85 protein-coding genes, 1 tRNA gene, 2 rRNA genes, 1 pseudogene and 1 riboswitch (2 of these 90 cut by a window edge) are annotated in these 115343 nt (G+C 66.6%); of the genes and pseudogenes, 40 read left to right on the top strand and 49 right to left on the bottom strand.

The features are described 5' to 3' along the window. The 4 genes from OHZ10_RS32675 to OHZ10_RS32660 all read left to right on the top strand — a co-directional run. Window positions 1-27 (top strand) — tRNA-Ala (locus OHZ10_RS32675); it begins 49 nt to the left of the window's first position. A gap of 295 nt (window positions 28-322) precedes the next feature. Further along, window positions 323-3204 (top strand): 23S ribosomal RNA (locus OHZ10_RS32670). 187 nt (window positions 3205-3391) lie between these two features. Further along, a 5S ribosomal RNA gene (gene rrf, locus OHZ10_RS32665) occupies window positions 3392-3504 on the top strand. 683 nt (window positions 3505-4187) lie between these two features. Further along, on the top strand, window positions 4188-5612 hold the full coding sequence (locus OHZ10_RS32660) for a DHA2 family efflux MFS transporter permease subunit (RefSeq protein WP_059238890.1): 1425 nt from the start codon (window positions 4188-4190) through the stop codon (window positions 5610-5612). A 253-nt stretch (window positions 5613-5865) separates the two neighbouring features. Here the strand turns inward: OHZ10_RS32660 and OHZ10_RS32655 are convergent, their stop codons facing one another. The 3 genes from OHZ10_RS32655 to OHZ10_RS32645 form a co-directional block, all read right to left on the bottom strand. Then, window positions 5866-6609 (bottom strand): 2OG-Fe(II) oxygenase, encoded by a 744-nt coding sequence (locus OHZ10_RS32655; protein WP_256087147.1) that lies wholly within the window; start codon window positions 6607-6609, stop codon window positions 5866-5868. A gap of 430 nt (window positions 6610-7039) precedes the next feature. After that, complete coding sequence (locus OHZ10_RS32650) at window positions 7040-8632, bottom strand: inorganic phosphate transporter (protein WP_342705396.1); 1593 nt, start codon at window positions 8630-8632, stop codon at window positions 7040-7042. 175 nt (window positions 8633-8807) lie between these two features. Then, window positions 8808-9380: a histidine phosphatase family protein gene (locus tag OHZ10_RS32645; RefSeq protein ID WP_342705395.1), complete on the bottom strand. Its 573-nt coding sequence runs from the start codon at window positions 9378-9380 to the stop codon at window positions 8808-8810. A 49-nt stretch (window positions 9381-9429) separates the two neighbouring features. After that, a riboswitch (cobalamin riboswitch) is annotated at window positions 9430-9567 on the top strand. A gap of 33 nt (window positions 9568-9600) precedes the next feature. On the opposite strand from OHZ10_RS32645, the gene OHZ10_RS32640 reads away from it, so the two are divergent. Together OHZ10_RS32640 and OHZ10_RS32635 are read left to right on the top strand one after the other, a co-directional pair. Further along, window positions 9601-9810, top strand: a complete 210-nt coding sequence (locus OHZ10_RS32640) for a CbtB domain-containing protein (RefSeq protein ID WP_059238899.1) — start codon at window positions 9601-9603, stop codon at window positions 9808-9810. Window positions 9811-9823: 13 nt separating this feature from the next. Then, window positions 9824-10546 carry a CbtA family protein gene (locus tag OHZ10_RS32635; RefSeq protein WP_059238901.1) on the top strand — a complete coding sequence of 241 codons (723 nt, stop codon included), beginning with the start codon at window positions 9824-9826 and terminating at the stop codon, window positions 10544-10546. Between the two features lie 22 nt (window positions 10547-10568). Here OHZ10_RS32635 and OHZ10_RS32630 read toward each other — a convergent pair whose 3' ends face one another. Then, the gene (locus tag OHZ10_RS32630; RefSeq protein WP_342705394.1) at window positions 10569-11486 is read right to left on the bottom strand and encodes a LysR family transcriptional regulator; all 918 of its coding nucleotides are present in this window, start codon (window positions 11484-11486) and stop codon (window positions 10569-10571) included. Between the two features lie 128 nt (window positions 11487-11614). Here OHZ10_RS32630 and metE point away from each other — a divergent pair, with 128 nt between their 5' ends. Next, window positions 11615-13909, top strand: coding sequence for a 5-methyltetrahydropteroyltriglutamate--homocysteine S-methyltransferase (gene metE / locus OHZ10_RS32625; RefSeq protein WP_342705393.1), 2295 nt, complete (start codon window positions 11615-11617; stop codon window positions 13907-13909). Between the two features lie 97 nt (window positions 13910-14006). Here the strand turns inward: metE and OHZ10_RS32620 are convergent, their stop codons facing one another. Then, a complete protein-coding gene (locus OHZ10_RS32620; protein ID WP_174994206.1) occupies window positions 14007-15332 on the bottom strand; it encodes an MFS transporter in 1326 nt (441 codons plus the stop codon). A gap of 54 nt (window positions 15333-15386) precedes the next feature. Then, on the bottom strand, window positions 15387-16343 hold the full coding sequence (gene speB / locus OHZ10_RS32615; protein WP_059238910.1) for an agmatinase: 957 nt from the start codon (window positions 16341-16343) through the stop codon (window positions 15387-15389). Window positions 16344-16482: 139 nt separating this feature from the next. Here speB and OHZ10_RS32610 point away from each other — a divergent pair, with 139 nt between their 5' ends. Next, window positions 16483-17394: a LysR family transcriptional regulator gene (locus OHZ10_RS32610; protein ID WP_059240900.1), complete on the top strand. Its 912-nt coding sequence runs from the start codon at window positions 16483-16485 to the stop codon at window positions 17392-17394. A gap of 65 nt (window positions 17395-17459) precedes the next feature. Here OHZ10_RS32610 and OHZ10_RS32605 read toward each other — a convergent pair whose 3' ends face one another. Next, window positions 17460-17924 (bottom strand): Lrp/AsnC family transcriptional regulator, encoded by a 465-nt coding sequence (locus tag OHZ10_RS32605; protein ID WP_059238912.1) that lies wholly within the window; start codon window positions 17922-17924, stop codon window positions 17460-17462. A gap of 134 nt (window positions 17925-18058) precedes the next feature. On the opposite strand from OHZ10_RS32605, the gene OHZ10_RS32600 reads away from it, so the two are divergent. The 3 genes from OHZ10_RS32600 to OHZ10_RS32590 all read left to right on the top strand — a co-directional run bounded on the left by OHZ10_RS32600 (window position 18059) and on the right by OHZ10_RS32590 (window position 22286). Beyond that, window positions 18059-18685, top strand: coding sequence for a LysE family translocator (locus OHZ10_RS32600; protein ID WP_059238914.1), 627 nt, complete (start codon window positions 18059-18061; stop codon window positions 18683-18685). A 258-nt stretch (window positions 18686-18943) separates the two neighbouring features. Next, window positions 18944-20536, top strand: coding sequence for a S53 family peptidase (locus OHZ10_RS32595; RefSeq protein WP_059238916.1), 1593 nt, complete (start codon window positions 18944-18946; stop codon window positions 20534-20536). Between the two features lie 73 nt (window positions 20537-20609). Further along, a complete protein-coding gene (locus tag OHZ10_RS32590; protein ID WP_174994205.1) occupies window positions 20610-22286 on the top strand; it encodes a S10 family peptidase in 1677 nt (558 codons plus the stop codon). Window positions 22287-22359: 73 nt separating this feature from the next. On the opposite strand, the gene nadE is transcribed toward OHZ10_RS32590, so the two are convergent. The 3 genes from nadE to OHZ10_RS32575 form a co-directional block, all read right to left on the bottom strand. Continuing rightward, entirely contained in the window at window positions 22360-23208 is an 849-nt protein-coding gene (nadE, locus tag OHZ10_RS32585; protein ID WP_256087153.1) for an ammonia-dependent NAD(+) synthetase, read from the bottom strand. 211 nt (window positions 23209-23419) lie between these two features. Continuing rightward, window positions 23420-24289: a DMT family transporter gene (locus OHZ10_RS32580; RefSeq protein ID WP_174994203.1), complete on the bottom strand. Its 870-nt coding sequence runs from the start codon at window positions 24287-24289 to the stop codon at window positions 23420-23422. A 212-nt stretch (window positions 24290-24501) separates the two neighbouring features. Continuing rightward, complete coding sequence (locus tag OHZ10_RS32575) at window positions 24502-24687, bottom strand: hypothetical protein (RefSeq protein WP_006480515.1); 186 nt, start codon at window positions 24685-24687, stop codon at window positions 24502-24504. 204 nt (window positions 24688-24891) lie between these two features. Between OHZ10_RS32575 and OHZ10_RS32570 the strand changes: the two genes are divergently transcribed. Continuing rightward, window positions 24892-25650, top strand: a complete 759-nt coding sequence (locus OHZ10_RS32570) for a DeoR/GlpR family DNA-binding transcription regulator (RefSeq protein WP_342705392.1) — start codon at window positions 24892-24894, stop codon at window positions 25648-25650. Between the two features lie 105 nt (window positions 25651-25755). Beyond that, a complete protein-coding gene (locus OHZ10_RS32565; protein WP_342705391.1) occupies window positions 25756-27549 on the top strand; it encodes a phospholipase D-like domain-containing protein in 1794 nt (597 codons plus the stop codon). Window positions 27550-27606: 57 nt separating this feature from the next. On the opposite strand, the gene OHZ10_RS32560 is transcribed toward OHZ10_RS32565, so the two are convergent. The 3 genes from OHZ10_RS32560 to OHZ10_RS32550 all read right to left on the bottom strand — a co-directional run bounded on the left by OHZ10_RS32560 (window position 27607) and on the right by OHZ10_RS32550 (window position 31401). After that, on the bottom strand, window positions 27607-28281 hold the full coding sequence (locus OHZ10_RS32560; protein WP_059238928.1) for a TetR family transcriptional regulator: 675 nt from the start codon (window positions 28279-28281) through the stop codon (window positions 27607-27609). A 128-nt stretch (window positions 28282-28409) separates the two neighbouring features. Beyond that, window positions 28410-29678, bottom strand: a complete 1269-nt coding sequence (locus OHZ10_RS32555) for an FAD-binding oxidoreductase (RefSeq protein WP_342705389.1) — start codon at window positions 29676-29678, stop codon at window positions 28410-28412. Between the two features lie 142 nt (window positions 29679-29820). Next, window positions 29821-31401, bottom strand: coding sequence for an amino acid permease (locus OHZ10_RS32550; protein WP_059238933.1), 1581 nt, complete (start codon window positions 31399-31401; stop codon window positions 29821-29823). A gap of 634 nt (window positions 31402-32035) precedes the next feature. Between OHZ10_RS32550 and amaB the strand changes: the two genes are divergently transcribed. Next, on the top strand, window positions 32036-33547 hold the full coding sequence (gene amaB / locus OHZ10_RS32545; protein ID WP_059238935.1) for an L-piperidine-6-carboxylate dehydrogenase: 1512 nt from the start codon (window positions 32036-32038) through the stop codon (window positions 33545-33547). Window positions 33548-33673: 126 nt separating this feature from the next. On the opposite strand, the gene OHZ10_RS32540 is transcribed toward amaB, so the two are convergent. Beyond that, window positions 33674-36118 (bottom strand): DUF3772 domain-containing protein, encoded by a 2445-nt coding sequence (locus OHZ10_RS32540; protein WP_174994199.1) that lies wholly within the window; start codon window positions 36116-36118, stop codon window positions 33674-33676. A gap of 439 nt (window positions 36119-36557) precedes the next feature. On the opposite strand from OHZ10_RS32540, the gene OHZ10_RS32535 reads away from it, so the two are divergent. The 4 genes from OHZ10_RS32535 to OHZ10_RS32520 all read left to right on the top strand — a co-directional run bounded on the left by OHZ10_RS32535 (window position 36558) and on the right by OHZ10_RS32520 (window position 42091). Beyond that, window positions 36558-37976 carry an MFS transporter gene (locus tag OHZ10_RS32535; RefSeq protein WP_059238941.1) on the top strand — a complete coding sequence of 473 codons (1419 nt, stop codon included), beginning with the start codon at window positions 36558-36560 and terminating at the stop codon, window positions 37974-37976. Window positions 37977-38365: 389 nt separating this feature from the next. Further along, entirely contained in the window at window positions 38366-39676 is a 1311-nt protein-coding gene (locus OHZ10_RS32530) for a hypothetical protein (RefSeq protein ID WP_342705388.1), read from the top strand. Window positions 39677-39837: 161 nt separating this feature from the next. Further along, entirely contained in the window at window positions 39838-40950 is a 1113-nt protein-coding gene (locus tag OHZ10_RS32525; protein ID WP_059238945.1) for a porin, read from the top strand. Between the two features lie 88 nt (window positions 40951-41038). Then, complete coding sequence (locus OHZ10_RS32520) at window positions 41039-42091, top strand: nucleoside hydrolase (protein ID WP_342705387.1); 1053 nt, start codon at window positions 41039-41041, stop codon at window positions 42089-42091. A gap of 27 nt (window positions 42092-42118) precedes the next feature. Here OHZ10_RS32520 and OHZ10_RS32515 read toward each other — a convergent pair whose 3' ends face one another. Beyond that, window positions 42119-43030 carry a LysR family transcriptional regulator gene (locus OHZ10_RS32515; protein WP_059238949.1) on the bottom strand — a complete coding sequence of 304 codons (912 nt, stop codon included), beginning with the start codon at window positions 43028-43030 and terminating at the stop codon, window positions 42119-42121. Window positions 43031-43124: 94 nt separating this feature from the next. Here OHZ10_RS32515 and OHZ10_RS32510 point away from each other — a divergent pair, with 94 nt between their 5' ends. Together OHZ10_RS32510 and add are read left to right on the top strand one after the other, a co-directional pair. Then, window positions 43125-44474 (top strand): NCS2 family permease, encoded by a 1350-nt coding sequence (locus OHZ10_RS32510; RefSeq protein WP_174994196.1) that lies wholly within the window; start codon window positions 43125-43127, stop codon window positions 44472-44474. Window positions 44475-44519: 45 nt separating this feature from the next. Then, complete coding sequence (gene add / locus OHZ10_RS32505; RefSeq protein ID WP_342705386.1) at window positions 44520-45620, top strand: adenosine deaminase; 1101 nt, start codon at window positions 44520-44522, stop codon at window positions 45618-45620. A 53-nt stretch (window positions 45621-45673) separates the two neighbouring features. Here add and OHZ10_RS32500 read toward each other — a convergent pair whose 3' ends face one another. Next, entirely contained in the window at window positions 45674-47902 is a 2229-nt protein-coding gene (locus OHZ10_RS32500) for a penicillin-binding protein 1A (protein WP_342705385.1), read from the bottom strand. A 124-nt stretch (window positions 47903-48026) separates the two neighbouring features. Then, entirely contained in the window at window positions 48027-49535 is a 1509-nt protein-coding gene (locus tag OHZ10_RS32495) for a PLP-dependent aminotransferase family protein (protein ID WP_342705384.1), read from the bottom strand. Between the two features lie 122 nt (window positions 49536-49657). Between OHZ10_RS32495 and OHZ10_RS32490 the strand changes: the two genes are divergently transcribed. Further along, the gene (locus OHZ10_RS32490; protein ID WP_342705383.1) at window positions 49658-50296 is read left to right on the top strand and encodes an FMN-binding negative transcriptional regulator; all 639 of its coding nucleotides are present in this window, start codon (window positions 49658-49660) and stop codon (window positions 50294-50296) included. Window positions 50297-50344: 48 nt separating this feature from the next. Here the strand turns inward: OHZ10_RS32490 and OHZ10_RS32485 are convergent, their stop codons facing one another. Beyond that, window positions 50345-50926, bottom strand: coding sequence for a thioredoxin family protein (locus OHZ10_RS32485; protein ID WP_059238961.1), 582 nt, complete (start codon window positions 50924-50926; stop codon window positions 50345-50347). Window positions 50927-51150: 224 nt separating this feature from the next. Here OHZ10_RS32485 and OHZ10_RS32480 point away from each other — a divergent pair, with 224 nt between their 5' ends. Further along, window positions 51151-51891 (top strand): response regulator, encoded by a 741-nt coding sequence (locus OHZ10_RS32480; RefSeq protein WP_034190595.1) that lies wholly within the window; start codon window positions 51151-51153, stop codon window positions 51889-51891. Next, window positions 51888-53210: an ATP-binding protein gene (locus tag OHZ10_RS32475; RefSeq protein ID WP_342705382.1), complete on the top strand. Its 1323-nt coding sequence runs from the start codon at window positions 51888-51890 to the stop codon at window positions 53208-53210. Before OHZ10_RS32480 ends, OHZ10_RS32475 begins: the two co-directional genes overlap by 4 nt. Window positions 53211-53290: 80 nt before the next feature. On the opposite strand, the gene OHZ10_RS32470 is transcribed toward OHZ10_RS32475, so the two are convergent. The 4 genes from OHZ10_RS32470 to OHZ10_RS32455 form a co-directional block, all read right to left on the bottom strand. After that, on the bottom strand, window positions 53291-53902 hold the full coding sequence (locus OHZ10_RS32470; protein WP_059238965.1) for an alpha/beta fold hydrolase: 612 nt from the start codon (window positions 53900-53902) through the stop codon (window positions 53291-53293). A gap of 57 nt (window positions 53903-53959) precedes the next feature. After that, complete coding sequence (locus tag OHZ10_RS32465) at window positions 53960-54694, bottom strand: metallophosphoesterase family protein (RefSeq protein WP_059238968.1); 735 nt, start codon at window positions 54692-54694, stop codon at window positions 53960-53962. 97 nt (window positions 54695-54791) lie between these two features. Further along, complete coding sequence (locus tag OHZ10_RS32460; protein WP_342705381.1) at window positions 54792-55328, bottom strand: GNAT family protein; 537 nt, start codon at window positions 55326-55328, stop codon at window positions 54792-54794. Window positions 55329-55340: 12 nt separating this feature from the next. After that, the gene (locus OHZ10_RS32455; RefSeq protein ID WP_059238971.1) at window positions 55341-55973 is read right to left on the bottom strand and encodes a LysE family translocator; all 633 of its coding nucleotides are present in this window, start codon (window positions 55971-55973) and stop codon (window positions 55341-55343) included. A gap of 305 nt (window positions 55974-56278) precedes the next feature. On the opposite strand from OHZ10_RS32455, the gene OHZ10_RS32450 reads away from it, so the two are divergent. From OHZ10_RS32450 to OHZ10_RS32440, 3 genes are all read left to right on the top strand, one after another. Continuing rightward, entirely contained in the window at window positions 56279-57472 is a 1194-nt protein-coding gene (locus OHZ10_RS32450) for a porin (RefSeq protein ID WP_174994191.1), read from the top strand. 88 nt (window positions 57473-57560) lie between these two features. Continuing rightward, window positions 57561-57806: a hypothetical protein gene (locus OHZ10_RS32445; protein ID WP_155627254.1), complete on the top strand. Its 246-nt coding sequence runs from the start codon at window positions 57561-57563 to the stop codon at window positions 57804-57806. Between the two features lie 270 nt (window positions 57807-58076). Further along, a complete protein-coding gene (locus OHZ10_RS32440) occupies window positions 58077-60002 on the top strand; it encodes a hypothetical protein (RefSeq protein ID WP_059238976.1) in 1926 nt (641 codons plus the stop codon). Window positions 60003-60045: 43 nt separating this feature from the next. On the opposite strand, the gene OHZ10_RS32435 is transcribed toward OHZ10_RS32440, so the two are convergent. The 5 genes from OHZ10_RS32435 to OHZ10_RS32415 form a co-directional block, all read right to left on the bottom strand. Beyond that, the gene (locus OHZ10_RS32435) at window positions 60046-60987 is read right to left on the bottom strand and encodes a c-type cytochrome (protein ID WP_342705380.1); all 942 of its coding nucleotides are present in this window, start codon (window positions 60985-60987) and stop codon (window positions 60046-60048) included. Continuing rightward, window positions 60984-61670 (bottom strand): c-type cytochrome, encoded by a 687-nt coding sequence (locus OHZ10_RS32430; protein WP_342705379.1) that lies wholly within the window; start codon window positions 61668-61670, stop codon window positions 60984-60986. The genes OHZ10_RS32435 and OHZ10_RS32430 overlap by 4 nt, the downstream gene beginning before the upstream one ends. A gap of 51 nt (window positions 61671-61721) precedes the next feature. Then, entirely contained in the window at window positions 61722-62795 is a 1074-nt protein-coding gene (locus OHZ10_RS32425) for a substrate-binding domain-containing protein (protein ID WP_233464342.1), read from the bottom strand. Next, window positions 62792-63583 carry a transcriptional initiation protein Tat gene (locus tag OHZ10_RS32420; RefSeq protein ID WP_342705378.1) on the bottom strand — a complete coding sequence of 264 codons (792 nt, stop codon included), beginning with the start codon at window positions 63581-63583 and terminating at the stop codon, window positions 62792-62794. Before OHZ10_RS32420 ends, OHZ10_RS32425 begins: the two co-directional genes overlap by 4 nt. A gap of 251 nt (window positions 63584-63834) precedes the next feature. After that, the gene (locus OHZ10_RS32415; protein ID WP_342705377.1) at window positions 63835-66003 is read right to left on the bottom strand and encodes a TonB-dependent siderophore receptor; all 2169 of its coding nucleotides are present in this window, start codon (window positions 66001-66003) and stop codon (window positions 63835-63837) included. A gap of 398 nt (window positions 66004-66401) precedes the next feature. Between OHZ10_RS32415 and OHZ10_RS32410 the strand changes: the two genes are divergently transcribed. Next, window positions 66402-66848 (top strand): hypothetical protein, encoded by a 447-nt coding sequence (locus OHZ10_RS32410; RefSeq protein WP_059238986.1) that lies wholly within the window; start codon window positions 66402-66404, stop codon window positions 66846-66848. A 21-nt stretch (window positions 66849-66869) separates the two neighbouring features. Here the strand turns inward: OHZ10_RS32410 and OHZ10_RS32405 are convergent, their stop codons facing one another. From OHZ10_RS32405 to OHZ10_RS32385, 5 genes are all read right to left on the bottom strand, one after another. Next, complete coding sequence (locus OHZ10_RS32405; RefSeq protein WP_059238988.1) at window positions 66870-67964, bottom strand: porin; 1095 nt, start codon at window positions 67962-67964, stop codon at window positions 66870-66872. Window positions 67965-68066: 102 nt separating this feature from the next. Continuing rightward, window positions 68067-69404 (bottom strand): MFS transporter, encoded by a 1338-nt coding sequence (locus OHZ10_RS32400; RefSeq protein WP_340625692.1) that lies wholly within the window; start codon window positions 69402-69404, stop codon window positions 68067-68069. Between the two features lie 156 nt (window positions 69405-69560). Next, window positions 69561-70619 carry an aromatic ring-hydroxylating dioxygenase subunit alpha gene (locus tag OHZ10_RS32395; protein WP_342705376.1) on the bottom strand — a complete coding sequence of 353 codons (1059 nt, stop codon included), beginning with the start codon at window positions 70617-70619 and terminating at the stop codon, window positions 69561-69563. 48 nt (window positions 70620-70667) lie between these two features. Next, window positions 70668-71633 carry a PDR/VanB family oxidoreductase gene (locus OHZ10_RS32390; RefSeq protein WP_059238995.1) on the bottom strand — a complete coding sequence of 322 codons (966 nt, stop codon included), beginning with the start codon at window positions 71631-71633 and terminating at the stop codon, window positions 70668-70670. Next, on the bottom strand, window positions 71630-72709 hold the full coding sequence (locus tag OHZ10_RS32385) for an aromatic ring-hydroxylating dioxygenase subunit alpha (protein WP_342706013.1): 1080 nt from the start codon (window positions 72707-72709) through the stop codon (window positions 71630-71632). The genes OHZ10_RS32390 and OHZ10_RS32385 overlap by 4 nt, the downstream gene beginning before the upstream one ends. Before the next feature lie 198 nt (window positions 72710-72907). On the opposite strand from OHZ10_RS32385, the gene OHZ10_RS32380 reads away from it, so the two are divergent. After that, the gene (locus OHZ10_RS32380) at window positions 72908-73396 is read left to right on the top strand and encodes a MarR family winged helix-turn-helix transcriptional regulator (protein WP_059240903.1); all 489 of its coding nucleotides are present in this window, start codon (window positions 72908-72910) and stop codon (window positions 73394-73396) included. Between the two features lie 66 nt (window positions 73397-73462). On the opposite strand, the gene OHZ10_RS32375 is transcribed toward OHZ10_RS32380, so the two are convergent. Continuing rightward, window positions 73463-74209 (bottom strand): TetR/AcrR family transcriptional regulator, encoded by a 747-nt coding sequence (locus OHZ10_RS32375; RefSeq protein WP_174994183.1) that lies wholly within the window; start codon window positions 74207-74209, stop codon window positions 73463-73465. A 170-nt stretch (window positions 74210-74379) separates the two neighbouring features. Between OHZ10_RS32375 and OHZ10_RS32370 the strand changes: the two genes are divergently transcribed. From OHZ10_RS32370 to OHZ10_RS32345, 6 genes are all read left to right on the top strand, one after another. Beyond that, a complete protein-coding gene (locus OHZ10_RS32370) occupies window positions 74380-75561 on the top strand; it encodes an isovaleryl-CoA dehydrogenase (protein WP_342705375.1) in 1182 nt (393 codons plus the stop codon). 31 nt (window positions 75562-75592) lie between these two features. Then, window positions 75593-77200 (top strand): carboxyl transferase domain-containing protein, encoded by a 1608-nt coding sequence (locus OHZ10_RS32365; RefSeq protein ID WP_059240904.1) that lies wholly within the window; start codon window positions 75593-75595, stop codon window positions 77198-77200. Window positions 77201-77219: 19 nt separating this feature from the next. Further along, window positions 77220-78005 carry an enoyl-CoA hydratase/isomerase family protein gene (locus tag OHZ10_RS32360; RefSeq protein ID WP_059239001.1) on the top strand — a complete coding sequence of 262 codons (786 nt, stop codon included), beginning with the start codon at window positions 77220-77222 and terminating at the stop codon, window positions 78003-78005. Between the two features lie 36 nt (window positions 78006-78041). Further along, window positions 78042-80036 (top strand): acetyl/propionyl/methylcrotonyl-CoA carboxylase subunit alpha, encoded by a 1995-nt coding sequence (locus OHZ10_RS32355; protein ID WP_342705374.1) that lies wholly within the window; start codon window positions 78042-78044, stop codon window positions 80034-80036. A gap of 319 nt (window positions 80037-80355) precedes the next feature. Beyond that, the gene (locus tag OHZ10_RS32350; protein WP_034190574.1) at window positions 80356-80559 is read left to right on the top strand and encodes a hypothetical protein; all 204 of its coding nucleotides are present in this window, start codon (window positions 80356-80358) and stop codon (window positions 80557-80559) included. 42 nt (window positions 80560-80601) lie between these two features. Then, window positions 80602-82716: a phosphocholine-specific phospholipase C gene (locus OHZ10_RS32345; RefSeq protein WP_342705373.1), complete on the top strand. Its 2115-nt coding sequence runs from the start codon at window positions 80602-80604 to the stop codon at window positions 82714-82716. A gap of 82 nt (window positions 82717-82798) precedes the next feature. Here OHZ10_RS32345 and OHZ10_RS32340 read toward each other — a convergent pair whose 3' ends face one another. Both OHZ10_RS32340 and OHZ10_RS32335 read right to left on the bottom strand, forming a co-directional pair. Then, entirely contained in the window at window positions 82799-84121 is a 1323-nt protein-coding gene (locus OHZ10_RS32340) for a galactosyl transferase GMA12/MNN10 domain protein (RefSeq protein ID WP_342705371.1), read from the bottom strand. After that, complete coding sequence (locus OHZ10_RS32335) at window positions 84118-84813, bottom strand: class I SAM-dependent methyltransferase (protein WP_342705370.1); 696 nt, start codon at window positions 84811-84813, stop codon at window positions 84118-84120. The genes OHZ10_RS32340 and OHZ10_RS32335 overlap by 4 nt, the downstream gene beginning before the upstream one ends. A gap of 278 nt (window positions 84814-85091) precedes the next feature. On the opposite strand from OHZ10_RS32335, the gene OHZ10_RS32330 reads away from it, so the two are divergent. The 3 genes from OHZ10_RS32330 (at window position 85092) to OHZ10_RS32320 (ending at window position 88314) form a co-directional block, all read left to right on the top strand. Further along, entirely contained in the window at window positions 85092-86234 is a 1143-nt protein-coding gene (locus OHZ10_RS32330; protein ID WP_059239011.1) for a DUF2827 domain-containing protein, read from the top strand. Between the two features lie 788 nt (window positions 86235-87022). Next, entirely contained in the window at window positions 87023-87826 is an 804-nt protein-coding gene (locus tag OHZ10_RS32325) for an EAL domain-containing protein (RefSeq protein ID WP_059239013.1), read from the top strand. A 71-nt stretch (window positions 87827-87897) separates the two neighbouring features. Next, window positions 87898-88314, top strand: coding sequence for a hypothetical protein (locus OHZ10_RS32320; protein WP_342706012.1), 417 nt, complete (start codon window positions 87898-87900; stop codon window positions 88312-88314). 19 nt (window positions 88315-88333) lie between these two features. Here the strand turns inward: OHZ10_RS32320 and OHZ10_RS32315 are convergent, their stop codons facing one another. The 11 genes and pseudogenes from OHZ10_RS32315 to OHZ10_RS32265 all read right to left on the bottom strand — a co-directional run bounded on the left by OHZ10_RS32315 (window position 88334) and on the right by OHZ10_RS32265 (window position 107054). Further along, on the bottom strand, window positions 88334-90316 hold the full coding sequence (locus OHZ10_RS32315; protein ID WP_342705369.1) for an FkbM family methyltransferase: 1983 nt from the start codon (window positions 90314-90316) through the stop codon (window positions 88334-88336). A gap of 24 nt (window positions 90317-90340) precedes the next feature. Then, complete coding sequence (locus OHZ10_RS32310) at window positions 90341-91477, bottom strand: DUF2827 family protein (protein ID WP_059239017.1); 1137 nt, start codon at window positions 91475-91477, stop codon at window positions 90341-90343. Window positions 91478-91508: 31 nt separating this feature from the next. Further along, window positions 91509-91643, bottom strand: a pseudogene (locus OHZ10_RS32305) (DUF4019 domain-containing protein); the annotation flags it as partial. 88 nt (window positions 91644-91731) lie between these two features. Next, window positions 91732-92886 carry a DUF2827 domain-containing protein gene (locus OHZ10_RS32300; RefSeq protein WP_342705368.1) on the bottom strand — a complete coding sequence of 385 codons (1155 nt, stop codon included), beginning with the start codon at window positions 92884-92886 and terminating at the stop codon, window positions 91732-91734. Between the two features lie 14 nt (window positions 92887-92900). After that, on the bottom strand, window positions 92901-94046 hold the full coding sequence (locus OHZ10_RS32295) for a DUF2827 domain-containing protein (RefSeq protein ID WP_174994173.1): 1146 nt from the start codon (window positions 94044-94046) through the stop codon (window positions 92901-92903). A 392-nt stretch (window positions 94047-94438) separates the two neighbouring features. Then, complete coding sequence (locus tag OHZ10_RS32290) at window positions 94439-95101, bottom strand: OmpA family protein (protein WP_342705367.1); 663 nt, start codon at window positions 95099-95101, stop codon at window positions 94439-94441. A 121-nt stretch (window positions 95102-95222) separates the two neighbouring features. Further along, on the bottom strand, window positions 95223-103373 hold the full coding sequence (locus OHZ10_RS32285; RefSeq protein WP_342706011.1) for an ESPR-type extended signal peptide-containing protein: 8151 nt from the start codon (window positions 103371-103373) through the stop codon (window positions 95223-95225). A gap of 960 nt (window positions 103374-104333) precedes the next feature. After that, window positions 104334-105236, bottom strand: coding sequence for a hypothetical protein (locus OHZ10_RS32280; protein WP_059239033.1), 903 nt, complete (start codon window positions 105234-105236; stop codon window positions 104334-104336). 95 nt (window positions 105237-105331) lie between these two features. Next, a complete protein-coding gene (locus OHZ10_RS32275; RefSeq protein ID WP_006480563.1) occupies window positions 105332-105550 on the bottom strand; it encodes a hypothetical protein in 219 nt (72 codons plus the stop codon). A gap of 237 nt (window positions 105551-105787) precedes the next feature. Next, on the bottom strand, window positions 105788-106438 hold the full coding sequence (locus tag OHZ10_RS32270) for an NADPH-dependent FMN reductase (protein WP_059239036.1): 651 nt from the start codon (window positions 106436-106438) through the stop codon (window positions 105788-105790). Between the two features lie 310 nt (window positions 106439-106748). Beyond that, window positions 106749-107054 carry an NIPSNAP family protein gene (locus tag OHZ10_RS32265; protein WP_059239038.1) on the bottom strand — a complete coding sequence of 102 codons (306 nt, stop codon included), beginning with the start codon at window positions 107052-107054 and terminating at the stop codon, window positions 106749-106751. Window positions 107055-107335: 281 nt separating this feature from the next. Here OHZ10_RS32265 and OHZ10_RS32260 point away from each other — a divergent pair, with 281 nt between their 5' ends. The 3 genes from OHZ10_RS32260 to OHZ10_RS32250 all read left to right on the top strand — a co-directional run bounded on the left by OHZ10_RS32260 (window position 107336) and on the right by OHZ10_RS32250 (window position 111297). Then, window positions 107336-108124 (top strand): GNAT family N-acetyltransferase, encoded by a 789-nt coding sequence (locus tag OHZ10_RS32260; RefSeq protein WP_059239040.1) that lies wholly within the window; start codon window positions 107336-107338, stop codon window positions 108122-108124. A 361-nt stretch (window positions 108125-108485) separates the two neighbouring features. Further along, window positions 108486-110570 (top strand): potassium-transporting ATPase subunit KdpB, encoded by a 2085-nt coding sequence (gene kdpB / locus OHZ10_RS32255; RefSeq protein WP_340625770.1) that lies wholly within the window; start codon window positions 108486-108488, stop codon window positions 110568-110570. Window positions 110571-110598: 28 nt separating this feature from the next. Beyond that, the gene (locus OHZ10_RS32250; protein ID WP_342705365.1) at window positions 110599-111297 is read left to right on the top strand and encodes a winged helix-turn-helix domain-containing protein; all 699 of its coding nucleotides are present in this window, start codon (window positions 110599-110601) and stop codon (window positions 111295-111297) included. A 15-nt stretch (window positions 111298-111312) separates the two neighbouring features. Here OHZ10_RS32250 and OHZ10_RS32245 read toward each other — a convergent pair whose 3' ends face one another. From OHZ10_RS32245 to OHZ10_RS32235, 3 genes are all read right to left on the bottom strand, one after another. Continuing rightward, complete coding sequence (locus OHZ10_RS32245) at window positions 111313-111885, bottom strand: lytic transglycosylase domain-containing protein (protein WP_256087174.1); 573 nt, start codon at window positions 111883-111885, stop codon at window positions 111313-111315. A gap of 185 nt (window positions 111886-112070) precedes the next feature. Continuing rightward, a complete protein-coding gene (locus OHZ10_RS32240; protein WP_342705363.1) occupies window positions 112071-113429 on the bottom strand; it encodes a DUF3999 domain-containing protein in 1359 nt (452 codons plus the stop codon). After that, a protein-coding gene (locus OHZ10_RS32235) for a DUF2339 domain-containing protein (RefSeq protein WP_342705362.1) crosses the window boundary here: on the bottom strand, window positions 113426-115343 show its 3' portion. The gene runs 1412 nt beyond the window's last position; only the last 1918 of its 3330 coding nucleotides appear in the window; the start codon falls outside the window, past its right edge; it ends in the stop codon at window positions 113426-113428. Before OHZ10_RS32235 ends, OHZ10_RS32240 begins: the two co-directional genes overlap by 4 nt.

The raw sequence follows: 115343 nt of genomic DNA, 5'->3' as shown, positions 1-115343 counted from the left end.
TCGGTTCGATCCCGTCTGCCTCCACCAATCCTCAATGCTAAGAGTTTGCTGAAAATTCAGCGAGCGCTTTGCATTGGCGATTGAGCCAGTCAGAGGATATCAACAGATATCGGCTGTCGTTCTTTAACAATCTGGAAGAAGTAAGTAATTTGGATAGCGGAAGCGTCTTGAGATGGACGTGAAAACTATCCGGGTTGTGATTGTATCGATGTATCTCAAGATGATTCGAACTCTATGTTTGACTCAATTGGAATACGGCACAAATGCGAGAACTCAACCTGTAGCGACTGTAGCGTCGAAAGATGAGACAGACTCGTTATAGGGTCAAGCGAACAAGTGCATGTGGTGGATGCCTTGGCGATCACAGGCGATGAAGGACGCGGTAGCCTGCGAAAAGCTACGGGGAGCTGGCAAACGAGCTTTGATCCGTAGATGTCCGAATGGGGAAACCCACTCCTTTTGGAGTATCCATGGCTGAATACATAGGCCATGCGAAGCGAACGCGGTGAACTGAAACATCTAAGTAACCGCAGGAAAAGAAATCAACCGAGATTCCCAAAGTAGTGGCGAGCGAAATGGGATGAGCCTTGCACTCTTTATTTGTATTGTTAGCCGAACGCTCTGGAAAGTGCGGCCATAGCGGGTGATAGCCCCGTAGGCGAAAACAGTATGAAAGAACTAGGTGTGCGACAAGTAGGGCGGGACACGTGAAATCCTGTCTGAAGATGGGGGGACCATCCTCCAAGGCTAAATACTCGTGATCGACCGATAGTGAACCAGTACCGTGAGGGAAAGGCGAAAAGAACCCCGGGAGGGGAGTGAAATAGATCCTGAAACCGCATGCATACAAACAGTCGGAGCCTCGTAAGGGGTGACGGCGTACCTTTTGTATAATGGGTCAGCGACTTACGTTCAGTAGCAAGCTTAACCGTATAGGGCAGGCGTAGCGAAAGCGAGTCCGAATAGGGCGTTCAGTTGCTGGGCGTAGACCCGAAACCAAGTGATCTATCCATGGCCAGGATGAAGGTGCGGTAACACGTACTGGAGGTCCGAACCCACTAACGTTGAAAAGTTAGGGGATGAGCTGTGGATAGGGGTGAAAGGCTAAACAAACTTGGAAATAGCTGGTTCTCTCCGAAAACTATTTAGGTAGTGCCTCGTGTCTCACCTTCGGGGGTAGAGCACTGTCATGGTTGGGGGGTCTATTGCAGATTACCCCGCCATAGCAAACTCCGAATACCGAAGAGTGCAATCACGGGAGACAGACATCGGGTGCTAACGTCCGGTGTCAAGAGGGAAACAACCCAGACCGCCAGCTAAGGTCCCCAAATATAGCTAAGTGGGAAACGAAGTGGGAAGGCTAAAACAGTCAGGAGGTTGGCTTAGAAGCAGCCACCCTTTAAAGAAAGCGTAATAGCTCACTGATCGAGTCGTCCTGCGCGGAAGATGTAACGGGGCTAAGCTATATACCGAAGCTGCGGATGCGTGCTTTGCACGCATGGTAGGAGAGCGTTCCGTAAGCCTGCGAAGGTGCGTTGAAAAGCGTGCTGGAGGTATCGGAAGTGCGAATGCTGACATGAGTAGCGATAAAGGGGGTGAAAGGCCCCCTCGCCGTAAGCCCAAGGTTTCCTACGCAACGTTCATCGGCGTAGGGTGAGTCGGCCCCTAAGGCGAGGCAGAAATGCGTAGCTGATGGGAAGCAGGTCAATATTCCTGCACCATTGTTAGATGCGATGGGGGGACGGATCGCGGAAGGTTGTCCGGGTGTTGGAAGTCCCGGTCGCTGCATTGGAGAAGGCGCTTAGGCAAATCCGGGCGCGGAATTCAAGGGTGTGGCGCGAGCTTCTTAGGAAGCGAAGCAATTGGAAGTGGTTCCAAGAAAAGCCTCTAAGCTTCAGTCTAATGATGACCGTACCGCAAACCGACACAGGTGGGCGAGATGAGTATTCTAAGGCGCTTGAGAGAACTCGGGAGAAGGAACTCGGCAAATTGGTACCGTAACTTCGGGATAAGGTACGCCCTTGTAGCTTGATGCCCCTGCGGGCAAAGGGTGAAGGGGTTGCAATAAACTGGTGGCTGCGACTGTTTAATAAAAACACAGCACTCTGCAAACACGAAAGTGGACGTATAGGGTGTGACGCCTGCCCGGTGCCGGAAGATTAAATGATGGGGTGCAAGCTCTTGATTGAAGTCCCGGTAAACGGCGGCCGTAACTATAACGGTCCTAAGGTAGCGAAATTCCTTGTCGGGTAAGTTCCGACCTGCACGAATGGCGTAACGATGGCCACACTGTCTCCTCCCGAGACTCAGCGAAGTTGAAGTGTTTGTGATGATGCAATCTACCCGCGGCTAGACGGAAAGACCCCATGAACCTTTACTGTAGCTTTGCATTGGACTTTGAACCGATCTGTGTAGGATAGGTGGGAGGCTATGAAACCGGAACGCTAGTTTCGGTGGAGCCGTCCTTGAAATACCACCCTGGTTTGTTTGAGGTTCTAACCTTGGCCCGTGATCCGGGTCGGGGACAGTGCATGGTAGGCAGTTTGACTGGGGCGGTCTCCTCCCAAAGCGTAACGGAGGAGTACGAAGGTACGCTAGGTACGGTCGGAAATCGTGCTGATAGTGCAATGGCATAAGCGTGCTTAACTGCGAGACCGACAAGTCGAGCAGGTGCGAAAGCAGGTCATAGTGATCCGGTGGTTCTGTATGGAAGGGCCATCGCTCAACGGATAAAAGGTACTCTGGGGATAACAGGCTGATACCGCCCAAGAGTTCATATCGACGGCGGTGTTTGGCACCTCGATGTCGGCTCATCTCATCCTGGGGCTGTAGCCGGTCCCAAGGGTATGGCTGTTCGCCATTTAAAGAGGTACGTGAGCTGGGTTTAAAACGTCGTGAGACAGTTTGGTCCCTATCTGCCGTGGGCGTTGGATATTTGAAGGGGGCTGCTCCTAGTACGAGAGGACCGGAGTGGACGAACCTCTGGTGTACCGGTTGTCACGCCAGTGGCATCGCCGGGTAGCTATGTTCGGAAGAGATAACCGCTGAAAGCATCTAAGCGGGAAACTCGCCTTAAGATGAGATATCCCTGGGGACTAGATCCCCTTGAAGGGTCGTTCGAGACCAGGACGTTGATAGGTCAGGTGTGTAAGCGCAGTAATGCGTTCAGCTAACTGATACTAATTGCCCGTAAGGCTTGATCCTATAACAAGTCTGTCTCGACAGCCGTTAGCGCTTCAGCGCTTACGGATGTCGAGCGTCGAGTGCAGCGCACTCGACGTACAGCGGTTGAAGTACCGCATATGTGTGAGATACAACCTCACAACCCAACCAAATTACTGCTTCTTCCAAGATTGGTTGTGCTGCGAAGCCAGCACAACAACCCTCTTTGCCTGATGACCATAGCGAGTCGGTCCCACCCCTTCCCATCCCGAACAGGACCGTGAAACGACTCTACGCCGATGATAGTGCGGATTCCCGTGTGAAAGTAGGTAATCGTCAGGCTCCCTAAGCCAGAAACCCCCGCCCGAAAGGCGGGGGTTTTTGCATTTGAGTGACGGAAATGTGCGTGCCGGACACGCGAAATGCGGCCGCGCTACGGCGCCGATGGACCTCGATCCGGACCGAGGCCGCATCCACGCCACGCGCCAGATTCGCCACCTTCCATCCCGCTTCCACGAGCTTGGCATATAAAGATGTTCCGCCTGCCCTGGTTGCCCGTTCACTTGCGTCGGTACTATCGAAGCTGGTGTCCTCTCAGGTATCTGCTGTCTTCGCGATCCACCGCCAGCACCTCTGAAATCCCCGGTACGTTCGTCGATGGGCCGCACCAGCGCACCGTTAGCCGACGTCCTGCCAAGGTCGACGCGCTTAGCAGCGATCACGTGATGGCCAATGATGAGCGACGTTTGCCGACGATGATCGACAAATCCCGATTTCTGCCGAAAAACTCCCTGCGTCATCTATCTTTCTTTCGACACGCCGTGTCGACCTGATCGTGCGCGCCCTGTACGGACGCATACGAAATCGTCGTAAAAATCTATGCGCATAAAGTCCATTTGCGCGACGTGCCTTGCAGAGCGGAAAGCAGGCCCTTCAGGTTAATATCGCCATTCGTCCCGATTCCCGGCGCTTGTCCACGTCTGCCGGCGGTCGGTGTCTTCCGCATTCCGTCTCCTGCATCGTTCATGACTGACAGCCCTGCCCAAGGTGGTCGGACGACCGACTTCTTGCCGTATCTCGTCGCCGCAACGTTCTTCATGGAGTATCTCGACACGACCGTGATCGCGACCGCGCTGCCGCAAATGGCGCGCTCGTTTGGCGTCGGACCGAACGCGCTGAGTCTCGGGATGACCGCGTACATGCTGGCGCTGGCGGTGTTCATTCCGATCAGCGGCTGGATCGCCGATCGCTACGGTTCGCGCACGGTGTTCGCGAGCGCCATCGTCGTCTTTACCGGTGCGTCGGTGCTGTGCGGGCTGTCTGAAGGTGTGATGTCGTTCACGGCTGCGCGGCTGCTGCAGGGTGTCGGCGGGGCGATGATGGTGCCGGTCGGACGGATGATCGTCGTGCGCAGCACCGACAAGGCCAAGCTGATGCGCGCGATCGCGACAATCACGTGGCCGGGCATCGTCGCGCCCGTCGTCGGGCCGCCGATCGGCGGCTTCATCACGACCTATGCGTCGTGGCGCTGGATCTTCCTGTTGAACGTTCCGTTCGGCATCGCTGCGCTCGTCTGTACCTGGCTGATCGTCCGGAACACGCGGGCCGACGAGCAACGGCCGCTCGACTGGATCGGCTTCGTGCTGGCCGGTGGCGCGCTAACCTGTCTGCTGATTGGCACCGAGGCGGCCGGGCAGCAGGATGTCGACTTCACGCGCGCGGGTGTCCTGGTGGGGGCGAGCGTGCTGTTCGGCATGGCCGCGTGGTTGCATGCGCGGCGTTGCGCGCATCCGCTGCTCGATTTCACGACGCTGAAGGTGCCGACGTTCTCGGTGACGGTGCTCACCGGTTCGGTCACGCGGATGGCGATCAACGCCGTGCCGTACCTGCTGCCGCTGCTGTTCCAGATCGGTTTCGGGTTGTCGCCGTTTCAGTCTGGCCTGCTGCTGCTGGCTAGCGCACTCGGCAATCTGGGGATGAAGGCGGGAACGTCCTGGATTCTCGACCGATACGGCTTCCGGCGCGTTGCACTCGTCGATGTGACGATCGTCGGCTTCTTCACGATCGCGTGCGGTTGGCTGACCGCGTCGACGCCGCTGGCGATCACGCTGCTCGTCGTATTCGTCTACGGACTCACGCGGTCGATGCAGTTCACGACGCTCGCGACGCTCGCCTATGCGGATATCCCGGCTCAGCAGACGAGTGCAGCCAGCACGCTGTGGAGCGCTGCGCAGCAGATGACGATCGGGATGGGGATCGCGTTCGGCGCATTGTCATTGCGTCTCGCGGCACTCGTGCGCGGCGATGCGGCCGGCATGCACTACGTGCTCGACGATTTCCGCTGGGCGTTCGTCGCGGCCGGCGTGCTCGCGCTGCTGACGTTGCCGGGCTATGCGCGGCTGGCTTCCGATGCAGGCGATCGGCTGCGGGCGATCGTGGCGCGAGGGTAGGCCGGACTGCAGGCTGCATGTGCGTGACGACAGGTGAATACGGCTGTTTCTCGTCATTCACCTGAGCGTAGGCCCGTCATGGCCGCGGTGGTCCGACGGTCGGCGCAATCGGTCGCCGTCGCTGCGTGCGAGTGATCACGCTGAATAGCCAATTCCCGATTGCAGGCTTCCCGAGCAATGGCGCGCAGTGCTCCGCGCATGCACCCGGTGCATGGTGAGCGGTGCGGCAGCGTCGCGCCCGTCTCGACTGCCGTTACTGTGCGTCGTGGAAGATGATGCCGACCGTGTGGCGGTGGCCGCTTCGGATCCGGCTCACGCCGTGACGCAGGTTGACGCGATAGACGCCGCGCGTTCCCTGCACGGGCCTGCCATGTACGGCGAAGATCACCGCGTCGCCTTGCATCAGCGGCACCACTTCCGTACGCGACTGCATGCGTGGCCGCTGTTCCGTCAACACGAACTCCCCTCCGGTGAAATCGCGGCCCGGCGCCGACAGCAGGATCGCGACCTGGAGCGGAAACACGTGTTCGCCATAGAGATCCTGATGGAGGCAGTTGTAGTCGTCGGGGCCGTATTGCAGGATCAGCGGCGTTGGTCGCGTCTGTCCCGCCGCGTGGCAGCGATCGAGGAATGTCGTGTGGTCTTTCGGATAGCGGACGTCGATCCCGAGTGCCTGGTTCCAGCGATTCGCGATCGGCGCGAGATGCGGGTAGAGCGTCGCGCGCAATTCGGCGATGAGCGCAGGCAACGGGTACGCGAAGTACTTGTATTCGCCGCGGCCGAACCCGTGCCGTGCCATCACGACGCGTGAACGATAGAGCGCATCCCGTGGATAGAGCGATGCGAGCGCATCGCATTCGCGTGCCGGCATCAGGCCCGGCACGTGCGCGCATCCGTAGCGATCGAGTTCGGTATCGACGGTCGACCAGTCGATCGCATCGACGCGTTGTGCGATGTCCGTCGATTCGACGGCAGGTTGCAGATCGGCAATGTTCACAGGTGCCCCTCGATTCATCCGCAACGTGGCGCCGTGCGGTTGCGCACGGTCGAATCCACGACGAAAGTTGATGAACCCAGTCTAGCGGCGTCCGTGTGCGGATGCGTTCCAGATCTTGCGCTTCAATTCGGAGGGGGAAACGGGAAGACGCGGCACCGACATACCCAATGAGGTGACGTGCTCGAGCGAAGAGGCGAAGAGGCGAAGAGGCGAAGAGGCGAAGAGGCGAAGAGGCGAAGAGGCGAAGAGGCGAAGAGGCGAAGAGGCGAAGAGGCGAAGAGGCGAAGAGGCGAAGAGGCGACGATCCGGTCAGCCGCAGCCGCAGCCGCAGCCGCAGCCGCAGCCGCAGCCGCAGCCACAGCCACAGCCACAGCCACAGCCACAGCCACAGCAGGCGACCGGCTCCACCGGCCACCCGCCGCAACCAAAATCAGGTCAGCGACCGGAACAGCCAGTAGAGTCCCGCCGCCAGTGCGATCGACGCCGGCAGCGTCAGCACCCACGCGAGGACGAGGCTGCGCACCGTGCTCCATTGCAATCCGGACCCGTTCGCCGCCATCGTGCCCGCGACGCCCGACGACAGCACGTGGGTCGTCGAGACGGGCAGCCCGTACATGTCGGCCGCGCCGATCGTCAGCATCGCGACGAGTTCGGCCGATGCGCCCTGTCCGTACGTCAGATGCTGCTTGCCGATTTTCTCGCCGACGGTCACGACGATCCGCTTCCAGCCGACCATCGTGCCGAGTCCCAGCGCGATCGCGACGGCGACCTTCACCCACGTCGGAATGAACTTGGTCGCGTGGTCGAGCTGCGTGCGATAGTTGTCGATCGCGAGCTTGTCGTCGGCCGCGAACGCCGGCTGACCCGACTTCTCGATCAGGCGAATTGCTTCGGATACCAGATACATCGTGTTGCGCACGTTATCGACGTCGCGCTGCGGCACGGCCGCCATTGAGCCCGATGCGCCGACTGCCGTCGCGAGCGACGTGGACAGTTGCGCCACGGCCGGCAGCACGGCGGGCGTCAGTTCGCGACGCTGCACGTAGTGTTCGACGTCGGTGCGCGGGTTCGCGGACGGCGCGACGCCGTTCGTGTACTTCCCGAACGTCGCGGCCGCCTGGTTCGCGACGGCAACGAACGTCTGCGATTCGGCCGGGGTGACGGCCTTGTTCAAGGCATACGCGGTCGGCACCGTGCCGATCAGGATCAGCATGATGAGCCCCATCCCTTTCTGCCCGTCGTTCGAACCGTGCGCGAACGACACGCCCGTGCAGGTCAGGATCAGCAGGCAGCGAATCCAGAACGGCGGCGGTTGATCCTTCGGCGGCTCCTTGTACAGCGCCGGAATCCGCACGAGCGCCTTCAGCACGAGGAGCAGCAACGACGCGCACAGGAAGCCGACGATCGGCGAGAACAGCAGCGACTTGCCCACGCCGAGCGCCTGGCCCCAGTCGACGCCGCTCGTGCCGGACGGCCCGTGCATCAGCTGGTTCATCAGCCCGACGCCGATGATCGACCCGATCAGCGTATGCGAGCTCGATGACGGCAATCCGAAATACCAGGTTGCGAGGTTCCACACGATCGCGGCGATCAGCAGCGCGAACACCATCGCGAAGCCCGAGCCGCTGCCGACCTGCAGGATCAGCTCGACCGGCAGCAACTGCAGGATGCCGAATGCGACTGCGCCGCTCGAGACCATCACGCCGAGGAAGTTCCACATGCCCGACCAGATCACCGCGACGTTCGGCGTCAGCGAGTGCGTATAGATCACGGTGGCGACCGCGTTCGCGGTGTCGTGGAAGCCGTTGACGAATTCGAAGCCGAGTGCGATCAGCAGCGCGGCGCCGAGCAGCAGGTAAGGGAACAGCTTTCCTTCGCGGACCGGTGACAGATCGTCGATCAGGTGCGTGGCGATATAGACGGCGCCGAGCACGAGCACCAGCAGGAAGACGGCATAGCCGACCTGCCTGGTGCGTTCGACGGAGCCCGGCGTGTTCGGTGCGGACGAAGCAGGTTGATTCATGACGGCATCTCGTAAGGGAACCGCGTCCGATCCTAGCTGCGGCTAGCCGTCAGTTTGATGACAGTCGGGAGGACGAACGGTGTGTCTTGCAGATGCGTAAGGTGATTGAAGGCATGCATTCGTGACGCGACGTACCGGCACGCATCGTTGCCCACATCGTGAGCGCAATGCGGGCCTACGCGTTGCCGTCCGCAATCAACGTCCATCCATCCGGCGATGCAACGAGCGTCGTGCAGGACAGCGGCGCGACGCCGATACGGGTTGCCGCCCTGGAATCCATCCGCAGCGCATGGGCGGCGGCCGCGCGAACGATCGGCGCATGCGTGATCGCGACGATGTCGCGGTCGTGTCGCAGCGCATTCAACCATGTGCCGACGCGGCGCATGGCTGCTTCGAACGATTCGCCGCCGTGCGGCGCCGCGGACGGGTCGCCGATCCACGTACCCAGTTCGTCCGGCAAGTCGCGTGCAAGGTCGTGCAAGCGCTTGCCGCGCCAGTTTCGGCAATCGATGTCGCGCAGCGCGTCGTCAGTTTCGGAGCGCAGACCGAGTGCGTCGGCGGTCTGCCGTGCACAGCGTGCAGGGCTGCACAGCGCGAGCGAGCCGGCGATGCTTGCCCACCGGTCGCGCAATGCAGCGGCTTCGGCGAGCCCGTGTGCATCGAGCGGATCGTCGTCGGGAAACGTGCCGGTGCGCATCGCCCGGGTCGATGCATGCGCGATCAGGTACAGCGTGGCAGGCAGGGTCATGTCGGGCTTTGTAGGATCCGGGCCGGGGGCAATCGTTCGCGAGCGGTCCCTTCATTCCGCGAACGTTCGCGCGTACAATTCGCCCGATACGAAACGCGGAAGCCGGTGCAATCCCGGCGCGGTCGCGCCACTGTAACCGGTGATCGATGATCCCGGAAGCCAGACCTGCCTTCGTACCCATCCAACATTTGCCGGGGCGCGATTCCCCTGAGGTGCATCCATGAGCGAAGCAGTGCTGAAGCCGGCAGTCGTGCCGGCACCCATCCCCGTCCGTGAACTGTTGCCCTGGGCCATATTCGTCGGCCTGATCCTGTTGCTCGCGCTTTATTTCGTCGGCGCGGAACAGGGCGCAACGTCGCTCGTGCCGGGCATGTACGTTCACGAATTCGTCCACGACGGCCGCCATCTGCTCGGCTTTCCCTGCCACTGACGCGGAGGTCAAGATGGTCGGAAAGCTGCTCATGCGCGGGATGCTCGCAGGCATCGCCGCGGGCCTCCTCACGTTCGGTTTCGCGAAAATCGTCGGCGAACCGCAAGTCGATCAGGCAATCTCCTTCGAAGAAAAAGCCGACGCTGCCAAAGGCGAGGCACCGGAGCCCGAACTGGTCAGCCGCCACACGCAGGCCGGCCTCGGCCTGCTGACGGGTGTCGTGACCTACGGCGCGGCATTCGGCGGGCTGTTCTCGCTGGTCTTCGCGTTTGCCTATGGGCGAGGCAGCCGCCTCCCCGCGCGACCGCTGGCCGCGTGGCTCGCGCTGGCGGCGTTCATCGCGCTCGTGATCGTGCCGAACCTCAAGTACCCGGCCAATCCACCGTCGGTCGGCGATCCCGACACGATCGGCTATCGCACGGGCCTGTTTTTCCTGATGATCGCGATCTCGGTCGCGACGATGGTGTTCTCGGTCAGCGTGCGCCGCCATTTGCTGGCAAAGCTCGGCCAGTGGAACGCGTCGATCGTCGCCGGGCTCGTGTTTGTCGCGATCATCGCGGCCGTGCAGATCGGGCTGCCGTCGGTCAGCGAGTTACCGGCCGATTTCCCGGCGGCCGTGCTGTGGAAGTTCCGCGTTGCGGCTATCGGCATGCAGGTGATCATGTGGACGACGATCGGGCTGCTGTTCGGCGCGTGGGTCGAGCGCAGCGAACGCATCGGCCTGCGCGCCGCCTGACGCGCAGCGCAACCGGGCGCGCCTAGCGCAGCATGCGCGGCATGCGCGGCGCGCTCCACGTCGATTCGCGCGCCAGCGCGACGAACGCGGCCAGATAGTCGATCGAGGCGTCCGCTTCGCGGATGCCGAGGAAGATCTGCTTCGCGATTCCCTTCTTGCCGAGCTTGACCGGCACGACCGGCATCCGGTCCGCGTACTCGTCGGCCAGCCATCTCGGCAGCGCGGCCACGCCGCGTTCGCTCGCCACCATTTGCAACATGATGTCGGTCGTCTCGATCGACTTGTGCCGCCGAGGCACGATGCCGGCCGGCGTCAGGAACTGGTTGTAGATGTCGAGCCGGTCGGTTTCGACCGGGTACGTGATCAGGATCTCGTCGGTCAGTTGCTCGGGCGTCACGTAGTCGGCGTTCGCGAACCGGTGCGAGTCGGCGACCACCAGCACCTGCTCGTAGTCGAACACGGGATCGAAGCGCAGGCCCGGCTTGTTCAGCGGATCGGGCGTCACGAGCACGTCGATGTCATAGCCGAACAGCGCGCCGATACCGCCGAACTGGAAGCGTTGCTTCACGTCCACGTCGACGTCGGGCCAGCGCGACAGGTACGGCGACACGACCTTCAGCAGCCACTGGTAGCACGGGTGGCACTCCATCCCGATGCGCAGCGTGCCGCGCTCGCCCTTCGCGTACTGCTTCATCCGCTCCTCGGCAAGCTCGAACTGCGGCAGCAGCCGGTTCGCCAGTTTCAGCAGATATTGGCCGCCCTGTGTGAGCCGCAGGCCACGGCCTTCGCGGTCCCAGATCGGCGTGCCGAGCTGCTGCTCGATTTTCCGGACGGTATGGCTGAGCGCCGATTGCGTGAGGTGCAGCGCATTGGCGGCCGCGGTCAGTGAGCCCTGGCGCTCGACTTCACGAATGACGACGAGATGGAATCGTTCCAGCATGGATTTTGCCTGTGCAACGAATGCATGAGAAATTTTAATGGATAAATGAAATAATGCCATTTTATTTCATGGTTTGAAATCCCTATGATGACTGCCGGATCTTCAATTTTTCTCTGGACGGCAGCTTCATGGTTACGACACACAACCTCGGTTTTCCGCGCATCGGCGCGAAGCGCGAACTCAAGTTCGGTCTCGAGCGCTACTGGAAGGGCGAGTCGTCGCGCGACGCGCTGAAGGCGCTCGGCACCGAGCTGCGTCAGCGCCACTGGCACGACCAGCGCGATCTCGATCTCGCGCCGATCGGCGACTTCGCGTTCTACGACCAGGTGCTCGACATGAGCTTCACGCTCGGTAACCTGCCGAAGCGCGTGCAGGACTTCCACGGCGATGCGCTCGACAACTATTTCCGCGTCGCGCGCGGCCGCTCGGCGCAGTCGGCGGAAGAACACGCCGCATGCTGCGGCGGTGTCGCGGCCGGTGAAATGACGAAGTGGTTCGACACGAACTATCACTACATCGTGCCGGAGTTCCACGCGGACACGAACTTCTCGCTCGACCCGTCGCGCCTGCTGCAGCAACTGGCCGAGGCAAACGCGCAGGGCGTGAACGCGAAGCCGGTGATCCTCGGCCCCGTCACATACCTGTGGCTCGGCAAGGCGAAGGACGAATCCGATCGGCTCGCGCTGCTGCCGAAGCTGCTGCCCGTGTACGGCGCGCTGCTCGACACGCTGACCGCGCAGGGCGTCGAATGGGTGCAGATCGACGAACCGATTCTCGTGGCCGAGCTCGATGCCGAATGGCGCCAGGCGTTCCGTACCGCGTATGCCGCGCTGGAAACGCGCCGCATCAAGGTGTTGCTCGCCACCTACTTCGGCCAGCTTCAGGACAACCTGACGCTCGCTGCCTCGTTGCCGGTCGACGGCCTGCATGTCGACGCGATCAACGCACGCGACGAAATCGACGCACTGGTACGTGAACTGCCGCCCGAGCGCGTGCTGTCGGTGGGCGCGATCAACGGCCGCAACATCTGGAAGACGGACCTGAACGCGACGCTCGACTGGCTCGAACCGCTCGCTCAGCAGCTCGGCGATCGCCTGTGGCTCGCGCCGTCGTGCTCGCTGCTGCACGTGCCGGTCGATTTCGCGAGCGAGGAGAAGCTCGATGCGGAAATCCGCTCGTGGCTTGCGTTCGCGCTGCAGAAACTCGACGAACTGACGGTGCTCGCGACCGCGCTGAACGAAGGCCGCGACAAGGTGGCCGATTCGCTCGCCGCGAATGCCGCCGCGATCGATTCGCGCCGCCGCTCGCCGCGCGTGAACAACCCGGCGGTGAAGGCCGCGATTGCGCGCATCGACGCGCAGCTCGGCAACCGCGTGAGCCCGTACACGCAACGTGCGTCGAAGCAGTCGGCACGACTGAACCTGCCGGCCTTCCCGACGACGACGATCGGTTCGTTCCCGCAGACCGCCGAAATCCGCCAGGCGCGCAGCCAGTTCAAGGCCGGCGCGCTGGACGAGGCCGGCTACCGCACGGCGATGCAGGCCGAGATCGAACGCAGCGTCCGCGAGCAGGAAGCGCTCGAACTCGACGTGCTCGTGCACGGCGAAGCCGAGCGCAACGACATGGTCGAATACTTCGGCGAGCAGCTCGACGGCTACGCATTCAGCCAGTTCGGCTGGGTGCAGTCGTACGGTTCGCGCTGCGTGAAGCCGCCGATCCTGTTCGGCGACATCAGCCGCCCGAAGGCCATGACGGTCGAATGGATCGCGTACGCGCAGTCGCTGACGACCAAGCCGATGAAGGGCATGCTGACCGGCCCCGTGACGATCCTGAACTGGTCGTTCGTGCGCGACGACCAGCCGCGCTCGGTGTCGTGCTACCAGCTCGCGCTCGCGATCCGCGAGGAAGTGCTCGATCTCGAGAAGGCGGGCGTGCGCGTGATCCAGATCGACGAGGCCGCGCTGCGCGAAGGGTTGCCGCTGCGCCGCGTGCAATGGGGCGAGTACCTGAAGTGGGCGGTCGAGTCGTTCCGCATCACCGCGAACGGCGTGCAGGACGAGACGCAGATCCACACGCACATGTGCTATTCGGAGTTCAACGACATCATCGTGTCGATCGCGGACATGGATGCGGACGTGATCACGATCGAGACGTCGCGTTCGGACATGGAGTTGCTCGACGCGTTCGACAACTTCAAGTATCCGAACGAAATCGGGCCGGGCGTGTACGACATCCATTCTCCGAACATCCCGACGCAGGCGCACATCGTCGGCCTGATGAAGAAGGCGGCCGAACGGATTCCGGCGGAACGCCTGTGGGTGAATCCGGATTGCGGCCTGAAGACGCGCCAGTGGGCGGAAGTGATTCCGGCGCTGACGAACATGGTCGCTGCGGCGAAGACATTGCGCAGCCAGGTGCAATAACCTGACGCACGTTGTGCGCCGCCGTCGCGATCGAAAATCGGACGGCAAAAAAACGGCCCGCAGAAGCGGGCCGTTTTGCGTCACGCGTGCACGTGCGTTACGCGGTGCGTGCGGCGCGCGGCAGCGCGTCGTCCTGCTTGCGGGGCGCGCCGACATCGTCGATGCTGACGCGGCGCGAGATCAGCCACACGCACAGCGATGACAGCACGGCCGCACTCATGTACTGGATCGCGAGCGGCCACCATTGCGGCGCGGTGTTCTGCGCGATGATGGTCGCCACCAGCGGCGTGAGGCCGCCGGCGAGCGCGCCGCACACCTGGTATGCGATCGAGATCGCCGTATAGCGGATGCGTGCGACGAAGATGCCGCTCACGAAACCCGCGACGACCGAGTAGTAACCCGATTCCGCGAGCGTCGCGAGGCCGACGCCGACCGTGATCGACACGGGCGTGCCCATGTGCACGAGCGGCAGCATCAGGAACGGGACGATCGCGGCCCATGCGCCGGTGATCAGCAGCACGCGCGTGGTGCCGAAGCGCTGCGCGAGGAACGCGGCCGCGAGTTGCACGACGAACTGCAACACGGCGACGATCGTCATGCAATGCAGCACCATCGACCGGTCGAGCGACAGGAACTGCGTCGCATAGCTGATCATGAAGATGTTGCTGAAATACACGCCGGCGATGCCGTACACGTTCGCGCCGATCGCGAGCAGCAGCAGCGGCCAGTACTTGAGCGCTTCGCGCAGCGGCTTTTGCGCGATGTTGCCGCTCTTCCGGACTTCCTCGAACTCGGGCGACTCGGACACGCTCGCACGGATCACGAAGCCAACGATCAGCAGTACGGAACTTGCGAGGAACGGCACGCGCCAGCCCCAGCTCATCATGTCGTCCTTCGACAGCGTGCTGATCGCGCCGAACGCGAGCATCGACAGGATCAGGCCGCTCGCGCTGCCGAGCTGCGCGAACGACGCGAAGAACGTGCGCTTGCCTTCCGGTGCATGCTCGCCGGCGAGCAGCACCGCGCCGCCCCATTCGCCGCCGACCGCGATACCTTGCAGCACGCGCATCAGCACGAGCAGGATCGGTGCGATCACGCCGGCTTGCGCATGGGTCGGCAGCAGGCCGATCGCGACGGTCGACACGGCCATCAGCATCAGCGTCGCAAGCAGCGAACGCTTGCGGCCGAAGCGGTCGCCGAGATAGCCGAACATCACGCCGCCGAGCGGCCGCGCGAAGAAACCGACCGCGAACGAACCGAACGACGCGAGCAGGCTGATGAAGCGGTTTTCGCCGGGAAAGAACAGCGGCCCGAACACGATGGCGGCGGCGGTCGCGTAGCTATAGAAGTCGTACCACTCGATCGTGGTGCCGACGAACGAAGCGAGCGCCGCCCGCTTCGGTTGCTTGACGGAAGTCCCCATCTTGATGTGTGCTCCTCTGGAATCCTTTGATTTGGAATAGTGTGGGTGCCGGGATCAGTCGCGGTACGCGACGCCCGGCAGCACGCACAGCAACTCGTACGCGAGGTTCGCGCCGAGCAGCGCCGTGGTGCCGAACGGATCGTACGGCGGCGCGACTTCGACGAGATCGCAGCCGACGATGTTCAACCCCTTCGCGCCGCGGATGATCTCGAGCGCCTGCGGCACCGTGAGGCCCGCGATTTCCGGCGTGCCGGTGCCCGGTGCGTAGGCCGGATCGATGCCGTCGATGTCGAAGCTGATGTAGACGGGCGTGTCGCCGACGCGTGCGCGCACTTCTTCCATCAGCGGCGCCAGCGACTTGTTCCAGCATTCCTCGGCCTGGACGACGCGGAAGCCCTGCTCGCGGCACCAGTCGAAATCCTCGGCGGCGTAGCCGGTGCCGCGCAGGCCGATCTGCGTGACCTTGTCGCCGTGCAGCAGGCCTTCCTCGACCGCGCGGCGGAACGGCGTGCCGTGCGCGATCTTTTCGCCCATCATCGTGTCGTTCACGTCGGCGTGTGCATCGACGTGGATCAATGCAACCTTGCCGTGCTTGCGGTGGATCGCGCGCAGGATCGGCAGCGCGATCGTATGGTCGCCGCCGAGCGTGATCGGCTTGCAGTCATGCTCGAGGATCGCGTCGTACGCGGCTTCGATGCGCGAGATCGAATCGTGCAGGTTGTACGGGTTGATCGCGACGTCGCCGATGTCGGCGATCTGCAGCGAATCGAACGGCGCGGCGCGCGTGGCCATGTTGTACGGGCGCAGCAGCACGGATTCCGTGCGGATCTGGCGCGGGCCGAAGCGTGCGCCGGTGCGGTTGGACGTGCCGAGATCGAACGGCACGCCGACGAAGCAGGCGTCGAGGCCTTCGGCGCTCGCCACGTGCGGCAGGCGCATCATCGTCGCGATGCCGCCGCAGCGCGGCATTTCATTGCCGCCGAGCGGCTGGAAATGGGGGTGGTCGTTCATGGGCTGTCTCTTCCGATGTGGGGTTGCCGTATCATGCGACGCGGCTTGGCGCACAGTTTTACGCGCTCCGTCGGGAAAGAAGAATGCGAAGATATCGACGTAAACATCGATTTTCATCGATGTATGGAAGGGGATGAACGTGCTGGGGAATCTGTCGACCCTCGATCTGCGGTTGATCCGCGTGTTTCTCGCGGTCACGGACGCGGGCGGTGTATCGGCCGCGCAGGCCGTGCTGAACGTCGGGCAGTCGACGATCAGCGCGCAGCTGTCGTCGCTGGAGACGCGGCTTGGCTACCGGCTGTGCGAGCGCGGCCGCAGCGGCTTCCGGCTTACGCCGAAGGGCGAACGGTTCCATGCGATGAGCCGCAAACTGCTCGCGGCGCTCGACGAATTCGGGATGGCCGCGCGGCATATGGACCGCCAACTGGTCGGCACGTTGAATATCGGCCTGATCGGCCATACGCCGGTGAGCCAGAATGCGCGGATCGCCGAGGCGATCGCCGCGTTCCGCACGCGCGACGAAGCCGTGCGCTTCTCGATTTCGGTGCGCGCGCCGGGCGATCTGGAGGAGAAGCTGCTGAGCGACGAAATCCAGATCGCGGTCGGCTACTTCTGGCACCGCGTGCCGTCGCTGCATTACACGCCGCTGTTCATCGAGCGCCAGGTCGCGTACTGCGGGCGCGGCCATCCGCTGTTCGACGGCGCCGGCATGCTGACGCCGGCCGACGTCGCGGGCTTCGAATGGGCGTGGCGCTCGTATCCGCTGCCGGAGGCGCAGCTGTCGACGACGCCCGACCGCGTGACCGCGACGGCCGACAACATGGAAGCCGTCGCGCTGCTGATCCTGTCCGGCCACCACCTCGGCTACCTGCCGCAGCACTTCGCGGCGCCGTACGTCGCGCAGGGATTGCTCGCGCCGCTCAACCCGGACGAACTGCGCTACGACGTGACGTTCCACATGGTCGTCGCGCGCAACGGGCGCGGGAATCCGCTGGTGGAAGCGTTTCTCGAGGATCTCGAGCGCGCGCACCAGTCACCCGACGTCGCCTGACGCCGGCACGGCCGGCAAAGTGAACAAGCGTTACGCGCTGGCGCGGCTTGCCGGCCCGCCGCACCTCACGGCACCGGCAAGCCCGCGTCGTGCTTCACCTCGCGCAGCGACAGCGCCGATTCGATCGACGTCACGCCCGGCAGCATCCGCAGCGAGTCGCGCAGGAACGTGCCGTAGTCGTCGAGGTCGCGCGCGACCACCTGCAGCAGGTAGTCGGCCGTGCCGGCGACGTTGTGGCACGCGAGGATCCGCTCGATGCCGAGCACTTCCCGTTCGAACCGGTCGGCGACCTTGCGGTCGTGCGTCGCGAACCGCACGAGCACGAACGCGACGACGCCGAAGCCGAGCGCCTGCCGCGACAGTTGCGCGCGGTAGCGTTCGATGTAGCCGTCGCTTTCGAGCCGCTTGAGGCGCCGCGCGCAAGGCGTCTCGGACAGGCCGACGGATTCGGCGAGCCGCGCGATCGGCAGGCGGCCGTCGCGCTGCACCGCAGCGAGGATCGCGCGGTCGGTTTTGTCGAGCTCGGTCATGTTGGCGGAATCCTTGTTTCAATTCCGTGATTGTGGCGGATTCCCCTACGGATCGCCAATCCAGAGCCAAAGATGGCCAATAATCCCTCCTCCTTCAGCGGCAACATATCGTCATTGAAGGACGGGGGCAGACCATGATTTCCACGCATTTGCTGTTGATTTATCTCGCCGCGCTGGCGGCCATCTATGCGGTGCCGGGGCCTGACATGGCGCTCGTGCTGCAGACCAGCATCGGCCGTGGCGTGCGGCCGGGCATGGCGGCGGCGGCCGGGCTGTCGCTCGCGCGCACCGCGCACGTGACGTTGTCGGCCTGCGGTGTCGCGGCGCTGATCCGCAGCGCGCCGTGGCTGTACGAGGTGATCCGCTACGGCGGCGCGCTCTATCTCGCGTATGTCGCGATCCAGGTGTTCCGCTCGCCGGTGTTCGCGCTCGGCGACAGCGACGCGGCGGCAACGGCCGGCGAGTTGCGCCAGTCGTTCGTGAAGGGGTTGCTGACGAACCTGCTGAACCCGAAGGCGCTGCTGTTCTGCTCGGTGCTGCTGCCGCAGTTCGTGCGGCCCGAGGCAGGGCCGGTCGTCTGGCAGATGTTCGAGCTCGGCGCGCTGCTGGTCGCGGCCGGCGTGTGCTTCGACCTCGCGTGCGTGTTCGGCGCGTCGCGCATCGCGGCGTGGATGCGCGCGCATCCGCTCGCACAGACCGTGCAGCGCTGGACGTTTTCGGCGGCGCTGATCGGGTTCGCGCTGCGCCTTTCAATGGACTGAACGCGGTCGCCGTACCGTTGCCGCGCCGGTCTGCAGCCGCGCGGCAACGAGGCGCCGGTCGCCGCAGGCCGCGTGCAATGCCGGCCTTCACGCGCATCCCTTGCTGCAGAAGGGCGTGCGCGCAAATCGTCTGACTGTTCTAAACTTCCCTTAACTTCGCGCAATCGCGAACCGACTGACCGAACGGAACCGACTTCCGCCGGCTATGTCCGATTTCCTGGCTGTTCCGTGCAACGCGGTACCAAGGAGGGTCTGAACATGGCAAGGCATCTTCACGCCGACCGTGAACCCCGAATCGTCGCCGAGTCCAAGTGCCTCGGCCCGTGCGATCCGGCAGAACGCATCCACGTCACGATCATGTTGCGGCGGCAGGAAGAAGGGCAACTCGATACGTTGGTCCACCAGCTCGCCACAGGCGACACACAGGCGAAACCGCTGTCGCGCGAAGCGTTCGCGCAGCGTTTCTCCGCCAATCCCGACGACATCCGCAAGACCGAGGACTTCGCGCGCCATCACCAGCTCGCGGTCGATCGCGTCGATCCGGTCGAGAGCGTCGTCGTGCTGTCGGGCACGATCAAGCAGTTCGAGGCCGCATTCGGCGTCACGCTCGAGCGTTTCGAGCATCGGTCGATCGGCCAGTATCGCGGCCGCTCGGGCCCGATCGCGCTACCCGACGATCTCGGCGACGCCGTCACGGCCGTGCTCGGCCTCGACAGCCGCCCGCAGGCGCGGCCGCATTTCCGGCTGCGTCCGCCATTCCGGCCCGCGCGCGGCGGCGCGGCAGGCGTCACGTTCACACCGGTCCAGCTGGCGTCGCTGTACGGCTTTCCGGCCGGCGACGGCGCCGGCCAATGCATCGCGATCGTCGAACTCGGCGGCGGCTATCGCGCGGCCGATATCCAGCAGTATTTCCACGGGCTCGGGATCACGACGCCGCCGACGCTCGTCGACGTGAACGTCGGCACCGGTCGCAACACGCCGACCGGCGACCCGAACGGCCCGGACGGCGAAGTCGCGCTCGACATCGAGATCGCCGGTGCGATCGCGCCGGCCGCGAAGATCGCCGTCTACTTCGCGTCGAACAGCGACGCGGGCTTCATCCAGGCCGTCAATGCGGCCGTCAGCGACACGACCAACAAGCCGTCGGTGATCTCGATCAGCTGGGGCGGCCCGGAAGCGACGTGGCAGGCGCAGTCGGCGCAGGCGTTCAACCGCGTGCTGCAGGCGGCCGCCGCGCAGGGCATCACCGTATGCGCGGCGTCGGGCGACAGCGGGTCGGGCGACGGGCTGCAGGACGGCGCCGATCACGTCGACTTCCCCGCGTCGAGCCCGTACGTGCTCGGCTGCGGCGGCACGCAGCTCGACGCGCTGCCGGGGCAGGGCATCCGCAGCGAGGTCACGTGGAACGACGAGGCGGCCGGCGGCGGCGCGGGCGGCGGCGGTGTCAGCACGCTGTTCGACGTGCCGGCGTGGCAGCAGGGGCTCGCGGTCACGCTCGCCGACGGCAGCCGCACGCCGCTCGCGAAACGCGGCGTACCCGATGTGGCCGGCGATGCGTCGCCGCAGACGGGCTACGAGGTATCGGTCGCCGGCACGGCTACCGTGATGGGCGGCACGAGCGCGGTTGCGCCGCTGTGGGCCGCGCTGATCGCGCGGATCAATGCGGCGGCCGGCGCATCGGCCGGTTGGGTCAATCCGGTGCTGTACAAGAATCCGGGCGCGTTGCGCGACATCACGAAAGGATCGAACGGCACCTATGCGGCTGCGTCGGGCTGGGACGCGTGCACGGGTCTCGGCAGCCCGAACGGCGCGCAGCTCGCCACGATCCTCGCGCGCAAGCCGTCGAGCTGACGCGCGGACATACGCCTTTCCGTTCGACGCGGGTGTCCTGCCCGCGTCTTTTTTCACCTCCAGGAGCAGCACGATGGGCATCGATTCCGCATCTTCCGGCGGCGTGTATCCGCTGCATCACGGCGACCACAATTCACATGGCGTGCCGCCGACCATCAACCCGGTCGCGCTGAGCCACGGCCGCGACCAGCCGTTCTTCGATCCGGTGGCATACGGCAACGGTCCCGACGATTCGGTGACCGACACGACCGAGTCGGCCGCGATCACGCATCACACGATCCTGATCGACGGCAAGCGCCTCGCGTACACGGCGACGGCCGGCCACCTCGTGACGGTCGACCCGAGCAGTTCGCAACCGGCCGCGAAGATCTTCTACGTCGCGTTCACGGCCGACGGCGCGAAGGAAGAAACGCGCCCGGTGACGTTCTTCTACAACGGCGGCCCCGGTTCGTCGTCGGTGTTCGTGCTGCTCGGCTCGTTCGCGCCGAAGCGCATCAAGACGTCGATGCCGGGTTTCACGCCGCCCGCGCCATACCAGATGGAAGACAACCCGGACAGCATGATCGACCACAGCGATCTCGTGTTCATCAACCCGGTCGGCACCGGCTATTCGGCGGCCGTCGCGCCGAACAAGAACCGCAACTTCTGGGGCGTCGACCAGGATGCGGATTCGCTGAAGCAGTTCATCAAGCGCTACCTGACCAAGAACAACCGCTGGAATTCGCCGAAATACCTGTTCGGCGAATCGTACGGCACCGCGCGCAGCTGCGTGCTCGCGTACAAGCTGCACGAGGACGGGGTCGACCTGAACGGCGTCACGCTGCAGTCGTCGATCCTCGACTACCGGCAGGCCGGCAACCCGGTCGGCGCGTTGCCGACCGCCGCGGCCGACGCGTGGTACCACAAGAAGCTCGGCGTCACGCCGGCGCCGGCCGATCTCGGCGCGTTCGTCGAGGAAGTCGCGCAGTTCTCGCGCACCGACTACCTGAACGCGTTGCGCACGGTGCCGCATGCGGACCCGGCCGCCGTGCAGAAACTGTCGCAGTACACGGGCATCGACCCGGCGACGCTGCAGTCGTGGAGCCTCAACATCGCGGGCTACGACGCGCGCGGCAATTCGCTGTTCCTGACGACGCTGCTGCATGCGCAGGGGCTCGCGCTCGGCTCGTACGACGGCCGCGTGACCGGGATCTCGTCGGGTATCGCCGGCAAGATCGACCCGAACTCGGGCGGCAACGATCCGACGATGACGGCCGTGACGGGCGTCTATACGGCGATGTGGAACAGCTACCTGAACGAGCAGCTGAAGTTCACGTCGAATTCCGCGTTCACCGACCTGAACGACCAGGCGTTCCAGAACTGGGATTTCAGCCATATCGACCCGACCGGCGCGCAGCAGGGCATCGATGCGCAGGGGAACGTGATTCTCTACACGGCCGGCGATCTCGCCGCGGTGATGGCGCTGAACGTCGACCTGAAGGTGCTGTCGGCGAACGGCTTCTACGATTTCGTCACGCCGTTCTACCAGACCGTGATCGACCTGCAGCAGATGCCGCTCGAGGATCAGAAGGTGCGGCAGAACCTGTCCGCGCGTTTCTATCCGTCGGGGCACATGGTGTATCTCGACGGCGGTTCGCGTACCGCGCTCAAGCGCGATCTCGCGACGATGTACGACGCGACGGTCAGCGATACGGGCGCGCGGATGAGGATTCGCGCATTGCAGGCGAAGAAGACGGGCGGGCACGCATAGCGTTGCCCGCCGTCGGTGTGCCGCGCGCAGCCGAGACGGCTCGCGCGGCGGTATTTCAGCGGCAGTGGCCGGCTTACGCGGCCGGCCAGTCGAACATCGTGTACGGCAGCGCGCGCTTGTGGCGCGAGCCGTCGTAGAAGCGCAGCACCGTTTCGTACACGTGGTCGCTGACCGGCTTGCCTTCGAGGAAATCGTCGATCTCGTCGTAGCTCACGCCGTACGCGTGCTCGTCGGGGCGCAGCGGGCGCAGTTCCTCGAGGTCGGCCGTCGGCACCTTCATCACGATCAGTTCCTCGCCGCCGAGCGCACGCGCGACCGCGCGCACGCGACGCTTGTTCAGGCCCGCGAGCGGCAGGATGTCCGCGCCGCCGTCGCCGAACTTCGTGAAGAAACCCATCAGCGATTCAGCGGCGTGATCGGTGCCGATCACGATGCCGCGCTGCGCGCCGGCCACCGCGTACTGCGCGATCATGCGCTCCCGCGCCTTGATGTTGCCGTGCACGAAATCCTGCTGCGCGGGGGTGTCGAATACGTGGCCGGCTGCGGCCAGCGAGCCGAGCATCGCATCGGCGGCCGGCTTCACGTCGACCGTCAGCACCTCGTCCGCACGGACGAACGCGAGCGCGCGCTGCGCGTCGGCTTCGTCGTTCTGCACGCCGTTCGGCAAGCGCATCGCGATGAAGCGCGCATCGTAGCCGTCGGCGCGCAGGCGCTCGACCGACAGTTGCGCGAGCCGGCCGGCAGTCGACGAATCGACGCCGCCGCTGATGCCGAGCACATAGGTCCGCAGGCCGGTCGAACGCAGGTATTGCGCGAGGAACTCGACGCGGCGGGCGATCTCGGCCTCGGCGTCGAAGTGCGGGGCGACGTTCAGTTCGGCAATGATCGCGCGTTGGCGGCTGGCGTAATCGGCGGATGTCATGAAGGAAGTTCCGGAACGAAATGCAAGGCGCCCATCATAAGCGCAATCGTGGCGCGCCGCCGCGCCGGGCATGCGTTCCGGCGGTTTCGCGTTGCTTCGACGAGACGCGCTGCATCGCCGTGGTGCACGGTGCGCCGGGCGGGTGCAGGATGCCGCATGAAGGGCATCCGTGCGCAGGGCATCGATGCAAGCGAGGGCCGGATGGCCGGCGTCAGCGTCGTGCGAGCACGACGCCCACCAGCGCGAGCGCGAAGCCGGCGAGCTGGATCGCCGCGAGCGTTTCGCCGAACAGCCAGTAACCCTGCAGCGCGGCGAGCGGCGGCGCGAGGAACAGCAGCGACGTCGCGCGCGCCGCGTTGCCGCGCCGCAGCATCCACATCAGCATCGTGACCGCGCCGCCCGACAGGAACACGACGCCCCACACGAGCGACACCCACAGCGCCGGCGCGCCGATCCAGCGCGTTTCATGAAGCAGCACGACGAAGACGGCCGCGACGATCGCCGCGCCGAAATTCTGTACGGCGACCGCGGTGCGCAGGTCGCTCTGCGCGAGCTTGCCTTTCTGGTACAGCGAACCGGCCGTGATCGACCCGACCGCCAGCACCGACACGGCGACGACGAGCCAAGCAGGTGCCGCACCCGGCGGGGGCGCGACGCCGCCCGTGACCTTCGGCGCCAGCACGAGCGCGACGCCGGCGAGCCCGAGCGCCATCCCGAACCAGCCGCGCCTGGGCAGGCGCTCGTTGAACAGCGGGACGGCCAGCACGGCGGTGGCGAGCGGCTGCAGCGCGCCGAGCAGCGCCATGACCCCCGCGTTCAACCCTTGCGCGACGGCCCAGTAGCTCGCGCCGAGATAGACGCCCTGCAGCAGCGCGCCCGCGATCAGGTGACGCGGCCATTCGCGGCGGGCCGGCCACGGTGCGCGCGCGACGAGCGCCACGACGCCGAACAGCGCGGCCGTACCCGCGAAACGGGCGAGCAGGAACAGGTTGGGATCGGCGTAGGGCTTGATTGCCCGCGCAACGATGAAGCCGGTGGACCACAGCGCGACGAACGCGGCAGCGACGATCGAGGTAAGCATGCGTGACGGGCCGCGAGGCGGCCGGGCAGAATCGGGAAGTCGGCCAGTATCGGGGGAAGCGGTGCCGGCGTCTTGTCGAATCCTGCACTCGTGCCGCGCGATGCGTGGCGGTGCCGGCGATCATTGCGCGTCGGACGCGCGGGGCGGAGGGAACGGGTGCCGCGCCGCTCGATGCGGCACGGGCGGGTGCGAAGCCGCGGCGATCAGCCGAATCAGTCGATCGAGAACGTGTCGAGCGGCTGGTTGGCGCGCGCGTCGGTCGCGAAGCGTGCGGCGAGCTGTTCGTAGAGCCGGCGTGCTTCGTCGAGCGTCAGGTCGATCCAGTACGGATCGCCGGCTGCGTCGTTGAGGCGTTCCGGCGGAAACTGGATTTCGATCACACTGCCTTTGCGATACATGGCGCGAGCCCCTTTGCTTGGTCGTTCGGCGAAGCGCAAAGTGTAGCAACCGGCGCCGCGCCGATTCGCGCGCGTGAGGCAATACAGAATTTCGCTTTCGGGAAACGCGGCCGGTTCCGTTTCCCGCCGCCGTCAAATGCCGGTCAAACGTCCGTAATACAATGGCCGGCTTACCCATTACCAGTCGCCTCGGGCGCACACGCGATGCTGGCGGAACAACGTCATCAATACATCCTGTCGGAGCTCGGACGGTCGGGCGCGCTGTCGGTCGCGGAACTCGTCCGTTCGCTCGACGTGTCGCGCGAAACGGTGCGGCGCGACCTGAACGCGCTGGCCGCGCGCGGCCTGCTCGTGATGACGCACGGCGGCGCACTGGCCGCGGATCGCCGCGAGCCGAGCCTGTCCGAGCGCGAAGCCGCGAATGCCGAAGCGAAGCGCACGATCGGGCGGCGCGCGGCCGAATTCGTGCCCGACGATGCATCGGTGCTGATCGATTCGGGCAGCACGCCGCATGCGGTCGCGCTGGCGCTCGCCGACCGGCACCGGCTGTCGATCTACACGAACGACTGGCGTACCGCGTTCGTGCTCGCGCGGCGCAACGGCAACCGCGTGACGCTGCTCGGCGGCGAGCTGTCCGACGACGAGGACGCGACCTTCGGGCTCGACACGATTCACCAGCTCGCGCAATACCACGTCGATTTCGCGTTCGTCGGCGCGGGCGGCATCACGCCCGACGGTGAATGCACCGACTACTCGCGGCTCGCGGCCGAGGTGCGCAGCCGGATGATCGCGGCGGCCGGCACGGCGATCATCGTCGCCGACCATTCGAAATTCGGCCGCGTGACGCCGGTGCGGATCAACGGCACGGCCGCCGCCCGCTATCTGGTGACCGAGCGCGCGCCCGACAAGGTCGTGCGCCGCGCGCTGACCGCGCGCGGGATCGAACTGCTCGTGTGCGACTGACGCGCGTCCGACATACAAGGTTCACCGAACCGTCATCCCGCGGGAAGAACCGCCGTCAACACTGACTCATTCACCTCGACCGGCCGCCAGGCCAGGGAGCAACGAATGACCGTCAGCGTGCGCAGCTATCTTTCCCCCACCCTGGTCCTGCTGGCCTTCGACTGGCCCGATGCGGCGTCGCGGTCCGATTTCCTCGGCTTCGCGATCCGGCGCACACCGGGCTTCTGGTCGGCCGACGGCAAGACGCGTGCGCCGGACAGCTGGCTGCCGAACCGCCTGACGTTCGACGGTCCGGCAGCCGACACGCAGGGCGATGCGCCGACCGACCAGGCGCCGATCCAGAAATTCATGTGGTGGGATGCGCGCATCGATCCCCAGGACCGCGATGCGTCATTTCGCTACGACGTCTATCCGGTCGTCGGCACGCCGGCGAACCTGCAGGTGCTCGACGCGGAAGGCGGCGTATGCGATGTCGTGCTGCCCGCGCATATCGAGGACGGCATCGGCACGTGGTTCAACCGCGCGGTGGTGAGCTCGCAGGCGTTCGCGAAGCAGGTCGCGGCGCTGGGCCTCGCGCCGAACGCGGCGCCGAGCGACGCGCAGGCGCTGAAGCTGCGCACGTGGCTCGCGAACGACATGGAGCAGGTGTTCGCGGAGATGCTCGATCCGGCTTCGCGCGCGGCGTCGGCCGTCTATCACCTCACCGACACGCTGTGGGCGCTGCCCGCGTTCGAGGCGTTCGGGCGCCAGCATGGCGAAGCGTCGCTCGCGATCGTCTACGACGCGCACACGACGTCGCGCAAGGGCAAGCCGCCGCTGCCGTCGCCGAACCAGCCGGCCGTCGACGCGCTGCAGGGCCTCGCGACGCGCGCGCCGCGCGACAAGACGCACATCATGCACGACAAGTTCATCGTGACCGATGCGCCGTCGAATCCGGCGCCCGCGCGCGTGCTGACCGGTTCCGCGAACTTCACGACCGAAGGGCTGACCGAGCAGGCCAACGTGCTGCACGCGTTCGACTTGTCCGCGCTCGCCGCGCTGTACAACGACCGCGCGCATGCGCTGGCCGGGAATCCGTCGATCGCGGAGACGGCGAAGCTGACGTCGGGCTGGTCCGAGCCGATGACGATCGGCAGCGCGCAGGTGCGTGTCGCGTTTTCGCCGGAGCCGGCGGGGCAGCGTACGGAGATCGACACGATCGTCGCCGCGATTGCGGCCGCGAAGCATTCGGTGTCGTTCTGCCTGTTCATGCCGACCGACGCGGCGCTGCGCGATGCCTGTTTCGCGGCCGGCGACCGCGGGCTGATGATGTTCGGGCTGGTGAACAAGATCAACGTCGGCAGCGCGACGAAGGCCGATACGGCGCAGCTGGCCGGCCAGACGCTCGATGCGGCGACGCTCGCGAACCTCGAGCTGTACCACCGCAGCCGCGACAATCACGACGTGATCGATGCCGCGTATTTCTCGCCGGCCACCGTGCCGCAGGGTTTCACGCCGGAACTGCGGCTCTTTCCGGGCGAGCCGGCGCCGGCCTTTCCGCCCGTCGTGATCCACCACAAGTTCATCGTGATCGATGCGGAAGGCGCGAATCCGGTCGTCTATACGGGCTCGGCGAACATGAGCCGCAATTCGGAGCAGTACAACGACGAGAACCTGCTCGAGATTCGCGACAAGCGGATCGCGGCGATCTATCTCGCGGAATTCCTGCGGCTCTACGAGCACTATCGCGCGCGGGCGCTGGCGATCAATGCGCAGCAGCACGGCACGGACGCGGGCACGGGCGCGCATGCACGGCTCGCGCTCGCACCCGATTCGAGCTGGGCGAAGAAGTATTACGTGGCGGGAAGCCCGGAAGAGAAGGCGCGGATCGCACTGGCGTCGACCGCACCGGCGGACTGACTTGCCGAAGTGCGAGGGGCACGGATGGTGCGTGCCCCGGGTTGCGTTTGCCGCTGCTTACGCGGCGACGTAGCGCAGCACGGCGTCGGCGATCGTGTCGCGATGCCGCGCGCGCAGGCGCGGCGCCGACGGATCGCGGCCGAATGCGGCGCCGAACGTGTAGCGGTTCGACACGCGGTGGAAGCAGAACGAGCTGATCAGCAGGTGCAGGTCGAATGCGTCGATGTCCTTGCGGAACGCGCCGCTGGCCGCGCCGCGCTCGACCAGTTCCTCGAGCGTCTTGATGATGCTGACGTTGCGGTTCTTGAACGACTTGAGCTGTTCGAGATACTTCGCGCCGTGGATGTTCTCGATCGACACGAGGCGGACGAAGTCGCGATGCTTGTCGTGATAGTCGAACGTGAATTCGACGAGGCGGCGCATGCCTTCGCGCGGCTCCATGTCGCCGACGTGCAGTTCCTGCTCGAGCGCGCGGATATCGCCGTACACCTTCTCCAGCACGGCCTCGTACAGGCCTTCCTTGCTTTCGAAGTAGTAGTAGAGCATGCGCTTCGTCGTGTTCGTGCGCTCGGCGATCGCGTCGACGCGCGCACCGGCGAGGCCCATCGCAGAGAATTCCTGCGTGGCGACATCGAGGATGTTGCGCTTGGTTTGCTCGGGATCGTATTTACGCCGCGCTTCGGACGCAAGCGCGCGGGTGTCGGACGTGGCGGCCTTGCTTCCTGCTTTCATGTGACTTTATTGTGGGTTCGCGGCGGCTTGGAAAAGGCATTCTAGCATGCGGGAAATCCCCGCCCGGCCGACCTTCCGCTCTAATCGGCGGGGCCATCCGGCGGGGCCGTTTCAGCCGCCGCGGCCGTTCAGCGGCGGCAGGATGCGAGCGCGTCGCGGGCCTGGTACGCGGTGTACGTGAGCTGCGCGGCGGCGAGGCCGGCCAGCCCGAACGTGCGCGTGAGCCCGAACGCGGCGAAGCCGTCGGGCACCGGCCGGCCTTCGGCCAGCGCGGCGGCGAGCGCTTCGCCCGCTACCGTGGTCGGCGCCATCCCGTGGCCGCCGAACGCGATCGCGTGCCACACGCCGTCCGCATCGCGGCCGATCTGCGGCATCTTGTGCCGCGCGTAGCTCATCAGCCCGCCCCACGCGTAGTCGATCTTCACGCCCTCCAGTTGCGGATACACGCGCAGCAGGTCGCGCCGCAGCAGGCGCGCGATCGCTTCGGGGCCGCGGTCGAGGACCGAGATCCGGCCGCCCCACAGGATGCGCGTGTCTTTCAGCGGGCGGTAGTAGTCGAATGCGAAACGCGTGTCGTAGATCGCATACGGCGCGTCGATCGCGTCGGGCAGCTGCGTGCCGAGCGGCTCGGTCGCGATCACGTAGGTCGCGATCGGCAGCACCGCGCGCTCGATGCGCGGCGACACGCCGCGCGCGTAACCGCCGCACGCGAACACGACGTCCTTCGCGCGCACCGTGCCCTGCGCCGTGCGCACGACGTACCCGGCGCCTTCGCGCGCGATGCCGAGTGCGGCCGAGCGTTCGTACACGCGTGCGCCGCCGCGCGATGCGGCAGCCGCGACGCCGAGCACGTACTTGAGCGGATGGAAGTGGAACGCGTTCGGCTCGAACAGGCCGCCGTAATAGCGCTGCGTCTTCAGCCGCTCGCGCAGCGCGCCGGCCGGGACGGCTTCCCAGTCGACGCCGAGTTCGTTCTTCATCAGCGTGCGCACGCTGTCGAGCCGCGACGGATCGTCGAACCAGTTCGCGAGCATCACGCCCTGATCGACGATGTCGCAGTCGATCCCGTAGCGCGCAATGCGCGTGCGGATCAGGTCGACCGCATCGACGGTGAGCCGGTACAGCCGGCGTCCTTCGTCGCGGCCGAGCGTGCGCAGCAGGTCGGCATTGTCGAGGCTGTAGCCGCCGAACACGAAGCCGCCGTTGCGGCCCGACGCGCCGAAGCCGACCCGTTCGCCGTCGAGCACGACGACGTCGTGCACACCGCGCTCGACGAGGCCGAGCGCGGTGCACAGGCCGGCGAGGCCGCCGCCGACGATGCAGACCTGCGTGTCGATCGTGCCGGTCAGTTGCGGGTAGGGCTGGCGGGTAACGGTGGCTTCGTAGAAGTTCTGCATGCGATTTCGTGGACTCGTGACGGCAAAAAAGCAGACGGCGCGCGTCGATCTTGCCTGAACGCGCGCGCCGCGTCGAATGGGGTTGTCAGGGGGCCGGCCGCCGCGTTCGGGCGGCGGCCGGCGCGAAGCGTGACGTCAGGCGTCACGCACCCGGCGTCGGGTTGGCCGGGCGGGCGACGTAGCCCGCGTAGCCGGTGGCGGCCTGCGGCGCGGCTTCGGGCGTCGCGTTGCGTTCGATCCACGGCGCAATCTCCATGTCTTCGTAGCGCACGAGGCGGCATTTGCGCACGAGCGCGTAACCGAGCCAGATCGCGAGGAAGAACGGCAGGCCGATGTAGGTCGCGGCGACGCCGACCCAGTCGATCTTGTCGGAGAGGAACGCCTGATAGTCCTGGCCGAGCGCGACGACCGCGCACAGCGCGAACGCGAACAGCGGGCCGAACGGGAACCACTTCGACCGGTACGGCAACTGGTCGAGCCGGTAGCCCTGCTTCAGGAAACCCTTGCGGAAGCGGTAGTGGCTGACCGCGATGCCGAGCCACGTGATGAAGCCGGCCATGCCCGACGTGTTCAGCAGCCACAGGTAGACGGTCTTGTTGCCGTACAGCGACGTGAGGAAGCACAGCGCGCCGACGGCGGTGGTCGCATACAGCGCGTTGCGCGGCACGCCGCCCGCCGACAGCTTCGCGAACAGCTTCGGCGCACGGCCTTCGACGGCGAGGTTGTAGAGCATCCGCGTCGACGCGTACATGCCCGAGTTGCCGGCCGACAGCACGGCCGTCAGGATCACCGCGTTCATCACCCCGGCCGCGAACGCGAGGCCCGCGTGGCGGAACACGAGCGTGAACGGGCTCACGCCGATGTCGGTCACGTCGCTCTTCAGCAGGCTCGGGTCGGTGTAGGGAATCAGCACGCCGATCACGAAGATCGCGAGCACGTAGAACAGCAGGATGCGCCAGAAGATCTGGCTCACCGCGCGCGGGATCGTCGTGCGCGGGTTCTCCGATTCGCCGGCCGCGACGCCGATCATTTCGGTGCCCTGGAACGAGAAGCCCGCGATCATCGCAACGCCGAGCATCGTTGCCCAGCCGCCGGCGAACGGCGCGTCGCCGATCGTGAAGTTGCCCCAGCCGGCGCTCGGGCCGCCCTGCATGATCCCGAAGATCATCAGCAGGCCGACGCCGACGAACGCGAGCACCGTCAGTACCTTGATCAGCGCGAACCAGTATTCGGCTTCACCGAAGCCGCGCACCGACAGTGCGTTGAGCGCGAAGATCAAGGTGAGGAACAGCGCGCTCCACCAGACGCCCGGCACGTGCGGGAACCAGTAGTTCATCACCAGTTGCCCGGCGACGAGCTCCACCGCCAACGTCACGGCCCAGCTGTACCAGTAGTTCCAGCCGAGCGCGAAACCGAAGCCTTCGTCGACGAACTTCGCGCCGTAGGTGGCGAACGAACCCGACACCGGCATGAACGCGGCCATCTCGCCTAAGCTCGTCATCAGGAAATAGACCATCAGGCCGATCACCATGTACGCGAGCATTGCGCCGCCCGGGCCGGCCTGCGAGATCGACGCGCCGGACGCGACGAACAGGCCCGTGCCGATCGAGCCGCCGATCGCGATCATTCGCAGATGGCGGGCCTGCAGCGCACGGTGGAGGGACGGCTTCGCGGGCGGTGAGCCGGAAGGGCGGGACGAATCGGGGCGGGCATCTGAATGCATGGCGGGCGCTGGGCGCTGTCTCCGGGATTGTTTTTTCGGTGACGAAGCGCGACGCGTTGCCGGGCGCGGGCCGGGCAGCGGTGATACGGTGCGAAACGGGCCCGATGAGCGGGGCCGCGATGCGTGTCGCGTTCGTCTGGCGTCCGGCTGCCGTAGTGGCGGCCGGCGGCGCGCCGGGTGCGTTGCACCTCGACGTCGCCCCGATTGTGTGTGCCCGATGCACGACCGGCAAACGATATTTCCGAACAGGGTGATGCAGGTTTGTCATCAACTTGTATTGCTTCAGGACGCGTCCGATCGCCCGGTTGCGGGCTTAGGAAGCGTCCCATATCGGCACAGGAAAGCATGGGGTTCGTTCGTCGGGTTGTTGCGTTTTCGGAATGAAGTCGTGAGTTAATATCAATAGCGGCCCGACTTGTGGCCACCGACAATGTATTTCATGGATCGTGCCTCGCGAGGCTGGGGCGCGCCGTCCGGCCGGGCTTCCGGCGGCGGCGCAGCGCGATGCGCCGCAGGGCGCACCGGGCCGGCCACGCGGCGCATCCGCTTGCACAGGGCGCGCGAACGCGCTCCAATCGAATCACGCGGGCGGCGCTGCCGCCGCACCGATCAATCTGTCCCTGAAGAGGAAGTGATGCAATTCAACGACATTCTTGCCGCGCTCGACATCGATCTCGCCCAGTGGAAAGGCAATGCGCTGACCGCGCGTTCGCCGCTCGACGGCGCGACGCTCGCGACGCTGGCTGTCGACACGCCGGCTGACGCAGAACGCAAGATCGACGCTGCGCACGACGCATTCCTCAAGTGGCGCACGGTGCCGGCGCCGGTGCGCGGCGAACTCGTGCGCGTGTTCGGCAACGTGCTGCGCGAGCACAAGGCCGAGCTTGGCCGCCTCGTCACGCTCGAAGCCGGCAAGATCACGTCGGAAGGCCTCGGCGAAGTGCAGGAAATGATCGACATCTGCGATTTCGCGGTCGGTCTGTCGCGCCAGCTTTACGGCCTGACGATCGCGTCGGAGCGCCCGGGCCACCGGATGATGGAAACGTGGCACCCGATCGGCGTGTGCGGCGTGATTTCGGCGTTCAACTTCCCGGTTGCAGTGTGGGCGTGGAATGCGGCGCTCGCGTTCGTGTGCGGCGATTCGGTCGTGTGGAAGCCGTCCGAGAAGACGCCGCTCACCGCGATTGCATGTCACGTGCTGCTCCAGAAGGCGATCCGCGAATTCGAGAAGACGCATCCGGGCGTCGCGCCGGCCGAGCTGAGCCAGCTGGTGCTCGGCATGCGCGACGTCGGCGAAGTGCTGACGGCGTCGAAGAAGGTGCCGGTCGTCAGCGCGACGGGCAGCGTGCGGATGGGCCAGGAAGTCGCGAAGGTGCTGAGCCAGCGTCTCGCGCGCGGCATCCTCGAACTCGGCGGCAACAACGGGATGATCGTCGCGCCGAGCGCGGATCTCGATCTCGTCGTGCGTGCCGTTACGTTCGCGGCGGTTGGAACGGCCGGCCAGCGCTGCACGACGCTGCGCCGCCTGATCGTGCATCGCAGCCTGGTCGAGCAACTGCTGCCGCGCATCGAGAAGGCCTACACGTCGGTGAAGGTCGGCAACCCGCTTGAAGACGGCACGCTGGTCGGCCCGCTGGTCGATCGCGCATCGTTCGACGCGATGCAGAAGGCGCTGGGCGATGCGCGCGAGCAGGGCGGCGAAGTGAAGGGCGGCGAACGTGTCGACATCGGTCACGCGGATGCGTACTACGTGCGTCCGGCAATCGTGCGGATGCCGAAGCAATCGGCGGTGGTCGAGCGCGAGACGTTCGCGCCGATCCTGTACGTGATGGTCTACGACAACTTCGAAGACGCGATCGAACTGCACAACGCGGTGCCGCAAGGCCTGTCGTCGGCGATCTTCACGAACGACATGCGTGAAGCCGAGCAGTTCATGTCGGCGGCCGGCAGCGATTGCGGGATCGTCAACGTGAACATCGGCACGAGCGGCGCGGAAATCGGCGGCGCGTTCGGCGGCGAGAAGGAAACGGGTGGTGGCCGCGAGTCGGGTTCGGATGCGTGGAAGGCGTATATGCGCCGCGCGACGAATACGATCAACTACAGCCGTCAGCTGCCGCTGGCGCAGGGTGTGAAGTTCGACGTGTAATACGGGGTGCCCCGCTGGGCGCCGCGTGTGAATGAAAAGGGCCGGTTGCCGCGGATGCGGCAACCGGCCCTTTGTATTTCGGGAGAGGCGGGTGCGTTGTCGACGACTCGCCCGCTCAGGCGGTGCTCACTGCTCCGCCGCCGGCATGTTCTGCACGACCAGCATCTGCGGGCTCGACAGCGTGATCCCCGCCGCGCGCAGCCGCTTCAGGATCTCGAACAGCAGGTCGCTCTTGGTCGAACTCGCGATCCGCGGGCTCGACACGTAACCCGTCACGCTCAGCGTGATCCCGTCCGGCGTGAGCTGGCTGAACGTCACCGACGGCGCCGGCTTCTCGAGAATCGCCTGGTGTTCGCAATAAGCGTCGAGCAGCAGGTCGCGCACCTGCTCGGGATCGGTGTTCAGTGGGAACGTCAGCACCAGTGTCGCGACGCCCTGCGTGCTGTTGCCCATCGTCACGTTGCGCAGGTTCTGCGAGATCAGCTGCGAGTTCGGCACGATCACGGTCGAGCGGTCGCTGAGCTGGATCTCGGTCGCGCGCACGTTGATGCGGCGGATGTCGCCTTCGACGCCCGCGATGCTGATCATGTCGCCCACCTTCACCGGGCGCTCGGTCAGCAGGATCAGCCCGGACACGAAGTTCTTCACGATTTCCTGCAGGCCGAAGCCGATACCCACCGACAACGCACTGACGATCCACGCGAGGTTGTTCCACCGGACGCCGAGCAGCCCGAGCGTCATCAGCACCAGCAGCACGTAGCCGACGTTGGTGAACAGCGTGATCAGCGACACGCGCATGCCCGTATCCATGCCGAGCGCGGGCATGAACTCGCTGTCGAGCCAGCGGCGCAGCGAGCGCAGCAGGTAGAAGCCGATCGCGAACCCGATCACGGCGTTCAAAATCCGGTCGGGCATGATGTTCAGGCTCTGCAGCCGCTGGCTGCCGATCATCGCGACCGCGCTGTCGAGCAGGTCGCCCGGCGTCGTACCGAAGCCGCCCGTCAGCAGCGCGATTGCCGCGATCAGCATCAGCAGGCTCGTGCCGAAACCGGACAGGACCGTGCGTGCCTGATCGAGGTGGCGATCTTCGAGCGCGAACAGATGCTTGATCTGCTGGCCCGTCGACAGGCTCGACGAGAACAGGCTTTCGCTTGCGTCGCGCGTCAACTGGATCAGGATGTAGGTTGCGCACAGCACGATCTCGAACCACACGAGCTCATACGTGATGAAGCGCGCGACCGTGATGTAGCCGATCAGGAGCGCGATCAGCGACGCGACGATCGCCAGCGTGACGCCGGCATGGATCAGCCCCGCGAGCGTCGAGCGCTGCTCGGGGGCCTCGCCCGCCGCCGCGAGCGCGCTGCGCGCGCGGTTCGCGCGCAACAGCGACGCGCCGACCGTCAGCGCGACGACGAGCGACACGATGCCGCGACCGAACAGCGTGACCGCCAGGCTGGTGTCGACGATCCGGTTGATCGATTCGAGCGTGCCGGACACGAGCAGCAGGGCGGCCAGGATGCCGGGGAACGGCTTCATCGCGAGCGCGACGGGATCGGCGAGCGCGGGCAGGCGCCACGACGGATGCTTGGTGCAGAGCAGGGCGCGGCCGAGCCCGGCGATCAGTGCGCAGGTGGCAGCGAGCTTCGCAAACTGGTCCCACAGGTCGGTCAGCGACGGCGTGAGCTCGTAGTGGCGCGCGACGGCGAGGTAGAGAATCTGAATGGCAATGGCCGTCGCCAGGAAGGTCGACAGCACGGTCGACAGCGCCAGCGCGCTGCGGCGCAGGCGGGTGGGCGGCAGGCGGCTCAGCGCAATCCATGCGAGCCCGCGCTCGATGAGCCGGCGGCCGCCGAGCCACACCGCGAACGCGGCGATCAGCAGCACCGTCGTGACCGCGCGTTGCCCGGGCACCCATGACGAATGCAGCATGTCGAACAGTTCGTCGTCGAAATCCTCGAGCCGCTGGCGGTCGTCAGGCGACAGGTGGAACAGCGGCAGCCAGAACTGCGCGCTGAAGATGCCGCCCGAACGGAACGCGAGCTGGTTCTTCAGCAGGCTGCGATGCAGCTTTGCGAACTGCTCGGTCAGGTTCGTGAGGCTGGCTTTCTGGTCGGTGGCCTGCTTCAGCGCCGCATCGATCTGTGTCTTGCGTGCGTTCAGCGTGGTCCGTTGCTTCGCGACGGCCGGCGTTTCCGGCGCGGCGCCCTCGGCCGGCGGCGGGCCGAGCACGTCGAGTTGCGCCTGGACCTGCGCGCGTTGCGGTGTGAGATCGCTCTGCAGTTTGGCGACATCGGTGCTCAGTTCCTGTGCCGAGTCGTCGAGCGCATCGAGCTCCTTGCTGTTGGATGCGGTCGAGGTCTGCTGCTTGATGCGGTCCAGTTCGACCTGCATCTGCTTGAGCTGCGCGACGGCGTCGGTCAGCGAAATGGCGGGCACGGTTGCGCCGACGCCGCTCGCGACCGGAGCGGAGGCGGCATCCGTCGATGCCGACGCGGCCGCGACTGCGGCGAACTGCAGCAGCGCGATCAGCACGATCCGGCGGGCGTACGTGGAGAGTCGTTGTATGGACATGGAATGCTTACGATTGGCCGACAGTGCCGGGTGCCGAAAGGCAGCCGGAAGCCGGTGGTTGGCCCGGTAGCATGTTACCGGGGTGTGGAACGCGTGGTTGTACCGATTGCGTACCCCGTTTGTGGCGAGGCGTGCGAGGCACGTAGGCGCGAAATCTGACGGCAGGCCCGTACCGCCGGGCCGGCGCCGCCAGCGGCCGGGGCGGGCAGCGCCGGCGGGCCGCCCCGACGCGTTATCCGTCCCCGACACACGGTTACGCAAGTTACACACTATCCGGCACGAAAATAGGGTGTCCGAACCGCTGCGACGCCTGCTGCGCGGCCGGCTTGCGCGTACGCCGAACGGGCGTGCCGGTACAATGCAGCGATTCGCCCGACGGCGGCTCGCCGGTCGCCGGACAACAACACACAACACGACACGACCAGGAGACGCGCCCAAGATGGCCTCAACGGACAGCCTTCCGCAGGCAACAGCCCAATCCCCCTCCATCGACCCCGGCTCCATCTCGGCTCGTCTCGACCGCCTGCCGCCGACCCGCAGCGTCTGGAAACTCGTCGTTCTGTTGAGCCTCGGCTTCTTCTTCGAACTCTACGATCTGCTCTATAGCGGCTACGTCGCGCCCGGCCTCGTGAAAAGCGGCATCCTGTCGGCGACGACGCACGGCCTGTTCGGCACCACGGGCGTCGCGAGCTTCATTGCCGCGCTGTTCTCCGGGCTCTTCATCGGTACGATCGCGTGCGGCTTCCTCGCCGACCGCTTCGGTCGCCGCGCGATCTTCACGTGGTCGCTGTTGTGGTACACGGCCGCCAACGTCGTGATGGCGTTCCAGGACACCGCGGCCGGGCTGAACTTCTGGCGCTTCGTCGTCGGTCTCGGCCTCGGCGTCGAGATGGTGACGATCGGCACGTACATCTCCGAACTCGTGCCGAAGCAGATCCGCGGCCGTGCGTTCGCCTGCGAGCAGGCGGTCGGGTTCGTCGCGGTGCCGGTGGTCGCGTTCCTTGCGTACCTGCTCGTGCCGCATGCACCGCTCGGCCTCGACGGCTGGCGCTGGGTCGTGCTGATCGGCGCGCACGGCGCGCTGTTCGTGTGGTGGATCCGCCGCGAACTGCCGGAAAGCCCGCGCTGGCTCGCGCAGCAGGGGCGCGTCGACGAAGCCGATCGCATCATGCGCGCGCTCGAGGCGAAGGTCGAAGCCGAGTATGGCCGACCGCTGCCGCCGCCCGCGCCGGCCGAGCCCGTGCCGCCGCGCGGCCGCTTTCGCGACATGTGGGTGCCGCCGTATCGCAACCGCACGATCATGATGACGATCTTCAACGTGTTCCAGACCGTCGGCTTCTACGGCTTCGCGAACTGGGTGCCGACGCTGCTGATCAAGCAGGGCATCACGATCACGTCGAGCCTGATGTATTCGAGCGTGATCGCGCTCGCGGCGCCGATCGGACCGCTGATCGGCCTCGTGATCGCCGACCGCTTCGAGCGCAAGTCGGTGATCGTCGCGATGGCGGCGGCGATCGTCGTCTGCGGGCTGCTGTTCAGCCAGACGACAGTGGGCGCATTCCTGATCGTGCTCGGCATCGGCCTCACGCTCGCAAGCAACATCATGTCGTATAGCTTCCACGCGTATCAGGCGGAACTGTTCCCGACGTCGATCCGCGCGCGGGCCGTCGGCTTCGTCTATTCGTGGAGCCGCTTCTCGGCGATTTTCTCGTCGTTCGTGATCGCGGCCGTGCTGCGGGGCTTCGGCACGTTCGGCGTGTTCGCGTTCATTGCGGGCGCGATGGTGATCGTGATGGCCGCGATCGGACTCATGGGGCCGCGCACGAAGGGCATCGCGCTGGAAACCATCTCGAAGTAGCAGGCAGTTGCGCATGCGTGCCGCATCGTTCGCGCGGCACGCATGCGAAAAGCACTTTCCTCGGGGGAAGCCGCATGGCCCAATTGATTGGGTATGCGAATTTATCAGGCGAGAGCATCGTGGCGAGCGGAACCCGCGAGTTCCCGGGCGCGTGTTTCGAGACGCTCAATCTGCAAGCGTGACACGCAACCGGAACGCAAACCGCAACGAGTTGAAACAAAGCGTGACGAAGCGCAAATCTGCCGCAAAACCCCCACTTTTGCCGCTGCCGATTCCTGCGCCGGCGCGTAAAATGAAGGGCCTGACGACTCATTAGCCGCCATCGGACCGCACGCGTTGCATCAGCGAACGGCTCCGCCGCGAAGAGGCGTCGGCGCCGGGCGCATACGATGCGCCGGACGTGTCGATGGCTCGCGCGGAAGATGCGCCGCTCGCACCAGCATGATGCGGCGGCCGGATCGGCCGATGGCTTCGAACGTATGATGCTTTCCAGCCTGAAGCGGCCGTTGGCGAAGCCGCACCGTCTCACCCGCACATTGGCCGTGTACGCGTGGCTCGCTGCCGCGTTGCCTGGTTCCGTTCTGGCCGGGCGGCCGGCTGTTGCCGCGTCCGACGTGCCGTCGTCCGCTGCTACGTCATCCTCATCAGTTGCGTCGCCCGCGTCGCCCGCGTCGACGGCGTCTCATGCGCATCCGGCTTCGTCCGCGCACGCGTCGTCAGGCGCATCGGCTGCGCAATCCGCGCCTGCCGCGTCGCGTGTGCATCATGCAGAGCCTGCCAGTGGGGCATCGGGCGCGTCGGCTGGCTCTGCGGCGTCCGCCGCGGAACCTGCGTCGGCCGCATCGCCGGCCGCCGCCAGCGAGGCCGAAGCGCCCGCACCGACCCCACCGCGCCGGCATCCGCCGCTATCGGCCGACGAAGCGAAGAACGCGACGGCGCGCGCCGTCGACATGCGCAAGCGCTTCACGCAGGAAGTCACACGCCGCCTGAACGTGCCCGCGAGCGAACAGCGCGCCTACGGCGAGCGGCTCCAGAAGGCACTCGCCGAGGCGGACCTCGGCGACCTCGCCGGCGAGTACGTCGCGATGGTCGACCGCGCACCGAACGTGCAGGCGCTCTTCATCTACTTCCGCGCCACGCCGGCCAACGCATGGCTGATGATCGGCGCATCGCCGGTCGGCACCGGGCTGCCGGGCAAGTACGACCATTTCCTGACGCCGCTCGGCGTGTTCCATCACTCGCCCGACACCATGGATTTTCGCGCGGAAGGCACGACGAACGAGAACGGCATTCGCGGCTACGGCCGCCGCGACATGCGCATCTATGACTTCGGCTGGGTGGACGGCGAGCGCGGCTGGGGCAAGGGCGGCGTGTCGCCGATGCGCTTCCAGATGCATGCGACCGATCCCGACCGCCTCGAAGCGCTGCTCGGCATCCGGCACTCGAAGGGCTGCGTGCGGATTCCCGCTTCGCTGAACACGTTTTTCGACCGCCACGGCCTGCTCGACGACGACTACCAGGCGCGCGTCGAGGCCGGCAAGTCGCTGTGGGTGCTGCGGCGCGACCGCGACATCACGCCGATCGCGGGCCGCTACCTCGTCGTGATCGACAGCGCGCGCAGGGCCCGCCCGGGCTGGGCGCCGATGCCGGGGCGCAAGGCGTGGTCGAAGCTGCCGAAGGGCGGCGACACGGCGGACTGACGGCCGGTCCGCCGGCCGGCGGAGATACGGGGATGAGAATAAATCCGTTTTATTGATACATAAGAAAAGCAAACTTTTATTATCCGATCCGGGTTCGTATAGTCGAGTCCAGTTTCGCGGAACCCTGCCGCGCCTGGACCACCACCGATCACACGACCCGCATGAAAACTCTCTACAAGCTCGCTCCGCTCGCGATGCTCGGCGCCTTCGCGACCCATGCCTGTGCGCAAAGCAGCATCACGCTGTACGGTCTCATCTCGGCCGGCGTCGGGTTCGCGACCAACCAGGGCGGCAAGAACGCCTGGCAGGCGCTGTCCGGCACGAACCAGAACCCGCGCTGGGGACTGAAGGGCAAGGAGGATCTCGGGCAGGGGCTGTCCGCGATCTTCCAGCTCGAGAACGGCTTCAACGTGATGACGGGCACGGCCGCGCAGAACGGCCGCGAATTCGGGCGCATGGCCTACGTGGGCCTGGCCGACCGCACCTACGGCTCGCTGACGTTCGGCCGCCAGTACGACGCGATCCACGACTACATCGGGCCCGTGATCATCGCGAGCAACGGCGTGAACATCGGCGACAACGACAACGGCTACAACGACATCCGCGTGCAGAACTCGGTGAAGTACGTGAGCCCCGTCTACTACGGCCTGAAATTCACCGCGCTGTACGGCTTCAGCAACGCGACCGGCTTCGCGAACAACAGCGCGTACAGCTTCGGGCTCGGCTACGAGCAGGGCGCGCTGCGCTGGAGCGCGGTCTATGCGCAGTACAACCATCCGTATAGCGCGACGAACCAGGACGGCGCGATCGCGAACGACTATGCGTCGCCGCTGCTGATCTTCAGCAAGAGCGCGATGTCGCCGGCGGCGTACGCAAGCCGGCAGCGGATCGCGGGCACGGGCGGTTTCTACACGATCGGCCGCGCGCAGTTCGCCGCGATGTTCACCGACGTGCGCTACGATTACCTCGACAATTCGCACCTGCATCTGCAGAACCTCGGCGTGAACGTCGTCTACACGATGACGCCGCAGCTCTTTCTCGGCGCCGCGTATGCGTTCACGAACGGCAAGTACGACGTGATCGACAAGCGTCCGAAATGGCACCAGGTGAACCTGCAGGCCGATTACTTCCTGTCGAAACGCACCGACGTCGCGCTGACGGTGATCGCGCAACAGGCGGCCGGCGACGCGGACCATGCGCAGATCTTCGCGTACGCGCGCTCGACCGGCACGCGCCAGATGATGGCGACGCTCGGCGTCCGGCACGTATTTTGAGCGCCCCCCAACCTGCCGCTTCGCGCCAGACCCCCCGAGGGGGTCAGGAAAACGTGAGGCGGCCCGGCGTTTTCTCGAGAGCCCGACCATGACCCATCCGATCGCATCCCGCCGCACCTTCCTGAAACTGTCCGCCGCGCTGGCCGGCACCGCGCTGCTGCCCGAGTCGGGCGCGTTCGCGGCCGGCGGCGACGCCGCGCGCCGCACGGTGATCATCGATACCGACCCGGGGCAGGACGACGCCATCGCGATCCTGCTCGCGCTGGGCGCGCAGGACCGGCTCGACGTGCGCGCGCTGACGGCCGTCGCGGGCAACGTGCCGCTCGACCTGACCGAACGCAATGCGCGGATCATCCGCGACTGGGCCGGCCGCACGAAGACGCTGCCGGTCTATGCGGGCTGCCCGCGTCCGCTCGTGCGCGATCTCGTGACGGCCGCGAACGTGCACGGCAAGACGGGGCTGGAAGGTGTCGAACTGCACGAGCCGCGCGCGCCGCTGGCTGCCGGTCACGCGGTGTCGTACCTCGTCGATACGCTGAGCCGCGCAGCGCCGAACAGCGTGACGCTGTGCGCGCTCGGCCCGCTGACGAACATCGCGACCGCACTGGTCGAAGCGCCGCAGATTCGCGGCGCGCTGCGCGAGATCGTGCTGATGGGCGGTGCGTTCTTCGAGCGCGGCAACATCACGCCGGCCGCCGAGTTCAACATCTACGTCGATCCGCAGGCGGCGGAAGTCGTGTTCGGCAGCGGCGTGCCGATCGTCGTGCTGCCGCGCGACGTCGCGGTGAAGGCGCCGACCACGCCGGCGCGCGTCGCGCCGTTCCGCGCGCTCGGCAATCGCTGCGGCAAGATTGTCGCCGACATCATGGATGCCGAACTCGCGTACAACAAGAAGCGGCGCGGCGTCGAAGACGCGCCGATGTACGACCCGACGGCCGTCGGTTATCTCGTCGATCCGACGTTGTTCGGCGGGCGCAAGGTGAACGTCGTGGTCGAGACGACCGGGCAGTGGACGCTCGGCGAGACGATCGTCGACTGGAACGGGCGCAGCGGCCGCGCGGCGAACGCGACGTGGATCAACGAGGTCGACGCGGACCGCTTCTACGCGACGCTCGTCGAGCGCATCGCGAAGCTGCCCTGAGCGCGGGCCGTTGCAACGCAATCGGGATCAGATGTGCTTTGCAATCCACTCGCGGCACGCACGCACATGCGGGCCGCGATCGTCGGCGGCGAGCGAGATCAGCGAGATCGCACGCGTGACGCGCGGTTTGTCGACACGCAGCGCGACGAGTTCGGGATCGTGCAGATGCATCGTGTAGAGGCTCGGCAGCACGGCGGTCGCGAGACCGTTGCGCGCGAGTGCGTAGAGCGGCTCGGTGTATTCCATCCGGTACGTGACGTTCAGGCGCAGCTTCTCGGCGCCGCCGGTGCGATGCAGCGATTCGCTGACGCTGCCGCGCACGAACACCGCGAGTTCGCGATCGACGAGCTTCGCCCACGTGACGCTCTTCGCGCGGGCAAGCGGATCGTCGTGCCGCACGACGATCACGATCTCGTCCTCGAACAGCTGCCGGTAGCGCAGCGTGCCGTCGTCGCTGTCCGGTTCGCGCACGCCGATGCCGAGATCCGCGACGCTGTCGCGCACGGCTTCGACGAGCGCGCTGTTCGGCAGGTCGGTCAGCGTGAAGCGCAGCGTCGGGTGCGTGCTGCGCAGTGCGTTGAGCGCGGGCAGCAGGCGGCCCGCGACCGACGGGATGAACGCGATGCGCACGGTCTGGATGCGTTCGCCGATGAGCCGCGTCATGTCGTCGAAGGTGCCGCGCGCCTGGTTGAGCAGGCGTTCGGCGAGCGGCAGCACGGCTTCGCCGGCGGTGGTGAGCGTGAGGCGATGCGCGGTACGCGCGAACAGGCGCCCGCCGAGCAGGAACTCGATCTGGCGGATCGACGCGGTGAGCGCGGGCTGCGTGAGCGACAGCGCCTGCGCGGCCTGCGTGAAGCTGCGTGCATGGGCGAGGACGACGAAGTGCTGGACCTGCCGCAGCGTGAGCGCGGGCAGCAGCGACGAGCGGTCGGACGACATCGGGCAATAACGGTCGGGATGCGGTACGCGGCAGTATAAGACCGCGCCGCAGGAACCGACACAGGACAATATTCGGAATCACAGGAGAACCACCATGTCAGCGACTGACACGATCCCGGCGCGCGCGCCGGCCAACTGGCTCGAGCGCCGCTTCGCGCTTGCTGCGCGCGGCACGAGCGTGCGCACCGAGACGATCGCGGGCGTTACGTCGTTCCTCGCGGCCGCGTACCTGCTCGTCGTGATCCCGTCGCTGCTCGCGACGGGCGGCATGGCGCGCGGCGCGGCGACGACCGCGACGATCATCGTGTTCGTGCTGTTCACGACGCTGATGGGGCTCTACGCGAACCTGCCGTTCCTCGTCGGCCCGGGCATCGGCGGCTCGGTGATCATCGGCGTGACGCTCGCGACGACGGAACACATCGGCTGGCAGACGGGCCTCGGTATCGCATGCGTCTCGGGCGTGCTGTTCTTCCTGCTGACGATACTCGGCGCACGCGGCGTCGTGATGCGGCTGATACCGGTGCAGATCAAGCTCGGGCTCGGCGCGTCGATCGGGCTGTTCGTGACGATGCTCGGGCTGCGCAACGCGGGGATGGTCGTCGCGAATGCGAAGACCAATGCGTTCGCGCTCGGCGACTTCTCGCGGCCGGGCGCGCTCGTCGCGCTGATCGGCCTTGCGGTGGCGATCGTGCTGCAGGCGCGCAAGGTGCCCGGCGCGATCCTGATCGCGATCCTCGTCGCGGCCGCGGCCGGCGTGCCGCTCGGCGTCACGCACCTGCCCGCATCGTTCGTGTCGCTGCCGCACAGCATCGCGCCGATCGCGTTCAAGCTCGACATCCGCAGCGCGTTGAGCCTTGCGGCCGCGCCGTACCTGTTCGCGTTCTTCGCAGCGGAATTCTTCTCGACGCTCGGCACCGCGCTCGCGGTCGGCGCGAAGGCGAACCTGCTCGACGAACACGGCAACCTGCCGAACATCAACCGGCCGTTCCTCGTCGATTCGCTCGCCGCGACGCTCGGGCCGGTGTTCGGCATTCCGGCGCTGACCGCGCTGATCGAATCGGCCGCGGGTGTCGAGGCCGGCGGCCGCAGCGGATTGTCGTCGCTGGCCGCGGCCGTGCTGTTCGCCGCGATGCTGCTGTTCGTGCCGGTCGCGCTCGCGATTCCGAAGGAGGCGACCGCACCGGCGCTGATCCTGATCGGGCTGTCGATGTTCGCGACGATTCGTCATACGCATTTCGACGACTTCACCGATGCGCTGCCCGTGATGTCGATGGTGCTCCTCACGCTGATGTCGAACAGCTTCGGCACCGGCATTGCAGGCGGGCTGTTGTGCTACGTGCTCGTCAAGCTGCTGGCTGGCCGCTGGCGCGACGTGTCGTGGGGGCTCGTCGTGCTCGCGATTCCGCTCGGCTACTACTTCTGGACCGTCGTGAAGCCGCACTGAGAGACGGCTTTCGCGACGCAATGGCACTACCGAAAAGAGACTGATATGAAGGGAACACCAGGCAACGTCCCGGCCGCGCGCACGGGTATCGAGATCACGCCGGCCCATCGGGCCTTCTTCCACGCGCTGCCGAAGGTCGAGCTGCATTGCCACCTGCTCGGCGCGGTGCGGCACGACACGTTTGTCGCACTCGCGGAGCGCAGCGGCGCGCCGATCGAGCGCGCGGAAATCGACGCGTTCTATGCACGCGGCGAGAAGCCGGTCGGCGTGCTGCATGTGCTGCGCGCGCTCGACAAGTATCTGCTCACGCAGCCCGACGACCTGCGGCGGATCGCGTACGAGTATCTGGAGGACGCGGCCGCGCACAACGTTCGGCATGCAGAATTCTTCTGGAATCCGACCGGAACGGTGCACGTATCGGGTATTGCATACGCGGACGCGCAAGCCGCAATCGTGACGGGGATCCGCGATGCCGCGCGCGATTTCGGGATCGGCGCACGCCTGATCCCGAGCATCGACCGCGAGCAGGATCCAGACGAAGCCGTTGCGATCGTCGAGTGGATGAAGGCGAACCGCGCGGACGAAGTGGCGGGGCTCGGCATCGACTATCGCGAGAACGACCGGCCGCCGGAACTGTTCTGGAAGGCGTACCGCAAGGCGCGAGAGGCCGGCTTGCGCACGACCGCGCATGCGGGCGAGTTCGGGATGCCGTGGCGCAACGTCGAAACGGCCGTCGACCTGCTGCAGGTCGATCGCGTCGATCACGGCTATACGATCGTCGACAACCCCGAGCTGTGCGCGCGCTACGCGGAACGCGGGATCGTCTTCACCGTCGTGCCGACGAATTCGTACTACCTGCGGACGTTGCCGCCCGAGCAATGGGCGGAGCTGCATCCGATGCGCAAGATGCCGGGCCTCGGGCTGAAGATCCATCCGAACACCGACGATCCGACGCTGCACAAGGTCAATCCGAGCGAAGCGTGGGAGCTGATGTTCAGCCACTTCGGATTCACCGTGGCCGACCTGAGGCAGTTCATGCTGAACGGGATCGACGGCGCGTGGGTCGACGATGCAACGAAGGCGGCGTGGCGTGCCGCGTGGGCGCCGGCGTTCGACACGCTGGCAGAGACGCTCGCGGCAGGCTGAGCGCGGCGGCGTGTTGCGCCGGCCGGTGCTTCAGCCGGCCGGCGGCCCCGCGATCAACGGAAGAACTTCAGCCAGTCGAACAGGCCCGAATGCTGCGGGCGCCGCTTCGGCGCCGGCGCGCTGCGCGGTCGGAAGTCGGGCGAAAACTGTACGTGCGAATCGATCGCCCGCGCGCGCAGCGCCGCGTCGTAGAACGAGCCGACGATCGGCAGCGCGCTATGCGCGCCCGCGCCCCAGTAGTCGCTGCGCAGCGTCACGCTGCCGTCGTCGAAGCCGACCCACGCGCCGGCCACGAGTTGCGGATGCATCAGGATGAACCAGCCGTCCGCGTTGTCCTGCGTCGTGCCCGTCTTGCCGGCCACATCGATACGGATCCCGTAGCGCGACCGGATGTCGGCCCCGGTGCCGCGATCGACGACATCGCGCATCACGTCGACGAGCGTCTGTGCGGCCGGCACCGGCAGCGCGCGTTCGGGCGGTGCGCTGCCGAACGCGGCGAGCACCTTGCCGTTGCGGTCCTCGATGCGCGTGATCATCTGCGGCGCGACGTACACGCCGCGGTTCGCGATCGTGCCGTACGCGGACACCATTTCCTTCAGCGTGACGGGGCTCGTGCCGAGCGCGAGCGACGGCACCGCGTCGAGCGGACTGTCGCGCACGCCCATCGCGCGTGCAAGCTGCGCGACCTTCGCGGCGCCTTCGTGCTGCATCACCTGCGCGGTGACGCGGTTGCGCGACAGCGCGAGCGCATCGCGCAACGTCATCGGCTCGCCCGTCGGCGGCTCCGCATCGGTCGGACGCCACACGGCACGGCCGTCGACCGGAATGGCGACGGGGCGGTCGACGAACGTATCGTCCGGCCGCATGCCGTCCGCGAACGCGGCGCCATAGACGAACGGCTTGAACGTCGAACCCGGCTGGCGCCGCGCCTGCGCGACGTGGTCGAACGGCTCGCTGCCGAAATCGGGGCTGCCGACCCATGCACGGATCGCGCCGTTGCGCGGATCGATCGCGACGAAGCCGGCCTGTACCTGCGTCTTGCGCGCGCACAGCGCGCGCAAGAAATCTCGGTTTGCGCCGAGCTGCTTCAGCGCCGGCACATCGGCGAGCCCCGTGTCGCGGGCCTGGCGATACTCGGGCGTCTGGCGGATGAAGCCGCGGAACAGGTCGTTGCGCAGCCCGCAGCCGGACGGGCCGCGCCATGCGCTGTCGGCGATCGACTGCAGCCGTTCGGTCTGCTGCGTCAGCGCCTGCGTCGCCATGTCCTGCAGTTGCGCATCGAGCGTCGTGCGCACGATGAGGCCGTCGGCGTAGAGATCGTAGTTGTTGCGGTCGGCCCACGCGATCAGCCACTTGCGCAGCTGGACCGCGAAATGCGGTGCGAGGCTCGGCTGCGCCGTCTGCGGTTCGAAGTCGACGCGCAGCGGCTGGCGTTGCAGTTTCGCAAGCTGCCGCGGTGTGAGCATGCCCATCTGCGCCATCCGGCCGAGCACGATGTTGCGCCGCTGGACCGCGCGTTCCGGATTCAGCACCGGGTTGTAGTAGCTGTTGCCCTTCAGCATCCCGACGAGCGTTGCGCTTTCCGCGATGTCGAGCTGGTCGGCCGACTTGCCGAAGTAGGTGCGCGCGGCCATTTCGACGCCGTACGCGTTGTACAGGAACGGCACCGTATTCAGGTAGGTCTCGAGAATCTCGTCCTTGCTGTACACCGATTCGATCTTGAACGCGGTGATCAGCTCCTTCACCTTGCGCGTGAGCGTCGGCGCGCGGCCGATTTCGTCCGGATACAGGTTGCGTGCGAGCTGTTGGGTGATCGTCGAGCCGCCCTGGCGATCGCCGGAGAAGGTATGCAGCCCGGCCGCGAGCGTGCGGCGCAAGTCGATGCCGTGGTGTGAATAGAAGCGGTGGTCCTCGGTTGCGATCAGCGCGTCGACCATGTGCGGCGAGATCTGCTTGAGCGGCACCCATTCGCGGTTCACGGGCCGGAACTCGGCGATCAGCTGGCCGTCGGCCGACAGCACGCGCGCGGGGCGGTCGATGCGCGCCTTGCGGATGTCGCCGATGCTCGGCGTGAGCGGGACGAACGCGAGCAGGCCCAGCAGGCCCAGCACGGGTATCGCGGCGAGCGTCAGCGCCACGCCGCGCCGCGTCGGCTGGCGCAGGCGATGCAGCGCCCCCGCGCACAGTGCGCGGAGGCGCGCGCGGCAGGCGGCGGCGCGCGGCGCGACACGGGCGCGGCAACGGAGCCAAGCATCTCGGAGAAACGGCACGAAGCGATTCAAGGCGGCTGGAGCGTGGATGGAAGACGCGCGATCCTAGCAAACGGCGCACGCGCTCCGGCGGCCGAAACGGCCGTTTGCTTGCAGGATTTACAGACGATTACGTTTGTTGCCCGCCGACAACCTTTTACTGCGCGCGGGGGCGCGATTCCGCTGACGAAACCACGTCCGCGAGCCGCTGTGCGGCGGCTTCCATCTGCGCGCGGCCGAACCCGCCGAAGCCGAGCACGAGCCCCGGGCGGGCCGTGCCGGGCGCGAACATCGGCGACACGGCGCGCACCGCGACGCCGGCCTGCGCGGCGCGTGCGACCACGTCGAGATCGTCGATGCCTTCCGCGAGCCACAGCACGACGTGCATCCCCTGGTCGCCCGGCTGCACCCACGCGCGTTCGCGCGGCAGCCGCGCGCCCAGCGTGTCGATCAGCTGCGCGCGCTGTTCCGCGTACACGCCCCGCACACGGCGGATGTGGCGATCGAGATGACCTTCGGCGATGAACGCGGCCAGCACGTGCTGGTCGGCGGTCGGCGCATGGCGATCCATCAGCACGCGCGCGCCGCACAACGCGGGCACGAGTTCGTCGGGCACGATCACGTAGCCGAGCCGCAGCGACGGAAACAGGATCTTGCTGAACGTGCCGAGGTAGATCACGCGATCGGGGGCGAGCCCCTGCAGCGACGGGAACGGATAGCCTTCGTAGCGCAGCTCGCTGTCGTAATCGTCTTCGACCACCCAGGCGCGCTGCGCGCGCGCCCACGCGAGCAGCGCGTTGCGCCGCGCCATGCTCAGCGGCATGCCGAGCGGGTACTGGTGCGACGGCGTGACGAACGCGACGCGCGCATCCGGCGCGAGACGGATGCCGGCATCGACGTCGAGGCCGTCCGCGTCCACCGGCACGCGCACCATTGCGTCGCGCCGCCCGGTGCTTTCGAGCAGCGCGGTGATGCCGCGATAGGCCGGATTCTCGACCCAGGCGCGGTCGCTTTGGCCGAGCAGCACCTGGCTTGCCAGATGCAGTCCCTGCTGGGTGCCGCTCGTGATGACGACCAGGCCGGCATCGCAGCGCACCGAGCGCGACCGGCGCACATAATCGGCGATCGCTTCGCGCAGCGGCAGCGCGCCTTGCGGATCGGCATAGCCGGACGGCGCGCCGGCGCCGCGGGCGCGCAGGCGGTTGCCGAGCCGGCGCCAGATGTCGTCGGGCGCGGTGAGGCCGACCGGCACCGAGATCGCGAACGGCATGGCCGGCAACGGGTTGAATTCGCGGGCGATCCGCGCGAAGGTGGCCGCGGGCTCGGGCAGGCCGGCATGCGCCGGGCGCTGACGTCGCGCAGGCGGTTCGGGCGCGTTGCCGGGCGGCGTTTCGGCGAGCGCGTTCGCGACCCGCGTGCCCGCGCCGCCGCGCGATTCGAGACAGCCTTCGGCGATGAGCTGCGCGTACGCATCGACGACGGTGCCGCGCGCGACCTGCAGCGACGTCGCCAGCAGCCGGGTGGACGGCAGCGTGTCGCCCGGCCGGACGTCGCCGCGGCGCACGGCGTCGCGCAGCGCCTGGGCGAGCTGGCGGCTCAGGTCGCCGGCCGCGCGGTCGAGCGCGCCGAGCGACGGGATTTCGACGATCCGGGCCGTTCTTGCCATGATTCTGGTCTGCTGAAATTGTTTCAAACCGGCTCTACAGCATAAACCAGTTTGGGATCACAATCGCCGCATGACGGGCCCGCGCCCGCGCCATTTCAAACCCGCACGACCGTGGAGCCAGCATGTACGTCCCTGCCGATTTCAACGAGCCCAACCCCGACGTGCTGCGCGAGCTGATCGTGCAGCATCCGTTCGGCAGCCTGATTACGCACGGCAAGAGCGGGCTCGACGCGAACCACATTCCGTTCGAACTGCTGCCCGACGACGGCGGGCTCGGCGAACTGCATGCGCACGTCGCCCGCGCGAATCCGGTCTGGCAGGACGTCGTGGACGGCGACGAGGTGCTCGTGATCTTCCGCGCCGGCGACGCGTACATCTCGCCGAACTGGTACCCGAGCAAGCACGTCGCGCACCGGCAGGTGCCGACGTGGAACTACGTGGCCGTGCATGCGCACGGCCGCATCACGGTGCGCGACGACGAGAAGTTCGTGCGCGGCGTGGTCGCGCGGCTCACGCGCACGCACGAGGCGTCGCAGCCGGTGCCGTGGAAGATGGGCGACGCGCCGAAGGACTACATCGACACGATGCTGCAGGCGATCGTCGGGCTGCAGATCGAGATCACGCGGTTCGTCGGCAAGCGCAAGCTCGGGCAGAACAAGGCCGAGGCCGATATCCGGGGCGCCGGCGAAGCGTTGGTCGCGGACGGCCAGCTCGCGATCGGCGAAGCGATGCTCGCGGCGGCCGATGCAAAGCGCGAGTGAGGGCATGACGCGAGCGCGGGCGCGCGCCGCGCCCGCATGCCGCCCGGGTCACTGCGTGCGCGTCGCGTCCTTCGCCGGTGTGCCCGCCTGCGCGAGCGCACCGCGAATCGCGGCCTCGGTCTTGTCGTACCCGCCTTCGCCGTAGCGCGTATAGACGACCTTGCCGTTCGCATCGATCAGGTACAGCGCGGGCCAATACTGGTTCCCGTACGCGCGCCACGTGTCGTAGCGGTTGTCCTGCGCGACCGGGTACCGGATATCGAAGCGCTTGATCGCCTCGGCGACGTTGCCCGCGTCGCGCTCGAACGGATATTCCGGCGTATGCACGCCGACCACGACCAGCCCCTGGTCGCGATACTTCCGGTACCAGTCGTTCACGTACGGAATCGTATGAATGCAGTTTATGCACGAGTACGTCCAGAAATCGACGAGCACGACCTTGCCGCGCAACTGGCCGAGCGTCAGCGGCGCGCTGTTGTGCCAGCGGTCGATGCCGGTGAAATCCGGCGCGGGCGTGCCGGCCAGCGACGCCTGCATGCCCGCGTCGTCGCGGGTGCCGGCGAAGGCGGCGAGCCCGGCCGTGGCGGCGAGGGCGATGACGATGGCGGCAGTCTTGAGTCGGGGCAGCATGGCGTTCTCCTGATCGGTGGGCCGCTGCTCGGAGGCGCGGCCGGACGGGTTTCGACAGGCCCCATTAGGCGGCGCCGACGTATCTGCGATGTGTCCGGCCGGCCGCGCGTGTGCAATGTTGTGTGTCGTCATGGCCGCGCGATACATTGGGATACAAACGCGTGCCCGCCGTGCGGTATAAAAGCGGACATCGAATGCCCGAACTACGACACCGACAACGACTCATGGACAAGATCGACCACGTGCTGATCGTCGACGACGATCGCGCGATCCGCGAACTGATCGCGGACTACCTGGAGAAGAACGGCATGCGCGTGTCGCTGGCCGCGAACGGCCGCGAGATGCGCAACGTGCTGGACGACGGCGCCCCCGACCTGATCGTGCTCGACCTGATGATGCCGGGCGAGGACGGCCTCACGCTGTGCCGCGACCTGCGCGCCGGCAAGTTCCGCACGGTACCGGTGCTGATGCTGACCGCACGCGGCGAGGAAACCGACCGCATCATCGGCCTCGAGATGGGCGCCGACGACTACCTGGCCAAGCCGTTCGCGGTGCGCGAGCTGCTCGCGCGGATCCGCTCGGTGCTGCGCCGCGCGCGCATGCTGCCGCCCGGCATGCAGGTGACGGAAACGGCCGAGATGCTCGCGTTCGGCGAATGGCGGCTCGACACGACCGGGCGTCACCTGCTCGACGCCGAAGGCACGCTGGTCGCGCTGAGCGGCGCCGAATACCGGCTGCTGCGCGTGTTTCTCGACAACCCGCAGCGCGTGCTGACGCGCGACCAGCTGCTCAACCTCACGCAGGGGCGGCAGTCCGACCCGTTCGACCGCTCGATCGACCTGCTCGTGAGCCGGCTGCGCCAGCGCCTGCGCGACGGCGCGCGCGAACCGCGCTATATCAAGACGCTGCGCAACGAGGGCTACGTGTTCTCGTCGGCCGTGACCGCCGTCGACGGTACGCCATGAGCGCGCGCACGCTGTGGCACTGGCCGCGCTCGCTGTTCGCGCGGCTCGCGCTGATCCTGTGCGTGGGACTCGCGCTTGCGCAGACGCTGTCGTTCTGGCTCACCGTGACCGAGCGCGACCAGGCGACCACCAACCTGATGATGGGCTACATCGAGCGCGAGGTCGCGAGTTCGGTCGCGCTGCTCGACCACTTGCCGCCGGCCGAGCGCGCCGCGTGGCTGCCGCGTCTCGCGCGGCGCAGCTATGCGTTCATCCTCGGGCCGGGCGAGACCGGCACGCCGCCCGAAGCGCGGCTGTCGGCGCGCGTCGAGCGCTCGATCTCGGACGGCATCGGCGGCGACTATCCGCTGACCGCGAATGCGATTCCCGGCGACCGCGAACATCTGCAGGTGCATCTGCGGCTGACCGACGGGTCGCCGCTGACGATCGACATCCATCCGATGTCGACGGTGCCGCTGTCCGGCTGGCTGCCGGTCGTGCTCGTGCTGCAGCTCGCGGTGCTGGCCGCGTGCTGCTGGCTCGCGGTGCGGCTCGCGACGCGGCCGCTCAAGCAGCTCGCGCAGGCTGCCGACGCGCTCGGTCCGGACCTGAAGGGCGAGCGGCTGAACGAAGGCGGGCCGTCGGAAGTCGCGCGTGCCGCACGGGCGTTCAACGCAATGCAGGATCGCATCGCGCAGTACATGGCCGAGCGCATGCAGATCCTCGCGTCGATCTCGCACGACCTGCAGACGCCGATCACGCGGATGCGGTTGCGCGTCGACGTGATGGAAGACGACACGCAGGGCGCGAAGCTGCGCCAGGACCTGATCGAGATGGAGCATCTGGTGAAGGAGGGCGTCGCGTACGCGCGGACGCTGCACGGCACCAAGGAAGCCGCACGCCGCATCGATCTCGACGCGCTGCTCGACAGCATCGTGTGCGACTACACGGACGCGGGGCAGGACGTCGCGCTGCACAGCCGCGCGCCGCTCGCGCTCGTGACGCGGCCAAAGGCGCTGCGCCGCATCGTCGGCAACCTCGTCGACAATGCGCTGAAGTTCGCGGGCGCGGCCGAGATCGACGTGCAGGCCGCGCCGGACGGCGGCGCGGTGATTGCCGTGCTCGACCGCGGGCCCGGCATTCCGGCCGATCAGCTCGACGCGGTGTTCGAGCCGTTCCGGCGCGTGGAGACGTCGCGCAACCGCGATACGGGCGGCACGGGGCTGGGTCTGGCGATCGCGAAGCAACTCGCGCTCGCGATGGGCGGCACGCTCACGTTGAACAACCGGCCCGACGGCGGCGGGCTGGAGGCGCGGCTCACGCTGAGGAACGCGGGGTGATACGGCGCGGCGCGTGAGCGTCGCGGTTTCACGGTTTCAGGCTCATGCCGGCGTGCAAGCCGAACCTGAAGCACGCGGCGTCACATACGTTGCAGATGCGCGTCGACGAGCGGCGCGAGTGCTTGCGCATGCACGGCCGCGAGGTCGTGCCGGCCGCCCGGCACGACCTGCAGCCGTGCATCGGGCAGCCGCTCGAGCAGGCGCCGGCCGGCCGCGACGGGGCTGATCGGATCGTCGTCGCCCCACAGCAGCAGCGTCGGCTGCGCGATGCGGCCGATTTCTTGCGAAAAGTCCGCGCGGAACGTCAGGAACCAGTCGGGCAACTGCGGGTTCGCTTCGGCGAAACCGGCCCGCCAGTCCTGCGCACCGAGTCCTGCCATGTCGAGCCCGCCGGACGTGACCGTCAGCACGAGGTGCGTGACGAGCCCGGGCTTGTCGAGCGCCGCGCGCATCGCGATCACGCCGCCCATCGATTGGGCCAGCACGGCGGTGGGCCGGTCGATCTGCTCGAGGACATCACGTACGAGGCTGTCGAAATCGTCGACGGCCGGATCGTGCGGCGTGTCGCCGAAACCCGGATAGGCGACGATCCGCCGCTCGGCCGGATGCGTCAGCAGGTTGGCCAGCGGTTGCCAGAAGGCAGTGCTGCCCGATGCGCCGGGCAGGAAGAGCAGTTGCGACGGAACGGGCATGGCGTCCGGTTGTCCTTTAATCGACGTGAAGCGGGATGACGGGGCGATGCTTGCGTGTCAGCAGCGGCCGGTGCGCAGCGCGACTGTCCAGTCGTCGCGCCCGCGCGAGGCCGCGGTGACGGCGGCCGTGTGCCAGTCGTATTCGACCGCATGGAATTCGACGTTCCAGCCGGCCGCCGTGCGCGACACCATCGCGTAGCGCGCATGCGGCGAGCCCGTCTCGATGCGGTGCGGATGCGGCAGGTCGTCCTCGTATGCCTGCAGGCCGACGCTGCCCGGATTGACGATCAGCCGGCCGTCGTCGAGCTTCGCGGTGCGCGGTACGTGCGTGTGGCCGCACAGGATCAGCGATGCCGTTTCGTTGCCCGCGCGCTGCGCGACTTCATCGGGCGTGGCCGCGCGGCAGCCGTCGGGCGTGACCGTTTCGAGGAAGTAGACGAGATCGCTGGCCGGCGTGCCGTGCACCATCAGCACGTCGCCGTCGAGCGCCAGGCGCTCGGGCAGTGCGGCGATCCACGTGCGGTGGTCATCGCGCAGCGTGTCGTGCGCCCAGCGATCGGACAGCCGCATCGCTTCGCGATCGTAGGTAAGCAACTGCCGTTCGTGATTGCCCTTGACGGTCGGCAGATCGAGCGCGATCAGGCGGTCGGCCGTTTCGGCCGGATGAAGTGCGCCCGACACGATGTCGCCGAGATTGACGATCACGTCGGCGCCGCGGCGGCGGACGTCGTCGAGCACCGCGTCGAGCGCGGCGAGGTTGCCGTGGATATCGGACAGCGCGGCGATTTTCATGGCGGAGCGTCGATGGGGGGAACGGCGATTGTCGCCAATTCGGCGCGGGCCGTCCAATCGCTTCACGGCATCGGCGCGCGATGCCAGGGACGGCGCGTCAGTCGGTCGCGAGCCGCGCGTACATCGCGAAATCGCCCGGCGTGCCGCGCACCATCTTGTAGGCGCGCAACAGCCCTTCGTAGCGGTAGCCGCACTTCTGCAGCACGCGTGCGGAGCCCGCGTTGCCGGTCAGCACGACGGCCTGCATGCGCATGAAGCCTTCGTTCGTGAAGGCCCACGCGGTGACGGCTTCGCACACCGCGCTCGCGATGCCGCGCCCCCAGTGCGATGGCGCGAGGTCGTACGCAATCTCCGCCGAGCGGTTCACGGTGGACACCGTATGCAGTCCGATCGTCCCGGCGAGCGTGCCCGATGCGGTATCGACGATCGCGAGACGCCGGATCGAATCCGGGTCGGCCGATTCGATGTTGTCGAACAGCGGCAGCAGATCGTCGGGTGTGCGCAGGTTCCAGCTCGTGTGGTGGAAGACGTCGGGGTTCGACAGGTACGCGTACCACGCGTCGAGATCCGCGCGGTCGAGTTGCCGGAGCGACAGGCCGGGGAAGCCGGCGCCGGGCGGTGCGGCGATTTTCATCGGAACCTGCTCCTATGCCGCATGACGCCGGTACAGCGCCAGCGAACCGGCGAGCGCGAGCAGCATCGCGCCGCACGTGCGGTCGAGCCACAGTGCGCCCGAGCGCTTCAGCAACCGCACCGCGCGTGCGCCGAGCAGCGCGTAGCCGAACATCACCGCGCCGTCGAGCAGCGCGAACGTGACCGCGAGCGCGACGTACTGTGGCGCGAGCGGCGCGGACGGATCGAGGAACTGCGGCAGGAACGCGGAGAAGAACAGGTAGCCCTTCGGGTTCGTGACCGCGGTCAGGAGGCTCTTCGCGAAGATCGACGCATTGCGTTCGGTTGCCGTGCCGTTTTGCGCGGCGGCGACATCGAGCGACCCCTTCGACATCAGCAGCCGGATGCCGACGTACGCGAGGTACGCGGCGCCGAGCCACTTCACCACCGAGAACCAGAACGCCGACGCCATCAGCAGCGCGCCGAGGCCGAGCGCGACCGCGACGATCAGCACGAAGTCGGACAGCATCGCGCCCGCGAAACCGTAAGCCGCGCGTCGCACGCCATGGCGCGAGCCGTTGGTCAGCGCGAGCAGCACGGTCGGGCCGGGCGTCGCGATGCCGACGAACGCGACGGCGGCGAAGATCAGCAGAGTCGTTGCATGCATGAAGGAACTCCCGATGGAAGGTGCGCGTTCGATTATCGGGGGCGCCGGCCCGTGCTGTACAGACGCGGCAGCCATCCGCGACGGCCGTGCATCGACTATCTCGATTTTGACAAAAAACTGTTGCCATTATTCCGCTTTGGAAAGGAACCGGTTCCAACTACCATGGCGGCCGCAGCGGGCACGCCCGCCGCGTCGTCGCGCGCGGACGCCGCCGGCCTCGCACCGCCGGCGGATGTCGGCGCCCGTGCGCGCTACTCGCAACTGCCAGCCAGAACAACGGGTTCACCGCCCGGAGACATAAAACCATGAACAAGCAACTGATCGCAGCGCCGCTGCTGCTCTCGCTCGCGGGTATCGCCGCCGCGCAAAGCTCCGTTACGCTGTACGGCATCGTCGACGCGGGCGTGACCTATCGCAGCAACGAACGGGTCGGCTCGGCGGGCGCGTACACCGGCCATTCGAGCGTCGGGCTCACGACCGGCAACCTGTCCGGCAGCCGCTGGGGCATCAAGGGTTCCGAGGATCTCGGCGGCGGGATGCGCGCGCTGTTCGTCCTCGAGAACGGCTTCGACATCACGAACGGCACGTCGGGCCAGGGTGGCCGCCAGTTCGGCCGTCAGGCGTTCGTCGGCGTCGGCAGCGACCGCTACGGCACGATCACGCTCGGCCGTCAGTACACGTCGCTCGACGATTTCGTGAGCCCGGTCGGCCCGTCGTCGTTCATCGGCGGCTTCGGCGCACACCCGGGCGACATCGACGATCTCGACCAGACGGCGCGCGTCGACAGCTCGATCAAGTACACGAGCGCGAACTACTCGGGCTTCACGTTCGGCGCGCTGTACGGCTTCGGCGGCCAGCCGGGCAGCATGAAGCAGCGCAACACGTGGAGTGTGGGCGCGGCGTACGCGGCGGGCCCGCTGCGCGTCGGCGTCGGCTACGAGCGCTCGGACAACAGCAAGACGGGCGCGACCGACCCGACGGCCGGCAAGTGGCAGAGCACCGATGACGGCCTCTTCAACTCGTCGATCAACGAAGGCTATGCGAGCGCGCAATCGCAGCAGGTGATCGCGACGGGCGCGACGTACGACTTCGGCCCGGCCATCGTCGGCGTGAACTACAGCAACGTGCAGTACCGCAGCGGTGGCCAGTCGTTGTTTGCCGGTCACGCGACGTTCAACGTCGCGGGCGTGTTCACGCGCTGGAACGTGCAGCCGCAGACGCAACTGTTCGCGGGCTACAGCTACACGCGCGGCAGCAGTGTCGACGGCGTCGACGATCGTGCGCAATATCACAACGTCACGCTCGGCGCCGTCTACGACCTGTCGAAGCGCACCAGCGTGTACCTGCTCGGCGCGTACCAGCATGCATCGGGCATGACGCTCGACGCGCTCGGCCGGCCGGTGGCCGCGACTGCGTCGGTGTCCGACAAGGCGAACGGCCACTCGTCGGACTCGCGGTCGCAGGCGATCGTCAGCCTCGGGCTGCGCCAGAAGTTCTGATGTAACGGTCGTTGCGACCGCAACGAGGCCCGCCGCCAAGGCGGGTCCCGTAGCAGGCATGCTCCCGTGACTGCCCTGCCGGCACCGCGTGATCGACGTCGTCGATGCGCTGCCGACATGCGCCGACGCCCGGGACGGCCCGGCGCCCGGCCACGCGAACCGAACGATCGCACCCGCGCGCCGGCATGACCGGCGCGCGGTGTTCCCCGCCGCATTCCTCCTTTCTCTCCCGTTTCAGTATGCAAGTCGCGACAACGCGATTGCGCGGCGCATTATTTTTTCTCTTTCATTTCAATTTCGATTTGTAATCATTGAAACGATTTCCGGGGAATGAAATGGTCATGCGGTCATGTCAGAAAAAATGACGTATTCGCATTGACTGGCCCGGAAGAAAATGCCGGGTAAAAGCACCGAAATCGTACGCCCGGCCGCTGTTGCGGCGTGGTTTCGCGGGGTTGACCTTCGTTGACGAAAAAGCGCCGGACGGCAAAAGGCGCGGAGTGAATAATTCGGGATAACGGCGAATGCGCTTTTGCCGGAATCACCAATATTTCATGCGCCGCGATTTACAGTGTCGACCATTGATCGTCTGGGAGCATTATTCATGTCAATGAAACAAATCCGCGCGGCGTTGCTGGGAATGTGCATGGCGATGCTGGCGCCGGCGAGCCACGCGCAGGTGCAGTACTCGACGGACTGGCTCGCGAACACGTACGGCACGCTGGTCTCGCACGTGGGCAACGGCGCGCGCTCGATGTGGGTCGCGCCGGAGGGCGTGATCTACACGGCGTCGCGCTGGGACGAGAACGCGGGCGGCGTCGCGCTCTACCAGAACGGCCAGCCGCTCGGCACGATCGGCATCCACGACGAATTCCAGGGCGGTGCGATCACCGGCAACTCGACATCGCTGTTCGTCGCGCTCGGCTACAACCGCACGTTCGGCAGCGGCTCGGTAGGCCGCTACAACCGGAGCACGAACCAGCGCGACCTGCGCATCCCGGTCAGCACGTGGACGGGCATCCAGTATGCGGACGTGATCACGGGCCTCGCGACGGCCGGCAACCTGCTGTACGTGAGCGACTTCTACGGCAACCGCGTGCGCGTCTATACGACCGACGGCGTATGGCAGCGCGACATCGGCGTATCGGGGCCCGGCGCGCTGGCGCTCGACGCGGCCGGCAACCTGTGGGTCGCACGCAAGAGCGCGGGCGTCGTCGCGCAGTTCAGCGCGACCGGCACGGCGATGAACACGCTCCAGATGGCGGCCGGCGCGCGGCCGGGGTCGCTGTACTTCGATGCGTCGACGGGCCAGCTGATGGTGGGCGACCAGGGGCCCGACATGAACATCAAGGTCTACGGCGGGCTTCCCGGGCTGCCGGCGCAGGTCGGCACGTTCGGCGTGCAGGGCGGCTATCTCGACACGACGACGGGCATCAAGGGGCAGGTCGGCGACAAGCGCTTCACGCGCGTCGCCGCGCTCGGCAAGGATTCGGGCGGCAACCTGTACGTGCTGAACAACGCGTGGGGCGGCGGCTGGGATCTCGGCCGCAACGGCAGCACGGATCTTCATTCGTACAGCCCGACGGGCGCGCTGCAATGGAAGCTGCAGGCGCTGAATTTCGAGGGGATCGCCGCGCCCGACCCGGTCACCGACGGCACGTTGTTCTACAGCGGCAACAACGTCTATACGGGCACCGCGGGCGGCACGTTCGTCGCGAACACGGTCGACCCGTTCACCTATCCGAAGGACCCGCGCCTCGACATGAACGACTACCAGCGCGGCCAGCATTTCGGCCAGCTCGTGAACGTCGGCGGCAACCGGATCCTCGTCGCGTCGGGCCAGAACCCGGGCAACTTCAACTTCTATTACTTCAACAACGCGAGCGGCTACATCGCGATTCCGGCCGGCTCGCTTCCCGGCAAGCCGTTCAACACGACGCTGCAGGTGACGGCCGGCTTCGACATCGACGGCAACGGCGACGTGTGGGCCGGGCTGAACGGATCGAACGTGATCACGCGTTATCCGATGACGGGCTTCGACGCGACCGGCAAGCCGTCGTGGGGCAAACCGGCGACGACGCCCGTGCCGGGCAGCGTGGCGCCCGTCGCGCGCATCCTCTACCAGGCCGACAGCGACACGATGATCCTCGCGCAGGGCCTCGCGGGCAACTGGGACTGGACCGCGATGAACGGGCACATCGAGGTCTATCACGGCTGGAAGAACGGCAACACGAGCGCGCCGAATCCGGTGATCAACCTGACGAGCGCGAACCCGAAATCGATCGCGGCGGCCGGCCACTACCTGTTCGTCGGTTACGTGCACACGGTGCCGAACATCGACATATTCGACCTGAACACCGGCGCGCTCGTCACGACGCTGACGAATTCGAATACGTCGGCGATGGACGTCGGCAACGACGTCGATTCGATGTACGGCGTGCGTGCGTACCTGCGCTCGACCGGCGAGTACGTGATCACCAAGGACAACTACAACGGGTCGAGCATCGTCGTGTATCGCTGGCATCCGTGACCGCGCCGGCCGGGTCGGTCGCATCGACCGGCGCGGCCGGACGTCATGGCGCGCCGAGCACGCGGCCGTTCACGCTGCGCCCGTACATCGAGTCGGGCGAATCGTGGAACTTCGCGCGCGTGTCCTGCACGGAGCCCGTGAAGCGCGGGTCCTGCGGGCGTTCGTGGCTGTCCATGAAGGTCGCGACGTCCCACGCTTCCTGGTCGGTCAGCGTACCGCCGAGCCCGAGCGGCATGTTGGCCTTGATGAAGCCGGCTGCGTTGCGGATGTCGCCCATTCCCGCGCCCCAGTTGAACGAGCGTGCGCCCCACAGCGCGGGGAACGCCGGCTTGCCGCCGCTCGACTGGCCCTGGCCGTCGGCGCCGTGGCACAGCGCGCAGTGCTGCGTGTAGACGGCGGCGCCGCGTGCGTAGTCGGCCTTCTGCGCGGGCGGCGGCAGTTTCCGGAAACCCTGGCCCGGCAGCTTCGTGCCGACCGGCGCGCCCTTCGCGAGCCAGTACGAATACGTTTCGAGCGCGACGAGGACCGGATCGCCGGCCGGCGGCGCCTTGCCGTTCATGCTGTAGCGGAAGCACCCCTGCAGGCGCTCGGCGAACGTGTTCACGTGGCCGTTCTTGGCGCGGTACGCCGGATACAGCAGGTACGCGGCCCACATCGGGCTCGAGTCGGGCCGGCGGCCGGCGTCGAGGTGGCAGCTCGCGCAGGTCAGCTTGTTGCCGACGTACTTGCCCGCGAACTCGGGCGTGTGCAGGAAGATCTGCTCGCCGAGCCTGACGGTCTTGCCGAAGTCGTCGGCCGGGATCGCCGATTCGGGCGGCGGTGTGAACGATTTGGCCGCCGGCGCGGATGCGGCGGGAGAGATTGCCGGAGCGGAAGCGGCGGCCGGTGCGTCCTGCGGGGCCGCCGCGAAGGCGAGCGCGGGCAGCCAGGCCGCGCCGAGCAGCGTCGCGCGGGCGTGGCGGATCAGCATCGTGCGGTCGATCATCGCTTGTCTCCTTGTGCGGCGCCGCCGCGCGCATAGTAGGCGGCCACCGCGTCGATGTCGGCATCGGACAGCTTGCCGGCGATCATCGGCATCAATCCCATTGGCCCGGGCGGCCGCGTGCCGTGTTTCCAGCCGTTCAACTGGCCGGCGATGTAGGCGGCCGGCTGGCCCGCGAGCGGCGGGAACGCGGTGCCCACGCCGAGGCCGCCGGGGCCGTGACATTGCGCGCACGCGGGCAGGCCCTGCGACCAGCGCCCGCGCGTGGCGAGCCACGCGCCCGCGTTCGCCGGATCGTTCGACGCATCGTCGGGGGTGAAGACGCCGGCCGGCGCGGGCAGGCTCGCGAAGTACGCGGATACCGCATCGCGTTCGTGCGCCGACAGCAGTTTCGAGAGCGGCTGCATGACCGGGTTCTGGCGGCTGCCGTCCGCGAATGCGGCGAGCTGCGCGGACAGATACGCGGCGTTCGTGCCCGCGAGGCGCGGGAAGCCGGCCGCCGCGTTGCCTTCGCCCTGGCTGCCGTGGCAGCCGATGCAGGCGGCGGCGCCCGTCGCCGTGCCCTGTGTCGCGATCGTCTTGCCGGGCGTTGCATCGTCCGCGTGCGCGTGGCCGGCCAGCAGCGCGGCCGCGGCGAGCAGCAGCGGTGCGAACCGGCGTCGCGGTGTATCGACCGTATCGTTCACGTATCCCCTCCTTGTTGTATGTGGCGTGCGCGCCGCACGGCGGCCGGACCGTCAGCCTGCAGCGGGCGGGTCCTGCTCCGGAGCGAGATGCGGCGTCGGCTGGTTCGCATCATATCGGCCGAAGCCGTAGCGCTGGAAAATGGTGAACGCTTCCGGCGACCGGATGAACGCGAGCCACGCGCGCGCGGCTTCCGGATGCGGCGCGTCCTTCACCATCGCACCTGCGTAGATCGCCGTCGTATTCTGCTCGGCCGGAATGTTGATGTGCATCAGCGGATGCCCGACCTGTTCCTGGAACGCCGCTTCGGATTGCCACAGCACGCCCGCGTCCGCGCGCGCCTGCATCAGGAACAGCGCGGTTTCCCGATGATGGATGTGCGTGAGCTCGGTCGTGCCGGCACGCACCTTGTCGTCGTAGACGGTGCGCGCGAGCGCGTCGCCGCCGGCTTTCACGAGCGACGCGCGGATCTGCCGCGCGACGCCCTCGAAGGCCGGATTCGGCATCGCGAGCGTCACGTCGGCCCGCGCGAGATCGTTCAGCGACGCAATGCGTTTCGGATTGCCGGCGCGCACCATGATCGTCAGCTGGTTCGTCACGTACGGCACGGCCGGGCCGGCCAGCGTGCCGTCCGCGATCAGGCCGTTGATCTTGCCGAGCCCCGCGAAATACGCGTCGGGCTTGACCGTCCACGTCATGTTGCCGACGGTGATCGTGCCGCCCGCGTGAATCTGCTTCACGAGCAGGCCGGGCGGGATCGTTTCCCAGTAGATGCGCCCGCGATACTCGGGATGGTCTTCCTCGAACTTCGCGACGAGCGGCGCCATCGCGAAGAAGTAGTTGCCGCCGACGTACAGCACGAGCTTCGGCGCGGTGAGATCGCCGTGGAAATCGGCGAGCACGTCGACCTGCGGCACCGTGAACTCGAGGCCGCGATGGATTGCATCATTGTTGCGGCCTTCCTGCCAGGGCGGAAAGACGGTCGCGTCGGTGGCGGCGGGTGCGGCGAGCGCGAGCGCCGATACACCGCACAGCCAGGCGGCCAGCGCGGCGCGCAGCGTGCGCCGGCGGCGCGAGGACGATGGCGATTGCGGTTTCGTATGGATCGGGATCATCGCGGTGCTCATTTCGCGTACGTGAAACCGGCTCGCTGCAGCTCGGGCAGCGTGCCGACCGCGCCCGGCGTGACGATCGCCGACGGGATCACGTGGTTGGTCAGGTCGGCCGCCAGTGCGTCGAGCGGCAGCTTGTCGGGATTCGCGTTCGCGCCGTCGAGCCGCTCCGCGAGCTCCCAGATCGCGTTGTGGCACGACAGGAACACGACACCGCGCTGCTGCAGCGCGGCGAGGCTGTTGTCGTGCGACGAGAATGCGCCGTCGGGCGCTTCATGATCCAGCGCGCCTTTCGATTGCGCGGGTTTCGCGTCGAGCAGCGTGTTGGTCGGGAAGGCCGCGCCGGCGAATTTCGCGAGGCCGTATTTGTCCCACGCGGCCTGGTCAAACAGCGCGAGATGCGCGCTGCCGTGCGTGGCCGACACGACGAGGAAATCCGGATGCCGGTACGACCAGATCTGCGCGTTCAGTGAATTGCGCATCAGGTTCAGCCACGGGCCGCCGAGGTCGGTGTTGTCCCATACCTGCTTCGGGCCGCCGCGATAGCCGGTCAGTTCGGCGAGCGCTGCGTGGTCCCACTGGTCGGGGCGTTCGAGGATCATCGGCACCGTCTTGAAGTCGCGCCGCCTCGGTGCGGCCGCGAGGCGGCGCGTGAGGTCGGCGAGGTGTGTGGCGCCGCCGGGCAGCAGCGCACCGGTGTCGGGTGCGGCGGCGTGCGCGGGACGCGCGGCGGCGAGCAATGCAGTACCGGCCGCGAGGCCGAGTGTCTTGAGCGCGCCTCGGCGCGCCTGCCGGTCGGACATGGCTTATCTCCCGGAATCGTTTTTGTGGGGCGTGTCGCATTGCCGTGCGGCGGCGCAGCGCCGCGGCGCGACGGCGTAGCCAGTCTAGAGGCGTGCGATCGATACCGGAAATCGCGATATCGGATGGGAGATATTCGAGGGTCCGATGATTGACCCGGAGGCGGGCGCCGCCGCGTGGCGCGGTGGCGTGACGGCGGTGGGGGAGGCGCGGCCGACGGATGCGGCTGGCCGGCGTCGGCCGCGCGGGTGCGTCAGAACGACACCGTCGTCGTCAGCGTGACGAGCCGCGGCTCGCCGACCGCGACGATCAGGTTGTTGTTGCTCGACGGGTAGTAGGTCTTGTCGAGCAGGTTCTTCACGTTGAGCTGGAAGCGCGTCGGGAATTTGCCGATCGTCGTTTCGTAGGCGGCGAATGCGTCGACGGTCACGTAGCCGGGCAGCGTGAAGCTGTTCGCGGTGTCGCCGGAGCGTGCGCCGACCAGGCGCGCACCGCCGCCGAAGCGCCAGCGGCCCGGCAGGTTCGCGATGGCCGTGTCGTACACGGCGAACAGGCTGCCCGTGTGGCGGGCGACGTTGACGAGCGGCGTGTTGCTGTCGCGATCGTTCGCGTTCGTATAGGCGTAGCTGCCGATCACGCTCAGGTGGCGCGTGATCTGCCCGGCGACGTCGAGCTCGATCCCGCGCGAGCGCGCGGTGCCGATCGTCGACGTGATGTCGCCGACCGTGACCGCGACGTTGCGCTTGTCGATCTGGTACACCGCGAGCGTGCCGGTGATCGCGGGCTTCAGGCTGAACTTCAGCCCGGCCTCGAGCACGCGGCCGTATTCCGGCGCGAGCGGCGCGGCGACGTTCGACGCGACGTTCGGCTTGAACGAGCGACTCACGTTCGCGTAGGCGGTCAGCGCCGGCGTGAGCGCATACGCGAGCCCGAACTGCGGCAGCCAGACGCTGCCGCGAGAGCGGTCGGCGAACACGAACGGCCGTCCCATCCCCGATTCCTGCTGCCAGTTTTCCCAGCGCAGCCCGCCGACCGCGGTGAGGCGGTCGGTGAGCTTCACCGAATCCTGCACGATCGTCGAATACGCATGCACGACCGAGCGCGAATCGCTTTGCTTCGGGTTCGGCGTGCCGCCCGGCGCGAGCAGGCCGTACACGGGATCGTAGAGATTGAAGCCCGTCGTCGCCTTGCCGCGGATCGTGTCGCCGCGGAAGCTGCGCTGCCGCTCGTATTCGCCGCCGATGTAGATCGCGTGGTTCATCCCCGCGAGCGTCACGTTGCCGAGCAGGCCGAGCGTCGCGATCTGGTCGGAGTCGTTGCGCCCGAGGTTCGCATCGGACGAGCGCGTCAGCGCGCCGGTCCTGCTGTTGAACGCGGTGGCGCGGGTGATGAACTGGTCATAGCGATCGCGGCCCCAGCCGTAGGTCGCGCGCACGCGCCACGCGTCGGAGAAGCGGTGCTCGATGCGTGCGCGCAGCGTTTCCTGGATGCCGCTGCTTTGCGACCACGCTTCCTCGTAGCGGCGATAGCGCAGCGCATCGTCGGGCCGGCCGTTCACGAGCACGGTGCCGCGATCGAACGGCATCGTGTAGTCGACGTACTGGTAGCTGACGTCGATCGACGTGTCCGCGTCGTGCCACGACAGCGCAGGCGCGATCAGCGCGTTGCGTTCGCGGCCGAAGCTGCGCCAGTAGCGGCTCGTGTCGTATTCGCCGGTCAGCCGGAACGCGAGCGTGCCGCCCGCGACCTGGCCCGGCTTGCCGAGCGGGCCCGTGAGGTCGAATTGCGCGCTGCCGCCGCCGTGGCTCGTGCGCGACGCGGAGATCGAGCCGCCGAACGTGTCTTCCGGCTTGCGCGTGACGAGGTTGATCACGCCGCCCGGGTCCTGCATGCCGTACAGCAGCGACGCCGGCCCTTTCAGCACTTCGACGCGATCGATCGTCGCGAGATAGCTGTGCAGCACCGGCGTGCGCACGCCGTCGACGAGCACCGAGCCGTCGTTGTTCGACCCGAACCCGCGCTTGGTGAACGCGTCGCGCGTGCCGCCGAGCGTGTTCGTCTGCGTGACGCCGCTGATGTTGCCGAGCACGTCGTCGAGCGAGCGCGCCTGCTGGTCCTGCATCACGCTGCTGCTGACCACCGCGACCGATTGCGGAATCTCCTTCAGCGAGCGGTCGTCGCCGCCCGCGATGCCGGTGGTGCGCGGCTGATAGCCGACCGTCGGGTCGACGGCCGACGATGCGTTGACGCTGATCGCCGGGAGTTCGTGTTCGGCGGGCGTCGCGGGTGTCGACGCAGGTGCAGCGGGCTCGGCGTTGGCGGCATGCGCGCCGCTCGCGACGCACAGGGTGATCAGGGCAGGCAGGCTCGTGCGCCACGGGCGCAGGGTCCGGGCACGGCGGGGCGTTCGACGGGATGGCATGAATCGAGGCAGGAGGAGTACTAAGGATCGTGTCGCGGGCCGTAGCGATGTGTTGCGGCCAGGTTGCGCATGATATATGTAATGAGAATCATTTGCAATTGTAATGCGATAGCTGGCCGCGCGCGGCGCTTGGTTGCCGGGCCGTCGGCCGTCTGCTACCGTAGCGGCCAAAATCAGACGCAGTGAAAATCAACGAGAGAGCCGGGGGCCGCACCATGTCATCTTCCTGTCACGTCGCGTTTCGCGCGGCGCTACGCACCGCGCACGACCCTGCGGGTGATGAAGTGATCGCAGCCGTGTACCGCCATTCGAACGATTAGAGCAACGGAAGCGAATTCAGCCGGCGCAAGCGCCGGGCTTCAATCACTTCAACCACCACGCTAGACGGGAGACCACCCATGACGAAGATTTCCGCGCCGTTCGCGGCGGCCGCGCTCGCGGCCTGCACGCTGCTTTCGGGCGTTCATCCGGCCGCTTGTGCGGCTTCGGCCGCCGAACCCGCGATCGACGCGCATTACAGCGCCGTGATCGAGGCCTACACGCAAGACATGGCCGCCGCGAAGACGAAGTACGACGGCAAGCGCCTCGCGTTCGTCGGCGCCGTGATCCGGATGGGCGGCGACCCGGGCGGCACGTACTTCGGCGCGCTGACGGCCGACGGCGAGCAGTTCGACACGCATTTCGACGTGGCCGACCAGGATGCGCTGAAGCCGAAGTTCCCCGGCGGCGAGATCAAGCCGTTCGTCACGTCGGCGGCGTTCCGGTTCAGCTGCGTGAACGAAGGCTATATCGATGCGCCGGTGCTGCCGGGGTTGAAGCTGTCGCATTGCCGACTGGCCAACTGAGCCGCGCGCGGTGACCGGCGTTCAGAACTTCTGCTGGATGCCGGCCATCACGCCGAGCTGATTCATGCCGGTACCGACTGTCCCGCCGGCGGCGACCGCGTTCGCAGCCAGCGTGCTGTTGAACATGTAGCCCACCGACGTATAGACGGTCGTCCGCTTCGACAGGAAATAGTTCGCGCGGCCGACCAGCAGCGTGGCGTTCGTGCCGCTTTCGCTGTTTTCGCGGCGTTGCAGGTAGCGGACGCCCTGAAGATCGAGCGCGAGGTAGGGCGTCGCGTAGTACGTGCCGCCGGCGAACACGATATCGGCCTGCAGGTGCTCGGCCGCCGCGAGGTTGCGGCGGATCCACCCGGCGCCCAGTTTCGCGGGGCCGATCTTCACGTAGCCGGCGACGATGTCGCGCGTGTCGGTGTACGCCGGATTGTTCAGCGGCGCGAGTGCACCGCCGCCGCCGCGCATCACGTCGTGCGACGCGGCGAGCCCGAAATGGCTCGCGTCGTACGCGAGCATCGCCGTGTATTGGCGGCAAGCGACGATATCGCCGGGCACCTGTCCGGCGCAGCCCGTCGCCGACGGCCCCGCGGGCCCGGCCGCGTCACGGCCGAAGCTGTAGGTGGCGCCGAGCGTCACGCCGTGGAACGTGCCCTTGTAGCCGATCGCATTGTCGCTGCGCGCGTTCGGCAGATAGGAGTCGAAATCCGCCATGGAGTGAATCGACGGGCCGATCACGTCGGCGTTGGTCAGCACGATCATCGACATGTTCATCTGGCGGCCGAGGGTCAGCGCGCCGAACGGACTGTTCACGCCGACGTTCGCCTGTCGCCCGAACAGGCGCCCGCCGTAGTTCAGCGCACCGGTGCCGGGCTGGAAACCGTTCTCGAGCACGAAGAAGGCCTGGTAGCCGCCGCCGAGATCCTCGGTGCCTCTCAGCCCCCACCGTGACGGCAGCTCGCCGGTCAGCGTCGGCATGCCCGTGAACGCTCCGCCGTGCGCGGCGTTGTTGTAGTAGGACACGCCGGTATCGATGATCCCGTACAGCGTGACGCTGCTTTGCGCGCAGGCCGGTCCGGCCAGCGCCATCGCCGTCGCGAGTGCGACGCCCAGTTTCGTTTTCATGGCTGTCTCCAAACAGTATGTAGATATGCTTATCGTTTTTCTTGATGCTCCGGACGTATCCGGGATGCCGACGGGTATCGGCAAGACTGCGGGCGTCGCGCGTTACGACATCGCCGGGTCGCGTTGCCGGCGCGGTGCCGCGGCACGCGTGCCCGCCACGGCGACGGCGATCGCCGCGCCGGCCATCGGCACGAGGAACGCGAGATAGAGATGGGATACGGACCAGCCGTCGTCCAGCAGCGCACCGACCGTCATCGGCGACAGGATCGCGCCGAGGCGCCCGATGCCGACCGCGAGGCCGATGCCGGTCGTGCGGATTTCGGCGGGGTACGGCGTCGGCGACAGCGCATACATGCCGGCCACGCACGCATTGATCACCGCGCCGAGGAACACCGCGACGGTCATCCCGATGCCGAGCGAGCCGGTGTTCGCGCCGAACACGACCATCAGCGCGCCGCCGAGCAGCAGTGTTGCGCCGAGCAGGTTGCGCAGGCCGAACCGTGTCGACAGCAGGCTGAAGAGCGAGGCGCCCGCAATGCCGCCGAGGTTGAGCAGTACGCCGCCCGTGACGCCCTGCGATGCCGACAGCCCGGCCTGGACCAGCAGCTTCGGCGTCCAGCTCACGACGAAGTAGAAGCTGCCCATCACGAGGAAGAACGCGATCCACAACGCGATCGTGCGGCGTGCGAGCGGTGCGCGCAGCACGGCTGTCCAGCGCGACGCGGGGCTCGCCATGTCGATGGACGAAGCCGGCAGCGTGTCGATCGGCGTGCGCTTCATTCTCGCGAGGATGCGGTTGATTTTCTGCAGCGCGTTGTCCGGGCGCCTTGCCAGCAGGAAGTCGAGCGATTCCGGCAGCAGCGCGAGCACCATCGGGATCGACAGCAAGGTCAGCAGGCCGCCGAACGCGAACACGCTGCGCCATCCCCACGTCGACAGCAGGTAGCCGGCGATGACGCCGCCTGCGGTGGCGCCGATCGCGTAGCCGGTCGACTGCATGCCGATCGCGGCGCTGCGCCATTTGTTCGACGCGTACTCGCCGCTGATGACGGTCAGGCTCGCCAGCATGCCGCCGATGCCGAGCCCCGTGTACGCCCGCGCGACGGCGAGTTGCAGCGTGCTGTGCGTGGCCGCGCAGGCGAACATCCCGGTCGAGATCACGGCGAGGCAGAGCAGGATGATGCGGCGGCGGCCGACACGGTCGGCCAGCGGCGCGATCAGCACCGAGCCGATCCCCATGCCGGCCAGCCCGGCGCTCAGAAGCAGGCCGATCTCCTTGCCGCTCAGTTTCCATTCGGCCGCCAGATGCGGCGCGGCAAACGCGATGGACAGCACGTCGAAGCCATCGAGCATGTTCAGCACGACGCAGGCCGTGACCGCCATCGTCTGGAACGCGCTCATCGGGGATTCGTCGATCGTATTGCGGATACTTGCGCTCACGTCAAAGATCCTTGAAAAATAGTATGACTAATCAAATTGGATGGAATCGAATCCGGTGGTAGAGCATGGGACCAAACCGAATGCGCGGGCTGGCGGGCATCCCCGGGGGAACACCCGTCGCGGCCGGCAGGCGTCGTTCGCGCGCCGGCGCGATGCTTACGCGGGTTCGGGTTGCAGCAGCCGCTCGATCACGCGCCGCGCGCGATTGGGGCCCGCGTCGACATGAATGTCGATCTGGCGGCGGTCCGGAAAGCGCAGCTGATTCCGGTATTGCGCCTCGATCACGGTCTTGTCTTCGTCGAACGTCGCTGCGGATTGCGCGATGACCGTTTGCGCGACGCGCTCCACGTCGTGTTGCGGATTGGTCGCGACGGTCCAGAAGTAGTGCGTCGTCGTTTCCGTCTCGGGCGTGATGCCGTGGAAGCCGCGCATGTGAAAGCCGCCGCGCGCCGGATCGTGCAGGTCGCCGGTGCCGGCGTCCATCGCGCCGGTCCAGATCCGGATGTGCGACACGTGGAACTCGATTTCCTGCCAGCGATCGACGCGGCCCGCGAACGGCCATGCGGCGGTGTAGGTCGGCGGCGGGTCGGAATCCGGCATCCGGCGCACCAGCGTCACCGTATCGCCGTCGCTGCTGACGCGGGTGTCCGCGCCCATGTGCAACGGTGCGTTGCCGCCGATCGTTTTCAGATGGACATAGCCGAGGTGGCTGAGGTCCATCAGGTTGTCGTGAATCAGTTGATACGGCGCGTCGTAATGGTAGTTGCCGCCGCCGAACCGATAGCGCGGATCTGCGTGGAACGCGTAGCGCGGCGGCGCGCAGGTCGGTTGCGCGTGCGCGTCGGCGCCGATCCAGATCCACACGATCGCGTCCTGCTCGTGCACCGGATACGACGACACGCATGCTTTCGCCGGAATCCGGTCCTGGCCGGGAATCTCCACGCATGCGCCGCCGCGGTCGAACAGCAGGCCGTGATAGCCGCAGCGCAGGCCACGTGCTTCGAGCGAGCCGCACGACAGCGGCAGCGACTTGTGGCAGCAGCGATCCTCCAGCGCACCGATTTCCCCGGACGGCAACCGGAACAGGACGACCGGGCGGCCGAGCAGCGTGCGGGCGACGGGCTTGTCCGTCAGTTCGGACGACAGCGCGGCGACCCACCATCGGTCGACCGGGAATTGAGTTGTACTGATCGGTGGCCGGGCATGTTGCTCCATTGATCGTCTCCAGTATTGTGGTTGGCCGCCGCGGGGCGGGCGGTCCGTCTACAGATCGAGTACCAGCAGGTCGCTGCGCGCTCGCGAACAGCACGGCATGAACTGGTCGCCGGCTGCCTGTTCCTCTTCGGTCAGATATGCGTCGCGATGATCGGGCTCGCCTTGCAGCACACGCGTCGCGCAGGTGCCGCATACGCCTTGCTCGCACGACGTCAGCACGTCGACGCCGTTCGCCGCCAGCGCCGCGATGACCGTGCATTCGGCCGGCACGTCGATGACCTTGCCGCTGCTCGCGATCCGGACCTGGAACGCACGGTCCGCGCCGGACGACGCGACGGCGCCGCCGAAGAACTCGTAGTGCAGCCGCGCTTCAGCCCAGTGGCGCGCGCGCGCGGCGTTCAGCACCGCATCCATGAAGCCGCGCGGGCCGCATACGTACAGGTGCGTGCCTTCCGGCATGGCGGCCAGCACGGCGGCCAGGTCGAAGCGTTGCGCGGGGTCGCCGTCGTCGACGTGGAAGCGGGTGCGATCGTGAAACCCGGCTGCGTTGATGCGCTCGACGAACGCCATGCGATCGGTCGAACGCGCGCAGTAGTGCATGTCGAACGGCATGCCCGACGAGAACAGCCGTTCGGCCATGCTGAGGATCGGCGTGACGCCGATCCCGCCGGCGAGCAGCAGGTGGTGCGGTGCGTCGGGGGCGAGCGGGAATTGATTGCGCGGCACGCCGATCCGCACGGTATCGCCTTGCCGGACGGCGTCGTGAATGGCGCGCGACCCGCCGCGACCGTCGGCATCGCGCAGCACGGCGATCTGATAGCGATCGTCGTGCTCCGGGTGGTTGCACAGCGAATACTGGCGCACGAAGCCACCCGGCAGATGCACGTCGATATGGGCGCCGGCGTCGAAGCGCGGCAGCGGCGAACCGTCGTCGCTGACGAACTCGAAGCCGCAGATATCGCGCGCTTCCTGCCACTTGCGGGCCACCCGGACCGTCAAGGTTGCGGCGCTCATGACGCCTCCTGGACTGGCACAACCGGGATCGCGGGCCGCTGCGGGCGCGCCGTGTTCTCGTCGGCGAGCAGCCGCTCGATCACCTTGCGCGACAGCACGCCGCCGGCGTCGATGTTGAGCTTGAGCAGCTTGCGGTCGGGCCACTTCTCCAGGTTGAGCTGCTGGCGCTCGAGCATCTCGAGATCCTCGGCGAAGATCTTGCCCTGGCCTTCGCGGATCTCGGCGGTCAGCGCGTGATCGGCGGGCCGGAAATTGCGCGCCATCCCCCAGAAGTACCAGATCGAGGTGTCCGTCTCCGGCGTGATGAAATCGACCACGATCGACGATGCCTTCAGGTCGGCCGGCGCGTCGTAGCCGCCGTGGCCCGCATGCGCGACGCCGACTTCGATCATCACGTGGCTCGGCGGCGTGAAGCGGCAGATCTGCCAGCGATCGACCGGCACGTCGTCGGCCAGCCCGTTGCCGCGCAACCCCATCTGCCAGAACGGCGGCGGCATCACGTTCTCCATGAAGCGGCTCGTGACGACTTCGTCGCCGTGGCTGGTCGTCTTCGGCGGTGCTTCGTCGATTTCCTTCTGGCCGATGCTGGTCGCATGCACGTAGGTTTCGTGCGTGAGGTCCATCAGGTTGTCGATCATCAGCCGGTAGTCGCAACGGATGTGATACAGGCCGCCGCCGTGGGCCCAGGCCGGATCTTCGGCCCACGCCAGCGCGGGCAGGGTGGCCGGATCGGCTTCTGACGCCTCGCCCGGCCAGACCCAGATGAATCCGTACCGCTCGACCGCCGGAAAGCTGCGAATCGGCGGGAAGCCGCCGACGCGCTGGCCCGGCATGCCGGCCGCCTTGCCGTTGCAGCCCATTTCCAGCCCGTGATAGCCGCACACGAGCACGCCGTCGCGCACGAATCCCAGCGACAGCGGCGCGCCGCGGTGCGGGCAGAAGTCCTCGAGCGCGACGACCTGGCCGTCCGCCGCGCGGTAAAACACCATCGACTCGTTGCAGATCTTGCGGCCCAGCGGCTTGCCATCGATTTCATCGGGCGTGCCCGCCACGTACCAAGCATTCTTGAGAAACACGTTCGTCGTCTCCTTCAGGTCGATGCCGCCGGTACGCGGCATCTCTTCATTCCGTGTACTGAATGAGATTCAGTGTACTCATTGAGATTGGCTGGGGCAAGGCGAGCGGTATACTGGTTTTCCCGGGAAATGGCGCGAGGCAGCGCCATGCCGTCGGCGCGCGCAACGGCGTGCGCCGCCTATGTCATCGACACCTACATGGAAAAAAAGAATCCCGCCGACTTGCCGGCTTTCCCGCTCGATCTGTACGACGAGCCCGGGCACCTGATCCGGCGCGCACACCAGATCGCGGTTGCGATGTTCTACGAGAAGCTGGGCCGGGACGTGACGCCGGTGCAGTACGCGGTCCTGCGGATGCTCTACGAGTGCCCGGGGCTCGATCAGGTGACGCTCGCGCAGCGGGTGGCGCTCGATACGTCGACGACCGCGGATCTCGCGGTCAGGCTCGAAGCGAAAGGATTGATCGTGCGCGAAGTGCTGCCACGACGTCAGCGCCGCTTGTTGCTGACGCCGGCGGGCGTCGAGCTGCTCACGCACCTGATTCCGTCAGTGAAGGAGCTGCGCGCCGGCCTGTTCGACGGGATGGGAGAGGACGATTCGCAGGAACTGGTGCGCCTGTTGCGCAAGTTCGTCCATTTGAACAACGAGCAGAGCCGCGCGCCGCTGCGCGTGAGCGAGGAGTCGTAGCGGCCCCGAGCCCCGAGCGACAGCGGCAAGCGGCGGCGGGGCGGCGGGCGTGCTGCCCGCCGTGCGTCAAGCGCGCGTGCTTTCGCCTTCCAGCCGTCGCATCGCTTCGGCCACTTCGTTCCTGAAGCGCACGAGCGCCGCCTGCTCCGGCGCCGGCGGCTGCACGGCGGCCCACAGCATGTCGATCAGCTGCGCGGCCGTCGTTTCCGTGTCGAGCTTGCGGTGCCCGAGAATCGCATCCCACAGCACGTGCTCGATCGGCCCGAACACCATCGAGCGCAGCAGGCTCAGCGGCAGGTCCGCCCGAACCTGCCCGGCCGCCTGGCCGCGCGCGAGCACGTCCATCAGCGGCGCCGTGTAGCGGCGCTGCAGCGCGGTCAGCTCGTCGCTCAGCGCATGCTGCTTCGCGCGGCCTTCCGACAGCACCAGCGCGCACAGCCCCGTGCCGTTCACCAGCATCAACCGCAGGTGGGTGCGCACGATGAACGCGAACTGCTGCTGCACCGACGCCTCCTGCGGCATCCCGTGCTCGAACGCGGCGATGATTTCGTCGTACCAATCCGCGATCACGCGTGCGCACAGCTCGCGCTTGCCACGGAAGTAGCTGAACACCGTCGCCTCCGACACGCCCACGCGCTGCGCGATCTCGGCAGCCGTCGCATGCTCGTAACCCTTTTCAGCGAACACTTCGCGGCCGGCGCGCAGAATGTCCTGCACGCGCTGCTGGGACTTGCGCCCGGCGGGCGCGCGCGGTGCGTCGGCGCGGTCGGCTTTGACGGTGTCGGTCATGGTGTCGGCGGTAGCGGCTGTCATGCCCGCATGATATCTGAGTGTCACTCAAAAAACTATTGACGCCGAACCCGACGAGGCGCGAAACTGTGCAAAATTTCCGCTGTATTGGTCAATGAATCGGTGCATTCATTCGATTTGAGCGAAACTCAGAAATCGGTGAGTGCGACACACTTTCTGGAGACGGAGGAGACATGATCAACCTGCCCGGCGTGCAATTCATGCTCGGTGAAGACATCGAGATGCTGCGCGACGCCGTCGCGACGTTTGCGGCGAAGGAAATCACGCCGCGCGCGGCGGAGGTCGACCGCACCGACCAGTTTCCGATGGATCTGTGGAAGAAGTTCGGCGATATCGGCGTGCTCGGCATGACGGTCGCCGAGGAATACGGCGGCGCGAACATGGGCTACACCGCGCACATGGTCGCGATGGAAGAGATCTCGCGCGCGTCGGCGTCGATCGGCCTGTCGTACGGCGCGCACTCGAACCTGTGCGTGAACCAGATCCACCGCAACGGCACCGAAGCGCAGAAACAGAAATACCTGCCGAAGCTCGTGTCGGGCGAACACATCGGCGCACTCGCGATGAGCGAGCCGAACGCCGGTTCCGACGTCGTCAGCATGAAGCTGCGCGCCGACAAGCGCGGCGACCGCTACGTGCTGAACGGCACGAAGATGTGGATCACCAACGGCCCCGATTGCGACACGCTTGTCGTCTACGCGAAGACGGATGTCGAAGCCAATTCGCGCGGCATCACCGCGTTCATCGTCGAGAAGGGGATGAAGGGCTTCTCGGTCGCGCAGAAGCTCGACAAGCTGGGCATGCGCGGCTCGCACACGGGCGAGCTGGTGTTCCAGGACGTCGAGGTGCCGGAAGAGAACATCCTCGGCCAGCTGAACGGCGGCGTGAAGGTGCTGATGAGCGGCCTCGACTACGAGCGCGCGGTGCTGTCGGGCGGCCCGACGGGCATCATGGCCGCGTGCCTCGATGCGGTCGTGCCGTATATCCACGACCGCAAGCAGTTCGGCCAGTCGATCGGTGAATTCCAGCTGATCCAGGGCAAGGTCGCCGACATGTACACCACGTTCCAGGCGTGCCGCGCGTACCTGTACGCGGTCGGCCGCCATCTCGACTCGGCGGGCAGCGACCACATTCGCCAGGTGCGCAAGGATTGCGCGGGCGTGATCCTCTACACGGCCGAGAAGGCGACGTGGATGGCCGGCGAGGCGATCCAGATCCTCGGCGGCAACGGCTACATCAACGAATACCCGGTCGGGCGCCTGTGGCGCGATGCGAAGCTGTACGAGATCGGCGCCGGCACGAGCGAGATCCGCCGGATGCTGATCGGCCGCGAGCTGTTCGCGGAAACGATGTAACGCCCCACGTCACGCGTACGGAGCCCCGTTGATGCCGATCATCGAATCGAAACTGAACCCGCGTTCGGAAGACTTCCGCACGAATGCCGCCGCGCTCGAGGCGGTCGTCGCCGACCTGCGCGCGAAGATCGAACAGCTTGCGCAGGGCGGCGGCCAGGCCGCGCGCGACAAGCACCTGTCGCGCGGCAAGCTGCTGCCGCGCGACCGTATCGCGCAACTGCTCGATCCGGGCGCACCGTTCCTCGAGTTCTCGCAGCTCGCGGCGAACGGCATGTACAACGACGACGCGCCGGGCGCGGGCGTCATCACCGGGATCGGCCGCATTGCCGGCCGCGAATGCGTGATCGTGTGCAACGACGCGACGGTCAAGGGCGGCACCTACTACCCGGTCACCGTGAAGAAGCACGTGCGTGCGCAGGAAATCGCCGCGGAAAACCGGCTGCCGTGCGTGTACCTCGTCGATTCGGGCGGCGCGAACCTGCCGAACCAGGACGACGTGTTTCCCGATCGCGACCACTTCGGCCGCATCTTCTTCAACCAGGCGACGATGTCGGCGGCGGGGATCGCGCAGATCGCCGTCGTGATGGGCTCGTGCACGGCCGGCGGCGCCTACGTGCCGGCGATGAGCGACGAGTCGATCATCGTGAAGGAACAGGGCACGATTTTCCTCGGCGGGCCGCCGCTCGTGAAGGCCGCGACCGGCGAGGAAGTGAGCGCCGAGGATCTCGGCGGCGGCGACGTGCACACGCGCCTGTCGGGCGTGGCCGACCATCTCGCGCAGAACGATGCGCATGCGCTGTCGATCGCGCGCAACATCGTCGATCATCTCGCGCCGAAGATCGCGTCGCCGGTCGCGCTGCGCGAGCCGAAGCTGCCGCGCTACGACGCGAAGAGCCTGTACGGCGTGATTCCGGTCGATACGCGCAAGCCGTTCGACGTGCGCGAGGTGATCGCGCGCATCGTCGACGATTCCGAGTTCGACGAGTTCAAGGCGCGCTACGGCACGACGCTCGTCACGGGCTTCGCGCACATCTGGGGCCATCCGGTCGGGATCGTCGCGAACAACGGCATCCTGTTCTCCGAATCGGCCGTGAAGGGCGCGCATTTCATCGAGCTGTGCTGCCAGCGCAAGATCCCGCTCGTGTTCCTGCAGAACATCACGGGCTTCATGGTCGGGCGCAAGTACGAGAACGAAGGCATCGCGCGGCACGGCGCGAAGATGGTGACGGCCGTGTCGAACGCGAAGGTGCCGAAGTTCACGGTGATCATCGGCGGCTCGTTCGGCGCCGGCAACTACGGGATGTGCGGCCGCGCATTCGCACCGCGTTTCCTGTGGATGTGGCCGAACGCGCGCATCTCGGTGATGGGCGGCGAGCAGGCGGCGTCGGTGCTCGCCACCGTGCGCCGCGACGGCATCGAGGCGAAGGGTGGTTCGTGGTCGACCGACGAAGAGGAAGCGTTCAAGCAGCCGATTCGCGACCAGTACGAGCGCCAGGGCCATCCGTATTACGCGAGCGCGCGGCTGTGGGACGACGGCGTGATCGACCCTGCGCAGACGCGCGACGTGCTGGGCCTCGGCCTCGCCGCGTCGATGAACGCGCCGATCGAAGAGACGCGCTTCGGCGTGTTCCGCATGTAACGGCCGGGAGGGCTGAACGATGCGATACGAAACGATCAAGGTAAGTGAAGCCGGCCGCGTGGCGACCGTCACGCTCGCGCGCCCCGATGTGCGCAACGCGTTCAACGAGACGACGATCGCCGAGCTGACCACCGCGTTCGAATGGCTCGACGCGCACGAAGGCGTGCGCGCGATCGTGCTCGCCGCGGAAGGCGCGGCGTTCTGCGCGGGCGCGGACCTGAACTGGATGAAGAAGATGGCCGGTTACTCGGACGACGAGAACCGTGCCGATGCGCGCAAGCTGGCTCGGATGCTCGAGGCGATCCATCGTTGCGGCAAGCCGGTGATCGCGCGCGTGCATGGCGACGCGTATGCGGGCGGCGTGGGCCTCGTCGCGGCGGCCGACATCGCGATTGCCGCCGACGGCGTGAAGTTCTGCCTGTCGGAAGCGCGGCTCGGGCTGATTCCCGCGACGATCGCGCCGTACGTCGTGCGCGCGATGGGCGAGCGCGCCGCGCGCCGCTATTTCACGACGGCCGAGGTGTTCGACAGCGCGCGCGCGGCGTCGCTCGGCTTCATCCACGAAGCGGTACCGGCCGATGCGCTCGACGAAACGGTCGCGAAGCTGGCGGCGACGCTCGTCGCGAACGGTCCCGACGCGGTGAAAGCGTGCAAGCAGCTCGTCACCGACGTGGCCGGCCGCCCGCTCGACGCGACGCTGATCGAGCAGACCGCCGACTGGATCGCGCGAACCCGTGCCGGCGCGGAAGCGCGCGAAGGGATCGCGTCCTTCCTCGAAAAGCGCACGCCGTCGTGGCGTGAATGATCGCGTGACCCCCACTCTCCGGACGACATCGAAGCCATGTTCGACAAGATTCTGATCGCCAACCGCGGCGAAATCGCCTGCCGCGTCGCCGCGACGTGCAAACGTCTCGGGATTGCGAGCGTCGCCGTCTATTCCGACGCGGACGCGAACGCGAAACACGCGGCCGCGTGCGACGAAGCCGTGCATATCGGCGGCTCGGCCGCGGCAGACAGCTACCTGCGCATCGAGCGCATCATCGAAGCCGCACGCGCGACCGGCGCACAGGCGATCCACCCCGGCTACGGTTTTCTGTCGGAGAACGAAGATTTTGCGCATGCGTGCGAAGCGGCCGGCATCGTGTTCATCGGGCCGCCGGTCGATGCGATCGCGGCGATGGGGTCGAAGGCCGCCGCGAAGGCGCTGATGCATGCGGCCGCCGTGCCGCTCGTGCCCGGCTATCACGGCGACGGCCAGGATGCGGGCGACCTGCATCGCGAAGCCGACGAGATCGGTTATCCGGTGCTGCTGAAGGCCAGCGCGGGCGGCGGCGGCAAGGGGATGCGCGTGGTCGAGCGCTCCGGCGATTTTCCGGCGGCGCTCGCGTCGTGCCAGCGCGAAGCCGCGAGCAGCTTCGGCAACGACCGCGTGCTGATCGAGAAATACCTGATGCGCCCGCGCCACGTCGAAATGCAGGTGTTCGGCGACACGCACGGCAACACCGTGTATCTGTTCGACCGCGACTGTTCGGTGCAGCGCCGGCACCAGAAGGTGCTCGAGGAAGCGCCGGCGCCGGGCCTGCCCGACGACGTGCGCCGCGCGATGGGCGAGGCGGCCGTCGCGGCCGCGCGCGCGGTCGGCTATGTCGGCGCGGGCACCGTTGAATTCATCATGACGGGCGACGCGTTCTACTTCATGGAGATGAACACGCGCCTGCAGGTCGAGCATCCGGTCACCGAGATGGTCACGGGGCTCGATCTCGTCGAATGGCAACTGCGCGTCGCGTCCGGCGAACCGCTGCCGCTGAAGCAGGACGAGCTGCGCGTGCAGGGCCATGCGCTCGAGGCGCGCCTCTATGCGGAAAATCCGGCGCGTGGCTTCCTGCCGTCGACGGGCACGCTGAAACACCTGCGGCTGCCGGCCGGCGTCGAGTTCTCGATCGGCGCGGCGGTGCGCGTCGACAGCGGCGTGCGCGAAGGCGATGCGATCACGCCGTTCTACGATCCGATGATCGCGAAGCTGATCGTTCACGGCGCGGACCGCGCGGAAGCGCTGGGCTTGATGCTGCGTGCACTGCGTGCGTGCGAAGTGGTCGGCCTGCATACGAACGCCGCGTTCCTGCAGCGGATCGTCGCGTGCGAGCCGTTTGCGACGGCCGATCTGGACACGGGCCTGATCGAGCGCAACCATGATGCGCTGTTCGCGCCGCAACAGCCGCCGCGCGCGACGCTTGCGCTCGCCTGTGCGGCGCTGCTCGCGCGCGAACGTGGCGCGGCGCAACGTACGTCGCCGTGGGGCGCATTGCCGGACTGGCGGCTGAACGGCGGCTATCGCCGCACGCTCGAATGGCATGCGGCCGATCGCGAAGCGGACCTGACGGTCACCTATGAGGACAACGGTGCCGGCGCACGCATCGCGACCGGTGACGAAACCGCGCAACCGTTCGCGTGGACGCGCGGCGCCACGCCGCTCGATTTCGACGTGACGCTCGGCGGCGTGCGCAGCAGCGGCCGCGTGCATGCGGACGGGGACACGTTCCACGTGTTCACGCAGGGCGCATCGGAGACGTTCGAATGGCGCAACCTGCTCGCGCATGCGGGCGATGCGGAGCAGGGCGGCGGTCGTCTGACCGCGCCGATGCCGGGCAAGGTGATCGCAGTGCTGGTCGAACCGGGCCAGAAGGTCGAAGCCGGCACGCCGCTGATCGTGATGGAAGCGATGAAGATGGAGCACACGATCGGCGCGCCGGGCGCGGGCGTCGTGGCGGAAGTGCTGTACGGCGTCGGCGACCAGGTCGCGGACGGCGCGCAGCTGCTGATGATGGCGGAAGGCTGAGCAGGGCCTTCTCGCCGTGAGCGGGCGGCAGCAGTGGCTGCCGGCCCGCGAAAAAAAACGCGTCGCGATTCTCCGCGCGACCCCTGCCGAATCAGACCGGCTTCGATCGCATCGACATGCCGAAGCAGTGCGAATCTTTCGATCGCATTACATTTTCAGCCGTTCCCGCCACACCGCCGCGTGCTACCGCTCGTGCGCACCTCGCGCTACGCTTTCACGCGACACCATCGTGTAACAAGTCGAACTTAGCATCTCGCCGTCGATATGACCGGTGCGCACCCGCGCCTGTGTCGTGTCATCACCCCCACGGAGAACCGTTATGCGAAAGTCGGCCCTGCGGCCTTTCGCGGTCGTTGGTCTGATCGCGCTGACAGCACTCCTCGGCGCCTGCAACGACGACCTGACTGCACCCGCCGCGCCCGTCGCGCAGCAGAAGGCCGCGTGCGGCGGCGCCGTCGTCGCCACCGCGCAGATGCACTGCCCGCCGGGTTTCACTGCACCGGCATCCTCGCCCGCTTCCTGATACCGGCCGTTTCCACCAGAAATCCAATCAAGAGCAACCAGCATGGCCACCCATTCGCGACGCGATTTTCTGAAGTTCTCCGCCGGCCTCGCCGGCGCGACCGCCGCCTCCGCACTGCTTCCCGAGTCGATCCGCAAGGCGCTGGCGATCGAGCCGAATTCCGTGACGGGCACGATCCAGGATGTGCAGCACATCGTCGTGTTCATGCAGGAGAACCGCTCGTTCGACCACTATCTCGGTCACCTGAGCGGCGTGCGCGGCTACAACGACCGCTTCCCGGTCACGCTGCCGAACGGCAAGCCGGTGTGGTTCCAGCCGCGGCAGGAGGACAAGACGAGCGTGATCGCGCCGTTCCGCTACGACACGACCAACCCGGGCGTCAACGCGCAATGTATCGGCGGCCTGCCGCATACGTGGGCGACGACGCACGGCGCGATCGACAACGGCCGCGCGGACCAGTGGGCCGTGCAGAAGTCGAACATGACGATGGGCTATCACGTCCGCGACGACATCCCGTTCCATTACGCGCTCGCGGATGCGTTCACGGTGTGCGACAACTACTTCTGCTCGATTCCGGGCAACACGCACCCGAACCGCATGTACCTGATGACGGGCATGGTCGATCCGCTCGGCACGGGCGGCGGCCCGTTGCTCGACAACACCGACTACATCGACAACCAGTTCGACAAGATCCAGTTGCCGCCCTTCAGCTGGACGACCTACCCGGAGCGGCTCGAGAAGGCCGGCATCTCGTGGCAGATCTACCAGCAGGGCACCGGGTTCGACAATTTCACCGGCAACTACGGCACGAACATGCTCGCGTGCTTCAACAACTTCGTGAATGCGCCGGCCGGTTCGTCGCTGCAGACGCGCGGGATGAGCACGCGCCCGATCACGCAGCTGAAGGCCGACGTGCAGGCCAACACGCTGCCGCAGGTGTCGTGGCTGCTGCCGCCCGCCGCGTATTCGGAGCATCCGAAGTTCACGCCGCTGTACGGCGCGTACTACCTGTCGACGATCCTCGATGCGCTCACCTCCAACCCGGAAGTGTGGAGCAAGACCGTCCTGCTGATCATGTACGACGAGAACGACGGCTTCTTCGATCACGTCGTGCCGCCGTCGGCGCCGACGCTGCCGGGTTCGGGCATGAGCACGGTGGACGTGTCGCTCGAGCGGCACAACGTTGTGACGTCCACGCAGACCGGCACGTATACGGCCGACAACCTGCCGTACGGCCTCGGCCCGCGCGTGCCGATGTTCGTCGTGTCGCCGTGGTCGAAGGGCGGCTTCGTCTGCTCGCAAGTCTTCGATCACACGTCGGTGCTGCAATTCATCGAGAAGCGCTTCGGCGTGATGGAGACCAACATCTCGCCGTGGCGCCGTGCGATCTGCGGCGACCTGACGTCGGCGCTCGACTTCTCGAAATCGGACACCACGCTGCCGGCGCTGCCGAACACGCAGGCGTATGTCGCGCAGGCCGACCTGCAATGCTCGCGCGCGTCGTCGCAGACTGCGCCGGCCAGCACCGCGCAGCAGGTCGTGACCGCGCAGGAATCCGGCACGCGGCCGGCTCGCGCGCTGCCGTACGAACTGCATGTCACCGGCCAGTTGCAGGCGCAAGGTTACGCGGTGACGTTCGCGAACACGGGCACGCAGGGCGCGCATTTCTGGGTCTATACGGGCGATCCGACTGCGATGCCGCGCCGCTATACGGTCGAAGCGGGCAAGCAGCTGACCGACACGTGGGCGCTCGATGCGAGCGGCAACTACCTGGTGAGCGTGTGGGGGCCGAACGGCTATTTCCGGCGCTTCGCGGGTTCGGCCGCAGCGGATGCAACGGCGAAGCCTGAAATCACGCCGTGCTACGACGTGGCGAACGGCGACGTCTACGTGACGATCGCCAATGCGGGCACCGGCACGCTGACGGTCACGGCGACCGATGTCGCATACGGCGGCGCGGCGCGCACGCTGACGATCCCGGCGGGGCAGCGCGTCGAAGCGCACTGGGACCTGTCGTGCAGCAGCCAGTGGTACGACCTGCGGTTCGCAGTGGCGGGGAATGCCGGCTGGATGCGCCGCATCGCAGGGCACGTCGAAACCGGCAAGGCCAGCATTACCGATCCGGCGGCCGTGGCGCCGACGATCACGCCGGTCTGACGTCAGCCGGCCCGACGATGTGCCGGCCGGTTGAATCCGGCCGGCGCATCGTACGGCTGGCTTCGGTGCTGACGCCGAGGCGTCAGCGCAGCAGCCCGTCGTCGTGCGCCATCATCAGCGCGCGCATCGCGGACCACATCCCGTAGTAATGCACGATGTAGCTGCTCTCGCGGCGGAACAGCCAGGGCGTGTTGAAGCTGACGAGATCGGCCACGCCTTCGCCGTTCAGTTGGCCGTCGCGCTCCATCGCGCGGATGAAATGCAACTGGTCGCCATCGCTGGCATAGACGCTCGACCGGTCGTGCAGCGCGGCGATCGTCGCCATCAGGTCGCGCAGCATCGTGTCGTTGCGTTCGGTGCGGCGGAACGCCATCACGCCCGAATTGAACGCCCACTGGCCGATGTCCTGCGCGAGCAGCCAGTCGCGGCCTTCGAGCAGCGGCTCAAGCGGTTGCTGCTGGTTCGCGATCAGCACGTCCGCATCGAGCCACACGACCCATTCGTGATGCTGCAGGTACGCATGCAGCAGCCACGGCTTGAACCAGTTGCCCGTCGCGTTCAGCCCGATCTCGGCGGGAATGTCGCGATGCACGTAGAGCGTGTAGCCGTGCGCATCGCAGTAGCGCCGGAAATTCCGTTCGGCGACGCGTGCATAGCTGCCGATGTTCGGCGTGTAGAGCATCATCACCGCGATCGGGCGGCCGGGGTTGTACGTGCTGCGCTCGTCGGCTTCGTCCGGCGTGGCCGACGCATCGTGATCGAACGAGAACATCGGCCGGCCGGCGGCGCGGCATCCGTTGACGTACGCGACGAGCGTGTCGCGGAAACGCGGCGTCGCGCCTTTCCGGTCGGGATCGCGCGGCGTGTCGTCGATGCTGATCGCGAACGTCGGGGCGCGGCTCCACATCGGATCGAGGTCGGGGCCGGCCGGCATGACCGCGTACAGCCCGTCGATCAATGCCATGTAGCGATGCGTGTCGAGATCCGCGAACAGCGCGGCCTCCGACGTCAGTCTTGGCTCGCTGCCGAGCTTGCAGCGTTGCACGAGCCGCATCGCGATCGCACGCACGTCCGGCGTGTTGCGCCAGATCTGCACGTCGACCTGCGGCAGCGGCGGCGCGAGCGCGTCGACCAGCAGCAGGTCGCGCCCGGCCATCAGGCGATCGAGGGCGACGGGTTCGATGATCGCCGCGTCTTCGCCGAGCAGCAGCACGAGTTCGCCGGGCTGCGCGCCGCGCAGCACGTGCAGCAGCGATTCATAGCGATGCAGCGGCCGCAACGGCAGCACCTGCGGCATCGCGGACGCATCGACGATCTCGTGACGATAGCCGTGAAGCTGTGCGTACCGGCGATGATTCTCGAGGCTGGCGGGCGCGTGCTGGCCGAAATGGCTGAGGACGATCATCGCGCGCTCCGGACGCCGGGAAGCGGCCTGCGCCGCACGCGTTCGCGAATGCTCTCCATGCTCCAGAGGCCGAGGCAGCGATCGGACATCGGCACGGTGCCGAGGTCGCCTCCGTAGACGATGCATTCGTTGCTGCCTTCGACGATCAGCGTCAGTGGCGGGGCGAGATCGAACGGCGGCATTTCGAGGTTGATCGGCGTCCACTGGCCGGTCGCGATTTCCGCGTTGCGCGGATAGCTGCGATAGATGAAGGTCGTGGTCAGCAGGTAGCGCGCGTTCGTCGCGGCGAAACGCTCGAATGCGCGGAATACGTCCGCATGGGAAAAGTGGAACAGGCAGTCGCGGCAGAGGATCAGATCGGCGTCCGGCAACGGATCCTGCAACAGGTCGAGATGCACGAACCGGCGGTTCGGCGCGGCCCACGTCGCCTGGTTGGCCGCCACGAGGTTCTGCACGATATCGGCGCCGATGTAGTCGATGCCGTCGAGGTCGACATGGCGCATCCAGTTGAAATCGCCGCACGGCGCATCGAGCATCGAACGCACGCCGAAGCGGCGCAGCAATCCGGGCAGCTCACGAATGATCTGCGCGGTGTTTTTCAGCTCCGAACCCCACCCGGACACGCTTTCTTCCGAGTGCCACCCCTGTTCGTCGTGGATTGTCTGGAAGACTTGCGCGGCATCGTGTTTCATTCTTTCAGCCCTTCTTTGAATCGTGGTGCGGCGTGGTCGTTCGTTGCCCGCTCGAATGCCCCGAAAACACCGGCCGCCGGGCGATGCAGCGGGTGGCACGAGTATCGCATAACGGTCTGGCGGATCGGCCTGTCCAGGCCGCGCGCTGACCATCCCTGACAGTGTGCGGCCGGCGCTCCGCTAGAATGCCGGGCTGGCCGTCGCCGCTTGACGCGGGCGGCGCTTCGCGCGCTACACTGCGCCATGCCATTCCCATCCAACCTTCCATCCCGCCGACGATGACGTCTCCTGTCCTGAACGGCCTGCGCATCGGTATCACGATCGGATTGCGTGCCCCCGACGAAAGCCTGTGGATCAACGGCATCAAGCAGAACGCGCTGTTCCTCGCGAAGCTGCTGATGGCGTCGCCGCACGGTTACCGCGTGACGCTGGTCAACACGACCGACGTGCCGCTGACCGACGCATTGCCATGGGATCGCAACGTGTACGACACGCGTGCGTTCGCCGACATGAAGGATGCGCTCGACGTGGTGATCGAGCTCGGCGGGCAGATCGACGGCGAGCAGACGGCCTACCTGAAAGCGCGCGGCGCGAAGCTCGTCAGCTATTGCTGCGGCGTCGAGTACATCAATGCGATGGAGTCGATGCTGTTCGGCCGCCGGCTGTGGGATTCGCTGTTCATCAACCGCGGCTACGACGAGGTGTGGGCGATTCCGCAGATCGCGCCGTCGTCGCTGCCGTTCCTGCAGTCGCTGCGCCGCTGCCCGGGGCGCGTCGTGCCGTTCGTGTGGGATCCGATGTTCCTGAGCGCCCGCGCACAGTCGCTGCCCGAGCGCGGCGAATACCGGCCGCGCAGCGAGCCCGGCAAGCGGCTGACCGTGATGGAGCCGAACCACAACGTCGTGAAGTTCTGCGTGTATCCGATGCTGATCATCGACGAAGCGTATCGGCGCGACCCCGACGCGATCTGCTTCACGCACGTGACGAACGCCGATCGCCTCGCGCACGACAGCGCCGAGTTCGTGATGCTGATGAATTACCTCGACATCGTGCGCGCGGGCAAGGCGAGCTTCGTCGGTCGCTTCGACACGCCGCTGTTCCTGGCCGACCTGACCGACATCGTCGTGTCGCACCAATGGTCGAACCCGCTGAACTATTTCTATTTCGACGTGTGCTGGCAGGGCTATCCGCTCGTGCACAACGCGAGCCTGGCCCCCGATCTCGGCTATTACTATCCGGACAACGACGTGCAGCAGGGCGCCGACGCGCTGCTGCGCGCGCTGCATACGCACGACGACGACTGGGAAGCGTATACGCGGCGCCAGCGCGAGATTCTCGGTCGTTACACGTCGGCGAATCCGGCGCTCGTCGCCGAATACGACGCGCTGCTCGCGAATCTGGTCGGCGCGACGTCCGCATAAGGCCCGATTTATCCGCGGCGCACATCGATTGCACCGCCGGCAGCCATCGGGGTTGTCCCGCCCTAATGTCTGACGAAATAATGCCGTTAAAAAAAGAAACCGCCGAACCCGATCGGTTCGACGGTTTTCGAAGGCACGAAATTGACGGCTCCGAGGGAAGTCCGTCGGAATTAATTTTATAGGTTAACAAGTCTTGAAGATTGTTAAAAATGTTTCAATCGATAATCTTCATATAATTGGAATTGCTATTATTGATTCAACGATACTTGATTCCGTTTCGGAATTTAATAATATCGTTTGAAACGTGAAAATTGAATGCTGCAATGATCGAATGAGGTGCGGCGGCAGGTTTTCAGCGGGTGGCGGTTCGTGCAGAGGCCGGTGTTTCAAGGCGAGACAACGGGCATGGCTGACGTTCGGCGGGGCAGTATTTATCTGATCAATCGGAAATTTCCCGATTTGTGGGATCGGCGTATCGCGGAAAATTCGTTTCGGATAAAACTGTTTAGAAGAGAAAGATAAACATTTTCGATTTTGGGGTTCTGTAATTTGCGTTGTGTAACCTGTCGCACTGTCGGCACGGCGTGCGCATGGTGTATTTCCAGTAACCGAATATCGTTGAAAATATCGAATTTGACGGCGCGCCGAAGCGAAAAGTACGCTCCCCGGAAAAAATCGACATAACAGGATGGGCCGGGTAGGCGGCGGAGCGCGTCATGGTCGGCTCGCTCCGCATGTGTATTGAGGTCGAGCCGTCGTTGGCGGCTCGCCATTTGCCGGAGCGCCGGATGAATGCGGTCGAAGCTCGCCAGGAGGCGAATCGGGAAGCGAATCGCGACGAAATCGATCTCGTGTTCGGCTCGCCCGACGATCACCCCGACCTTGCGTCGGTACGCAGTTTCGTGGAAAGCCGGCTCGGATTCGCGCGCGAGCCCGTGTGCCGGTCCGACTTGTCGGGCGGCGTGCTGTACCAGGAATGCCTGGCGCGGTTGCGGTGGGGCGAGAGCGGGGCGCTGCCGCCGCTGACGTTCCTGCCGCGCCTCGAGGCACTCGGGTTGATGCGGTGGTTCGACCGGCTGGTGGTCAGCCGGACGATCGACGCGCTGCGGGCCGATCCGGCGGCCGTGTTCGGTTGCAACGTCGCGGCGGTGAGCGCGGTCGTCGACGACGCGTGGCTGGCGATTTTCAGGCGGCTCGAGCGTGAGCCGTCGGTCGCGGCGCGGCTGGTGGTCGAGATCACGGAGACGGGGCCGCTGAATCCCGTCGCGGGCCGGTCGTTCGTGAACCGCTTCCGGCAGGCGGGATGCCGGATCGCGATCGACGATTTCGGTGTCGGTTTCAGTGCATTGAACAATCTGGTGGTCGGCAATCCCGACATCGTGAAGCTCGACCGGTCGATCCTGTCGATGGTCAAGCGCAACGCGATCGGGCGCTACCAGTTTCGCAGGCTGATCGCGTTTGCGCATGAAGGTGCGCGGCACGTCGTCGTCGAAGGCGTGGAGAGCGAGATCGACCGGCAGATCATCGTGGATGCCGGCGTCGCGTGGGCGCAGGGCATCCGCTTTACATGGCGGTCGCCGGCCGCAGCCTGATGGCGCGGGAACGGCGGGGCGGCGCGCGGGATGCGCGCCGGTGGCGGGACGCATCGCAAAGGGGCGTGGGCATGGCGGGGACGAAGGCCGGAGGCGGTACGGGCACGCAGGCGACCGAGGCGCGCGACCTCGTCGCGATCGCCGAGCTGGCCGACATGCTGTGGCAGCTGGGCGCCGAATCGACCGATACGCCGATCGACGTCGCGGCCTATCTCGACGGCCTGAAAACCGTCGCGCGCCGCATTCAGCGAATGCATCCGCTCGACGCGGGCGGCCGCGAACTGGCGGCCCGGCACTATTACGCGGGCGTCATCGCCGGCGCGTGCGGCGACGATTCGGCGATCGCGCGCGGCGTATCCGACAGTCTCGTCAGGCAATCCGGCGGCGCAGGCCGGCTGGCGGCCCGCTGTTTCGCCGTGCTCGGCCGTGTGGGGCGGCGGCACGGCCGTGTGTTCGCCGCGCAAAGCGGCGACCGGGTGCTGGTCTAGGGCCTGTTCGCGCAGCCCGTCAAGTCGATCGATCCGTGCCGAAACCGCCGAGCACGAGCGCCATCGCGCGGTCGATCGCATCGTCCCACTGGCCGACGTGCGCGGCGCGCACGATCCGGATGCCGGGGTAGAGCGCGGTGCGCGAACCGGTTTCCCAGCGTGCGTCCGCTTTCGGGCTGAGCAGCAGCACGGCCGGCACGCCGAGCGCGCCGGCGAGGTGGATGTGCGCGGTGCAGGTGGTCACCACGGCGTCCATTGCAAGCATCAGCCCCGCCAGATCGCTGAAATCGCCGATCGCTTGATGCGGGAAGGTGACCGGCAGGTCCGATTGCTCGGACTGCGCGGACAGGTCGCGGTTGAGGCAGTACGCGGCGTAGCCGTGCATCCGGGCAAGCGGCGCGAAGTCGCGCAGGCTGGCCGCGCGATGGAAGCGCGCATCGCTTTCGTCGCGCCCGCGCCAGTTGAGCCCGATGCGGCGCGTGCCGGGCGTATGGCCGTCGCGCGACACGCGCTCGCGCCATGCGTCCGCATGCGCGGGCGGGCACGTCAGGTAGGCGGCCGGCACGCCTTCCGGCGTCGGCGCGTAGCTGAACTGCGCGGCGAGCATCAGGAACGAGCACCAGTAGTCGTGCGCGATCTGCGACGTGTCGACCCACGCGCCGTGCGCGCCGATGAATTCGATGCGCGGGAACGTCTGGCGCAGCAGGCCCGTCAGCGCGTCGGGCACGACGACGGTCACGCTGGCGCAGCCGAGCGCGTCGAGCGCATGCAGGTAGCGCGCGTACTGAAGCTGGTCGCCGACGCCGCCGTAGCTGAGCACGAGCAGCCGCTTGCCATGCAACGGCTGGCCCAGGTAGAGCTGCGCTGTCGGCAGCCCGAACTGTGCGGCCGTCAGCACGTTTTCACTGGCGATGGTGGCGCGCGCGGCTTCGTCGCGCCGGCCGGCGCGCAGCAGCAGCGCCGAGCGCGCCAGTTCGATGCGCCCGCGCGCTGCATCGGGCAGCGCGGCCGGATCGCCGAAATGGTCGAGCGCCGCGAGCCCGGCCTCGGGCGCACCGGCGAAGCCGTAGCATGACGCCAGTTGCAGCGCGATCGCTTCGTCGTCGAGCCCGCGGCCGCGCGCGCGTTGCCAGCGATCGATCGCGTGTCCCCACTCGCCGCGCGATTCGTGGTCGAGCGCGCGGTTCCAGTTCGTTTCCGGCGCGTCGGCATCCGCGGGCGCGGCCGCCGCGGCATCTGCGCCGTTTTCGGCCGTCGATCCGACGGTGAGCGGCTCGCCCGAGATCAGCAGGCGCTGCCGGTCCCAGCGCGGGTTCGGCACGCACAGCATGTTCAGCCCGTCGATCCGGTAGAACGTGTAGTCCAGACCGGCGAACGTGTCGATGATCGGCGCTTCGCCGACTTTCCAGTATTCGATCCAGCACCACGGCAGGTGCGTTTCGATCAGTTGGCGCGCGCCATGCAGCGCGTCGATTTCCATCCCTTCGATGTCGAGCTTCAGGAAATCCAGCCGCGGCAGGCCGAGCGAATCGAGCCTGACGACCGGCGTCGGCGTGCCGCCCGACGCTTGCGTGTCGACGAGCGAAACCTGCCCGAAGTCGGCATCCTGACCGTAATCGACGTCGGGCACCTTCATCGTGCCGTTGGCGGCCGCAAGCCCCATGTTCAGCAGATGGAGATTGTCGAGCTGGTTGAGCGCGACGGTGCCGCCGAGCGCGTGGAACAGCGTGCGTTGCGGCTCGAACGCATAGACGCGGCCGCCGCGCTCGCGCAGCCGGTGCGCGACCGGCACGCACACGAGCCCTGCGTTCGCACCGCCGTCCACTGCGATTGCACCGTCGGGCAATTGATCGATCACGTGCAGGATCGTGTCGAGTTCGCCCTGGATATGCGGCCGGCCTGTCTTGATCAGCGCCTCCGCCTGCAGTGCGCAATGCCGGTTGATGACGAACGGGCCGTGGATCGAATCGATCACGACGAAATTGCGGACGGTCTGATTCATGGGCGGGGGCGTGTGCGAAGGTGGTCAGCCAAGCGAGCGGTCGGCGAACAGGTGCTGGATCTGCGCGGAATACGCGTGGACGTTGTGTTCGGCGAGCGTGTCGACCTGGTGCAGGCAGCGGCGGGCAGCTGCCGCGTAGTCGTCGAGCCGCGCGTCGTGCGTCTGCGCGGCGGTCGCGATCGCGCGCGCCGCATCGAAGATCTCGAAGTCCGGATAGTAATAGCCGACGTCGCGCAGGAACGGCGAGTTGTGCACGAGCGGGTAGTTGCCGTACAGCGCGTCGTACAGCAGGTAGTTGAGGCCGTTTTCCCAGTGGTGCGACACGACGATGTCGGTGTGATGCGCGGCCCACGCGATGAACGGGGCGCGCACGTCGGCGGTTGCCTTGCCGTCGCGCACCATCTCGAGCCCGAGCGCGAGATGCTTGAAGGCGACGTTCTCCTTCTTGTCGAACGTGTTGGTCATGTACACGTGCTCGACGAGCTCAGGGTGCTCGACGTAGCACGCGTTCGCGGCGAGCATCGGCACGATCGCGCTCTTCACGACGTTCAGGTTCGGTTCGAAGAACGCGATGCGTTTGGCCGGCCCGTGATTGCGGTAACCGAAGCGCGCCTTCAGCTCGGGATCGGCGTCGAGGCTGCGCTCGATGAAATACGGCGACCAGATGTGCGGCAGCTCGATCACAGGTGCACGATACACGGCCTGGAAATAGGCCGCGCACGTGTGCATGTGCTGCGGGTTGGTCCAGATTTCGTCGAACTGCACGCGGTGCGGGTTCGGCCGCCAGTTGTTCTTCTCGAAGTTGATCGTCTCGACCGCGATCACGTAATCGTTGCCGAAGCGGTACGACACGCATTTGCCGCCGCGCTGGCGCACGACGTCCGTGTGCGACGGATCGATGAACGCGTTCATCTCGATCAGCAGGTCGGTCTGGTGGACGACGTCCGACAGCGGCCGCAGCGCGTCGCCGAACGCGTCCAGCATCATCGCCGGCGGATACTCGGTGATGCCGTTGTCGTGCGCGAGCCAGACTTCCCCGATCAGCGGCGACTGCTTCAGCAGCATGTACAGGTACACGCAGTGCTGGTTCGCGCCGTTGTACCAGATCGACTGCGTCGCGTCGCGCTGCACGTTCATCGTTATCGCGACATTGAGTTTCATCGGATCGGCTCCGTGGGGTGGGCGGCGCGCGTTATTGCGCGAAATTCTGCGACTGGCGCGACACATAGCCCGTCAGGCGCCAGCGACCGTCGCCTTCGAGGCGGAAGCTCGGCTTCTCGAACACCGTGGCGCTGCTCGTCAGCGTCGTCGCGTAGTCGACGTTCGCGATCGAAGCGACGGCGCAGCCGATCGGCCATTTGGCGCGGGCGAGGGGCGGGCGGGCGTTCATGTCCGAATCCGGAGAGGGCTGCGCGTCACGCGTCGCGATAGAGGGAGGCGATTGCGTCGGTGTAGGCCGCGACGTTCTCGGAGTTGTAGATGCTGACCGAGTCGAGCACGTGTTTCGACTGCTCGCGGTACGCGTCGAGATTCGCATCGTGTTCGGTGAACGCCTGCAGCAGCGCACGGCCGCCTGCCTGGCAGTCGAAGTCCGGATAGAAATACCCGGCCTTGCCGAGGAACGGCGAGTTGTGGATCAGCGGATAGTCGCCGTACAGCAGCTCGTAGTACAGGTAGTTCTGCGCGTTCTCCCACGTGTGCGACACCACCGCATCGCCGTATGCGGCCATGAACTCGTACACCGCATAGCGGCTTTCGAACGTCGTGATGCCGTGTTCGACGATGTCGAGGCTCTTCGCGAAGTGGATGAACGTCGTGTGATCCTTCAGGTGGATCGTGTTGCACACGCGCACGAACTCGAGGAATCCCGGATTCGCTCGGTAGGCCTCCTCCGTGACCAGCATCGGGATGATGCTGGTCTTCACCATGCAGATGTTCGGCTCGAACATCGTCACGCGCCAGCGCGGCTTGCCGGGCTGATAACCGAACGTCAGGCCGGCGCCGAGCGTCGCGCGCGCCTTGTCGAACAGCATCGGATGCCAGATGTGCGGGACGATCGTGACGGGCGCGCGCAGGCCGGTCTGGTAATAGTGCAGGCACGAGCGCTCGAACTCGGGAATCGTCCACACCGCATCGTACGGCGCCCCCGAGAACAGGAAGCCCGACGGTTTGTTGAACATCGCGCGTTCGATGTCGATCACGTAGTCGTTGCCGACCCGCATCGTGACGACCTTGCCGCCGCGTTCGCGGAAGGCGCGCAGGTAATCGGCGCCGAACTGCGCGCTCATTTCGATCAGCACGTCGCAGCGTTCCAGCGCTTCGTCCATCGACAGCAGCGGCACGTTCCACTCGCCGAGCATCATCTGCGGATCGGCGACCTGCTCGCCGCCGTTCACCATCACGGCTTCCGCGACGAGCGGCGACTGGCGCAGCAGCAGGATCAGCAGCAGGCAGTTCTGGAAAATGCCGTTTTCCCACAGCGACTGGCCGGCGCCGCGGACGAACAGCGACACGCCGACGACGAGACGCTTGCCCTCGCCGGGCGCTTGACGGGCATTGGAGTCCGACATGCGTATTCTCCGGTTCAGGCGACCAGACGCGAGACGAACGCGTCGAGGTTCGCGGGGTTGTCGATCGAGACCGACTGCAGCAGCCGGCCCGCTTTCGCGCGGTAGTCGTCGAGGCGTTCGTCGTGATGCAGCCACGCTTCGAGCAGTGCGCGGCCGCCGGCGGCCGAGTCGAAGTCCGGGTAGTAATAGCCGGCGTCGCCGAGCAGCGTCGAGTTGTGGATCAGCGGATAGCCGCCGTACAGCACGTCGTAATACAGATAGTTCTGCCCGTTTTCCCAGTGGTGCGACACGACCGCATCCGCGTGACGCGCCATGAAGCCGGGCAGGTCGATGCGCGGCTCGAACGTCGCCTTGTGCTGGCGCACCAGATCGAGGCTGTTCGCGAAGTGCACGAAAGTCGGATGTTCCTTCATGTGCATCGAGTTGACCACGAACATGTGCTGCACCGCATCCGGCCGCGCGCGGTAGAACTCGTCGCACGCGAGCATCGGGTAGTGGCAGGACTTGGCGACCGAGATATTCGGCTCGAGCATCGCGAGGTGCCACGGACGGCGGCCCGGCCGATAGCCGAACGTCGCGCCTTCGCCGGCGAGCGCGGCCACGCGGCGCTCGAGGAAGTACGGCGACCAGATGTGCGGCATCAGGTGGACGGGGGCGCGCAGGATCGTTTGCAGCATCGGGGCGGCGGTCTTGTCGTATTGCGGCAGCAGCCATACTTCGTCGAACGGGGCGCCGTTGAACACGTGTCCCGACGGTTTCCCGAAGATCGGCGTTTCGCACAGACCCGCATAGACGTGCCCGCAGAAGAACGCGGCGGTCTTCTTGCCGAGCGCCTTCATGTGTCTGAGCCATTCGACCGGCAATTGCGCGCCCATTTCGATCACGACGTCGAGTTCGTGCGTGACATCGGAGGGTTTCACGAGCGGGATGTCGAGGCCGTCGAGTTCGAGGCCGGCCGGCAGCGCGTTGGCGTCGCCGCCGTTCAGGAAATAGACGGGGCCGACGCGATCCGAGCGCTTGAGCATCATCGCGAGGAACGCGATGTTCTGGTGAATGCCGTTTTCCCAGATCGCCTGGCCGTCGCGCGCAAACAGCGAGATGCCGACCGCCGGCCGTTGCTTGCGGGTGCCGCCCGCGGCGGCTTCATTGATGTCCGTCACCGGTTGGTTTCCTCTGCGGCGTCGTGCGTCCGGGCATCGCGTCGAGCGTCTGGCCCGGAAGCGGCGCGCCGTGGATTGTCATGGTTGGATTCGCGCCGGAGCGCCGCGGCGGGCGAATCGGGCGACGTGATTCGCGAGGGCGGCAGCCGGATTCCGGCGTGTCGCCGGGCACGCCTGGCACGGCGCGCGAGCCGGGCAGGCTGCACCGGCGACTGTCTGCGGCGATTGTGGCATGGAAACCGCCGGTTTTGGCAGGACGTGACGAACTTTGACATAGCCGCCGGCCAACGGGAACGGGCGCCGGCGAAGCGGCGCCCGGTTGTCCGGCGGAATTCCGGCGCGGCACGGGCGGCCTGCCGGAGGGGGCGGCCACAGGCGCGGCCGCCGGTGGCTCAGTGCTGCAGCCGGATTTCGACGCGGCGGTTGCTGGCGCGGCCTTCCGGCGTGTCGTTCGACGCGACCGGATCGGCCTTGCCGCGGCCTGAAACCGTGATCGAGTCAGTCTTCAGACCGTGCGCCTTCAGGTACGCGGCGACGGACTCGGCGCGGCGTTTCGACAGCGCGAGGTTGTAGTCGTCGCTGCCCACCGAATCCGTAAAGCCGGTGACCGTCACTTGAGAGTACGTATGGTCGGCGCGCTCGCTCAGCAGACGGTCGAGCGATTCGCGCGCGGTCGGCGTGAGCGTCGCGTGGTCGGTGGCGAACAGCGCGTCGCCCGACAGGTTCACCTGTTCGACGATCGCGGCGGCCGGTGCGGCGGCCGAGGCCGCTTCGGCGGGCGCCGCGCCGCACTGGAAGACCAGCGTCGCGGGATCGGATTTGTCGCGCAGCGCGCGGGCCGAGTCGACGGCGCGCACGGGCTGGTCGCCGCAGATCTTGCGGGCGGCCTTCATGCAGGTCTGCGGGCCCGACAGCAGGCCGTGGCAGTCGACCTGGAAGGTGCGCACGCCATCGCGCGGCTGCAGTTCGGAGGCGCTGAAGGTCGGGCCGGATGCGGTCGAGCACGCGGCGAGGGCCGTTGCGGAAAGCGCGAGCGCAAGAGCGAGTTTGTTCACGGTGACGTCCTTAAAGCTTGGGTTGACCGAGGCCCGCCACGCGGCGCGCGGCGGGCTCGTCCTGCTGTCGGAGCCGCGGGCCGTCCGGCTGGCGAGCCGGACGGCCGGGCGGCGCGACGCGTTACTTCCACTGGTACAGCATGCCGGCGCCGATCACCTTCTGACCGCCGCTGAAACCGCCGTTGATCGACGCCTTCAGGTTCTCCGTGATGCGCGCCTGCATGTTGACCGCCATGGCCTTCTGGCCGAGGAAGGTCGACGTGCCCACGCCCATCCCGAAGTTGGCGTCGCGATCGAGCTGCGGGATCGATGCCATCGCGCCGACGGCCGCGATACCCTGCTTCGCCATCTGGTCGGTCTGCTGCAGTTGCGAACCCAGCGAGTTGATCTGCGCCTGCTGGCCCGACAGTGCCGTCGACAGCGTCGTCTGCACCTGCGTCAGCTGGTTCACGTTCACCGCGTCGGTGCCTTGCGTACCCGGCGCGACGTTGATGATCTGGCGCTGCTCCGTGTCGTTGCCGACCGAGACGACATTCGAGCGGTTGCTGTTGGTCGAATTCGCACCGATCGCCACCGAGTTCGAGCCGGCGGTGACGGTCGGAACGTCGGTGCCCTTGCCGTTCATGTCGGCTGCGATGCCGTTGTTGTTCGCCGCACGCGTCTGGTTGTTGTTGATCGACGTCGACAACTGGTTCAACTGGTTGTTGATGTTCGTCACGCCGGTCGACAGCGAGGCCACGTTGCTGTTCGTCGTGCTCAGGCCGGTGGACAGCGAACCGATGCCCGTCGAGGTCGACGTCGACAGCGAGTTGACGTTGCTGTTCGTCGTGCTCAGGCCCGTCGACAGCGAGTTGATCGCGGTCGACGTCGACGTGGACAGCGACGACACCGAGCTGTTCGTCGCGCTCAGGCCGGTCGACAGCGAGTTGATGCCGGTCGACAGCGACGCGACGTTCGACGCGGTGGACGTGGACAGCGTGTTGATCGCGGTGTTCGTCGCGTTCAGCTGGCTGCCGTTGATCGCGTCCGTGCTGCTGGCCGAGATCCGGCCGGCGGCGACGTTCGTGATCTGGCGTTCCTGGCCCGGTGCGCCGACGCTCAGCGGACCGACCGGCGAGCTGCCCGCGAAGAAGTACGTCACGCCGCCGATCACGGCGCTGGACGTACCGACGGCGGGAGCCGTGACCGAGTTCATGCCGATCGCGACGGAGTTCGCCACGTTGGCCGTTGCGCCCGACCCGAAGGCCAGTGCGCCTGCGCCGCTTGCCGTTGCACCCGAGCCGAAGGCCTGTGCGTTGGCCGCGCTGGCTACCGACCCGTTGCCGAGTGCGATCGTGTTGTCCGCGGTGGCCTGGTTCGAGCTGCCGAGGGCGAGCGCGCTGGCGCCGTTTGCCGTGTTCGCGTTGCCGAGCGCCACTGCGCCGTTGCCGGTCGCCGTGTCGTTTGCGCCCATTGCCACTGCGCCGGTACCCGTCGCGATGCTCGGGTCGCCGATCGCGACTGCACCGTCGCCGGACGCGGTGTTGCCGGAGCCGATCGATACGGCCTTGCCGCCCGTTGCCGATGCGTTCTGGCCGATTGCGACCGCGCCTGCCGTCTGCGCGTTCGAGCCGTCGCCGACTGCCACGCTGCTGGCGCCCGCTGCGCTGGCGTTCACGCCGGCAGCGAGGGCGTTGGTGCCCGTTGCGCCGTCGTTGTTGTAGTTGCTTTGCTGCACGCCGTTGTCGTTGACGCTGTAGTAGTGCGTCTTCGCGGCGTTGATCGCGGTCGAGGTCGAGGTGGACAGCGACGACACCGAGCTGTTCGTGCTGCTCAGGCCGGTGGACAGCGAGCCGATGCCGGTCGACGTCGAGGTCGACAGCGACACGATTGTGCTGTCCGTGCTGCTCAGGCCAGTGGACAGCGAGCTGATGCCCGTCGATGTCGAGGTGGACAGGGACGTGATCGAGCTGGTGGCCGACGAGAGGCCCGTCGAGGTCGAGGTCGACAGCGACGAGATCGAGCTGGTGGCCGACGAGAGGCCGGTCGAGGTCGAGGTCGACAGCGACGAGATCGAGCTGGTGGCCGACGAGAGGCCGGTCGAGGTCGAGGTCGACAGCGACGTGACCGCGCTGTTGGTCGAGCTCAAACCGGTCGACAGCGAGGTGATGCCAGTCGAGGTCGAGGTCGACAGCGACGTGATCGAGCTGTTGGCCGACGAGAGGCCGGTCGACGTCGAGGTGGACAACGACGTGATCGAGCTATTGGCCGACGACAAGCCGGTCGAGGTCGACGTCGACAGCGAGGTGATCGAGCTGTTGGCCGACGACAGGCCGGTCGAAGTCGAAGTCGACAGCGAGGTGATCGAGCTGTTTGCCGACGAGAGGCCGGTCGACGTCGAGGTGGACAACGACGTGATCGAGCTATTTGCCGACGACAGGCCCGTCGAGGTCGAAGTCGACAGCGACGTGATCGAGCTATTTGCCGACGACAGACCCGTCGAGGTCGACGTGGACAGCGAGGTGATCGAGCTGTTGGCCGACGACAGGCCGGTCGACGTGGAAGTCGACAGCGAGGTGATCGAGCTATTTGCCGACGAGAGGCCGGTCGAAGTCGAGGTCGACAGGGACGTGATCGAGCTATTGGCCGACGACAAGCCGGTCGAGGTCGACGTCGACAGCGACGTGATCGAGCTGTTGGCCGACGACAGACCCGTCGAAGTGGAGGTCGACAGCGAGGTGATCGAGCTATTTGCCGACGACAAGCCGGTCGAAGTCGAGGTCGACAGGGACGTGATCGAGCTGTTGGCCGAGGACAGACCCGTCGAAGTCGAGGTGGACAGCGAGGTGATCGAGCTGTTCGCCGAGGACAGACCCGTCGAGGTCGACGTGGACAGCGAGGTGATCGAGCTATTTGCCGACGACAGACCCGTCGAGGTCGACGTGGACAGCGACGTGATCGAGCTATTTGCCGACGACAGACCCGTCGAGGTCGACGTGGACAGCGAGGTGATCGAGCTGTTAGCCGACGACAGGCCGGTCGAGGTCGAAGTCGACAGCGACGTGATCGAGCTGTTTGCCGACGACAGACCTGTCGAGGTCGAAGTCGACAGCGAGGTGATCGAGCTGTTAGCCGACGACAGGCCGGTCGAAGTCGAAGTCGACAGCGAGGTGATCGAGCTGTTAGCCGACGACAGGCCGGTCGAAGTCGAAGTCGACAGCGAGGTGATCGAGCTGTTAGCCGACGACAGACCCGTCGAGGTCGAGGTCGACAGCGACGTGATCGAGCTGTTAGCCGACGACAGACCCGTCGAGGTCGAGGTCGACAGCGACGTGATCGAGCTATTCGCCGACGAGAGGCCGGTCGAAGTCGAAGTCGACAGCGAGGTGATCGAGCTGTTGGCCGACGACAGACCCGTCGAAGTCGAGGTCGACAACGACGTGATCGAGCTGTTAGCCGACGACAGGCCGGTCGAAGTCGACGTCGACAGCGAGGTGATCGAGCTGTTAGCCGACGACAGACCGGTCGAGGTCGAGGTCGACAGGGACGTGATCGAGCTGTTTGCCGACGACAGACCCGTCGAAGTCGAGGTCGACAGGGACGTGATCGAGCTATTCGCCGACGAGAGGCCGGTCGAAGTCGAGGTCGACAACGACGTGATCGAGCTGTTAGCCGACGACAGGCCGGTCGAAGTCGAAGTCGACAGCGAGGTGATCGAGCTGTTAGCCGACGACAGACCGGTCGAGGTCGAGGTCGACAGCGAGGTGATCGAGCTGTTAGCCGACGACAGGCCGGTCGAGGTCGAAGTCGACAGCGACGTGATCGAGCTGTTTGCCGACGACAGACCTGTCGAGGTCGAAGTCGACAGCGAGGTGATCGAGCTGTTAGCCGACGACAGGCCGGTCGAAGTCGAAGTCGACAGCGAGGTGATCGAGCTGTTAGCCGACGACAGGCCGGTCGAAGTCGAAGTCGACAGCGAGGTGATCGAGCTGTTAGCCGACGACAGGCCGGTCGAAGTCGAAGTCGACAGCGAGGTGATCGAGCTGTTAGCCGACGACAGACCCGTCGAGGTCGAGGTCGACAGCGACGTGATCGAGCTGTTAGCCGACGACAGACCCGTCGAGGTCGAGGTCGACAGCGACGTGATCGAGCTATTCGCCGACGAGAGGCCGGTCGAAGTCGAAGTCGACAGCGAGGTGATCGAGCTGTTGGCCGACGACAGACCCGTCGAAGTCGAGGTCGACAACGACGTGATCGAGCTGTTAGCCGACGACAGGCCGGTCGAAGTCGACGTCGACAGCGAGGTGATCGAGCTGTTAGCCGACGACAGACCGGTCGAGGTCGAGGTCGACAGGGACGTGATCGAGCTGTTTGCCGACGACAGACCCGTCGAAGTCGAGGTCGACAGGGACGTGATCGAGCTATTCGCCGACGAGAGGCCGGTCGAAGTCGAGGTCGACAACGACGTGATCGAGCTGTTAGCCGACGACAGGCCGGTCGAAGTCGAAGTCGACAGCGAGGTGATCGAGCTGTTAGCCGACGACAGACCGGTCGAGGTCGAGGTCGACAGCGAGGTGATCGAGCTGTTAGCCGACGACAGGCCGGTCGAGGTCGAAGTCGACAGCGACGTGATCGAGCTGTTTGCCGACGACAGACCTGTCGAGGTCGAAGTCGACAGCGAGGTGATCGAGCTGTTAGCCGACGACAGGCCGGTCGAAGTCGAAGTCGACAGCGAGGTGATCGAGCTGTTAGCCGACGACAGGCCGGTCGAAGTCGAAGTCGACAGCGAGGTGATCGAGCTGTTAGCCGACGACAGACCCGTCGAGGTCGAGGTCGACAGCGACGTGATCGAGCTATTTGCCGACGACAGGCCGGTCGACGTGGAAGTCGACAGGGACGTGATCGAGCTGTTGGCCGACGACAGGCCGGTCGACGTGGAAGTCGACAACGACGTGATCGAGCTGTTAGCCGACGAGAGGCCCGTCGAGGTCGACGTGGACAGCGAGGTGATCGAGCTATTTGCCGACGACAGGCCCGTCGACGTGGAAGTCGACAGTGAGGTGATCGAGCTATTTGCCGACGAGAGACCGGTCGAGGTCGAAGTCGACAACGAGGTGATCGAGCTGTTAGCCGACGAGAGGCCCGTCGAGGTCGACGTGGACAGCGAGGTGATTGAGCTGTTTGCCGACGACAGGCCCGTCGACGTGGAAGTCGACAGCGACGTGATCGAGCTATTCGCCGACGAGAGGCCGGTCGAAGTCGAGGTCGACAACGACGTGATCGAGCTATTCGCCGACGAGAGACCCGTCGAAGTCGAGGTCGACAGCGACGAAATGGCGCTGGTCGCGGTACCGACCTGCTGGGCGACCGAATAAAGCTGGCTGCCGTTGATCGCGTCGGTGCTGGTCGCGGTTACCTGGCCTGCGGCAAGGTTGGTGCCTTGTCGTTCCTTGCCGACATCACCGAAGCTGACGGTGCCGTTCGGATTGGCGCCGGCGAATCCGCCAAACGTCACTCCGTTGACGGTTGCGCTGCTCGTGGGGGTTGCCGCGGCGGTCTTCGAGTTGGCACCGAGCGCGACGGAGTTGTTCGTGCTGGCGACAGCACCGCTGCCGATGGCGACGGCGTCGGTGCCGGTCGCGGTGCTGTCGGCGCCGGTCGAGTTCGCGTGGAAGTACTTGATGCCCTGGCTGTTGATGTTGTTGATCGCCGAGCCGACGCTGTTGGCGGTCGACGTCGTGCCATTCGCGTTGTAGGTCGTATATGCCGGCGCGGAGACCGTGCCGGTCGTCGGGTCGTACGTGGAGCCGCCGCCGAGTGCCGATGCGGTGCTCGTGCCCAGGTTGTTCGTCTTCGTCGTGACCGAGCTCAGGCCGGTGGACAGCGAGCCGATCGAGCTGGTGGCCGACGAGAGGCCGGTCGACGTGGAAGTCGACAGCGACGTGATCGAGCTGTTCGCGGACGACAGACCCGTCGAGGTCGAAGTCGACAGCGACGTGATGGAGCTATTCGCGGACGACAGACCCGTCGAGGTCGAAGTCGACAGCGACGTGATGGAGCTATTAGCCGACGACAAACCGGTCGAAGCCGACGTCGAAAGCGAGGTGACCGAGCTGTTGGTCGAGCTCAGGCCGGTGGACAGCGAGCCGATCGAGCTGGTTGCCGACGAGAGGCCGGTCGACGTGGAGGTCGACAGCGACGTGATCGAGCTATTAGCCGACGACAGACCCGTCGAAGCCGACGTCGAAAGCGAGGTGACCGAGCTGTTGGTCGAGCTCAGGCCGGTCGACAGCGAGCCGATCGAGCTGGTGGCGGACGAGAGGCCGGTCGACGTGGAAGTCGACAGCGACGTGATCGAGCTATTAGCCGACGACAGACCCGTCGAAGCCGACGTCGAAAGCGAGGTGACCGAGCTGTTGGTCGAGCTCAGGCCGGTGGACAGCGAGCCGATCGAGCTGGTGGCCGACGAGAGGCCGGTCGACGTGGAAGTCGACAACGAAGTGATCGAGCTATTAGCCGACGACAAACCGGTCGAAGCCGACGTCGAAAGCGAGGTGACCGAGCTGTTGGTCGAGCTCAAACCGGTGGACAGCGAGCCGATCGAGCTGGTGGCCGACGAGAGGCCGGTCGACGTGGAAGTCGACAGCGACGTGATCGAGCTATTAGCCGACGACAAACCAGTCGAAGCCGATGTCGAAAGCGAAGTGACCGAGCTGTTGGTCGAGCTCAGGCCGGTGGACAGCGAGCCGATCGAGCTGGTGGCCGACGAGAGGCCGGTCGACGTGGAAGTGGACAGCGACCTGACCGAGCTATTGGCCGACGACAGACCCGTCGAAGCCGACGTGGACAGCGAGGTGACCGAGCTGTTGGTCGAGCTCAGGCCGGTGGACAGCGAGCCGATCGAGCTGGTTGCCGACGAGAGGCCCGTCGACGTGGAGGTCGACAGCGAGCCGATCGAGCTGTTGGCCGACGAGAGGCCCGTCGACGCCGAGGTCGACAGGCTTGCGATGCTCGACGTCGTCGTACTCGCGACCGAGTAGAGCTGGCTGCCGTTGATCGCATCGGTGCTGGTGGCGCTGACGAGGCCGGCTGCGACGTTCTGGATACGGCGTTCCGAGCCGACCTTGCCGACGCTGACGATACCGGCGGACGAGCTTGCGCCGGCATAGGTGCCGAACGTTTGGCTACCGATCGTCGTGCTGCTTACGCTGCCGGTACCGCCGGTTGTACCCGATGCGGTGCCGCTGGCGGTGGCGCCGGAGCCGATTGCGACCGAATTGGCGACGGTGGAGGTGGCGCCCGAACCCAGCGCGATCGAGCTGCCGCCCGACGCGGTTGCGCCGTTGCCGAGTGCGATGTCGTTCGCGGTAGTCAGCGAGCCGCTGACCCCAGCGACGGCGTTCGTGCCCTGTGCAATCGAGTTGTTTCCGTATGCCTTGGCGGTCGTACCCAGCGCGACTGCGCTGTTGGCTGCCGCCGTTGCGCCGGCGCCCAGCGCCATGCCGGCATCGATCACCGAGCTCGAATTGTCGACCGTTGCGCCGACGCCGAGTGCAACCGCACGCGTCGTGTTGTTCGACGTCGTGGCCAACGCACCGACCGCGACGCTGCTGTTCTGCTGCAGATAGCCGTTCTGGTCGGCCGATGCGCCCGTACCGAGCGCGAAGCTTTGACCATAGCTCGTCGCGCCATTGCCGATCGCGATCGAGTTGATGTCCTGAGAGCCGCCCGTGGTCTTGGCACCCGTGCCGATGGCGATCGAACCGTCGGCTGCCGTTGCGGCATTGGCGCCCAGCGCTACGGATCCGACACCGCCTGCTGACGTGTTATAGCCAAGCGCGGTGCTCGACTGACCCGACGCGGTTGCCTGGAGGCCCGCAGCGAGCCCCCACTGAGCCGCATTTGAACCCATGCCGATGGCGACCGCTCCGGCGCCGGAAGCCGTCGTGAACGACCCGAACAGGGTCACCCCGGACAGGTTGTTGCCGTTGGCGCTACAGCCTGCGACGGAAGACCAGCCGCCGGTGCCGTCCTGAGGGTTGCTCCCCGCTGCATAGGTGCGCACACCGTCCGGGCCCGTACCGCTGCCGAAGCCACAATTGGCTCCGCCATTGCCTCCGCTGAACGAGTAGGTCCCCGCGTAGGCCGCGTGCCCAGCGCCAACCAGCAACAGGCTGACGAGCAATTTGACCGATGCAGAGCGTTTGCTCTTGCCCCGTGCCGAGTCGAGTTCAGATGCCGCGACCCAGGCGCCAAGGGCTTCGTTCCAGATCGAGCGGTATGTGCGGTTCATGTCCTGCTACCTCCAAATGTGCACGCCACACACCGGTCTCTTTTGTTAGAGGAATACTCCGTGCGCTCGCGCGAATCTCAAAATTGATGGGCGGAGTTTATTGGAGGTGAATTTTATAGATTGATAAAAAGTGATAAATAAGGGGTTTTGAAAGTTAAAAGATGGTTAATACATCGTGTTTTGATGTATCTATCGAGAATGATTTTGAAAGATGTAAGAATGTGTCGTGTAGGGTTTGAATTTTTCGGGGGAATTCTTGATTTTTATATATAAATCAATGACTTATTGTTGTTTTGTGCGCTAGGTGACATGCGTTTTCGTCTCAAAAGTAAGACAAATGAAATAGCAAACGTTTGCGCGCGCCTCGATTCTTTCATCATTGTAATGTCAAATGGCGTCTTGATTGATAATGTGTTCATGGTTTTGTTGATTTATTGGGTTTCGATTTTGTATCTGGTTTGTTTCTGTTTTTATTGATTATCTATAAATCAATTAAATCTGAAATTCAGGATGTTGGACTGTGCTGATCTGCGCATTTCGCCAAGCGCAGTTGCCCGCGTGACGGGCGTTCCGGGCCGGTTGGCTCGTCGAATTTGTAAAAAAGTGCTACAGAGCGACAGATGGATTATCGGCATCCAGATATAGGATTTGTCCTATTGACGATATCGGTGATATCGGTGCTGCGACGGAATTGGGGCGCACGCCGGGCCGCCGAGGGCGCGGCTTCGGGACGGATGTCCCGCGCGATGCCGACGGGTTGTCAAAGACGAGGGGCGGCGGCCGGGGCCAGGCGCCCGAAATGTCAGATTCTGGGTGCGGCAATGTGTCCGCTACGCCGAGGGGGCGTCGGCGTGGCGGAGGGAAAAGGGGGCGGATCGATCGTGTCGGGCGTGTCGCATCCGGCCCACGAATGTGGGCCGAACCGGCCGCTTGCCGCATGGATTGCGGCAACGCCCGACCTTACTTCCTGAGAAACCGCAGCGCGAGCCGGGCCATCCGCGGCACGAACATCGGGCGCAGCAGGCGCCTGTCGTACCCGGCCATCCGCCGGTCGTTCTCCACGAGACACAGCTCGATCAGCTCGCGCGGGTTCAGCGCGTCGCCGAGGTCGGCGGTGCCGGTTGCCGGAAAATTCGCGTCGCGCGCAGCGCCATCGGCATCGATGCCGCGCGCGATGTTCATGCGGTCGCGGATCAGTTGCACCCACACGGCCGCGACGCGGGCGAAGAACCACGGCCGGCGCCACCACGGCATGGTGCGCCAGTACCACGCGTACCAGTTCGCGAAGAACAGGATGTGGCGGCCTTCTTCCTGGATCACGGGCTCGAAGGTGTCGACGAGTTCGGGCGGGAAATAGCCGGAGCGCTGCGCGGAGCGGAACAGGCCGAACGCGAAGAAGCTGTCGATGCATTCGCTGAAGCCCGTCATCATCCACGACCATTCGGGATCGGCCGGCGCCGGGTAGGCCGGCTCGGGCGCGAGCCGGATGCCGTATGCCTCGACGAGCTTCGACAGTACGACCTTGTGGCGCGCTTCCTCGCCGCCGTCCATCTCGAGCGCGCGGCGCAGCAGCGGATCGTCGACTGTTGCCGCGTAGGTTGCCACGCGGATCGACGCGCGGCCTTCGGTCTGTACCGCGATGTCCCAGATCGGCAGCGACGTGAGCCGCCTGAGTTCATCCGGCTTGAGCGCCGGCCAGTCGATCACGGCCGGTTTGTACGGGTTGTGTGTGTCGAGCAGCATGCGGCAGAACATCTGCATGTGCGCATCGGAACCGATCCGGACCGGACCTTGCCTCTCGAAGGTCCAGTTGCGCATTGCGTGATCTGCGGCTGCATGCTCTTCCTGCAGCGTGTCACTCATGGCTGTTGTTGTGCGATTACGGGTCGAAAGATTTTTGCATAGCTTCCGTAATCACGTATTTTCGAGCGGCCATGTGCGCGCCGGCCCCGCGCGCGTCACGCGTTCGTGTCGACCCAGAGGCGGCCCCAGCGCGACGCGTAGGCGAGCGCGTGTTCCTCTTCGAAGAAGAAATCGATCGCGTCGAACGACACGGAGCGCGGCGACGGCCCGCCGCTTGCCCGTTCGATCGTCAGGTTGGCGGCGAACAGCCCGTTCGGCAACCGGGCGGCGGCGGGGGCGACTTCATAGCCCTTGTAGCGGATCGTACGGTTCATGGCGTGCACGGAGAGAGTTCGGACTTTCAGCGTACGAAAACCTGCCGGCGACGTGAACCAATCTTTCGGCCAATGCTAATCACGCGGCAGGCTGAATCGTTATCGGGGCGGTACGCAGGGGAGGGGCGACGCGGGGGAGGCGACGGCGTGCATGGTCCGGCGCCGCGCATCCGAAGACGTGCCGCGCGCGCCCGTCGAACCTCGTCGAGCGGGGGCGCGCGGCGCAATGCAGGGGGATTACTGGTTGGCGACCTTCAGCACGGGCGCGAGCGCATCGACCGATGCCGCATGCGAGGTCGCGCGATGCGACGCGAACGCGAGCGCGAATTCGGCGGCTTGCGCGCCGACCGTCTCGAGTTGCGCGACGACCTTCGGATCCGAGCAGCTGTCGGCGCTTTCGAAGCGCGTTTCCAGCGTGTTCACGGTTGCGCCGAACGGCGTCGGCCAGCCGCGCAGTGCATGAACGATCGACCGCAGCGACGTCAGCACCGTGCCGGCCGCCTGCCAGCCGTAGGCAGTGACGATCAGGCCGACTGCGCGGCCGTCGAGATACGGGCGTTCGTCCGCGCGCAGTTCCTCGAGCGTGTCGAGCGCGTTCTTCACGAGACCGGAGACGCCGCCGTGATAGCCCGGTGTCGCGATGATGATCGCGTCGGCCTGGCGCACGGCGTCGATCAGCTCGTGTTGCGCGTCGGTCAGCGTTTTGTGTTCGGGAGCGTAGTGCGGCAGCGTATGCAGGAACGGGCCGTCGAACAGGCGCGTACGGGCGCCGGCGGCCTGCGCGCCGCGCAGTGCGAACGACAGCGCGCGTTCGGTCGACGACGCGGCTCGGGTGGTACCGCCGATGCCGACGACGAACGGGCGGCGGTGTTGATCGAATGCAGTCAAGGGGCGCTCCTCGGGGATGGCTTGCCCGGCTAAGCACAGGCTTAAAACCAGATGGTAACGACCCTGTCGCCACTCTGAAAACGACTTTTCGTTCTATCGATATGCCGCGCGGCGGGGGCGACCGTGTGTGCGACCCCGCAGATCGATAGCAGAAATGCTTGGTTGGGACGGTACGCTGCGGTCGATAAGATGGGCCCGTCTCCTCCATGATGTCTCTACTGACATGGGTTGGCCCCGCCGCGCGGATGCAGGCGGGGCTTTTTTTCGTCCAGGCCAGGAAAAAGGGTGCGATGCCCCGGGCTGTCGCCCGTTATGCGAACACCGGCCGGAAGAAGCTGCGCTCGTAGCTGACGATGCACCGCGTTTCCTCCGCGTAACGGAACGCGGCCTGGCAGGCCGGATCGTCTTTCGAGCGCTCGCGATAGCGCTCGTATTCGGCGAGGCTCGGGAACGAGAACATCGCGAGCGCGATGTTGCTCGCGCCTTCGGACGGCAGGAAGTAGCCATGATGCGTGCCGCCGAACTGCTCGACGAGCGGAATCCACATCTTGCCGTAGGTTTCGAACTCGGCGAGCTTGTACGGATCGATGACGTAGCGGAGGTAGCAGGTAATCATGTGCACTCGCAATGCGGTGAGGGAGCCGCGAGTCTGGAGCGCGTTGCGGCACGTGTCAACGGCGCGCACGCAAGGCGTCGATTCGGTCGTGCGACGCGTTGCTTGCGTGAGCAACGATCGGTGTGCTTTCATGCGTTCGCAATGGCGAGCGCGGCGCGCCGGACGACACCGTCGTCATCGCGTCTGCCACGCCCGTTTCCCCAAACTTTTACGACATTTTTTCTTGCGACGGCGACCGGCGCGCTCATAGACTTCGTGCATCCCAACCACGGAGCATGGCAATGTCGATACCCTGGAACGCGATCGCCGAACGAACCCCTGCCGCGCCGCCTTCCGTGTGCGCCGATCGGGTGATCGTCCGGCGCTTCGATCCGGCAGTCGACAGTTATGCGCAACTCACGCCGATGCTGCATCGTGCGTTCGCGCGGCTCGGCGCGATGGGGCTGAACTGCACGTGCGTCGATCAGGACGAAGACGTTACGCGCCGCCGCGCGGAAGCGGGCGAGTGTTATGTCGCCGTGTGCGGCGGGCGCGTGATCGGCACGGCGACGCTGTATGCGACCGATCCGTCGTCGGCGTGCTCGCTGTACCGGCGCGAAGGCGTCGCGAGCGTGCGCCAGGTGGCCGTGGACCCCGAGTGCCAGAGCCGCGGGATCGGCGCGTTGCTGCTGTCGTTCGCCGAGCAGTGGGCCGCGTTGCGCGGCTATACGCTGCTCGCGCTCGATACGCCGCATCCGGCTGCGCACCTGCTGGCATTCTACGGCGCGCAGGGCTTCGAGGTGGTCGACGTGATGCGCTTTGCCGGCAAGCGCTACGAGAGCGCGATCCTCTGCAAGCGCCCCGTCGCGCGTATCTCGCGCCGCGTGTCGCCGGCGTCGCGGCTGGCGGCACGTGTCGCGGCCGTACGGCGTCTTGCGTATGCATTGCCGTCGCGCGTGGCCGCAGTGGCGCGGCGCGACCTCCGTGTGCGCCGCGGTGCCGGATGGGCGGCACGACGCGCGGCCGGCGCCGCAAGTTGCCGCTCGTCGCCGTGGCGGCCGCGTCAGCACGGGCGCTACACGTTCGGCTGAACGACGGGCGCCCGGTTCCTTTCCAGCTTTTGCCGCGTAGACATCGCGTGAGCGGAGTGTGGCGCTCCCGCTCGTGTACGGCCCTCGAGACACCCCCGCCGCATCGCGGCGAAACGGATGTTTACGCGCTTTTTATGCCCTGACGTGATCCTTTGCCGCGATCTTCACGCGAATCTTCATAAGATGGTTGCGTGGAAACGGAAGCCGCACGTGCGAATGCGTGCAGGCAGCCGGCTCGCCTGACCGATGCCGGCTGCCACCGCACCGCCGCGCCGGCAAAAGGAAAACCGCCATGTCTCTCGATCATGTGACAGGCCCGCGTCCCGAGCAGCGGGGCCATCCGCGCACCGCTGCGCGCTCGATGTTCGATCCCGCGCTCGTGCGTCCGGCGATCGCCGACGCGTTCAGGAAGCTCACGCCGCGCACGCAGTTCCGCAACCCGGTGATGTTCTGCGTGTACGTCGGCAGCATCCTGACGACGCTCCTGTGGATCGCGGCGCTCGCCGGCCAGGCCGAGGCGCCCGCCGGTTTCATCGTCGCGATCGCGCTGTGGCTGTGGTTCACCGTGCTGTTCGCGAACTTCGCCGAAGCGCTCGCCGAAGGGCGCTCGAAGGCGCAGGCCGCGTCGCTGCGCAGTGCGAAACACAACGTGGTCGCGAAGAAGCTTTCGGCGCCGCGTGCGAAGGCCGCCGTCGAGGTGATGGCGTCGACCGACCTGCGCCGTGGCGACGTCGTGCTGGTCGAGACCGGCGACGTGATCCCGGCGGACGGCGACGTGATCGAAGGTGTCGCGTCGGTCGACGAATCGGCGATCACGGGCGAATCCGCACCGGTGATCCGCGAATCGGGCGGCGATTTTTCGTCGGTGACGGGCGGCACGCGCGTGCTTTCGGACTGGATCGTCGTGCGGGTCGCCGTCAATCCGGGCGAGGCATTCCTCGACCGGATGATCGCGATGGTCGAAGGCGCGAAGCGCAAGAAAACGCCGAACGAGATCGCGCTGACGATCCTGCTCGTCGCGCTGACGATCGTGATGCTGCTGGCCACCGCAACGCTGCTGCCGTTCTCGATGTTCTCGGTCGAGGCGATGAAGGCCGGCCACGTGGTGACGATCACCGCGCTCGTCGCGCTGCTCGTGTGCCTGATCCCGACGACGATCGGCGGCCTGTTGTCCGCGATCGGCGTGGCCGGGATGAGCCGGATGATGCAGGCGAACGTGATCGCGACGTCGGGCCGCGCGGTGGAGGCGGCCGGCGACGTCGACGTGCTGCTGCTCGACAAGACCGGCACGATCACGCTCGGCAACCGCCAGGCGGCGGCGTTCGTGCCCGCGCCGTTCGTGACCGAGGAGGCGCTGGCCGATGCGGCCCAACTGTCGTCGCTTGCCGACGAAACGCCGGAAGGCCGCAGCATCGTCGTGCTCGCGAAGCAGCGCTTCAATTTGCGCGAGCGCGACATGCAGGCGCTGCGTCCGGTATTCCTGTCGTTCAGCGCACAGACGCGGATGAGCGGCGTCGACCTGTTTCCTGCTGGGGCGTCGCCCGGCGCGCCCGGCCGCGAGATCCGCAAGGGCGCGGCCGACGCAATCGTGCACTACGTCACGTCGCATGGCGGCCGGGTCACGCGCGAGGTCGAGGCGGCCGTGACCGACATCGCGCGCCGCGGCAGCACGCCGCTGGCGGTCGCGGAGCGGCGCGACGGCGTGGCGCGCGTGCTCGGCGTGATCGAGCTGAAGGACATCGTGAAGGGCGGCATCAAGGAGCGCTTCGCGGAACTGCGCAAGATGGGCATCAAGACCGTGATGGTGACGGGCGACAACCGGCTGACGGCCGCGGCGATCGCGGCGGAGGCGGGTGTCGACGACTTCCTCGCGGAAGCGACGCCGGAAACCAAGCTCGCGACGATCCGCGAGCACCAGGCGGCCGGCCGGCTCGTCGCGATGACGGGCGACGGCACCAACGACGCGCCGGCGCTCGCGCAGGCCGACGTGGCCGTGGCGATGAACACCGGCACGCAGGCGGCGAAGGAGGCCGGCAACATGGTCGACCTCGATTCGAACCCGACGAAGCTGATCGAGATCGTCGAGATCGGCAAGCAGATGCTGATGACGCGCGGCTCGCTGACGACTTTCTCGATCGCGAACGACATCGCGAAGTACTTCGCGATCATCCCGGCAGCCTTCGCGACCACCTACCCGCAACTGCGCGTGCTCGACGTGATGCATCTCGCGTCCCCGGCGTCGGCGATCCTGTCGGCGGTGATCTTCAATGCGCTGATCATTGTCGCGCTGATTCCGCTCGCGCTGAAGGGCGTGCGCTATCGTCCGCTCGGCGCGGCGCCATTGCTGCGCAGGAACCTGCTGCTGTACGGCCTCGGCGGCGTGCTGCTGCCGTTCCCGTTCATCAAGCTGATCGACGTGGTGCTGGTTGCATGCGGATGGGCGTGAACAGGGTGACGCGCGGAGGCATGACCGCATGAGCGAGCCGACCGTCGTCATCGCGATCGTCGACGAAGACAGGTTCATCCGGCATTTCGTCCGCGTCGCGCTGAAGGCCGAACGCATGCACGTGTACGAGGCCGCGACCGGCGCCGCAGGCGTGGCTGTCGTGACCGCCCGTCCCCCCGACCTGATCGTCGCGGATACGAACCTGCACGATCTCGGTGGCGCCGAACTGATCCGTGCGCTGCGCGCGTGCTCGGATGCGCCGTTGATCGTGCTGTCGGCGCGGAGCGCGGAATGCGACAAGGTGGCCGCGCTCGACGCTGGCGCGGACGACTATCTGACCAAGCCGTTCGGCGTGGCCGAGTTGATCGCTTGGATGCGTGCGCACCTGCGGCGGCAGGCCGGCGGCGGGCGCATCGATGCGGTGCGCGTGCGCCTCGGCGACGTGATCGTCGATCTCGGCGATCGCCAGGTGGTGCGCGGCGGCGAACGCGTGCATCTGAGCCCGGTCGAATACCGGCTGCTGGCTGTCCTCGCGCATCACGCGGGACGGCTGCTGACACACGACCGGTTGCTGAGCGAGGTGTGGGGCAAGGCGCACGGCAAGGATGCGCACGACCTGCGCGTGGTTGTCGGCCATCTGCGGCGCAAGCTGGAGTCCGAGCCGCGGCGGCCCGAATACATCGTGACGGAGAGGGGCGTCGGCTACCGGCTTGCCGGCGCCGCGTAACGTGGAGCGGTGTGTTCAGGGGTTTGCGGCCGTCCGCAGTTCGTCGGCCGGCATGCCGCTCGACCGGCGCAACTGCGCATCGAATTGCTGCACACGCAGTGCGACGCGCTGCGCATAGCGCTTCGTACCGCCGTTGTAGCGTACGAGCGCGCTCTCGACGTCGCCGTCTGCATCGTCGAGATAGCCGCGGAAGATCGCTGCGCCGATCCGTACGTTGGTCGCCGGATCGGACAAATCCTTTACATGCGCGACGAGATCGCGATGCGCGGCGGGCAGTACCTGCATCAGTCCGCGCGCACCCGCGACGCTGGTCGCGTGGCGATCGAAGCCCGATTCGACCGCGATGATCGCGAGCAGCAGCGCCGGGGCGAGCCCGTAGCGGTCCGACTCGGTCTGCACCGCGCGGGCGATCGTGCGTGCTTCGGCATACGCGATGTGAAAGCGGTTGCGCAGCGCCGTGACGATCGTGTCGAGGGTGGGAGGCGGTGATGCATCGGGCGTGCTGGCGGCGCCGACCGGTGCCGCCGGCATGTCGTCGGCACGCGCGGGCAGTGTGGCCGATAGCGACAGCGCGATCGGGAAAAGCAACAGAAGCCGCTTCAGTGGCAGGGCCGGGCGCATACGCATGCGTTGTGCCGGCCGGTCATGCGATGAATAGGTTTCCTGCATGTCGTCGCATCGTGGTTCCGATGCGACGACTGTACGCAGTTACGCGTTGCGAGCGTCGAAAGAAACAGGTGTGCCGGATAAACGCCGCATAAAGACGCGGGATGTCACTCGTCGCGGCCGCGCGTGTCGCCGCCGCCTTTCGCGAGCCGCCATGCGATCGTGCCGAGCACGCCCACCGCGACAACCAGCGCGCCCCACAGCACGTAGCGGCGCGTCGCGTCGGTATCGGCTGCCGGCACCGGCGCGACCGCCGATACCGGCAGCGCCGCGCCGACCCGCGCGGGCCGCACTTCGGGCGCCATGCCGACCAGCATCGCATCGCGGCTCACGGCCGACGACACGAGCGACGCATCGCCGACGCCGAGCGTAAACGGCGGCGTGCCGCGCGCGACGAAGGTCAGCGCGGCAGGATGCCAGCCGACCGCGATGGCCGGCTGGCCGCCGCCGAACCCGCCGTTGCGCATGTCGACGACGATCCGCCATGCGCGATCCGTATTCGCCGCGAATTCGAGCGGCGGATTGCGCTGCTCGCCGGCCTTGCCCTGCAGCCGGAACAGCACGGCGCCCGCAACGTCGCGCCACGGCGCCTGTGCATCGGGGCGGCTCTGCAGCGTCGCGCGTGCGACGGTGTTCGGCTGCGGCAGGTCGATGCGTACGCGATCGACCGGATACGCGCCGTCGGTGTCGAACAGATACTCGCCCGGCGCGCTGCCGGCGTGCACACGCACGGCGTCGCGCCACTGGCGCGGCACGGATGCGGTATCGGTCCCGCGACTGTCGCGCGGATGCGTCTCGACGTCGATCGACGCGATCGCGGGCGCGCCGTCGAGCCAGTCCAGCCGCAGGTAGCGCGGCGCCGCGCCTTCGAGCGCGATGCGTTCCTGCACCAGCATGTCGTCGCCGCGGCCGACCTTCAGCAGCTGTGTGCTGCCCAGCGACCGCCAACTGCGCAGGTCGTCGCTCGCTTCGATCGCGACACGCCCCTGGTAGCTGGCGTCACCCACATGCACGAGCAGCGCATCGAGGGTGCCGTCCGCATGCGACAGGTCGACGAGATCGGCGCCGTGCTTCGTGCGCGCCGGTGCGGCGGTCGCCGCGCGCAGCGCGCCGTCCGGGCCGACCGTCACGCCGAGCGGCGCGTTGCCGTTATCGGCGCGGGCGGGCGGCAGCGGAAACCAGTGCACCGGCGTGCGCGCCGGCGGTACGGCGGGCGCGGCCGCGACGGGGGCATCGAGCGAATACGGCACCGGCTCGCCCGCACCGTTGAAGATGCGCACGTCGCCGAGATCGTCGCGCCGGCTCGCCGCATACACGGGCTGCGGCACGGTGAGCTGGTAATACGCGGCGCTGCCGTCGAGGTCGAGCGCGAAGCGTTGCGTGACGCGTCCGGCGTCCGGCGCACCGTCGGCGGCCGCGAACGACGCGAGCAGGCTCAGTCCGAGCAGGGCGGCGAGTCGCGTCATGGCTGGTCGTCCTGTTGCGCGGCGGCCTTCGGCGGCAGCGGCGAGAAATACCCGATCAACAGCAGCAGCACGCCGATGCCGATGAACGACACGATGCGCTCGATCCCGGTCACGTGCGACAGGTCGAACAGGAACAGCTTGACGACCGTCAGCGCGAGCAGGGCGGCGCCGACGAACCACAGCGGGCGCAGTCCGCGGCGCGTGGCCCAGATCGTGATAGCGAGCGCGCAGAGGGTCCAGTACACGGACACCGACGCCTGCACGAGCGTCGATTCGGCCATCGCGCCGAATTCGTACGGCACGCCGGCCCAGTGGTGCAGCGTGCGCAGCAGGATCGCGTTCAGCCACAGGAACGCGGTGGCGCCGGCCGCGCTCAGCAGTTCGACGCGGTACTTGCCGAACGACCAGCCGAGCTTGCGCGCACGCACGAACCACGATGCGGCAAGCGCATAGACGACCACGAGCACGAGATCGAGCGGATTGAAGAGCGGCACGCGCGCCCAGCTTCCGCCGTCCTGCGTGAAGTTTGCGTAGAAGGTCCACACCCACATCACGACGATCAGCGGCAGCGACGCGAACGCACAGATACGGGCGATGCCGTCGCGGCGCGTCAGCCACATCCCGGCGAACGCGAACAGGCTCCAGCCGACCATGAACACCTGCTGGATGTCGAACGACGACAGCACGGTGTCGACGTCGTAACCCAGGTGGAAACGGTGATGCAGCGTGCGCAGCATCAGCACGTTGAACCACAGGAACACGGTCGCGAGCGCCGCATAGTCGACGACGCGCGGATGCCACGCGATGCCGAGCGTTTTCAGGCGGCGCAGCCATACGGCGAATGCAACGAAGACGAGGCACTGCGCGACGTCGAGCGGATTGAGCAGCGGCAGCCAGAAGAGCGGCGCGGCGCTGCCGTCGCTGATCGTGCTGGCGAGGCTCCACAGCCACAGCAGCGCGGCGAGCGGCGCCGCGCCCCACACCTGGTAGGCGCGCGGGAACGCCGCGACGGGCCAGCGCAGGCGCGAGCCGGGGCCCGACACGAGCAGGAGCAGCGCGCCGAAGCCGTACGCCCACGCGCTCCAGCTCCATGCCCCTTCGGGGACGAACGCGCGCAGGCGCCAGAACCCTTCGAGCGACAGCAGCCCGCACAGGGTCCAGAACGTCAGCGTATGCAGCGGCGCGATGATGCCGGCAGCGATCGATGGCACCGTGCCGTTCGCGGTCCCGGCGCCGGCCGTGCCGCGCGACTGGCGCCACAGCAGCGCAAGACCTGCGCCGACGACGATGGGCCACGCGAACGCACCCATGCCGGACAGCGGCGCTTCATGCGCATCGAACGCGCGCAGCGCGAGCAGGGCGAGCACCGGCGCCAGCGCGAGCGCGGGCCATTCGGCGAGCGGCCACGCAAGCCGGCGGCGCGCGACATGCGCGAGCCACGCGGTGCCGGCGGCGAACAGCGCGGTCGTATCGACGACGAAGCGATCGACATGCAGGTCGACGTGACGGCTCGCATAAACGAGGATCTCGTGCAGCCCGCCGCTGACCCACCACAGCAGTCCCCATGCGGCAGCGGCAGCACCGATTTCAGGCATCCACGCGTGCCACGCGCGCGCGTCGTCGCGTCCGTGCAGCCACCAGCCGGTAAACACGCCGGCCAGCGCGATCAGCAGCATCGCGATGTACGGGCTGTTGAGTACGGGCAGCGTGGTGGTGTCGGCCGCCCCGAGGAGGCTGGTGAAGAACGCGCCGGCCGCGGCGACCTGCATCAGCAGACCGAAGCCGAACGGCAGCAGGCGCTTCTGGCGCACGGCGAGCCATACGATGGCCGCGCCTTCGATCGCCCACGCGGCGCTGGTCGTCGGGCCCGAGAATGCGAGCGGTACGGCCAGCGTCGCGAAGATCACCGCGAGC

This window comes from Burkholderia arboris, assembly GCF_038723655.1.
Taxonomy (GTDB): Bacteria; Pseudomonadota; Gammaproteobacteria; order Burkholderiales; family Burkholderiaceae; genus Burkholderia; species Burkholderia arboris.
Note: the sequence above shows the minus strand (reverse complement) of the source record. Positions and strands in the feature narration are given on the sequence as shown.

Excerpts from the sequence above, each read along its gene's own strand:
- speB (WP_059238910.1), bottom strand. The coding sequence starts at position 16,343 with ATGAACGACCACCCCCATTTCCAGCCGCTCGGCGGCAATGAAATGCCG.
- OHZ10_RS32635 (WP_059238901.1), top strand. The coding sequence starts at position 9,824 with ATGGTCGGAAAGCTGCTCATGCGCGGGATGCTCGCAGGCATCGCCGCG.
- OHZ10_RS32325 (WP_059239013.1), top strand. The coding sequence starts at position 87,023 with ATGAATGCGGTCGAAGCTCGCCAGGAGGCGAATCGGGAAGCGAATCGC.
- OHZ10_RS32345 (WP_342705373.1), top strand. The coding sequence starts at position 80,602 with ATGGCCACCCATTCGCGACGCGATTTTCTGAAGTTCTCCGCCGGCCTC.
- OHZ10_RS32370 (WP_342705375.1), top strand. The coding sequence starts at position 74,380 with ATGATCAACCTGCCCGGCGTGCAATTCATGCTCGGTGAAGACATCGAG.
- OHZ10_RS32455 (WP_059238971.1), bottom strand. The coding sequence starts at position 55,973 with ATGCATGCAACGACTCTGCTGATCTTCGCCGCCGTCGCGTTCGTCGGC.
- OHZ10_RS32425 (WP_233464342.1), bottom strand. The coding sequence starts at position 62,795 with ATGAGCACCGCGATGATCCCGATCCATACGAAACCGCAATCGCCATCG.
- OHZ10_RS32465 (WP_059238968.1), bottom strand. The coding sequence starts at position 54,694 with ATGAAAATCGCCGCGCTGTCCGATATCCACGGCAACCTCGCCGCGCTC.
- OHZ10_RS32525 (WP_059238945.1), top strand. The coding sequence starts at position 39,838 with ATGAAAACTCTCTACAAGCTCGCTCCGCTCGCGATGCTCGGCGCCTTC.
- OHZ10_RS32480 (WP_034190595.1), top strand. The coding sequence starts at position 51,151 with ATGGACAAGATCGACCACGTGCTGATCGTCGACGACGATCGCGCGATC.
- OHZ10_RS32520 (WP_342705387.1), top strand. The coding sequence starts at position 41,039 with ATGACCCATCCGATCGCATCCCGCCGCACCTTCCTGAAACTGTCCGCC.
- OHZ10_RS32490 (WP_342705383.1), top strand. The coding sequence starts at position 49,658 with ATGTACGTCCCTGCCGATTTCAACGAGCCCAACCCCGACGTGCTGCGC.
- amaB (WP_059238935.1), top strand. The coding sequence starts at position 32,036 with ATGCAATTCAACGACATTCTTGCCGCGCTCGACATCGATCTCGCCCAG.
- OHZ10_RS32315 (WP_342705369.1), bottom strand. The coding sequence starts at position 90,316 with ATGAATCAGACCGTCCGCAATTTCGTCGTGATCGATTCGATCCACGGC.
- OHZ10_RS32640 (WP_059238899.1), top strand. The coding sequence starts at position 9,601 with ATGAGCGAAGCAGTGCTGAAGCCGGCAGTCGTGCCGGCACCCATCCCC.
- OHZ10_RS32580 (WP_174994203.1), bottom strand. The coding sequence starts at position 24,289 with ATGCTTACCTCGATCGTCGCTGCCGCGTTCGTCGCGCTGTGGTCCACC.
- OHZ10_RS32405 (WP_059238988.1), bottom strand. The coding sequence starts at position 67,964 with ATGAAAACGAAACTGGGCGTCGCACTCGCGACGGCGATGGCGCTGGCC.
- OHZ10_RS32375 (WP_174994183.1), bottom strand. The coding sequence starts at position 74,209 with ATGACAGCCGCTACCGCCGACACCATGACCGACACCGTCAAAGCCGAC.
- kdpB (WP_340625770.1), top strand. The coding sequence starts at position 108,486 with ATGTTCGATCCCGCGCTCGTGCGTCCGGCGATCGCCGACGCGTTCAGG.
- OHZ10_RS32660 (WP_059238890.1), top strand. The coding sequence starts at position 4,188 with ATGACTGACAGCCCTGCCCAAGGTGGTCGGACGACCGACTTCTTGCCG.
- OHZ10_RS32460 (WP_342705381.1), bottom strand. The coding sequence starts at position 55,328 with ATGAAAATCGCCGCACCGCCCGGCGCCGGCTTCCCCGGCCTGTCGCTC.
- OHZ10_RS32575 (WP_006480515.1), bottom strand. The coding sequence starts at position 24,687 with ATGTATCGCAAAGGCAGTGTGATCGAAATCCAGTTTCCGCCGGAACGC.
- OHZ10_RS32350 (WP_034190574.1), top strand. The coding sequence starts at position 80,356 with ATGCGAAAGTCGGCCCTGCGGCCTTTCGCGGTCGTTGGTCTGATCGCG.
- OHZ10_RS32415 (WP_342705377.1), bottom strand. The coding sequence starts at position 66,003 with ATGCCATCCCGTCGAACGCCCCGCCGTGCCCGGACCCTGCGCCCGTGG.
- OHZ10_RS32260 (WP_059239040.1), top strand. The coding sequence starts at position 107,336 with ATGTCGATACCCTGGAACGCGATCGCCGAACGAACCCCTGCCGCGCCG.
- OHZ10_RS32560 (WP_059238928.1), bottom strand. The coding sequence starts at position 28,281 with ATGAAAGCAGGAAGCAAGGCCGCCACGTCCGACACCCGCGCGCTTGCG.
- OHZ10_RS32555 (WP_342705389.1), bottom strand. The coding sequence starts at position 29,678 with ATGCAGAACTTCTACGAAGCCACCGTTACCCGCCAGCCCTACCCGCAA.
- OHZ10_RS32380 (WP_059240903.1), top strand. The coding sequence starts at position 72,908 with ATGGAAAAAAAGAATCCCGCCGACTTGCCGGCTTTCCCGCTCGATCTG.
- OHZ10_RS32620 (WP_174994206.1), bottom strand. The coding sequence starts at position 15,332 with ATGGGGACTTCCGTCAAGCAACCGAAGCGGGCGGCGCTCGCTTCGTTC.
- OHZ10_RS32550 (WP_059238933.1), bottom strand. The coding sequence starts at position 31,401 with ATGCATTCAGATGCCCGCCCCGATTCGTCCCGCCCTTCCGGCTCACCG.
- OHZ10_RS32530 (WP_342705388.1), top strand. The coding sequence starts at position 38,366 with ATGCGCCGGACGTGTCGATGGCTCGCGCGGAAGATGCGCCGCTCGCAC.
- OHZ10_RS32435 (WP_342705380.1), bottom strand. The coding sequence starts at position 60,987 with ATGATCGACCGCACGATGCTGATCCGCCACGCCCGCGCGACGCTGCTC.
- OHZ10_RS32565 (WP_342705391.1), top strand. The coding sequence starts at position 25,756 with ATGACCGTCAGCGTGCGCAGCTATCTTTCCCCCACCCTGGTCCTGCTG.
- OHZ10_RS32410 (WP_059238986.1), top strand. The coding sequence starts at position 66,402 with ATGACGAAGATTTCCGCGCCGTTCGCGGCGGCCGCGCTCGCGGCCTGC.
- OHZ10_RS32630 (WP_342705394.1), bottom strand. The coding sequence starts at position 11,486 with ATGCTGGAACGATTCCATCTCGTCGTCATTCGTGAAGTCGAGCGCCAG.
- OHZ10_RS32535 (WP_059238941.1), top strand. The coding sequence starts at position 36,558 with ATGGCCTCAACGGACAGCCTTCCGCAGGCAACAGCCCAATCCCCCTCC.
- OHZ10_RS32355 (WP_342705374.1), top strand. The coding sequence starts at position 78,042 with ATGTTCGACAAGATTCTGATCGCCAACCGCGGCGAAATCGCCTGCCGC.
- OHZ10_RS32440 (WP_059238976.1), top strand. The coding sequence starts at position 58,077 with ATGTCAATGAAACAAATCCGCGCGGCGTTGCTGGGAATGTGCATGGCG.
- OHZ10_RS32320 (WP_342706012.1), top strand. The coding sequence starts at position 87,898 with ATGGCGGGGACGAAGGCCGGAGGCGGTACGGGCACGCAGGCGACCGAG.
- OHZ10_RS32485 (WP_059238961.1), bottom strand. The coding sequence starts at position 50,926 with ATGCTGCCCCGACTCAAGACTGCCGCCATCGTCATCGCCCTCGCCGCC.
- OHZ10_RS32470 (WP_059238965.1), bottom strand. The coding sequence starts at position 53,902 with ATGCCCGTTCCGTCGCAACTGCTCTTCCTGCCCGGCGCATCGGGCAGC.
- OHZ10_RS32510 (WP_174994196.1), top strand. The coding sequence starts at position 43,125 with ATGTCAGCGACTGACACGATCCCGGCGCGCGCGCCGGCCAACTGGCTC.
- add (WP_342705386.1), top strand. The coding sequence starts at position 44,520 with ATGAAGGGAACACCAGGCAACGTCCCGGCCGCGCGCACGGGTATCGAG.
- OHZ10_RS32360 (WP_059239001.1), top strand. The coding sequence starts at position 77,220 with ATGCGATACGAAACGATCAAGGTAAGTGAAGCCGGCCGCGTGGCGACC.
- OHZ10_RS32570 (WP_342705392.1), top strand. The coding sequence starts at position 24,892 with ATGCTGGCGGAACAACGTCATCAATACATCCTGTCGGAGCTCGGACGG.
- OHZ10_RS32240 (WP_342705363.1), bottom strand. The coding sequence starts at position 113,429 with ATGACGCGACTCGCCGCCCTGCTCGGACTGAGCCTGCTCGCGTCGTTC.
- OHZ10_RS32250 (WP_342705365.1), top strand. The coding sequence starts at position 110,599 with ATGAGCGAGCCGACCGTCGTCATCGCGATCGTCGACGAAGACAGGTTC.
- OHZ10_RS32280 (WP_059239033.1), bottom strand. The coding sequence starts at position 105,236 with ATGAGTGACACGCTGCAGGAAGAGCATGCAGCCGCAGATCACGCAATG.
- OHZ10_RS32395 (WP_342705376.1), bottom strand. The coding sequence starts at position 70,619 with ATGGAGCAACATGCCCGGCCACCGATCAGTACAACTCAATTCCCGGTC.
- metE (WP_342705393.1), top strand. The coding sequence starts at position 11,615 with ATGGTTACGACACACAACCTCGGTTTTCCGCGCATCGGCGCGAAGCGC.
- OHZ10_RS32590 (WP_174994205.1), top strand. The coding sequence starts at position 20,610 with ATGGGCATCGATTCCGCATCTTCCGGCGGCGTGTATCCGCTGCATCAC.
- OHZ10_RS32330 (WP_059239011.1), top strand. The coding sequence starts at position 85,092 with ATGACGTCTCCTGTCCTGAACGGCCTGCGCATCGGTATCACGATCGGA.
- OHZ10_RS32340 (WP_342705371.1), bottom strand. The coding sequence starts at position 84,121 with ATGATCGTCCTCAGCCATTTCGGCCAGCACGCGCCCGCCAGCCTCGAG.
- OHZ10_RS32300 (WP_342705368.1), bottom strand. The coding sequence starts at position 92,886 with ATGTCGGACTCCAATGCCCGTCAAGCGCCCGGCGAGGGCAAGCGTCTC.
- OHZ10_RS32265 (WP_059239038.1), bottom strand. The coding sequence starts at position 107,054 with ATGATTACCTGCTACCTCCGCTACGTCATCGATCCGTACAAGCTCGCC.
- OHZ10_RS32515 (WP_059238949.1), bottom strand. The coding sequence starts at position 43,030 with ATGTCGTCCGACCGCTCGTCGCTGCTGCCCGCGCTCACGCTGCGGCAG.
- OHZ10_RS32475 (WP_342705382.1), top strand. The coding sequence starts at position 51,888 with ATGAGCGCGCGCACGCTGTGGCACTGGCCGCGCTCGCTGTTCGCGCGG.
- OHZ10_RS32540 (WP_174994199.1), bottom strand. The coding sequence starts at position 36,118 with ATGTCCATACAACGACTCTCCACGTACGCCCGCCGGATCGTGCTGATC.
- OHZ10_RS32335 (WP_342705370.1), bottom strand. The coding sequence starts at position 84,813 with ATGAAACACGATGCCGCGCAAGTCTTCCAGACAATCCACGACGAACAG.
- OHZ10_RS32450 (WP_174994191.1), top strand. The coding sequence starts at position 56,279 with ATGAACAAGCAACTGATCGCAGCGCCGCTGCTGCTCTCGCTCGCGGGT.
- OHZ10_RS32495 (WP_342705384.1), bottom strand. The coding sequence starts at position 49,535 with ATGGCAAGAACGGCCCGGATCGTCGAAATCCCGTCGCTCGGCGCGCTC.
- OHZ10_RS32365 (WP_059240904.1), top strand. The coding sequence starts at position 75,593 with ATGCCGATCATCGAATCGAAACTGAACCCGCGTTCGGAAGACTTCCGC.
- OHZ10_RS32650 (WP_342705396.1), bottom strand. The coding sequence starts at position 8,632 with ATGAATCAACCTGCTTCGTCCGCACCGAACACGCCGGGCTCCGTCGAA.
- OHZ10_RS32645 (WP_342705395.1), bottom strand. The coding sequence starts at position 9,380 with ATGACCCTGCCTGCCACGCTGTACCTGATCGCGCATGCATCGACCCGG.
- OHZ10_RS32600 (WP_059238914.1), top strand. The coding sequence starts at position 18,059 with ATGATTTCCACGCATTTGCTGTTGATTTATCTCGCCGCGCTGGCGGCC.
- OHZ10_RS32390 (WP_059238995.1), bottom strand. The coding sequence starts at position 71,633 with ATGAGCGCCGCAACCTTGACGGTCCGGGTGGCCCGCAAGTGGCAGGAA.
- nadE (WP_256087153.1), bottom strand. The coding sequence starts at position 23,208 with ATGACATCCGCCGATTACGCCAGCCGCCAACGCGCGATCATTGCCGAA.
- OHZ10_RS32605 (WP_059238912.1), bottom strand. The coding sequence starts at position 17,924 with ATGACCGAGCTCGACAAAACCGACCGCGCGATCCTCGCTGCGGTGCAG.
- OHZ10_RS32310 (WP_059239017.1), bottom strand. The coding sequence starts at position 91,477 with ATGAAACTCAATGTCGCGATAACGATGAACGTGCAGCGCGACGCGACG.
- OHZ10_RS32595 (WP_059238916.1), top strand. The coding sequence starts at position 18,944 with ATGGCAAGGCATCTTCACGCCGACCGTGAACCCCGAATCGTCGCCGAG.
- OHZ10_RS32275 (WP_006480563.1), bottom strand. The coding sequence starts at position 105,550 with ATGAACCGTACGATCCGCTACAAGGGCTATGAAGTCGCCCCCGCCGCC.
- OHZ10_RS32285 (WP_342706011.1), bottom strand. The coding sequence starts at position 103,373 with ATGAACCGCACATACCGCTCGATCTGGAACGAAGCCCTTGGCGCCTGG.
- OHZ10_RS32420 (WP_342705378.1), bottom strand. The coding sequence starts at position 63,583 with ATGTCCGACCGGCAGGCGCGCCGAGGCGCGCTCAAGACACTCGGCCTC.